The 115,343-nt window shown below is 45.0% G+C and carries 98 protein-coding genes, 1 tRNA gene and 2 pseudogenes (1 of these 101 running past the window's edge); 52 read left to right on the plus strand and 49 right to left on the minus strand.

The features are described from left to right. Nucleotides 1-103 precede the first annotated feature (103 nt). The 3 genes from dnaA to dnaN all read left to right on the plus strand — a co-directional run bounded on the left by dnaA (nt 104) and on the right by dnaN (nt 3,786). Entirely contained in the window at nt 104-1,462 is a 1,359-nt protein-coding gene (dnaA, locus tag PLE7327_RS00005; protein ID WP_015141802.1) for a chromosomal replication initiator protein DnaA, read from the plus strand. 663 nt (nt 1,463-2,125) lie between these two features. After that, nucleotides 2,126-2,482 carry a pentapeptide repeat-containing protein gene (locus PLE7327_RS00015; RefSeq protein ID WP_217523277.1) on the plus strand — a complete coding sequence of 119 codons (357 nt, stop codon included), beginning with the start codon at nt 2,126-2,128 and terminating at the stop codon, nt 2,480-2,482. A 152-nt stretch (nt 2,483-2,634) separates the two neighbouring features. Next, nucleotides 2,635-3,786: a DNA polymerase III subunit beta gene (dnaN, locus tag PLE7327_RS00020; RefSeq protein ID WP_015141803.1), complete on the plus strand. Its 1,152-nt coding sequence runs from the start codon at nt 2,635-2,637 to the stop codon at nt 3,784-3,786. 7 nt (nt 3,787-3,793) lie between these two features. Here the strand turns inward: dnaN and trmB are convergent, their stop codons facing one another. Continuing rightward, nucleotides 3,794-4,432, minus strand: coding sequence for a tRNA (guanosine(46)-N7)-methyltransferase TrmB (gene trmB / locus PLE7327_RS00025; RefSeq protein ID WP_015141804.1), 639 nt, complete (start codon nt 4,430-4,432; stop codon nt 3,794-3,796). Between the two features lie 117 nt (nt 4,433-4,549). Next, on the minus strand, nt 4,550-6,976 hold the full coding sequence (locus PLE7327_RS00030) for a GH116 family glycosyl hydrolase (RefSeq protein ID WP_015141805.1): 2,427 nt from the start codon (nt 6,974-6,976) through the stop codon (nt 4,550-4,552). 210 nt (nt 6,977-7,186) lie between these two features. Here PLE7327_RS00030 and PLE7327_RS00035 point away from each other — a divergent pair, with 210 nt between their 5' ends. Next, nucleotides 7,187-8,701, plus strand: coding sequence for a helicase C-terminal domain-containing protein (locus tag PLE7327_RS00035; protein WP_015141806.1), 1,515 nt, complete (start codon nt 7,187-7,189; stop codon nt 8,699-8,701). 12 nt (nt 8,702-8,713) lie between these two features. Here PLE7327_RS00035 and PLE7327_RS00040 read toward each other — a convergent pair whose 3' ends face one another. From PLE7327_RS00040 to PLE7327_RS00050, 3 genes are all read right to left on the minus strand, one after another. Beyond that, entirely contained in the window at nt 8,714-9,481 is a 768-nt protein-coding gene (locus PLE7327_RS00040; protein ID WP_015141807.1) for a TIGR00297 family protein, read from the minus strand. Between the two features lie 51 nt (nt 9,482-9,532). Continuing rightward, nucleotides 9,533-10,111, minus strand: coding sequence for an adenylyl-sulfate kinase (gene cysC, locus PLE7327_RS00045; RefSeq protein WP_256377745.1), 579 nt, complete (start codon nt 10,109-10,111; stop codon nt 9,533-9,535). A 127-nt stretch (nt 10,112-10,238) separates the two neighbouring features. After that, nucleotides 10,239-10,311: transfer RNA gene (locus PLE7327_RS00050), tRNA-Ala, on the minus strand. 124 nt (nt 10,312-10,435) lie between these two features. On the opposite strand from PLE7327_RS00050, the gene PLE7327_RS00055 reads away from it, so the two are divergent. After that, nucleotides 10,436-11,335, plus strand: a complete 900-nt coding sequence (locus PLE7327_RS00055) for a rhodanese-related sulfurtransferase (RefSeq protein ID WP_015141809.1) — start codon at nt 10,436-10,438, stop codon at nt 11,333-11,335. 235 nt (nt 11,336-11,570) lie between these two features. Here PLE7327_RS00055 and PLE7327_RS00060 read toward each other — a convergent pair whose 3' ends face one another. Together PLE7327_RS00060 and PLE7327_RS00065 are read right to left on the minus strand one after the other, a co-directional pair. Beyond that, a complete protein-coding gene (locus PLE7327_RS00060) occupies nt 11,571-12,512 on the minus strand; it encodes an FTR1 family protein (RefSeq protein WP_015141810.1) in 942 nt (313 codons plus the stop codon). Between the two features lie 32 nt (nt 12,513-12,544). Then, nucleotides 12,545-12,979, minus strand: coding sequence for a bacterioferritin (locus tag PLE7327_RS00065; protein ID WP_015141811.1), 435 nt, complete (start codon nt 12,977-12,979; stop codon nt 12,545-12,547). A 192-nt stretch (nt 12,980-13,171) separates the two neighbouring features. On the opposite strand from PLE7327_RS00065, the gene PLE7327_RS00070 reads away from it, so the two are divergent. The 5 genes from PLE7327_RS00070 (at nt 13,172) to PLE7327_RS00090 (ending at nt 17,270) form a co-directional block, all read left to right on the plus strand. Further along, nucleotides 13,172-13,927 carry an energy-coupling factor ABC transporter permease gene (locus PLE7327_RS00070; protein WP_015141812.1) on the plus strand — a complete coding sequence of 252 codons (756 nt, stop codon included), beginning with the start codon at nt 13,172-13,174 and terminating at the stop codon, nt 13,925-13,927. Nucleotides 13,928-13,945: 18 nt separating this feature from the next. Further along, complete coding sequence (locus tag PLE7327_RS00075) at nt 13,946-14,314, plus strand: PDGLE domain-containing protein (protein WP_015141813.1); 369 nt, start codon at nt 13,946-13,948, stop codon at nt 14,312-14,314. A 5-nt stretch (nt 14,315-14,319) separates the two neighbouring features. Continuing rightward, nucleotides 14,320-15,096, plus strand: a complete 777-nt coding sequence (cbiQ, locus tag PLE7327_RS00080) for a cobalt ECF transporter T component CbiQ (protein ID WP_015141814.1) — start codon at nt 14,320-14,322, stop codon at nt 15,094-15,096. A 785-nt stretch (nt 15,097-15,881) separates the two neighbouring features. Next, nucleotides 15,882-16,652, plus strand: a complete 771-nt coding sequence (locus tag PLE7327_RS00085; RefSeq protein ID WP_015141815.1) for an energy-coupling factor ABC transporter ATP-binding protein — start codon at nt 15,882-15,884, stop codon at nt 16,650-16,652. A gap of 234 nt (nt 16,653-16,886) precedes the next feature. Further along, a complete protein-coding gene (locus tag PLE7327_RS00090) occupies nt 16,887-17,270 on the plus strand; it encodes a class I SAM-dependent methyltransferase (RefSeq protein WP_254658054.1) in 384 nt (127 codons plus the stop codon). Here PLE7327_RS00090 and PLE7327_RS00095 read toward each other — a convergent pair. From PLE7327_RS00095 to PLE7327_RS00105, 3 genes are all read right to left on the minus strand, one after another. Further along, the gene (locus PLE7327_RS00095; RefSeq protein WP_144266162.1) at nt 17,252-18,100 is read right to left on the minus strand and encodes a DUF3445 domain-containing protein; all 849 of its coding nucleotides are present in this window, start codon (nt 18,098-18,100) and stop codon (nt 17,252-17,254) included. The two genes, PLE7327_RS00090 and PLE7327_RS00095, sit on opposite strands and share 19 nt — an antisense overlap. A gap of 132 nt (nt 18,101-18,232) precedes the next feature. Further along, nucleotides 18,233-19,204, minus strand: coding sequence for a carbohydrate kinase (locus PLE7327_RS00100; RefSeq protein ID WP_015141818.1), 972 nt, complete (start codon nt 19,202-19,204; stop codon nt 18,233-18,235). Between the two features lie 124 nt (nt 19,205-19,328). Further along, nucleotides 19,329-19,913, minus strand: a complete 585-nt coding sequence (locus tag PLE7327_RS00105; protein ID WP_015141819.1) for a GNAT family N-acetyltransferase — start codon at nt 19,911-19,913, stop codon at nt 19,329-19,331. Nucleotides 19,914-20,091: 178 nt separating this feature from the next. Here PLE7327_RS00105 and hoxU point away from each other — a divergent pair, with 178 nt between their 5' ends. Then, nucleotides 20,092-20,820, plus strand: a complete 729-nt coding sequence (gene hoxU / locus PLE7327_RS00110) for a bidirectional hydrogenase complex protein HoxU (protein WP_015141820.1) — start codon at nt 20,092-20,094, stop codon at nt 20,818-20,820. Between the two features lie 13 nt (nt 20,821-20,833). Then, nucleotides 20,834-21,457 (plus strand): CP12 domain-containing protein, encoded by a 624-nt coding sequence (locus PLE7327_RS00115; RefSeq protein ID WP_015141821.1) that lies wholly within the window; start codon nt 20,834-20,836, stop codon nt 21,455-21,457. A 490-nt stretch (nt 21,458-21,947) separates the two neighbouring features. Here the strand turns inward: PLE7327_RS00115 and PLE7327_RS00120 are convergent, their stop codons facing one another. After that, the gene (locus PLE7327_RS00120) at nt 21,948-24,938 is read right to left on the minus strand and encodes an HAD family hydrolase (protein WP_015141823.1); all 2,991 of its coding nucleotides are present in this window, start codon (nt 24,936-24,938) and stop codon (nt 21,948-21,950) included. Nucleotides 24,939-25,590: 652 nt separating this feature from the next. Here PLE7327_RS00120 and PLE7327_RS24150 point away from each other — a divergent pair. The 3 genes from PLE7327_RS24150 to PLE7327_RS00125 all read left to right on the plus strand — a co-directional run bounded on the left by PLE7327_RS24150 (nt 25,591) and on the right by PLE7327_RS00125 (nt 27,557). Continuing rightward, nucleotides 25,591-25,740: a hypothetical protein gene (locus PLE7327_RS24150; RefSeq protein ID WP_186005351.1), complete on the plus strand. Its 150-nt coding sequence runs from the start codon at nt 25,591-25,593 to the stop codon at nt 25,738-25,740. A gap of 73 nt (nt 25,741-25,813) precedes the next feature. Further along, on the plus strand, nt 25,814-25,960 hold the full coding sequence (locus tag PLE7327_RS24630) for a hypothetical protein (RefSeq protein ID WP_186005353.1): 147 nt from the start codon (nt 25,814-25,816) through the stop codon (nt 25,958-25,960). Between the two features lie 67 nt (nt 25,961-26,027). Next, entirely contained in the window at nt 26,028-27,557 is a 1,530-nt protein-coding gene (locus PLE7327_RS00125) for a YifB family Mg chelatase-like AAA ATPase (protein WP_015141824.1), read from the plus strand. A 36-nt stretch (nt 27,558-27,593) separates the two neighbouring features. On the opposite strand, the gene PLE7327_RS00130 is transcribed toward PLE7327_RS00125, so the two are convergent. The 4 genes from PLE7327_RS00130 to PLE7327_RS00145 all read right to left on the minus strand — a co-directional run bounded on the left by PLE7327_RS00130 (nt 27,594) and on the right by PLE7327_RS00145 (nt 32,068). After that, nucleotides 27,594-28,382, minus strand: coding sequence for a DUF6683 family protein (locus tag PLE7327_RS00130; RefSeq protein WP_015141825.1), 789 nt, complete (start codon nt 28,380-28,382; stop codon nt 27,594-27,596). Nucleotide 28,383: 1 nt separating this feature from the next. Next, on the minus strand, nt 28,384-29,412 hold the full coding sequence (gene hpsN / locus PLE7327_RS00135) for a hormogonium polysaccharide biosynthesis glycosyltransferase HpsN (RefSeq protein ID WP_015141826.1): 1,029 nt from the start codon (nt 29,410-29,412) through the stop codon (nt 28,384-28,386). A gap of 23 nt (nt 29,413-29,435) precedes the next feature. Continuing rightward, on the minus strand, nt 29,436-31,217 hold the full coding sequence (gene hpsL, locus PLE7327_RS00140; protein WP_015141827.1) for a hormogonium polysaccharide biosynthesis protein HpsL: 1,782 nt from the start codon (nt 31,215-31,217) through the stop codon (nt 29,436-29,438). A 65-nt stretch (nt 31,218-31,282) separates the two neighbouring features. After that, on the minus strand, nt 31,283-32,068 hold the full coding sequence (locus PLE7327_RS00145) for a hypothetical protein (protein ID WP_015141828.1): 786 nt from the start codon (nt 32,066-32,068) through the stop codon (nt 31,283-31,285). Between the two features lie 134 nt (nt 32,069-32,202). On the opposite strand from PLE7327_RS00145, the gene pheT reads away from it, so the two are divergent. Further along, nucleotides 32,203-34,638 carry a phenylalanine--tRNA ligase subunit beta gene (gene pheT, locus PLE7327_RS00150; RefSeq protein WP_015141829.1) on the plus strand — a complete coding sequence of 812 codons (2,436 nt, stop codon included), beginning with the start codon at nt 32,203-32,205 and terminating at the stop codon, nt 34,636-34,638. 926 nt (nt 34,639-35,564) lie between these two features. On the opposite strand, the gene PLE7327_RS00160 is transcribed toward pheT, so the two are convergent. From PLE7327_RS00160 to PLE7327_RS00185, 6 genes are all read right to left on the minus strand, one after another. Beyond that, nucleotides 35,565-36,644: a glycosyltransferase family 1 protein gene (locus PLE7327_RS00160; protein ID WP_015141831.1), complete on the minus strand. Its 1,080-nt coding sequence runs from the start codon at nt 36,642-36,644 to the stop codon at nt 35,565-35,567. 45 nt (nt 36,645-36,689) lie between these two features. Next, on the minus strand, nt 36,690-37,550 hold the full coding sequence (locus PLE7327_RS00165) for a glycosyltransferase family 2 protein (RefSeq protein ID WP_015141832.1): 861 nt from the start codon (nt 37,548-37,550) through the stop codon (nt 36,690-36,692). A gap of 232 nt (nt 37,551-37,782) precedes the next feature. Further along, nucleotides 37,783-39,576, minus strand: coding sequence for a glycosyltransferase (locus PLE7327_RS00170; RefSeq protein ID WP_015141833.1), 1,794 nt, complete (start codon nt 39,574-39,576; stop codon nt 37,783-37,785). Nucleotides 39,577-39,669: 93 nt separating this feature from the next. Further along, nucleotides 39,670-42,681 carry a glycosyltransferase gene (locus PLE7327_RS00175; protein WP_083888273.1) on the minus strand — a complete coding sequence of 1,004 codons (3,012 nt, stop codon included), beginning with the start codon at nt 42,679-42,681 and terminating at the stop codon, nt 39,670-39,672. Nucleotides 42,682-42,717: 36 nt separating this feature from the next. Beyond that, nucleotides 42,718-44,121 carry an ABC transporter ATP-binding protein gene (locus tag PLE7327_RS00180; RefSeq protein ID WP_015141835.1) on the minus strand — a complete coding sequence of 468 codons (1,404 nt, stop codon included), beginning with the start codon at nt 44,119-44,121 and terminating at the stop codon, nt 42,718-42,720. A gap of 24 nt (nt 44,122-44,145) precedes the next feature. Continuing rightward, complete coding sequence (locus PLE7327_RS00185; protein ID WP_015141836.1) at nt 44,146-44,991, minus strand: ABC transporter permease; 846 nt, start codon at nt 44,989-44,991, stop codon at nt 44,146-44,148. Between the two features lie 327 nt (nt 44,992-45,318). On the opposite strand from PLE7327_RS00185, the gene PLE7327_RS00190 reads away from it, so the two are divergent. Genes PLE7327_RS00190 through chlG form a run of 3 tightly spaced genes read left to right on the plus strand, consistent with a single transcriptional unit; the run spans nt 45,319 to nt 47,691 of the window. Further along, entirely contained in the window at nt 45,319-45,513 is a 195-nt protein-coding gene (locus PLE7327_RS00190; RefSeq protein WP_015141837.1) for a DUF2862 domain-containing protein, read from the plus strand. Nucleotides 45,514-45,552: 39 nt separating this feature from the next. Next, nucleotides 45,553-46,650 carry an ArsA family ATPase gene (locus PLE7327_RS00195; RefSeq protein WP_015141838.1) on the plus strand — a complete coding sequence of 366 codons (1,098 nt, stop codon included), beginning with the start codon at nt 45,553-45,555 and terminating at the stop codon, nt 46,648-46,650. Nucleotides 46,651-46,683: 33 nt separating this feature from the next. Continuing rightward, entirely contained in the window at nt 46,684-47,691 is a 1,008-nt protein-coding gene (gene chlG, locus PLE7327_RS00200) for a chlorophyll synthase ChlG (RefSeq protein ID WP_015141839.1), read from the plus strand. Between the two features lie 205 nt (nt 47,692-47,896). On the opposite strand, the gene PLE7327_RS00205 is transcribed toward chlG, so the two are convergent. Both PLE7327_RS00205 and psbU read right to left on the minus strand, forming a co-directional pair. Beyond that, nucleotides 47,897-49,486: an alkaline phosphatase gene (locus PLE7327_RS00205; protein ID WP_041392520.1), complete on the minus strand. Its 1,590-nt coding sequence runs from the start codon at nt 49,484-49,486 to the stop codon at nt 47,897-47,899. 60 nt (nt 49,487-49,546) lie between these two features. Continuing rightward, nucleotides 49,547-49,927, minus strand: a complete 381-nt coding sequence (gene psbU / locus PLE7327_RS00210) for a photosystem II complex extrinsic protein PsbU (protein WP_015141841.1) — start codon at nt 49,925-49,927, stop codon at nt 49,547-49,549. A 575-nt stretch (nt 49,928-50,502) separates the two neighbouring features. Between psbU and PLE7327_RS00215 the strand changes: the two genes are divergently transcribed. Next, the gene (locus PLE7327_RS00215) at nt 50,503-51,138 is read left to right on the plus strand and encodes a peroxiredoxin (protein WP_015141842.1); all 636 of its coding nucleotides are present in this window, start codon (nt 50,503-50,505) and stop codon (nt 51,136-51,138) included. A 74-nt stretch (nt 51,139-51,212) separates the two neighbouring features. Here PLE7327_RS00215 and PLE7327_RS00220 read toward each other — a convergent pair whose 3' ends face one another. Then, nucleotides 51,213-52,160, minus strand: a complete 948-nt coding sequence (locus tag PLE7327_RS00220) for a glycosyltransferase family 2 protein (RefSeq protein WP_015141843.1) — start codon at nt 52,158-52,160, stop codon at nt 51,213-51,215. A 43-nt stretch (nt 52,161-52,203) separates the two neighbouring features. Further along, nucleotides 52,204-52,896, minus strand: coding sequence for a 2-C-methyl-D-erythritol 4-phosphate cytidylyltransferase (ispD, locus tag PLE7327_RS00225; RefSeq protein ID WP_015141844.1), 693 nt, complete (start codon nt 52,894-52,896; stop codon nt 52,204-52,206). Nucleotides 52,897-53,125: 229 nt separating this feature from the next. On the opposite strand from ispD, the gene PLE7327_RS00230 reads away from it, so the two are divergent. Continuing rightward, nucleotides 53,126-54,070, plus strand: a complete 945-nt coding sequence (locus PLE7327_RS00230) for a glycosyltransferase family 9 protein (RefSeq protein WP_015141845.1) — start codon at nt 53,126-53,128, stop codon at nt 54,068-54,070. Nucleotides 54,071-54,163: 93 nt separating this feature from the next. Here the strand turns inward: PLE7327_RS00230 and PLE7327_RS00235 are convergent, their stop codons facing one another. The 7 genes and pseudogenes from PLE7327_RS00235 to PLE7327_RS00265 form a co-directional block, all read right to left on the minus strand. Beyond that, on the minus strand, nt 54,164-54,463 hold the full coding sequence (locus tag PLE7327_RS00235; RefSeq protein WP_015141846.1) for a hypothetical protein: 300 nt from the start codon (nt 54,461-54,463) through the stop codon (nt 54,164-54,166). 182 nt (nt 54,464-54,645) lie between these two features. Then, nucleotides 54,646-56,001 (minus strand): tRNA (N6-isopentenyl adenosine(37)-C2)-methylthiotransferase MiaB, encoded by a 1,356-nt coding sequence (miaB, locus tag PLE7327_RS00240; protein WP_015141847.1) that lies wholly within the window; start codon nt 55,999-56,001, stop codon nt 54,646-54,648. 140 nt (nt 56,002-56,141) lie between these two features. Beyond that, nucleotides 56,142-56,546 (minus strand): annotated as a pseudogene (locus PLE7327_RS00245) (transposase); the annotation flags it as partial. 130 nt (nt 56,547-56,676) lie between these two features. Beyond that, nucleotides 56,677-57,090, minus strand: a complete 414-nt coding sequence (locus PLE7327_RS00250) for a helix-turn-helix domain-containing protein (protein WP_041391740.1) — start codon at nt 57,088-57,090, stop codon at nt 56,677-56,679. A gap of 81 nt (nt 57,091-57,171) precedes the next feature. After that, nucleotides 57,172-58,659, minus strand: a complete 1,488-nt coding sequence (locus PLE7327_RS00255; protein ID WP_015141848.1) for an aminotransferase class I/II-fold pyridoxal phosphate-dependent enzyme — start codon at nt 58,657-58,659, stop codon at nt 57,172-57,174. A gap of 139 nt (nt 58,660-58,798) precedes the next feature. Continuing rightward, the gene (locus tag PLE7327_RS00260; protein ID WP_015141849.1) at nt 58,799-59,482 is read right to left on the minus strand and encodes a pentapeptide repeat-containing protein; all 684 of its coding nucleotides are present in this window, start codon (nt 59,480-59,482) and stop codon (nt 58,799-58,801) included. A gap of 12 nt (nt 59,483-59,494) precedes the next feature. Further along, on the minus strand, nt 59,495-60,019 hold the full coding sequence (locus PLE7327_RS00265) for a pentapeptide repeat-containing protein (protein WP_015141850.1): 525 nt from the start codon (nt 60,017-60,019) through the stop codon (nt 59,495-59,497). Nucleotides 60,020-60,895: 876 nt separating this feature from the next. Between PLE7327_RS00265 and PLE7327_RS26060 the strand changes: the two genes are divergently transcribed. Beyond that, nucleotides 60,896-61,021 (plus strand): hypothetical protein, encoded by a 126-nt coding sequence (locus tag PLE7327_RS26060; protein ID WP_015141852.1) that lies wholly within the window; start codon nt 60,896-60,898, stop codon nt 61,019-61,021. A 344-nt stretch (nt 61,022-61,365) separates the two neighbouring features. Here PLE7327_RS26060 and PLE7327_RS00270 read toward each other — a convergent pair whose 3' ends face one another. Together PLE7327_RS00270 and PLE7327_RS00275 are read right to left on the minus strand one after the other, a co-directional pair. Further along, on the minus strand, nt 61,366-62,985 hold the full coding sequence (locus tag PLE7327_RS00270; protein WP_015141853.1) for a helix-turn-helix domain-containing protein: 1,620 nt from the start codon (nt 62,983-62,985) through the stop codon (nt 61,366-61,368). Between the two features lie 172 nt (nt 62,986-63,157). Continuing rightward, nucleotides 63,158-64,603: a YcjF family protein gene (locus PLE7327_RS00275; protein ID WP_015141854.1), complete on the minus strand. Its 1,446-nt coding sequence runs from the start codon at nt 64,601-64,603 to the stop codon at nt 63,158-63,160. 313 nt (nt 64,604-64,916) lie between these two features. Between PLE7327_RS00275 and PLE7327_RS00280 the strand changes: the two genes are divergently transcribed. Then, nucleotides 64,917-65,792 (plus strand): ParA family protein, encoded by an 876-nt coding sequence (locus PLE7327_RS00280; RefSeq protein ID WP_015141855.1) that lies wholly within the window; start codon nt 64,917-64,919, stop codon nt 65,790-65,792. A 113-nt stretch (nt 65,793-65,905) separates the two neighbouring features. Here the strand turns inward: PLE7327_RS00280 and PLE7327_RS00285 are convergent, their stop codons facing one another. The 3 genes from PLE7327_RS00285 to PLE7327_RS00295 form a co-directional block, all read right to left on the minus strand. Continuing rightward, the gene (locus tag PLE7327_RS00285) at nt 65,906-66,289 is read right to left on the minus strand and encodes a hypothetical protein (RefSeq protein WP_015141856.1); all 384 of its coding nucleotides are present in this window, start codon (nt 66,287-66,289) and stop codon (nt 65,906-65,908) included. Between the two features lie 129 nt (nt 66,290-66,418). Then, nucleotides 66,419-67,234, minus strand: a complete 816-nt coding sequence (locus PLE7327_RS00290) for an acyl-CoA desaturase (RefSeq protein ID WP_015141857.1) — start codon at nt 67,232-67,234, stop codon at nt 66,419-66,421. A 79-nt stretch (nt 67,235-67,313) separates the two neighbouring features. Further along, nucleotides 67,314-68,141, minus strand: coding sequence for an acyl-CoA desaturase (locus PLE7327_RS00295; protein ID WP_015141858.1), 828 nt, complete (start codon nt 68,139-68,141; stop codon nt 67,314-67,316). Between the two features lie 218 nt (nt 68,142-68,359). Here PLE7327_RS00295 and PLE7327_RS00300 point away from each other — a divergent pair, with 218 nt between their 5' ends. Both PLE7327_RS00300 and PLE7327_RS00305 read left to right on the plus strand, forming a co-directional pair. After that, nucleotides 68,360-69,592: a methionine gamma-lyase family protein gene (locus PLE7327_RS00300; RefSeq protein ID WP_015141859.1), complete on the plus strand. Its 1,233-nt coding sequence runs from the start codon at nt 68,360-68,362 to the stop codon at nt 69,590-69,592. Between the two features lie 372 nt (nt 69,593-69,964). After that, nucleotides 69,965-73,819: a GAF domain-containing protein gene (locus tag PLE7327_RS00305; RefSeq protein ID WP_015141860.1), complete on the plus strand. Its 3,855-nt coding sequence runs from the start codon at nt 69,965-69,967 to the stop codon at nt 73,817-73,819. Nucleotides 73,820-73,834: 15 nt separating this feature from the next. Here PLE7327_RS00305 and PLE7327_RS22980 read toward each other — a convergent pair whose 3' ends face one another. Next, complete coding sequence (locus tag PLE7327_RS22980; RefSeq protein ID WP_071880583.1) at nt 73,835-74,029, minus strand: response regulator; 195 nt, start codon at nt 74,027-74,029, stop codon at nt 73,835-73,837. Nucleotides 74,030-74,097: 68 nt separating this feature from the next. On the opposite strand from PLE7327_RS22980, the gene PLE7327_RS22475 reads away from it, so the two are divergent. Further along, nucleotides 74,098-74,433, plus strand: a complete 336-nt coding sequence (locus tag PLE7327_RS22475; protein ID WP_051036362.1) for a winged helix-turn-helix domain-containing protein — start codon at nt 74,098-74,100, stop codon at nt 74,431-74,433. Between the two features lie 25 nt (nt 74,434-74,458). After that, nucleotides 74,459-74,989 (plus strand): transposase, encoded by a 531-nt coding sequence (locus PLE7327_RS00315; RefSeq protein ID WP_256377746.1) that lies wholly within the window; start codon nt 74,459-74,461, stop codon nt 74,987-74,989. Nucleotides 74,990-75,377: 388 nt separating this feature from the next. Here the strand turns inward: PLE7327_RS00315 and PLE7327_RS00325 are convergent, their stop codons facing one another. Next, complete coding sequence (locus PLE7327_RS00325; RefSeq protein ID WP_015141862.1) at nt 75,378-76,421, minus strand: PstS family phosphate ABC transporter substrate-binding protein; 1,044 nt, start codon at nt 76,419-76,421, stop codon at nt 75,378-75,380. 221 nt (nt 76,422-76,642) lie between these two features. On the opposite strand from PLE7327_RS00325, the gene PLE7327_RS00330 reads away from it, so the two are divergent. From PLE7327_RS00330 to PLE7327_RS00345, 4 genes are all read left to right on the plus strand, one after another. Then, complete coding sequence (locus PLE7327_RS00330; protein WP_015141863.1) at nt 76,643-80,263, plus strand: GAF domain-containing protein; 3,621 nt, start codon at nt 76,643-76,645, stop codon at nt 80,261-80,263. Nucleotides 80,264-80,306: 43 nt separating this feature from the next. Then, a complete protein-coding gene (locus PLE7327_RS00335) occupies nt 80,307-81,707 on the plus strand; it encodes a chemotaxis protein CheW (protein ID WP_015141864.1) in 1,401 nt (466 codons plus the stop codon). A 38-nt stretch (nt 81,708-81,745) separates the two neighbouring features. Continuing rightward, a complete protein-coding gene (locus PLE7327_RS00340) occupies nt 81,746-82,432 on the plus strand; it encodes a lecithin retinol acyltransferase family protein (protein ID WP_041392531.1) in 687 nt (228 codons plus the stop codon). 78 nt (nt 82,433-82,510) lie between these two features. Next, nucleotides 82,511-83,395, plus strand: a complete 885-nt coding sequence (locus PLE7327_RS00345) for an ABC transporter permease (protein WP_015141866.1) — start codon at nt 82,511-82,513, stop codon at nt 83,393-83,395. A 169-nt stretch (nt 83,396-83,564) separates the two neighbouring features. Here the strand turns inward: PLE7327_RS00345 and PLE7327_RS22985 are convergent. Beyond that, nucleotides 83,565-83,822, minus strand: a pseudogene (locus PLE7327_RS22985) (Tn3 family transposase); the annotation flags it as partial. Nucleotides 83,823-83,840: 18 nt separating this feature from the next. Here PLE7327_RS22985 and PLE7327_RS00350 point away from each other — a divergent pair. Then, complete coding sequence (locus PLE7327_RS00350) at nt 83,841-84,620, plus strand: nucleoside phosphorylase (RefSeq protein WP_015141867.1); 780 nt, start codon at nt 83,841-83,843, stop codon at nt 84,618-84,620. Between the two features lie 126 nt (nt 84,621-84,746). On the opposite strand, the gene PLE7327_RS00355 is transcribed toward PLE7327_RS00350, so the two are convergent. Next, on the minus strand, nt 84,747-85,100 hold the full coding sequence (locus PLE7327_RS00355; RefSeq protein ID WP_015141868.1) for a DUF1815 family protein: 354 nt from the start codon (nt 85,098-85,100) through the stop codon (nt 84,747-84,749). A 343-nt stretch (nt 85,101-85,443) separates the two neighbouring features. Here PLE7327_RS00355 and PLE7327_RS00360 point away from each other — a divergent pair, with 343 nt between their 5' ends. Then, nucleotides 85,444-85,911, plus strand: coding sequence for an ABA4-like family protein (locus tag PLE7327_RS00360; protein ID WP_015141869.1), 468 nt, complete (start codon nt 85,444-85,446; stop codon nt 85,909-85,911). Between the two features lie 4 nt (nt 85,912-85,915). On the opposite strand, the gene PLE7327_RS00365 is transcribed toward PLE7327_RS00360, so the two are convergent. Then, nucleotides 85,916-86,785, minus strand: a complete 870-nt coding sequence (locus PLE7327_RS00365) for an alpha/beta fold hydrolase (protein ID WP_015141870.1) — start codon at nt 86,783-86,785, stop codon at nt 85,916-85,918. A 123-nt stretch (nt 86,786-86,908) separates the two neighbouring features. Next, complete coding sequence (locus PLE7327_RS00370; RefSeq protein WP_015141871.1) at nt 86,909-89,635, minus strand: HAD-IC family P-type ATPase; 2,727 nt, start codon at nt 89,633-89,635, stop codon at nt 86,909-86,911. Nucleotides 89,636-89,812: 177 nt separating this feature from the next. On the opposite strand from PLE7327_RS00370, the gene PLE7327_RS00375 reads away from it, so the two are divergent. The 4 genes from PLE7327_RS00375 (at nt 89,813) to PLE7327_RS00390 (ending at nt 93,744) form a co-directional block, all read left to right on the plus strand. Beyond that, nucleotides 89,813-90,949, plus strand: a complete 1,137-nt coding sequence (locus PLE7327_RS00375; protein WP_015141873.1) for a hypothetical protein — start codon at nt 89,813-89,815, stop codon at nt 90,947-90,949. Between the two features lie 348 nt (nt 90,950-91,297). After that, entirely contained in the window at nt 91,298-92,050 is a 753-nt protein-coding gene (locus PLE7327_RS00380) for a Mut7-C RNAse domain-containing protein (RefSeq protein WP_015141874.1), read from the plus strand. A 22-nt stretch (nt 92,051-92,072) separates the two neighbouring features. Further along, nucleotides 92,073-92,990 (plus strand): histone deacetylase, encoded by a 918-nt coding sequence (locus PLE7327_RS00385; RefSeq protein WP_015141875.1) that lies wholly within the window; start codon nt 92,073-92,075, stop codon nt 92,988-92,990. A gap of 130 nt (nt 92,991-93,120) precedes the next feature. Continuing rightward, a complete protein-coding gene (locus PLE7327_RS00390; RefSeq protein WP_015141876.1) occupies nt 93,121-93,744 on the plus strand; it encodes a 4Fe-4S single cluster domain-containing protein in 624 nt (207 codons plus the stop codon). A 59-nt stretch (nt 93,745-93,803) separates the two neighbouring features. Here the strand turns inward: PLE7327_RS00390 and petL are convergent, their stop codons facing one another. Further along, nucleotides 93,804-93,905, minus strand: coding sequence for a cytochrome b6-f complex subunit PetL (petL, locus tag PLE7327_RS26065; protein WP_015141877.1), 102 nt, complete (start codon nt 93,903-93,905; stop codon nt 93,804-93,806). 108 nt (nt 93,906-94,013) lie between these two features. Between petL and aroB the strand changes: the two genes are divergently transcribed. Further along, on the plus strand, nt 94,014-95,129 hold the full coding sequence (aroB, locus tag PLE7327_RS00395) for a 3-dehydroquinate synthase (RefSeq protein WP_015141878.1): 1,116 nt from the start codon (nt 94,014-94,016) through the stop codon (nt 95,127-95,129). Nucleotides 95,130-95,181: 52 nt separating this feature from the next. Here the strand turns inward: aroB and xseB are convergent, their stop codons facing one another. Further along, complete coding sequence (gene xseB, locus PLE7327_RS00400; protein WP_015141879.1) at nt 95,182-95,415, minus strand: exodeoxyribonuclease VII small subunit; 234 nt, start codon at nt 95,413-95,415, stop codon at nt 95,182-95,184. Further along, on the minus strand, nt 95,412-96,566 hold the full coding sequence (gene xseA / locus PLE7327_RS00405; protein WP_015141880.1) for an exodeoxyribonuclease VII large subunit: 1,155 nt from the start codon (nt 96,564-96,566) through the stop codon (nt 95,412-95,414). The genes xseB and xseA overlap by 4 nt, the downstream gene beginning before the upstream one ends. 129 nt (nt 96,567-96,695) lie before the next feature. On the opposite strand from xseA, the gene PLE7327_RS00410 reads away from it, so the two are divergent. From PLE7327_RS00410 to secF, 8 genes are all read left to right on the plus strand, one after another. Next, complete coding sequence (locus PLE7327_RS00410) at nt 96,696-97,160, plus strand: VOC family protein (RefSeq protein ID WP_041391745.1); 465 nt, start codon at nt 96,696-96,698, stop codon at nt 97,158-97,160. Nucleotides 97,161-97,432: 272 nt separating this feature from the next. Then, nucleotides 97,433-98,833: a cobyrinate a,c-diamide synthase gene (locus tag PLE7327_RS00415; RefSeq protein WP_015141882.1), complete on the plus strand. Its 1,401-nt coding sequence runs from the start codon at nt 97,433-97,435 to the stop codon at nt 98,831-98,833. 305 nt (nt 98,834-99,138) lie between these two features. Next, complete coding sequence (queF, locus tag PLE7327_RS00420; protein WP_015141883.1) at nt 99,139-99,543, plus strand: preQ(1) synthase; 405 nt, start codon at nt 99,139-99,141, stop codon at nt 99,541-99,543. Between the two features lie 668 nt (nt 99,544-100,211). Then, nucleotides 100,212-100,811 (plus strand): DUF6851 domain-containing protein, encoded by a 600-nt coding sequence (locus tag PLE7327_RS25055; RefSeq protein WP_217523286.1) that lies wholly within the window; start codon nt 100,212-100,214, stop codon nt 100,809-100,811. A gap of 36 nt (nt 100,812-100,847) precedes the next feature. Then, nucleotides 100,848-101,873, plus strand: a complete 1,026-nt coding sequence (locus PLE7327_RS25060; RefSeq protein ID WP_217523288.1) for a vanadium-dependent haloperoxidase — start codon at nt 100,848-100,850, stop codon at nt 101,871-101,873. Between the two features lie 131 nt (nt 101,874-102,004). Then, nucleotides 102,005-102,988, plus strand: coding sequence for an alpha-ketoacid dehydrogenase subunit beta (locus tag PLE7327_RS00430; RefSeq protein ID WP_015141884.1), 984 nt, complete (start codon nt 102,005-102,007; stop codon nt 102,986-102,988). A 76-nt stretch (nt 102,989-103,064) separates the two neighbouring features. Further along, nucleotides 103,065-104,471, plus strand: a complete 1,407-nt coding sequence (gene secD / locus PLE7327_RS00435; protein WP_015141885.1) for a protein translocase subunit SecD — start codon at nt 103,065-103,067, stop codon at nt 104,469-104,471. A gap of 47 nt (nt 104,472-104,518) precedes the next feature. Next, complete coding sequence (gene secF, locus PLE7327_RS00440) at nt 104,519-105,457, plus strand: protein translocase subunit SecF (RefSeq protein WP_015141886.1); 939 nt, start codon at nt 104,519-104,521, stop codon at nt 105,455-105,457. Here the strand turns inward: secF and PLE7327_RS22480 are convergent, their stop codons facing one another. Continuing rightward, on the minus strand, nt 105,458-107,791 hold the full coding sequence (locus tag PLE7327_RS22480; RefSeq protein ID WP_015141887.1) for a protein kinase: 2,334 nt from the start codon (nt 107,789-107,791) through the stop codon (nt 105,458-105,460). Between the two features lie 208 nt (nt 107,792-107,999). Here PLE7327_RS22480 and PLE7327_RS00450 point away from each other — a divergent pair, with 208 nt between their 5' ends. From PLE7327_RS00450 to PLE7327_RS00465, 4 genes are all read left to right on the plus strand, one after another. Beyond that, nucleotides 108,000-109,076, plus strand: coding sequence for a metallophosphoesterase (locus tag PLE7327_RS00450; protein ID WP_041392537.1), 1,077 nt, complete (start codon nt 108,000-108,002; stop codon nt 109,074-109,076). A gap of 162 nt (nt 109,077-109,238) precedes the next feature. Continuing rightward, nucleotides 109,239-109,460, plus strand: a complete 222-nt coding sequence (locus PLE7327_RS00455) for a ferredoxin-thioredoxin reductase variable chain (RefSeq protein WP_041392539.1) — start codon at nt 109,239-109,241, stop codon at nt 109,458-109,460. Nucleotides 109,461-109,500: 40 nt separating this feature from the next. After that, complete coding sequence (locus PLE7327_RS00460; protein ID WP_015141890.1) at nt 109,501-110,811, plus strand: ABC transporter substrate-binding protein; 1,311 nt, start codon at nt 109,501-109,503, stop codon at nt 110,809-110,811. Nucleotides 110,812-110,860: 49 nt separating this feature from the next. Beyond that, nucleotides 110,861-111,514 carry a transcription activator gene (locus PLE7327_RS00465; RefSeq protein ID WP_015141891.1) on the plus strand — a complete coding sequence of 218 codons (654 nt, stop codon included), beginning with the start codon at nt 110,861-110,863 and terminating at the stop codon, nt 111,512-111,514. 30 nt (nt 111,515-111,544) lie between these two features. Here the strand turns inward: PLE7327_RS00465 and PLE7327_RS00470 are convergent, their stop codons facing one another. Together PLE7327_RS00470 and PLE7327_RS00475 are read right to left on the minus strand one after the other, a co-directional pair. Continuing rightward, nucleotides 111,545-112,162: a PEP-CTERM sorting domain-containing protein gene (locus PLE7327_RS00470; RefSeq protein WP_015141892.1), complete on the minus strand. Its 618-nt coding sequence runs from the start codon at nt 112,160-112,162 to the stop codon at nt 111,545-111,547. 216 nt (nt 112,163-112,378) lie between these two features. Then, a complete protein-coding gene (locus PLE7327_RS00475; RefSeq protein WP_041391747.1) occupies nt 112,379-113,992 on the minus strand; it encodes an NAD(P)H-quinone oxidoreductase subunit 4 in 1,614 nt (537 codons plus the stop codon). Between the two features lie 325 nt (nt 113,993-114,317). Between PLE7327_RS00475 and mazG the strand changes: the two genes are divergently transcribed. Together mazG and lepB are read left to right on the plus strand one after the other, a co-directional pair. Next, nucleotides 114,318-115,172, plus strand: coding sequence for a nucleoside triphosphate pyrophosphohydrolase (gene mazG / locus PLE7327_RS00480; protein WP_041392543.1), 855 nt, complete (start codon nt 114,318-114,320; stop codon nt 115,170-115,172). Nucleotides 115,173-115,227: 55 nt separating this feature from the next. After that, nucleotides 115,228-115,343: the start of a signal peptidase I gene (gene lepB, locus PLE7327_RS00485; protein ID WP_015141895.1), read on the plus strand. 523 nt of this gene lie beyond the right edge of the window; 116 of the gene's 639 nt are visible here — the first part of the coding sequence; it begins with the start codon at nt 115,228-115,230; the stop codon falls past the right edge of the window.

Genomic DNA, 115,343 nt, shown 5'->3' on the forward strand with positions numbered 1-115,343 from the left:
ATTTCTTTAATCAATCGGACTTAAAAATAGATAATACTATTCTCTTCTAGATATCGCTAAACTATAAGTTTCTAGTCACCGATCGCAGATCGATTTCGTGTAAATGTCCCCACAACAACTCTGGAATCAAGTTCTAGAAAGACTTCAGCTACAACTAACTCGTCCCGCTTTTGAGACCTGGATTAAGACGGCGACAGTCCAAGAGTTAACAGACAAATGTTTGGTTATTAGAGCTGCCAACCCTTTTATTCTCAATCACCTACAAAAAAACTATCTCAAAACCATTGCCGATACGGTACGGGAAATTCTCGGCTATCCGATAGAAATTCAACTCACAGCCGCCCAAGGAGAAAATCTCGCGATTGTTGGCGATCCCGATGCTTCTCGCTTGATGCTTGAGCCAGTAGTAGATAGTTTAGCGAGCGATCGCCCGAAGCCGACCAAATTAAACCCAAAATATACCTTTTCTCGCTACGTAGTCGGACCGACCAATCGTATGGCACACGCGGCTTCGCTGGCGGTTGCCGAATCTCCCGGACGAGAGTTCAATCCTCTGTTTCTCTGCGGCGGCGTTGGTTTGGGAAAAACTCATCTCATGCAAGCGATCGCCCATTATCGTCTGGAAATACACCCGAATTCCAAAATTTTCTACGTTTCTACCGAACAGTTTACTAACGACCTGATTAGTGCCATTCGTCAAGATAGCATGCAGAGCTTTCGAGAGCATTATCGCACGGCCGACGTGCTCTTGGTCGATGATATTCAGTTTATCGAAGGTAAAGAATACACCCAAGAAGAATTTTTCCACACCTTTAACACCTTACACGAAGCCGGAAAGCAAGTTGTCTTGGCAAGCGATCGCCCGCCCAAACGGATCCCCAGCTTGCAGGATCGCCTTATTTCTCGCTTCTCGATGGGGTTGATTGCCGATATTCAAGTCCCCGACTTAGAAACGCGGATGGCAATTTTGCAGAAAAAAGCCGAATACGAACATATGCGCCTGCCGCGAGAGGTCATCGAATATATCGCCGCTAACTACACTTCCAACATTCGGGAATTAGAGGGGGCGCTAATTCGTGCCATTACCTACATTTCCATTTCGGGTTTGCCGATGACGGTGGAAAACCTTGCCCCAGTTCTCAATCCGCCCATGGAAAGGGCGGCAGCTTCTCCAGAAAGCATCTTGAATGCGGTAGCCGAGACGTTTAAAGTCTCGATTGAGGACTTGAAAGGAAATTCTCGACGGCGGGAAATCAGTATCGCCAGACAAATCGGCATGTATCTGATGCGCCAGCATACCGATCTGAGTTTGCCCAGAATTGGCGAAGAATTCGGTGGCAAAGACCATACAACCGTTATGTACAGTTGCGAGAAAATCGGTCAGCTACGGCAACAAGACCCCCAACTCAGTCAAACCCTGTCTCAATTGCTCGATCGCATTAACCTAGATAACAAAAGTTAAACTTAGCAAACATTCGCTATACTGAATTAAAGGGATAAAATATCAGAACTTAACCTTAAAATTAAAATATATGCTAAAATCGCGACCTTTATGCGTTGTTCTATACCCTGAACTCTAAATACCTTGTTATATACTGCTAATTAGCCATCAAAACCCAGACCGATAGAAAATCTCTTTCTTTATACTCATTTCAAAAATGCTTGCAAGATCCAATCCGGGTATCGGTATTCGTTGAGAGGCAGAAAGTGACTAGCTGGGAAAGCCGCTTAGCCGATTTGCCAAGCTTTTTGGCTAAGCGAAAAAAGTTTTTAATCTATCTTTCGATCGCGCTTTTGGCTCTTTGGGTATGTTCTAAGCTTTGGCTTTTACTGGTTCAATTAGGGGACGCGAGCGTTAATCTCTGGAATCAGCTGTCGGATAAAGAAACTAAACTCAACTTTCTCCTAGAGGGAATTCAATTCATAACGATATTTTTTTGAGCGCGATCGCAATAGTTTTTGTAGGCGTTGCCCTATATTTTAACATTAAAATTGCTTACAAGAATACCAACAATCGCTCGATCGAGAAGACGAGTTACCAGAAATTGCCATAGACGTTCAAGCAGCGCTTACTGTCATTGGACGGCGTAATTTCGCGCAAGATCCAGAAGGAAAATACTTGAATTTGAGTTTTACCTACCCGATCGGATCCGACCTCAGCAGGGCAAGGCTTTGCCGAACTGACCTTAGTAGAGCCTACCTCAGCGGTGCTAACTTCAGTAGAGCCGATCTCTGGAAGGCTAACCTCCGTAGAGCCGATCTCTGGAAAGCCGACCTCATCAGAGCCAACCTGAGAGAAGCCGATCTCAGAGAGGCAGATCTCTGGAAAGCCAACCTCAATGGAGCTACTCTCAACGGAGCCACTCTTCTTAGCGGAGCTGACTTGAGTGGAGCCAAAAACTTAACGCCAGAACAGGTCAAATCGGCACAAGATTGGAGGGGGACTAAATATGACGAGGAATTTCACCAGCAACTCGAATAAGTATATATACTCTGTGGAAAACTAGACGGGATTTTCCACAAGTTTTCCACAGGATAAAAACCGGAAAAAGAATGGTTGAATGGACAAAGAAAGATCCCTCGCGATCGCGTATAGTACTATCGTTCTAAATTAAAGCTCGATTCTGATTACCGATGAAATTTACTTGCTCTCAAAGCGACCTGAACGCTAATTTATCCCTGGTCAGTCGTGCCGTTCCTTCTCGTCCTACCTATCCCGTCTTAGGTAACGTTCTCTTCGTCGCAGATGCGCAAGGGAAACGAGTCAGTTTAACTGCCTTCGATAGTCGCCTCGGCATTCGTACCAATTTTAGTGCCGAAGTGAGCGAAGGGGGAAGACTGACCTTACCCGCGAAAATCCTCAACGATATCGTAGCTCGGTTGCCAGAAGAGGAAATTACGCTGGCTGCGGAAGACGAGGAAGAAGAAAATCCGCTCGCTACCCTAACTTCTAGCTCTGGACGCTTTCAAATCAGGGGCATGAGTGCGACGGAATTTCCTGAATTGCCGAAGGTAGAAGAGGGAGAAGGAATCGTACTACCCGTATCGGCTTTGAGCGACGGGTTAAAAGGTACGTTGTTTGCTGCTAGCACCGATGAAACCAAGCAAGTTTTGACTGGAGTGCATTTAGCTGGCTCTCAAGATAGTTTAGAATTTGCGGCAACCGACGGACATCGCTTGGCAGTGGTGGAAACTCCATTGGAAAATACAGAAGTGGGCGATCGCGCCTCAGACAATTTTGCGGTTACCATTGCTGCTAGAGCTTTACGAGAATTAGAACGGATGCTAGCAACGGCTCAAGCGACTGATTCTGTCGCCTTGTATGTCGATGAAAGTCAAACTATCTTTGAGTTGGGCGATCGCCGTTTAACCAGTCTGAAATTAGAAGGAGCTTATCCTGCTTATCAACAACTCATTCCCCGACAATTTTCCAGAACGGTGACGGTAGAACGCAAGCGACTGATTGGGAGTTTAGAACGAGTTGCCGTACTAGCCGATCAAAAAAATAATTTGGTTAAATTTACCATCGATCGCGATCGCGGACAATTATCTCTATCGGTAGAGTCTCAAGATTTGGGCAGTGCCAAGGAATCCATGAGTGCAGAAATTACTGGGGATAGCCTGGAAATTGCCTTTAATATTAAATATTTAATGGATGGATTGAAGGCATTACCCTCTTCTGATATTCAGATGCAATTAAATGAAGGCAATCAACCCGTTATTGTTACGCCGCTAGGCGGTTTAAAAATGACTTATCTAGTTATGCCCGTGCAAATCCTACGATGATCTCAATTCATTTCGCAATTTTCATTAAAACTCGATAAACGGGTTTGTTATGAGCGAGAGTGGCGATTTCTCGTTCGGTGGGAACCGGAAAGGGATTGGTTTCTAGCCAGAGTTCTGCATGCTGTTGTTGGAAGCGAGGATGGGCTAAAAAGCGATCGCGCATTTCGATAGCGACGGATTCTACATCCGATTGCAGAAAAACGATTCCCTCATCTACCAGATGAGTTGCCAGGAGATCGACTAACTCTGGCTGTACGACTCGGCGTTTCATGTGGCGTTGCTTAAACCAAGGATCGGGAAATTGAATGCTAACCCATTTTAAAGTCCCTGCTGGTAAAGATTCGAGTAAGGGAGAGAGCGAGTTATTGATATTGCAAAATAGGAAATGAAGGTTGGTCAATCCCATGCGATCGCGATGTTCGTTCGCTTCGTCTACCAGAGGTTGGCGAATTTCCACACCTAAAAAATTAATCTGCGGGTGTAGGTGTGCCATTTGCAATAAAAATTTCCCTCTCGCACAACCAATATCGAGGTGTAATGGCTGAGTCACAGAGGCATAAACTTGATGCCAATTGGGAGGTGAAATCGGAGTTTGATATTTATAACTGAGTGGGTTGACGTGTTGGCGAACGCGAACTCTTGCCAATCTTAATCCCTCCTGCTGCCTATAGCGATCCTAGATGATTTATAAGATGATTGGTAGTGCGAGTATCTGACCGTGCGCGAGCAAGATGCTCGCACTACTCACTTTTTGAAGCTAAACTTATTTGACCTCTTTAAACTCGGTCAAAACGCCATAAATTCCCCAAATCGCCATAGCGCGTAAATAATGACTCGCTCGAAAGGTTCCTACTGCTGTAATCGCTTCGGGCGTGCGGAATTGCAGCCCATTGTCGTACACTTGTCGCACGACAGTTTCTGCGAGCTTAAATGCCTCATCTTTCATTCCCATTTGCAACAGAAATGCAGCCAACCCAAAATTAATTCCCGTCCAAACTTCTAGCGGATGGGTGGCTTTAGGATCTTCTGGCGAACCATCGGGTTTGACTCCATTTGCCGCCCCGAATTTACCGTCTTGAAACTTTAAAAAACAAGCTTCATAGACTTTTTTCAAGGCAGATTCGGCATATTGCCGTTCTACGACATCTGGCAATCCTAACAGACGGGCATAAAATTGGCCGCATAGTTGATCTGCCATGACAATATCCGAACCACTTTCGCTGTCGAGATGATAATATTCTCCATTCCAGAGTTTTTCGTGATAGAGCGATCGCGCTCCTTGCAACCAATTTTGATAGGTTTGAATGGTATTTTGGAGCGATTGCGGGTAATTTTCTAGCTCTAGATCGGGATTGCTGGGCGGATTTTCGATTAAAATTTTGCCTATAGCGATCGCAGCTTCTAGTGCCGCTATCCACAATCCGCCGCAATAAGCACTAATCCCCCGCAACCGCCAATCGTCGAAGGTTTGATCGGGTGCGCCAGAATTTTCGGGAATGCCATCGCCATCGCGATCGAATTTTTTTAAATAAGCGAGGGTTTCTACGATTGATTGCCAACATTCCCACAAAAAAGCAACATCTTTCGCTCCCGTTAGCACGAAATCCCGATACACCTGCAAAACAAAATCGCTACCTAAATCCTTCCAAAGATTGCAATCTTGATAGCTAGTGTAATTAGTCTTTTCCCAAGGATGTTCGTTCGGTGCGCCCAAGTCGTGCGGCGTTGCCCCCTTAGCCTTACGTATTGCTGGCGCTTTATTATATCCAATAATTCGAGGCGTATCGTCTCCCGTCGGAATTGCCCTAGCAAACGCCTCCAACACCGCTTTATCTAAGCGCGACCAAAGCATCATCAGTCCAAACGATCCGTACAAGCGTACGTCCAGACTTTCGTACCAGCGGTAGTCCATGCATTCAAGTACCCCAAACTGTCCGATAGGATCATCTTCGGTTGCCGCCGTCCATAAAGTTCCGCCGTCGGCAAGCAAATATAGCTCGTTAAACAGCGCCATTTTGAACCAATCTGGCAAATCCTCGCGTTTGAGAATCGGCGACTGCCACTCTTTAATCCGTTCCTTCCACATATCTCCGTGCTTGAGGGCAGTACGAACTATTGCCCAAGCATTAGTTCCCGTGCGCCCAAAAAAATCGGTGTAGCGGCGACAATATTTCACCCCTTCGGCAAATTCTGTAATCGGCAAATCCCACGCCAAAATAAAGGGAATCTTGCGAGTTTTGCCGGGACGAACGGTAAAGCGAATTGCCATAGCAGCAGCAATTTGCTCTCCCGGTTCGGCAGGCGTTTCGTCTTCTGTGTCGGGTAAAGACCCGTTCGCGGCAAAGCAATCCCAGACCTCGGAACCATCACCGTTAGGATTCCAGCGACCGAGATAGGAAGCTTCTATCGTGGGATTGGTAATGCTGGCAAAACAGATTTGTCCTTCTCCCTCTCCAATCTCGTCTTCATGGAGTCGGATGCGGTTGAGCAAGCAACCAACGCGAAAATTATCGACAATCCACTGATTGAAATTCCCCGTACTGTCGCCCCAACGGGGTTGGTATTCATATTCGGGACTGCCATCATCTCGTACTTGTATGCTGGGAGACTTAATGGCATTGGAAAACCAACCGACTGTATTCTGCCAAGTCAGCATAATACTGAGGGTAATGGGTTTATCGGTTGGGTTGTGTGCCGTCCATTCAAAAATAGCAACAGGATAGCTTGTTTCCTGATAATTGCCCGCACAAATGGGAGAAAACTGCTCGCAAACGAGTTCCGATTGAAAAACTCCCTTATATTCGTACCAGCTGCGGGGGTAGAGGGCGTGGTAAGTTCCTTTTTTCTTCGGATACCATAACCATCGAGATAAAGTCCCGTCCTCTGGCGGTTCGGTACACATGGCATAAGCTTGCGCCTCTCCGCCTTCTGGTTGTTCAAAGACGCTGAATTGACAGGCAGGAAGGGAGCGAAAAACGTGTTCGCCGCCGTCGAGGTGCCAGAGGTTAAAGTCGCCTCGACTAGAACGACCGATACACCCCGCACCGAATCCGCCCAAAGGCATTCCATGCCAAGGACCATCGTCGAGATTGCTAGCGTAGCGAACGGTGTAGGGCTTGTCCCAACCTAAACCGATGGGACGTTTCCAGGCGCAAGGAGGAATTTCTGGGAGTGAGATTTGATACTGCATGAATTTTATTTTAGGTGGTGCCGTTCTATTGCGACACTTAAATTGTCAATTCCGTCTTTTGTCTCCCTGTCCCCTTATCCCCCAAGTCTCCCACACTCCCTATTCCCCGTCCTCCGACCTCTGCCCTCCGTCCTTAAAAAGCCTTCTCCAAAATTTTTTATGCTAGACTATAGCTCCTTTAGCGTTCCCTTGTGATTTGTCTATACTGCCATGGCACCACTCCTAGAGGCTGAAGTTCATTCGTCGTTACTTTCCTTTCTCCGAGGACGGGGAAAGTCAAACTGGCCTCATCATTTAACCATGGCAAGGATTATTTCTCGTGCTTTGCGACTGCAACGTTCCGCGCTCATCCAAACGGGGAGTCCCGTAACCCAATATTGTCTCAGCTATCTAACCCCCGCGCTGCTAAGCGATACTCCGGTGCTTCTGGTTGCGCCCAAATCAGTCCAACAACACTTATTACAGGTCGAAATCCCTCAACTTCAGGAATGGTTGCAAACTCACAAAGAAATTCGCACGGTCGATCGTTGGTTGGAAGGGTTTGGAGGACTGATGCTGACTTCGCCCCAAGCATGGCTGGCAGATCGCTTGGAAAATTTAGGGCGCTTTCCTCAAAATATTCTTACCGTAATCGATCGCGCCGATGACTTAGAAGAGTGGGCCAGAGAATGCCTGAGTGCCGCGATCGAAGATTGGCACTGGGGCGATCTCGTACAAAGCTATCCCCGCCACGCAGACTTCATTCGAGATGTCAGAGTCCAACTGACCAAAGCTATCTTTGCTCGCCCCAAAAATCCTTATGGTTGCTATCTCATAGAAGATGCCGAAACAGAAAGCTTGCGACGCTTATTGTCAACTTTAGCAGCGCAATCGTCTTTAATTCCCTCCTTCGAGCGATTTTGGCATCGGTGGCCAACGAAAGGACAGATGATGTGGGCATCTATCGACAGGGACAGCGGACATTTTACGCTACATGTTGCGCCTGTAGAGGTTGCTAGCGTCCTCAACCAAGTTTGGGAGCAACAGCCAGTCGTTTTAATTGGTAGTTTTTTAGATAGCGATAAAAATGCCTCCGTTTACCGCCAGCGATTGGGGTTGGGAGATCTGCTGTGCCTGAAATTCCTTCCCAACCGACAGAATGAATACATTCAATTGTACGTACCAGAACGTTTTCCTCTGCCCAATACGCCCGAATTTCAGGGGGCGCTAATGCAAGAAGTCCGCACCTTGGTAAGTTATTGCGATCGCGCCAAAAAACTCATCGTCGTGTTGGTTGAAGATGTCCCTTTAAAAGCGCGAGTGGGGGCGACTATAGCGGCTGAATTTGGCTCTAGAGTTCGAGTAGAAAAGACAGCCCCAGCAGAAAACGGCATCTTAGTGTCTGGCTGGCAATTTTGGTGCGACAATCAAGAACGATTTCCTGCTCCCCAACTTCTCATCGTTGCCACTTTACCTATTCCTTCCCTGGAAAATCCCCTCGTAGCCGGGCGAGTAGCGTACTATAAGCGTCAGCGTCAAGATTGGTTCCGTCTCTATCTTCTGCCCACGGCTTTAAGAGAAATTCAACGCGCCGTCATGCCTTTGCGGGAGTCTCAGGGAATTGTCACTCTGCTGGATAATCGGATCAATTATCGCAGTTATGGCGATCGCGTTCTGACGGCTTTGGAACCCTATGCGCGAATTAATTATCTCGATCTGAGTTGGTTCGATCCTAAATCGGTTTGAGCTAAAATCGCATTAATTAGTTTGTAGATTAATCAAAAAAATTGAAGCCATTAATATCGCCGCGATCGCGCCAATTAAAGTATTGAGAAAATTGACAACATCATGGGTCAACCAACTCAATTTAGATTCTATCGTTGCGCCGATCAGACTTTCTACACTGGTCGCGACAAAAGCAGCAACGACACACAAAGCTATCCCGATAGGATCGATCAGACCGATTCCCCAACCCAAAGTTGCGAGCGCCCCAGAGGCGACAATCCCTGCGATCGTTCCTTCTAAGCTAATTGCTCCCTCTGTTCCCCGTGCGACTGGTTGTAGGGTAGTAATCAGAAAAGTTTTTCTTCCATAGGCTTTTCCGATTTCGGTTGCCGTGGTATCGGAGAGTTTAGTCGCGAAGCTGGCAACGTAGCCTAATAATAATAGCTCTCGAATCGGCGTATCTGCAAATAAGCTTACCACAGCGCAGATTGTTCCTGTTAATGCCGAACTCCAAAGATTTCCCGATCCTCGCATGCCAGAACGTTCTTCTGCAATGCCTTCTGCTTCCTTTTGCGCCATGCCGACGTAGGTTAGACCCGAACCGACTAGGAAGTAGAACATGACAATCGCATATCCTTGCCATCCCAGCGTTCCCCAAATCAGAACGCCTAAAAACCAAGCGTTTAAATATCCAGCCGGAGTAAGTAATTTTTTGGGAGCTAGGAATGCGATCGCTAATAATACTGTATTCAGTCCAACAGCAACTAACCAGGGATTAGAAAACTCGATCGTTGAGAACATGATTCCAAAAACTGCACGGGCAAGGGGTGCCTTGCCCCTACCGACGACTGTTTATACCGTCACCGCTTTACGAAGATAGCCCATTTCTTCAAGTTTTTGCCAAACCTTAGCGAGGCTTTCTTCTATCGTTTCTTGGTCGGTGCGACATTCGACTTCGGGATTGAGGGGAGGTTCGTAAGGGTCGTCAATTCCGGTAAATGATTTAATTTCCCCATTTCTTGCCCGTTTGTACAGCCCCTTAACATCTCGATCTTCGCACACTGCCAAGGGAGCGTTAACGAATACTTCAACGAAATCTCCAATGCGTTGTTTGACCTCTTCTCGAATTTCTCGATAGGGGGAAATCGCTGAGACTAAAACTATCACTCCATGACGAGTCAGCAGGTTAGCAACAAACCCAATTCTACGAATATTTTCATCTCGATCTTCTTTCGAGAAACCTAACCCTTTAGTTAAGTTTTCGCGCACCACATCTCCGTCTAAGATTTCTACCGGATAGTCTTGTTCGCGCAGTTTCTGTTCTAATGCTCTGGTAATGGTGGTTTTGCCAGCACCACTCAAACCGGTAAACCAGATGGTTACGCCACGTTGCTTCATGCTTTCTCTTCTGTCGTATGTTCTAGGGTTGATTTAAACAAATTACCAATAGTCTAAACGTTCTCTGCCACATTTGCGAAGGGATTGCTAAAATAGACCGGGCATTCGTGTTTGCGAAAACTTGCAAGGTTTTTCGAGTATATCTAATAATGTTTTTTAATGGAGGTAAGCGGACTCGAACCGCTGACATCCTGCTTGCAAAGCAGGCGCTCTACCAACTGAGCTATACCCCCTCGCTATTTACGCACCTTTATCAGTATACACCTAAATTTCAAAAAATATCAATAGTTTTACCAAAGCGATCGCTTTAGCAACCGTCGAAGACAAACTTTACTCTCATCCAAAATCTAAAATCAAATGGCTCAAATCGTTGCTACTTTCTACAAATTTGTCAGATTGCCCGATTTCGCTGCTAAACAAGCTCCGCTGCTTGCTCATTGCCAGGCGCATGGCATTAAAGGAACGATTCTACTTGCCTTAGAAGGAATTAACGGCACGATCGCGGGTTCTCGTGAGGGCATTGATTCAACGCTCTCTTTTTTGCGCTCAGACGAGCGTTTAGCCGATTTGGAACACAAAGAATCCCAGGCTGAAACTCCTCCATTCGAGCGCATGAAAGTCCGTCTCAAGCGAGAAATCGTTACGCTGGGAGTACCGGAAGTCGATCCCAACGATCGCGTCGGCATCTATGTCAGTCCGCAGGAATGGAATTCCTTAATCTCCGATCCAGACGTTCTCGTTATCGATACTCGCAATGCCTACGAAGTTAAGATTGGTACCTTTAAAGGCGCGATCGATCCGCAAACTCGCTCGTTTCGAGAATTTCCCGAATACGTTCGCGCTCGCCTCAATCCCAGTCAGCATAAAAAAGTGGCACTTTTCTGTACGGGGGGAATTCGTTGCGAGAAAGCCTCGTCTTTTCTCCTGCAACAAGGCTTTCAGGAAGTTTATCACCTCAAAGGCGGCATTTTAAGGTATTTAGAGGAAGTTCCAGCCGAAAAGAGTTTGTGGGAGGGCGAATGTTTCGTTTTTGACGAACGCATTGCAGTGAAACACGGTTTAGAAATCGGCAGCTATGATATGTGTTGTAGCTGCGGACATCCCATCTCTGAGGAAGATAAGACATCTCCAGCTTACGAGGAGGGGATTTCTTGTCCTTACTGTATTGACAGCCTTACTGAGGAAAAGCGATCGCGCCAACAAGAAAAGCGACGGCAGATCGAACTAGCCAAGAAAGCGATCGAAAACGAGGACTGAAAAAGTAATACCATTTTGGATTTTGGCGAAGCCGCCGCACGCTCCTTGAACCTCTTCAAGGAGAACGGCGGATGAAAGGATGGGGGATTAGTTAGTGGTTAGTGGATAGTGGTTAGTAGGGGCGGTTTTATCTAGAAACGCGAGAGATTTCCCAATAGTTACTGCAAAAAACCCGCCCGTACAGTAGTAATTGGTTTTTAATTCCGACTTCCGAATTCCGACTTCCGACTTCACATTAACTTGCTTTCTCGACTGTCTTTTCAGAGTTTTTCCCTAAAACCGATCGCCCAGTTAAACTTTGAAAATAGGCTCCGCCGACAAGTCCCATAAAGAGTAAATAGGCGATCGCTTGTCCTAGATAAAGCTTTTGCCGGTAGCCAAACAAGGATTTGAGGATAATCCCTGGAAACTCGCGATCGGGAAGAAATTCTGAAGTGTCCCAAACCAGCGGTCCCAAAAGACAAGACTCTCCGGGTACAATACACCAATTAGCGAAGCGCCAATCTATTTGCATCAGTAGCGCTACTGACGCATCGACGTGCTTGAGCATGCCAATAACCAAACCGCCGACAATTAACAACAGTAAAATTCCCATCACCTGAAAAAATAGGCGAATGTTAATCTTAACTCCCCATTTAAACAATAATATGCCCAGTCCGGCAGCGACTAGCAATCCAGTTATGGCTCCCGTGGCAGGCAGAATAAATCCTTCCTGAAACTTAGCAAGAATAAATAAAACAGTTTCAAAACCTTCTCGTAAGACGGCAATAAAAACGAGAAGAAAAATTGCCTTTCCGGCGCTATCATTTTGTGCTAAAGCTGTCTGAATTGCGCCTTCGACATCAGATTTAACTGACTTAGCTTGTTGCGTCATCCAAATCAGCATCCAACTGAGCATCGCGATCGCAACCAGACCAAAAACACCTGCTAAAACTTCTCTAATGACTGGCGTGTAAGGACTTTGATGGGAATTTATTTCCTGAAGCACTCCCGCTAGAAGAAATCCTACCATGACGCTTGCCACCATTCCTCCGCCGATGCCTTGATATACCCAGCGATTGAGTTGAGTCTGATGCGCTTTACTCAAACAAGCTAGAACGATTCCCACTACTAAAGCAGCTTCAAACCCTTCTCGCAACGTGACAACAAAGGTCGGCAAGGCAGCACTTAAATTCATCATTCAGTTAGCCGTCAGCATTCTGACTTTAATTATACAAAATCGCGCAACATTTTTCTGATTTCAATATTGTGCAATTCTTCTTGCCCAATCATTCCTCTAGCAAATTCTTCTAAATAAATACTGGCATTTTCTACCGTATCTAATAAGTCTTTATACAATTCCAGAGATTTCTTTTCATGATTGAGGCTCTCTGTTAAAATCGTCTGCAAACTGTGTTCGTAACTTTCTTCAATGGGAGCAATTTTGAGACTGGGATGTCCTTCTAACCCGGTTAAAATTTCTCCTACCTGTTGTGCATGAAGCAGAGATTCATTCGCTTGCTGTTGAAAAAATTGCACGATCGGGATGCGATTGGGACCCGTCACCATTAAAGAGTAGTGCGTATAGCGGACGACGCCAGCCAATTCAAATTCCATAATTCTGTTGAGTGCTTGAATAGTTTTTTCCCGATCCAGATCTCTCATGCGTTGTGTTTTGAAAAAACGTTTTTATCTATAGTAATCCTTATTATTAATTACTAACACGAAAGTCCCTGCCTTTGAAAAGCAAAAATCTGTAATGAATCTAAAGATGTTCTAAAAATCCTCTCTAGGGGGATTGATAAAGCTTTACAAAAGTGAGAAGACTAAAAATAAAAGGCTTTGCAATCTCTGACTATGGCTATAGCCAATCTATTTTCTCAGGTGTTGTCTTCAAGTTGGTTGCACTGGGCGCTACAGCCTCATTTAGCCCTGCACATTCCGGATGGCTTTTTGAGTTTACCAATCAGCCTCTTGACCTGGATCGTTTCCATCGGTCTAATCGCGATCGCACTCAAGCAAGTGCAAGCTGACTATCAAGAACGGGCAGTTCCCTTAATGGGCGTTTGTGCGGCATTTATTTTCGCTGCCCAAATGATTAATTTCCCCATTCCTGGCGGTACGTCGGGTCACCTATTGGGCGGCACTCTAGCTGGCGCGTTACTCGGTCCTTGGGCGGGAACTCTAGTTATGTCAGTTGTATTTATCGTCCAAGCGGTTCTATTTCAAGACGGCGGGCTGACAGTGCTGGGCGCTAATATTTTCAACATGGGTTTGGTTGGCACCTTTGGCGGTTACTATCTCTATAAAGCGATCCGTTTTGCCATCGGTCGCAACAGTTGGCGGGGAATGTTAGTGGGAATAGCGGTAGCAAGCTGGGCAAGCGTGGTCGTTGCTGCTGCGATTGCGTCATTCCAACTCGCTTTATCGGGAACCGTGCCTTTAGCAGTTGCCTTGGCTGCTATGATGTCTTGGCACGTGGTAATCGGTATTGGAGAAGCTTTGATTACAGTAGTGGCAGTAAGTTTTGTCTGGCGATCGCGTCCCGATCTATTTTACGATCCACCTCGTCGAACCCAGCAATCGTTATCTCGTCCTTACTCGCTCCATTAATTTCAGGATTAGCTCTCTATGGCAAATAATTTTCAACGAAAACGCAATCGAGCCTTTGTTATTGCTGGTTTGGGAATTGCTTTGCTGGTAGCAGTTTTCCTATCGCCCTTCGCCAGTTCCGATCCCGATGGCTTAGATCGCGTTTCTCAAGATTTAAAATTCGATCGCAAAGCCACTGAAGATGCTCCCGCCCGTAAGTTGCCTTTTTATGCCATTTTTGAAGAATATGCCCTCAGAGGCGTGCCGGAAGGAGTCGCAACTTCTTTGGCTGGGTTGGTAGGAACCTTAGTTACCTTTGGCTTGGCTTGGGGAGTGGGCAAGTTGGTAGTTCGTCGTTCTGCCCCAACCAATACTCTAGACGAACCTTCCCCATCTCCAGAGGATTGAGAGCAATGATCCTCCTGCACGTCGTTGCTTTTCGCCTCGACACTGATAGCCATCAGCATACGCCTTGGCATTCGCTAGCCCCTCAGACGCGATTGCTGTGCGTCCTGCTAAGCGTTTTTGCCATTGCCCTTACCCCTAACGGACGTTGGTGGACGTGGGCGATTTATGGCATTGGCATATGGGGACTCATCTTAGTGAGTCAAGTGACCTTAGTGGCATTACTCAAGCGAGTTGCCGTCGAGTTTGCCTTTGTCGTCGTCGTTTTATTGGGAACGCTGTTTCGCGGTGGCGGCAGCGTAATCTGGTCTTGGGGATCTTTGCAGATTACCACAGTCGGGCTGACGGTTTTGGGAAGCGTCACTCTTAAGGTATTGCTATCTTTATTGATACTCAATGTTCTAATTCTGACAACTTCTATTCCAGATCTTCTCCAAGCTTTTATTGCCTTGCGAATGCCGCCTTTGCTGGTGGCGATTATGGCATCGATGTATCGCTACTTGGGCGTTTTAATTACCGAATTTAACACCATGCGTCAGGCTGCGATCGCGCGAAATTTAATGGCAAATAATTCGGCGACTCGCTTGGTTATCGGTCATATTCTCGGTTCTCTCTTTATCCGTACCTACGAACGGGGAGAACGAATTTATCAGGCAATGCTGGCACGCGGCTATCAAGGATTATCGACAACTGAAACACTGTTGCCGCTGAGGAAATGGGATTTTCTAGCTTTGATTTTTACTGGGATTCTGGTAATTTGCGGGCAAATTTTTTATTTAAACTGATCGAAAAATTTAATTTATCAGCTTTGCCGATTGTTGCCGCATTACTCTAAAAAAATCTTGTCGATAGAATCGAGCGATCTCTGCAAAATGGCAATATCTGTTTCTGTCTTTTTATAGATTGTCCCAAAAGTAGAGAATGTCATGTTGAGCGGAGCGATCGCGAAGCGAAACATCTTCTACCAATTCGCCGATGCTCCTCCACTTTGTGGAAGTCCGCGTCGGTTGGCAATTATCAGTTCGCAATTGGGAATAGAGATGGATTCTAGCTAGGAATTCAATGTTTTTAGATTTTAATGGCGAATGGCGAATTATCAATTAGTCAGCCGCTCTGGGTGTAAGGCTTTTTCCTCGATCGTCTGTAGCGTTCTTGTTTAGAGATAGTCTTATAGCAGTTTTTAGTTAGATGAGAGACCAAATTTGTCGATTTGGTTCGGCTATAGCCTCTATAGAAGTCTTAAAATATTGGACAATTCATTCAAATATTTTTCATCTTAGGCAGCTAGAATAAAATAGTCCTGTCTTTGAAAGATTTTTTTAGATGATTAACTATTCCAAAAACGATATTTAAAATTCAAGATAACATCTTAAAAAGTTAATCCTGTCAGGCTACTTCGCTTTAATTTAGAATTCTGGATGATTTGATTAGAACGAGATATTTTGTTTTGCTAAACAAAGCATTTTTTGATATAAAAAACTCAATTACGACTAAAATTAAAAGTAAAATTAATGATTTTACTTGAAATTTCTCGGTGAATTCTAGTCAATTTACTTTGGCATTCCCAACAATGCACCACAATCCAATCTCAATTGAAAACCTGAGCTATACCTATCCTGATGGAACTCAAGCGCTTAAAAACATTAATTTGTCAATTCAAGCCAACGAACGAGTAGCATTAATCGGTGCTAATGGTTCGGGAAAATCTACTTTGCAACTACAATTAAATGGAATTTTATTACCCCAACAAGGACGGGTGAAGATCGGCAAGTGGCAGGTAAATGCTGAGAATTTGACCAAAATTCGGAACTTTGTGGGGCTAGTCTTTCAAAATCCCGACGATCAGCTATTTATGACAACTGTGTGGGAAGATGTGGCATTTGGTCCAAAAAATCAAGGCGTGCGGGGGACAGAATTGCGAGAGCGAGTCAGAGAAGCGATGGCAGCTGTTGATTTAGATATAAACGACTACGGACGCAAAAATCCAGATAATTTATCGGGAGGAGAAAAAAAACGAGTTGCGATCGCGGGCGTATTAGCGATGCAGCCCCAAGTGTTAGTCTTAGACGAACCCTCAGCTCAACTCGATCCCCGTTCTCGCCGACAATTGATTAACTTGTTGCAAAATTTATCGCTGACTCAACTAATTGCGACGCACGATTTGGATTTAGCATTAGAGTTGTGCGATCGCACGGTCGTGTTAAGTCGAGGGCAAGTTGTCTATGACGGCAGCACCGAACGAGTCATGAGCAACCCGGACTTTTTAGGGCAACACTCCCTAGAATCCCCCCTCAGTTACAGTCGCCCCTACTGCAATCTAGCAGATGCCCCCACGGTATAATAACCAACCATCATCGTAATGAGGTATTGAAGGATGCTAGGCAGAAGGAAAAAGCTACTCAAACCCATATACTCCAAGCTAATGAACGTATCTCCTTCACTCTATTTCTTGCTCGAATACGGAAGAGCTGCAAAAAAATTGCATCCTGTCGCTGGGCAAAGAGACAAATTATTCGACGAATTCATTAAGAGCTGTCAAGATAAGAAATGCCTACAAATCGGCGTTAAAGAGAGCATGGGGAAGAAATTTGGTCCGAATTGGATTAGTGTCGATAAGTACGACAAGCGCGAATTTATTGATTATCACTATGATATTCACGATTTGAAGTTTGAGGATGAGAGTTTTGATGCGGCTGTTTGCTGGTCTATTCTAGAGCACGTTCCCTATCCACAAAAAGCGATCGCCGAATTACACAGAGTCCTCAAGCCCAACGGGAAAATTTGGGTGCAGTTGCCCTTTCACTATCCTTTCCATGAGGAACCTAAAGACTATTGGCGCGTTACCCCCGATGGCTTGAGAATATGGCTCGAAGATTTCGATGAAATTGCCTGCGGATGCGATTTTTGGGCAAAGACTCCCACGATCGCAGCTACCTATTTCTATGGCACGAAGCGGTAGATTTTGCCCAAATAATCGAGCAGCACCTCTCGCACGGGAAGTATATCCTTGTAACGCTGCATTGCTAGCGGCATTTGTTGAATGGCTGCCGACAAATTTTGCGCGATCGCCGGATAACTTTCTAAGATTGAAAGTGGATAAATGTAAGTCCGAATGGTAAAGAGAACGCAATTGCTCGTTTCGAGCCGTCGCACGGTTTGACGTTCCACTCTCAGCCAGAGTTTCTCTCCTAGACGATCGACTGTAAAGGGTGCATCCGAGCGACGGGGATTTCTAGGGCGTGTCAAAGACAGATCTGGCGTATCGACAATTCCCCAATTCAAGCGATATCCGGGGCTATCTGTTTTTAGGCGCATGAAAAAATTGTTGACTGGCTCTTCGAGCTTTTGGGCATATTCGGGAACGGGTTGATGGATTCGAGCGAGCGGCTGCCCCAGCTTATCTTGCAATCGCCAATGGAAAGGAAAACAAACGGATGCAGCAACTAAAATATATCCATCAGGGCTGGGTTGCATCAGACATAAATCCTCTTGCACCAATCGTCCTGCCAGATCGAGGGGATTTGTCTCAAAATCGGCAACGTTCCAGCTTTGCTGCGCGAGCAAACTTTCGATCCGATCGCCTTGGCGCTGATAATGGCTGGGAAAGTGTTTGGGGAGATAATCTAGTAATAAGTTTAGAACTTCTTTTTGCGATCGCTCGCTGCCTGGAAGACTGGCAAAGACTTCGCGATAGTGATGCTCTAAAAGCTCTTGTTTGCGTGCGAGATAAGCAGTAAACCGCTCGTCAATTTCAATCCAGTCTTTAAGTTTGAGAGGTTTTAAGCTCATCTTCATGCGCCATCGACTATCCGCGAACGGTAGATAGATTCGTTGGTTCATTAGACCTCTTGTATATGCTGCTTTAGTCTCAACTAGAGCTTAGAAATTCATTTCCAAGCTTGCCGCCACAGTCTACTTATATCATTGCTGGCTTAAGAATTCCTCGACTTCTGCTGCGGTTGGTTGTGCCGCGATCGCGCCCGGTTTGGTTGTCGTCAGCGCCCCTACCGCACTAGCATAGGTAACGGCTTCCTTTGCCATTTCTGGATTCTGAAAAATCTGCTCTCCCTGCTGGCAGCACCGATGCAAGAAACCAGCCACAAAGCCATCGCCAGCCCCCGTCGTGTCGATTACGTTTACCTTAAACACGGGTAAAGTTCCCGAACTATTGCCCAAACTGTAGCTACAGCCGCGTTCTCCTGCCGTTACTAATACTCCCTTGACAGTCTCTACTCGTTGGGCAATTTCTTTAGGATTCTCGGTCTCGAATAGCCATTGCGCCTCATCATCAGAGCATTTAATCAGATCTGCTTGCTTGACTACCTCCCAAATGAGAGAGGGAGCTGCTTCTACATCTAACCAAAAGACGGGTCGCCAGTTAATATCTACGAAAACTTTAACCTGATGTTGTTTAGCTAATTCTAGGGCGCGATAGATTGCTTGTCGGCTTTCGGGATAGGCAAGCTCTAGCGTTCCCATCACCAAATAATCTGCCCCGGCGAATAACGCCTCTGGCAAGCGATCGGCAGCTAGACGGGTATCGGCAAACTCGGTCGTTGCGATGTCGCCAAATCCGGCAAAATGCCGCTCTCCTGCTTGCGAGCGAGTTACGTATACTTGTCGGGTCGGTGCGGTGGGATGGCGTTGGACTCCCGTTGTATCTACTCCAGTGCTTTCCAATAACGCTACCAAGTCGTCTCCGGCTTTATCTCGACCGACACAGCCGATAAAACCCGCTGTCGTTCCCAGTTTCACCAGCCCGCAGGCTACGTTAGCTGGCGCTCCGCCGGGATAAGGAGTCCAGGATTCAACTCGTTCTAGTTCTCGACCGGGTTGGTCGGCGAGACAGTCGAAGAGAATTTCACCCAAACAAAGTACGCGAGAAGAAATCATATCAGCTATCAGTGTCTACATTAGTTACTGGGAGTTGTAGGGGCGGTTTTTTAGATTCGCTGTTGCTAAGTTCCTAGATTTTTTAGATCGACCCGCCCGTACAGAAGTTTAAATTCGACCTTGGTCAAACTGCTCGATTCATTAGAGTAGTGCCGCCAGTATGCTTTAGGCGAGGATGGGGTAGGAGATCGGCACCGCCGATTTCTTGAAATCCATGATGCAAATAGAAACGACGCGCGATCGCATTATCCGCCCAAACATGCAAGCTGAGGCGATGAAATCCCTGGCTGCGGGCACGTTCTAATGCCCAGTCGAGCAAGCGACTGCCAATCCCTTGGTTTCGATGGGGCAAGTCAACGGCGATACTGCCAAGAAACATGCTTCCCCAGTCCTGAACTTCGTTAAAATCAGTAATATATGCCAATCGCTCGCCAGAAAACAGCCTCAGATCTTCATCTTTGAGGGCATCAACTGGAAAAATGTTAATAGCACCGATGATTTTGTCATTGTGTTTGGCAACGTAACAGTTTTTGTGCGATCGCAATCCTTCTGGTGAAGCAACCGCTTGTGCGAGCAGTTGCTTGGCTGAAAAACCGGGCACTAGGTCATCAAGTATAAACTCAAAGAAACTATCCCCTGCCATCAAAAGATAATCGGCAATAATCTTGCTATCGCACGAATTAGCGCCTCGATAGATAATCTCTTTCATTTTGGTCGCTGCTTAGCTAGGTTGTCCGAATTCTAGCTCGAACGTTCTGAATTGGCTAAGCTTCTCTCCTCACAAGTTCCTCAAACTTTTGACCTAAAAATCTTAATAGGGAGAGAAACTGCCTGTCCAGGGCAATAGCGGAGAAAGAGAATGAGATCGCCATCGGAGGGCAAGAATTATGGCAGTCAAAACATTAACGATCGACGATCGATTAGTCAGCGCCCAGGAAGAACAAACCGTTTTAGAAGCAGCCGAGGATGCGGGAATTCGCATTCCGACGCTATGCTACCTAGAAGGTGTGTCTAGGATGGGTGCCTGTCGGCTGTGCTTGGTAGAAATCGCTGGCAGCAATAAACTTCAGCCGGCTTGCGTGACGAAAGTGGGTGAAGGAATGGAGGTGCAGACAAACACAAAACGCCTTCAGAAATACCGCCGCACCATCGTAGAGATGCTATTTGCCGAAGGGAATCACATCTGTTCCGTCTGCGTTGCTAATGGCAATTGCGAATTGCAAGATTTGGCGATTGAAATGGGCGTAGACCACATCGATTTGGAATATCATTATCCCGATCGCAAGGTAGATGTTTCTCACCCTCGCTTTGGCATCGATCGCAACCGTTGCGTTCTCTGCACTCGCTGTATCCGCGTTTGCGACGAAATCGAAGGCGCTCATACCTGGGATATGGCAGGAAGAGGAACCAATTCTTTTGTGATTACCGATCTGAATCAACCTTGGGGTACCTCTCAAAGCTGCACTTCCTGCGGCAAATGCTTGATGGCTTGTCCGACAGGAGCGATTTTCCCCCAAGGTGCGGGTGTCGGCGAAATGCAACGCGATCGCACTAAACTCGAATTTCTAACCAACGCCAGGAAGAAGCAGGAATGGATTCTACCAGACGAGCAATGAGGAAGATAACCTTATGAAAGCAGCAGAAATTATGACGAGAGATGTGGTTACTATTCGCGGTTCGGCAACGGTAGCTGAGGCTGTTGAGCTGATGAAGGACAAGGACTTGAGCGCTTTGATCGTCACTCCTCGTGATGAAGAGGATGCTTACGGGATCGTCACTAAGACGGATATTACCTACAAAGTGGTTGCTTTGGGAGTTGACCCCAAACAAGTGCGCGTTTACGAAATCATGACCAAACCTTGTATCGTCGTCAATCCCGATCTCGGCATAGAATACGTGGCACAATTATTTGCTAAGACTGGCATTCACATTGCCCCGATCGTTCGAGGCAAACTTCTGGGCACGATCTCGATGACCGATATCCTCCTTAAAGGGAATTTTGTCGAGCAACCCCAAACCGTTTGGCTAGACAAAAGGATCGAGGAAGCGATCGCAGATGCCCGCAATATCTGTGCTCAAAAGGGAGCTAAGAGTAGAGAATGTGCGGTTGCCTGGGAAATCGTCGAGGATCTGCAAGCAGAGGCAGCGCGTCAAAAAGCAGAAAAGCTTCCCAAAACGGCTTTTGAGGAATATTGCCTGGAATATCCAGAAGCGCTAGAAGCTCGGATGTTAGATAGCTGGTGTAGCGGTTAGATTTAGCGATCGCCACATCTAGCCATTTGCCTAATCACCTTAATGTTGCAAGGAGGCTCCCGCCATAATCTCTGATTTGGCGGTGAGGATGGCGGCTGGAGTTTCGCCGTGCGACGACGAAACCGCCGCCTCAGGAATTGCAACCAGTATAAAACGTGCGATAGCACAGCGACAATAATTGAGCTATAATCATCTTTGTCAGTTTTTTGGTGGGATGAATCAAGTTCTGACCTTAGTTGTAAAGCTTCAAGTTAGTATCGAACAGCAACAATTGTTGTCTGAGACGGCTTATGCTTTCGCGACGGCTTGTAACTGGATTAACTGAGATCTTGCACCATTCTCAACAACTACTGTTGTCATTAATTTCCTGTCCGAGCGAAAAAGTCTTCTAAAGAAGACTCGATAGGAATTTTAGTCGATTTTAATCGAGTTGGGCTTTGAGCCTAGAACTTTAGTTCTAGGCGTTGATGCCAAAGGTGCAAGATCTGAGTTAACCCAAGTTAGCAGGGATTACCCGACGCATCCACTGATGCCGTCGGTTTGGCACCTCTTCAAATCCAAAGCGATGCAAAAGCTCGACAACTTGGCTTTCCAAAACGCCTAAATTTAGTGCCGCGCGTTTGACATCAAACCGAATTGCGATCGGCAAATGCTGTCGTTGCATCGCCAAGAGTTCGCTCATCTGCTCCCGAATCGGATCGCGAACCTCTACAAACTGAGTGGTTAGGGGACTTTTAATCCGTTCGGTAGCCATACGCACGGTTTGCTGAATCGAGCTGCTGTTTTCGACAATCGTCAATTCATGCTTCAATCCCATCTCGACGAGCTGTTCCTGGATTTGTCGAATCATTTCAAAATGCTCCCGATACCGTTTGGCATTCCGCAATGTCGCCGTTTGCGCCCGACGAGCAAAATGCTGACAATGTTGTTGGCGATCGACCTGCAAGATGAGCCAATCGATATTGAGACGCTCAAATACCTCCTCTGACAATATTCCCGGCATTAGCCCTACGCCTTCAATTAAGGCGGACGTGTTTTGTTTGTGCAATCGTTTAGCCAAACCTTCCACTCCGATCGCGGTCACGATCGCCTGATAGTAATAGGATTCCATACTTCCTTGAAAGGAAGACTGATACAGGGCTGGAAAAGCTTTGGCTGCCTCTTGATGACCGAAAAGGAAGTCCAAAATCGCTTTCGTATTCGCCCGTCCGGTTTCATCGGTAGAAAACACTTTTTGAATCCCGCAACTCTGAGCTAGGTGGGTAGAAAGTGTAGATTTGCCCGATCCCGACGTACCGCTAATCAGAATGACCGTCGGTTTGGTTAAGTCTTTCCAGCGAGGCAGATCGTACACCCGCAGCATTAGACCGCGTATAAACTGATAAAGTTCTTCACAAGAAAAGCGATCGCGCACCTCATCGAGAATGGCATCCTTATATAAAGCGACAATCTCTCGCTCTTTGAGGATTTGCCAACGGCGATATTGCTCGAAATAGGTGCTTTCTAGCTGATGAATATTCTGTTCCCAGTCGGCGATCGTTCGTTGCAGGGGCACCAAATCCATTGAGGTTCGTCGCGCCTCTTGTTCGATCTGTCGATACCATCGATCGAGTTGACGCGATACAAACGATCGCATCTCCTGCAGGTCTAACCATTTCTCCTCGATGGGGACAAGCATTTCCCGAAAATTTTCAAACAATTGTTCGATCTGCTGCCACGGTACGACTCGAATCGAGTTCAAAACCGCAAGCTGCTGCAATAACTGTTCCGTCAGTTGCTTGAGCGTCTCTATATCGTTTGCTTGCGTTTGCAATCGTTCGATTAGCTCTTGAATGACGGGCTGATGGGATACATCTAAGAGGTTGATATAATCAACGATCGTGCGTTTAATTTCTGGCAATAATTTTTTCTTGAGGAGCGACTCGCTTTCTTGAATGTCTCCCAAATCGGTTGCGATCATTCTGGGTATCTCGGTTTCTTGCCAGGGATAAAGGTCTCGGTTTTGATCGAGAAACAGATCGGATGTCTCGAATAGTTCTAGGACGATCTGACGGGCTTCATCGTAGGTGTATTCGGGTAAACTAGCTAGCCGATGCACCAAGGTATACTGGCGCTCGACCAATTGCCCTAATTGAAAATGCGTCGTATAAAGCTGTTTGTAGTGTTGTTGTAGCAAGGCATAAATTTGCTCGTTTGATAGCGCATCGACAATCTGTCGATGCTTTTGCATGTGCGCCTGCCAAAGCAGTTTTTCATGACGAATGCGAAACGGCATCAAGCGATCGAGAACCTGCTTTGCTCGTTGACTGAGAGCATTTTGATGTACTGTCAATTCCCGCAAGGTGCGCACGACTTGCTTGAGTTGCTCTTGTTCCAATAATTCCCGAATCACGGGGCGATCGATTAACTTTTGTCCTTGATTGGCGTCGTAATGAACTCCCAAAATTCCTTCGCACTCAAAGGCTTGGTTGAGATTCTTGATTTTGTCATCGACAAAGATGGTTTGCTCGGCAATGCGATCGTATTGCTGCGTCCAAAACTCTAAAAATCGGCTGGCAAATAAAGTCGCATCGACGGGCGTATAGCCGAGTTTTTTTAATACCCAGTTGTATTGCGCGATCGCGTATTGACTCAGTTGTTCTCGACTAATCTGTTTTTGCTCGTAGGCAACAAAATTAGGAACTTCTGCTTCTTCTCCAAATATAGCTTCCCATAACTGCTCGATCGCATCATTGGGAAGGTTCACCTGTAATGCTTCCTTGGCAAAAAGATCTAAAAAAACGTGCTGTTTAAATGATAAATATATTCTCGGATCGGGTTTGCTAGCGCCAAATTTTTCGGACACGAGCATGATGAGCCACTGTAAATAATCAAACTCATGCTGTTCCAAAAAATATTCGATTTTCGCCATAAAATTATTAGTTAATCCATACTGGCGAATCCCCAACTTATGAAGACACTGTAATACCTCACGATTTTCATGTTTTGGATCGTAATGACTGTAATACAGTGTCAAAAAATTTTGAATTTCTTTGTTGGTAATATCGACAGGTTCTTTGCCAACTTCGGCGAATACGAGATTAAAATGTTCGATCGCATGACGAGCAAATTGTTCGGGAGTCGCCCGACCAATTTTGAGGGCATCATAGTTTACGCCGGGAATCGGATCGCTCTTAAAAATAATCTCCCAAAGCTTTATTAATTGTTCTTTGCTTAAATCGATCCCATGCGATCGAGCGTACAGTTCGATAAAAAACTTATTATGTCCATCCATCAGAACTCCGCCAAAATCCCAGGCAATGGCATGGGTATTGTGAACGCGCACGAGAATCTTTTCGATTTGTTCTAATGCTTCGATCCCTAAATATTCCGAACCCTTTTTGACGATATTCAGACAATCGGGAAGATTCTCCAGTCGATAACGATCTCGATCTTGATAGGTAGGTTGCTTTGGTTCGATTTTTTCGAGAGTTTGTAACATGGTCTTGCTATGGGAACGATTTGATTTTTTTCAATGCGATCGACGCACAAACGTTTAATGCCTGTGCCAAAAGATAGTAGTAAAGGACGCTGAGTTTTTTGAGTTTATATTTAGAAAATAATAGTGTATTGAAGCTTTAGTATTTTGTATAATAAAACGCTTTTTTGTCTTATAGTTAACGATTAAAACGCCGTAAAAACTATTGGCTTTATTGACAGCAATTTTTATATCAATGTAGTACAGAGTATGTTTATAGATAAATAGCTTTCGTTTTTATGTATTTAATTCAATGGCAAAAATCTTTGCGATAAATATTCTTGACTAGCGATCGGAAATTAGTTAGCAGAGGTGGGTTTATCGAAAAACGCGAGCGATTTCCCTACAGTTAATCTAAAAAAACCGCCCCTACAGTAATGATTGGTTTTTAATGTAGCGTTTTGTAATCTTTTGCAGCTCGACAAGCTAAGTTGCGATCGCTAGAAAATTGGTATTACAAAAGCATTGCCAGAAAGAATTTAGATTGATTTAACAGGACAAGCGTAATCGAGTCTAGAGCGCTTGCCTTCTGGCATTAAAATGATGGGATATAAGAATTCTTCCAACCTTATCGACTGTCTTGGCGATCGTTGACAGCGAAATCGGCGATGCGCAATTGGCTCCTGCTGAATATGAAATAGTGCGCCGACATTACGAAACCGGGTCAAGCTTGCCTGATAAGAGCTGGAATCTATCGGGAGACGGTTCGCCCTGCCGTTTCGGGAACGCAAGCAGCACCGATAACCTTTGCGTCCTACAACAATGAGGACGTAACGATTTCTGGTACCGATCCTGTCCTGGGGTGGTCGCCGTTTCGCGACTCTATTTTCCGAACCAAGGTGGTGTTACCTCCAGGTTCCTCTGCGATCGATAAAGGTATCCCTATCTCTGGGTTGACCGACGATTTTGTCGGTAAAGCCCCCAACATTGGTGCCTATGAGTCGGGAGAACCGAGGTGGCAAGCTGGCGCGAATCTACAGCGTTAGACGCATAATCTGCGCTTGTTTGGGGGAATACTAAGACTATACAGACAAGCAATCGAGTGGAAATTACATGTTAGCAAGGGTTTGGAGTGCGTCAATCGTTGGGATCGACGCGGTTAAAGTAGCGGTAGAAGTCGATGTTTCTGGAGGACTGCCAGGGATCGCGCTAGTGGGTTTACCCGACGCAGCGGTTCAAGAATCTAAGGAGAGAGTCAAATCCGCGATCAAAAATGCGGGATTTGCTTTTCCAGTCCGCAAAATTGTGGTTAATCTCGCCCCTGCCGACTTGCGCAAAGAAGGACCGATCTTCGATTTACCCATCAGCATCGGGATTTTAGCCGCTTCCGAACAAGCCAACGCCCAACTGTTGGAGGATTATCTTTTTCTTGGCGAAGTTTCTCTCGATGGTAGCTTACGCCCCGTAGCAGGCGTTTTACCCATTGCTGCCGCCGCCCAAAAGATGGGCATTCAAGGTTTAATCGTCCCTGCCGATAACGCCCAAGAAGCTGCCGTAGTCAAAGGAATCGCGGTTTATGGATTTAGAAATCTCTATGAAGTAGCAGACTTTCTCAGTCAACCGGAGAACTATAAGCCAGTCGCCTTCGATGCTAAAGCGGAATTCGATCGCGCCCCCCAACTCATTTCAGACTTAGCAGATGTCAAAGGACAGACTCACGCGCGTCGCGCCCTCGAAATCGCAGCCGCAGGCGGACACAATCTTATTTTTGTCGGGCCTCCCGGAAGCGGAAAAACGATGCTCGCTAAGCGTTTGCCCGGTATTTTACCTCCCCTGAGTTTTACCGAAGCCCTTGAAGTCTCCCAAATTCATTCGGTGGCAGGATTGCTCAAAGATAAAGGGTCTCTGATTAGAGAACGTCCCTTTCGCAGTCCCCATCACTCCGCTTCTGGACCTTCTTTAGTCGGCGGCGGGAGCTTTCCCCGTCCAGGCGAGATCTCCCTGGCACACAGAGGCGTGTTATTCCTCGACGAACTAACCGAGTTCAAGCGCAATGTGTTGGAATTCCTGCGCCAGCCCCTAGAGGATGGATACGTCAGTATTTCGAGAACTCGTCAATCGGTTTCGTTTCCGGCGCAATTTACCCTAGTGGCAAGTACCAATCCCTGTCCCTGCGGTTATTTTGGCGATTCGGTTCAGCCTTGTACCTGTTCTGCCCGCGCGCGCGAGCAATATTGGGCAAAGCTTTCAGGACCTTTGATGGATCGAATCGACCTGCAAGTAGCGGTTAATCGACTCAAACCCGAAGAAATGACCGGACGAGAAACGGGAGAAAATTCCCAAACGGTCAGAGAGAGGGCGATCGCAGCTCGCGATCGCGCCCAGCATCGATTGAAAGACGATCCGGCAGTCCGCTGCAATGCCGAAATGCGATCGTCTCATCTGCGGCGTTTTTGCCAGTTAGACGATCCCAGTCGCAACTTGTTAGAAGCCGCTATTCGCAAATTGGGACTGTCTGCCAGGGCAATGGATCGTATTTTGAAAGTCTCGCGCACGATTGCCGATTTAGCAGGGGAGGAAGCTTTAAAGAGCCACCACTTAGCAGAAGCGATTCAATATCGCACCCTCGATCGCCTGTCTTAGAGAAGATTTATCAAGTCAATCAATCAACATCATGGATTAGCGTGCGGCGACAAAGCCACGGCTAGTAAGTTCGATGCGATTGAAGTCCCAGCCCAGCTCGCGCGCACTGCGAATGATGCCTTCGCGCAGCCGTGCTATGCCGGTACTGTCACCGCGCTGCTTGAGATCGTTGAACACAAGCACCGACATCAGCGCCTGGTATGCCATTGAATCGGCGACGGTTTGCTTGTCAGCATCGCTCATGCCATGCAGCAGTGAGCCAGCGAGCAACGCCTCCGCAACCTGTTCTGCCGCGCCCTTCATCTGAGGCGGTTGCGCCTGCGTTTCGGTAAGCACTTCCCACTGCAAAATCAAGAAAGCAGCCATATTGTGGGCAAGGTTATCAGGATCGTAACCATAGCGTTGGATTAAACGGCGAAATTCGCCGACAACATCAGCCTGCGCGAACTCGCAACGAATCTGTACAGCCTGTTCGGGAGACTGTGCTGCAAACTGCTCAGCAATTCGATCGCGCACTTGCATTGTGACCTGTGGTGAGTAGCGAAAGCTCAGGGCGCTAGCTGGCAGAGTCTCCCCAGTCAATCTCTGAGCCGAAATGGTTTGTGGACTGACTTCAGTAAGCGCTTGTGCTGCCGAAGTACCGATGCCAATTGTGGAGGCATAAGTACCTTGATGGTCATAGAATGCCATGTATGGGATGTCTATGTTCGAGATCTGCGCAGCAAGTGGTAGTGGTGAGAAGACCGCTGCAATCAGCAGGGTGCCTGCAAAAATGAGCTTGCCGCTGGCGGCTCGGTCGATCGTACAGTTGTTTCCTTCGATCATATTAAACTTTTGCTTGCTGGGTGACTGGTACTGCCGATCCTTCTAAATCCTGACGAGAGTAAATTTGTCCGTTTTCCCACAGCGATTTTACCAAGGTACTGAGGGCATCAAGAAAGCCTAAACTATAGAAAATCCCTCTTGTGAGAATTTTAATAGGAGAACCACCTTTGTTACAAGGGGGATTGCCGAGAACGTGACAGTCAAAAAGTTTGGCGTAGAGGCGCAATTGTTGGACGGGTGTAAGATTTTTGAGCGCCATAAGGAAATGATTGTGATAAAAAGTAAGCTGGTATTGGAGCGATCGCGTGTTGATATCGTGACAGCCGCCCGTTTCTTCCCCTAAATGTACTAGATAAGCTTCTGGGTCGTACCAGATATGATAGCCCGTCTGCCGCAGTCGCAAGCAAAAGTCCGACTCTTCTCTCACCGCACTTCCTCGAAACCGTTCGTCAAACCAGATGCCGCGTTCGGTAAAAATATCTCGTCGGAAGGACATGTTACAGCCTCTGGTAGAAATGACGCGCTGCGGTTTCACGGTATGAACTAAATCGATGTAATACCAAGCAATGCCGGGATCCATTGCTTGAGGCGGCAAATAATCAATGCTGTAGGGCGAATCTTTGGGATTTATCTTTTGGGAATCGGCTAATTTCATGCGATCGAAAACTCGTCCTGCGACTGCCCCAATTTCTGGACGTTCTTGGTAATTACGCGCGTGAGCTTGTAAATATCCCTCTGGTAGCTTTACATCGTCATCGATAAACAGAATAATCTCTCCAGTCGCTCGCCGCACGCCGTAGTTTCTTGCCCCCGGCAAACTCGCCCAATTGACGCGAAACCAGCGAATCTTTCCACTTTCTGCCAGTTGTTCTAAATAAGCTTCAACGGTGGGGGTATGAGTTGGCGTTTGATCGATAACCAGAACTTCAAAGGCAGAATAGTCTTGTTTGAGAACGTCCTCTAGCGTTTCTTGGAGAGGTTCTTCTCGCCGATAAGTTGGAATAATGATGGAGATTGAAGGAAAAACCATCTGAATTATATAAAGTAGCTGTTCTAGGCAGCAGAAAGTTTCTTTTTACGTAGGTTCGACTTTTTGTTTTTGCTGCGGGAAGAATTTTTCCCTTTGACAGCTTTCAATTTTTCTCGTTCTTGTTTATCGATTTCTGGCAATTTGAACAGCACTCCGGCAAACAACCAGTAATACACTGCTACCGGGTCGGTATCTAGGGGATACCAGTAGGGAAAATAGCCGATAATTAACATGAAAACCCAGAAACTGGAACCAAAACTGTACAAAGCGCGATCGCGTACAGAACGATAGCTCTTAAAAGAGAGTATCGTCAAGTGGGTAATAAAAATCATAAACGCAATCAGTCCGGGCCATCCGATTTCAAAGAGCAGTTTGGGATGAAAAGTTTCTACTAGCGATACCGGACCGAAAACGCGCGTAGAGTTAGTCGCTTTGCCTAATCCCCTGCCTAAAATTCCTGTTTGGTTGGCTAGAGCATATTGAAATTGCTGCTGAATAAATTGCTGAGGAGGCGAGGTATTCCAACGACCGACAAAACTGTCAATCCTCTCCTGGATAAAATCTGGGTTCAAGAAAGAGAAAAAGAGAAATAAAACGAGCGTAAGTCCCACGCCAATCGGAATAAATCGCTTCAAATTGGCTATCTGTCCGGTAAGAACGAGCAAAACTGCAATCAAGACTGGAACTGCTGCCAGTGCCAGACGTTGACCGCTGACTACGGCATTGACAAACACCAATCCCATCCCCGTCAAACCAGCTGCCCGCCAAATGAAAGAGGTATCGCTAAACGCAGTCGCAAAGCAGATGCCCGCATTGGCAACTAAAAACCAAGCCCAATGCCAGGGAGACACAAAAGTTCCCGGCAAGCGAATCTGTCCCACTTGCGGGCTGTAGAGGAGAGCGCCACCGACTAAACATTTAGCCTCGACGGTCGGTTTGAAGAGATCGTTTCCCATCAAATTTCTCGTTCCAACGCACCGCCCCGTTTTCAACATCCAATATTGTGCCAGCCCCAGAAGGCAACAGGCAATCGCCAGCATGACGAGAATGCGACCGAGAAGCAGTAGCTTCTTTTTGTCGTTGATGAGATAGTAGGTGCAAAAGATAAGCGGCACATAACCGAGTAGCACCTTAAGTCCCAAAACTCCCTGGAAAAAAGGACTTCCTTCTTTGCAGGGGTTTAGAACCACCAACCCCCTCTCGTTTAAGATATAGTTGCCTGCCGCATCCAGGGCATATCGCTCGTTTGGTCCCAAATCCTGGCAGTAAGGAAGCAATTCCTGCATGCCGTTGACCAAAAATAAGGTGAGCAAGCAGCTAAATAACAGGAGGCCCAGGGTAGGCAATAATTGTTTGGGAATTAGGATCGGCAGTCGCTTGCGCTTGCACTGCACGACCAAAGCAATAAGAGCAGGAACGTAAATTGCATCTTTACTCAACTGAAATAGAGCATTTCCTCCCCCTATCCAATAGGTGATGGTTCCGCTAAAGGGCATGTAGATGAGAAATACCCAGAGGGCTAAACGAGGATAGTTATAGCATAAAAGCAAGGAGGGAATTCCCGTAGCCACGATCGCGGCAGGTCTCGTTCCTACTAGCAGCACCAATGGCAGACCGACAACGATCGCAAAAGCGATCGCAATCCCAACGATCCCCAAAAGTTTTTTGCGCTCCTCTTTAGCTTTTCGTTTCTCGGCTAGTTTCTCTTTGAGATCGAGGGGTTTTTCTCTAGTTTCCCTGAGATCGCCAAAAAGTTCTGTAAATACTTGAGAGGTTTTGAGTTTTAGTTTTTTTGCTCTAACCATAGTCTTGCTTGAGGGATATCCTTTTAGGAATTTATTAAAAAAATCTCTAATATATCTCAGTTAGACTAGACGATACTAGATAAACAAAATTCTTCTCGTATCGATTTCGTTAATTTTCTACGATTGAAAAAATTAAAGGAAAAATTCTTGGCGTTGCCATAGACGTTATCTCCGTATCCTAATATATAGATCGCGCCCGCAAAAGGTAAGGGAGCAAGCGGCATTCCTTTTTCTGTTAAAACGTCGCGAACTCTAGCGTGAAGAATGTAATATTTATAGTAGCCATAACCTCGATTGTATTCGGGATTTTCTGGTAAAAAATTCAAATCATATCTTAAAATATTACTCGTTCCGCACATTCGATAAAAATTCTTTCTTGTTAAATAAACATAGGAAGTATTTTCTTGATATTTATATCCCCTAGAAACATACCAACCATTGTTTTGAGGGTACTGCTCGACAAATTCAGCTAAATGCTGGTTGACGCAATCGTCAGCATCAACCGCCATTGTATGAGAAGGAGAAAACTGCGCGGCATAAATCAAACCTTTTAAAATTTTTCGTCCTTTATCGGTATCTCCTCTCGCGACTGGATTAGTTTCTTTAGGTAAGGGAAAATCGACTTCAAGATAGGTAATTTTCGGGTGAGTGAATTCAATGTTTGGTTTTTCGTGGCAGACAACGATAACGTGAAAATTAGGCGAAGTTTGATTGCACGCCGATCTGACAGTTCTCTCAAATAACTGGCAGACGCGCTCCCAAGACCTTGAAACTTGCGGACTCTTGAGGGGGATGACAAAAACTAGCATATAGATAAACTTCTCGATCTCGATTGCTTCCCGAAGTGCCATCACTCAATTGTGGCATACTCGAAATATGGGCGCTATTATTTAAGGCAATCCAGGACTGGAAAAGAAAACGACCGGATGAAAATTACGCGATCGGGTAAAATAGTCAAGCTGAGGTAAGTAAAAGCAACGAATCGATGCGGATTTCTGTCAACTGGCTGCGGGAATTAGTAGATGTCACTCTCGCTCCTGAGGAGTTAGCCGAAACGCTAACCATTGCTGGCTTAGAAGTAGAAGAAATTGAAGATCGCCGTCAATTAGCCGATGGCGTTGTCATCGGCAAAATAGTCGAACGCCAACCCCATCCAAACGCCGATAAATTGAGCGTCTGTCAGGTAGATATCGGTCAACCAACTCCCTTAAACATCGTCTGCGGCGCGCCCAACGCACGGGCAGATATTTACGTCCCAGTCGCGACAGTCAACACCTATTTACCTGCGGTTGACCTAAAGATTCGCCCGACTAAACTGCGGGGAGTTCGTTCGGAAGGGATGATTTGCTCTCTAGCTGAGTTGGGCTTAGAAAAAGAGTCGGCAGGCATTCATATTTTCTCCCAAGAAAATCTAAAATTAGGCGGCGACGTTCGCCCCTTGCTGGGGTTAGATGATGTCATTATCGATATTTCCCCGACAGCTAACCGCGCCGATGCCTTAAGCATGGTAGGAGTCGCGCGGGAAGTCGCCGCCTTGACGGGGGCTTCGCTACACCTTCCCAAAGTTTCTCCGATTTCTATTCCAGCAGGAGATGGAATTCTCAGCCTCAAAGTTGCCGACAAACAAGCTTGTCCTGCTTACATCGGCACCGTCATCGAAGGGGTAAAAATTGCCACCTCTCCCGAATGGTTGCAACGGCGACTGCAAGCCGCAGGCGTGCGACCGATTAATAATGTAGTTGATGCGACTAACTATATTCTTCTGGAATGGGGACAACCGCTACATGCCTTCGATCGCGATCGCACCCAAGCCCTTGCCGGCGGAGATAGCCTCACTATTGGGGTGCGCTTTGCCAGGGAGAACGAATCGCTAAAAACCCTAGACGGTCAAACTCGCTCGCTCAAACCGCAAAATTTATTGATTACAGCTAACGATCGCCCCATTGCCTTGGCGGGAGTCATGGGTGGAGAAGAGACAGAAGTTCATCCAGGAACCCAGAATATTATTCTAGAAGCCGCCTTATTCGATCCCGTGGCGACGCGCCGTTCTTCTCGCGCTCAAAGCTTGCGTACCGAGTCTTCAGCCCGTTACGAACGAGGCGTTAACCAAGCCGAATTAGACATCGCCTGTCACAGAGCGATCGCGCTGATTGTCGAGTTAGCAGGCGGTACGCCCATCGCTCAAACCATCGCCGATGGGCGCGAGAATACAAAGAGTCAGTCGATCCAACTGCGTCTCGCTCGCGTTCATCAGGTTTTGGGTGCTGTTAAACGAGACAATGCGATCGGTCAAATCGAAGCCGAAGATGTCGAGCGAATTCTGACCGATTTGGGCTGTCAGCTAGAACTCGTCTCCACAAAAGACAAAGTTTGGACGGTTACGGTTCCTCCCCACCGCTGTCGGGATTTGGAAAGGGAAATCGACTTGATTGAAGAGGTCGCTCGCCTGTTCGGTTACGATCGCTTTATCGATAAGCTTCCCGATAAAACCGAACCGGGCGGTCTTTCTTTTGAAGATCGGGCGCAACGGCAGCTAAGAGAGGCTTTCCGAGCCGTGGGACTGACCGAAGTGGTTCAGTATTCTCTCGTCAAGCCAGAAAAAGATGAGGTCGTCCTCGCCAATCCTCTCTTTGTCGAGTATTCTGCCTTGCGGACGAATTTACTGGACGGACTGATCGATGCCTTCGAGTACAACCAGTCTCAGGGCAATGGGGCGTTGAATGCTTTTGAAATCGGTCGCATCTTCTCGAGATCCGAAGATGGTGTGCGGGAAGCCGACTCAATTGCCGGAATCCTCGGCGGCGATCTGATGAGCGAAGGGCGCTGGAGCCGAAGCGGCAAACCAGCGCCCATGACTTGGTATGAAGCCAAAGGCATATTAGAAAGCGTCTTCGCTCGCCTGGGTTTAGCGGTAGAATACCAACCCGATCGAAAAGACGCTCGCCTGCACCCAGGGCGTACTGCTTCTTTGTGGTGGGGCGGCAAGCGTCTGGGAACGTTCGGACAACTGCATCCCCAACTCAGGCAGCAACGCGGTTTGCTCGATGCTGTTTATGCTTTTGAGATGAGTTGTAGCGTTTTGCTAGAAGCGCTTGCTCGCGAAGACTTGCAGACTCCTCGCTTCCGTCCCTATTCGACCTATCCCGCTCTCGAACGAGATTTGGCTTTCTTTTCTCCGGTAAAAGTATCGGTTGTCGAGCTAGAGATGGCAATGAAAAAAGCGGCTGGCGGTTTATTAGATAAGGTCGAACTATTCGATGAATATCGCGGCGAAAATGTGCCGGATGGGCAGCGGAGTTTAGCCTTTAGTTTGGCGTATCGATCCAGCGATCGCACTCTCACTGACGCGGAAGTCGAACCCGTCCACAACAAAATCCGAGAGGCGTTAGTGGAACGATTCAACGTCTTGCTTCGGAGTTAATACCAATTTTCATTAGTCGCGATCGACATCCTTCTCCCCTCTCCCAAATTGGGAGAGGGGTTGGGGGTGAGGGCAATCAACCATCTCTGTCATCTGAGATCTTGTACCTTTGGCATCAACGCCCAGAACGGCCGGGTTCGGGCGCGTTGCGGAGCGTAGCGGAGTAACGTCGCCTGCAACCCTGCAACCCAGTGTTAGGCGCATTCACCGAACGCGAGACTCGCACCTGAAACCGGATACAACTGTTTATGCACGCTTTGCCACAACTCCACGCACAAAGAGCGCAAACGGAACGAAGCAAATCAGCCCCATAGTAAAGACCACCATAACATCGGTTATTACGAATGGAGCAGTGGTTAAGAATGGCTGTAACAGCAAAAAGATTATCAAAGCAATGAATAACATACTAGCTTGAAGGCATAGATTATGTAGTTGTATAACACGAAGAAGAGCGCACCTGGCCAACAGAGTAGCCCAACCAGTTTGCCACGCCATGTTAACCACATTGAGCCAAGTAGAATTGGTAACCCGACGAAAAGATTGACCATATCATTGGATACGAACGCCCGAAGCAACTCTTCCGTTGGATAAATGGTGGTGCGGTATAGAAGCCCAGCGACAGATACAGTCGCCATGAGTATGGCAATAAAGAAAGAGAAAGCATAGATTAACGCGAGATCGCGCTTGATTGGCAAAGCAGTTTGATGGTCTTGATGTGAAATCATTTCTTTCAACTCCCTGAACTTGGAAGTGTGCGCCTAACTAAAGTTCTAGGCTCAAAGCCCAACTCGATTAAAATCGACTGAAATTCCTATCGGGTCTTCTTTAGAAGACTTTTTCGCTCGGACAGGAAATTCATTACAAGAGCAGTTGTTGAGAATGATGCAAGATCTCAGTTTTATGGAACCGTTACGATAATTTCGATCTTAAAGATATCTCTGAAGAACTTCTACAGTTGCTCGTCCCGTTTTTGCCCAGCTAAATTGGCTGGCTCTTTCTAGACTCAGTGTACTCAAGCGCGATCGCAATCCAGAATCCTCTGCCACGCTTGCCATCGCTGCCGTAATCTCCTCAACGTTGTAGGGATCGATTAACAGTGCTGCATCTCCAGCTACTTCCGGTAAAGAGGAGAGATTGGACGTAATAACGGGAGTGCCGCAACCCATCGCTTCGAGTACTGGAAGCCCAAATCCTTCCCAAAGCGAAGGAAAAACTAACGCTAACGCTTGATTCAGTAAGATTGGTAGCTGTTCGTAGGGAACGTAATCGAGGAATTTGACGCGATCGCGCAAACTCAGCGCCTCCACTTGCGCTTGCAGTTTTGGCGTATAGCGTTTGTCAGGCGGTCCTGCTAGCCAGAGTTGACAGTCGCGATCGGGAATTTTCGCAAAAGCATCGATGAGACGGTGTAAATTTTTGTAAGGATCGTGACGACCGAGATAGAGAAAGTAAGGCGGTTGCTCATCCTTACTAGGCATATTTAGTTTCCGAAAATGATTTGCGTCGTAGGCGAGAAGGATCGGCGTAATTTTCGCTGAGGAAATCCGGTAAAACTCAGTAATGTCTTTAGCAGTGGCTACAGAATTGCAAATGATATGTTCGGCGCGATCGAGAACTTGAGGGATGTAGTAACGGAAATAGGGAGTTAGGGGAGAAAAACGCTTAAGAAAGCGTAATGGAATCAGATCGTGAACCATTACGATAAAATGACAGTCAGTATAAATAGGAGCTTCTGGGATTGGGGAAAATAATAGTTTAGATTGTAGTTTTTTATAGATTGGCGGCAAATGAAACTGAGTCCACAGAAGGCGACGAAAATGCCCTTTTGTTCCGTAAGCGGGAGACAAATTATCGGGGATGAGGTAGCAGTTAAATTCAGAGTATTTTTGAGGGGTTAATAAAGTAGAGTTAAGGTTTTTTAAATATAGAAAAAGGTTTCTTGCATAATTACTTATTCCTGTGGGCTTTGAAAAAACAACGGCTAAATTTACTAATAAATCGCTCATATTTTATTTTTAATCTTTTAAAAAAAGAGAGTGCCGTTTATCATCTTATAACGAAACCCTATGCGATCGCATGAAATAATTCAATATCCCAGCTACTTTACCTAAGGCTTTTTTCGGTTTAATAAATATCAAAACAGAAGCATTAAAAGTAAGCCGAATTAATCTGAGAATAAAAAATAGCTTGTTTGTATATCTTTCTAAGGTTAATAAATAACTATAGGTACTATGTTTAATTTTCTGAAAAGGATTGCGATCGGTAATTGAAGAAGGTTGATGAATTACGCTAAATTGTTTTGTAACTGCAACTAAATGTCCTTGATTAGCATAGCGTCTACAAAAGTCAAAATCTTCATAGTAGAGAAAGTAAGCAGAATCGAATTGAGGACATTCGCTAAAGTTGCGAAGATTAATTATTAAACTACAGCCCGAAACCCAATCGCAAGGCACATAAGCTGAGTCTGTATTTGATACCAGATCTTCTGTAAAAATTGCGCCAGTCGCAGGAATAAAACGACCGCCAGCAAACCAGATTTTCTTGACAGCATTGTAGATAATAGTCCCAAAAATTGAAACTTCTGAATAATTATTAAAAAATTGAATGAGTTTCTTGAAATTATTTTCTAATAGACAAGCATCTGGATTAATTATCCAAACAATTGCCTTCGGATTTTGAGTATAAATCCAATTTAATCCTAAGTTACAAGCGCCACCGAAACCCAAATTTTTAGGAGAATCTAAAATAAATAGATATTTATTTTTTATAAAATAAATAGATTTATTTTCTGGAGAGTTATTAACAATAACAATCTGGTACGGGATATTTTTATATCTAGAAATAGATTGAATTAAATTATCTACTAATTCAGTTGAATGATAATTAACTGTTAAAAAATAAAGTGCGGGCATCGGATCGCATAAATAAGAGGATATTTGGCAAGTCCAAGATCAGTAGAATTTGTCATTGTGAGTGCAATCAAATGAAGCAAACAATCCCAATTTTTCCCCAATTTTTCGTTGAAACTGAGATGCTTCACGTAGCGGAGTTTACCCTCGAACGGAGTGAAGGGCTACGTTGGGCATGACAAAAACTATACTTTTCAAACATTCTCTAAGTTGGATATGATTCTTTTTCATACATTTAAAACATTTCGAAATTCGAAACGCGCTTAGATAGATTGGGATTGTAATAGGGATCTCGCGTCAAACCATTTAAATAGTGTTTCCATTTAGTTTTTAATTGCTCCAACTCGCCAGTTTTTAAACGATTTTTACTGCTAGTCGATGTATAACAAATGAGTTGGGCATAAGGGGTAACTACATTGCGATAGCCTGCTTGATGAGCAGCTAAACATAAATCGACATCGTTGTAGTCAAGAGGAAAATTCTCATCCATCCCTCCCAACTGTTGAAATAGTTCGCGTCGCATCATCAAACAAGCACCCGTAACAGCTAAGTAGTTTCTGTTAACAATATTGGAACAATGGTATCCTGAATGAGCGCTGTCAAATCCATAGAAAGCATAGCAAGGATTTCCTTCGAGAAGAATTATTCCTGTATGCCTTATGTAGCCATCAGGAGATAAAAGTTTTGCCCCGACTGCGCCAATTTCTTTCTGTTGTGCCAACTCCAACATCGACTCTAACCAGTCTGGGGTTATAATCTCGGTATCATCGTTTAGTAACAGCAAAAATTCCCCTTTGGCTTTAGCTGCGCCTTGGTTAATTCCTATAGAGAAGTTAAACAGTTCGGTACAGCGCACTAGAAATGAATTTGCAGATGAGATTGTTTCTAGCGCGGACTCTGGAAGCTCGCATCCATCAACCACAATAATTTCATAGTTGCGATAGCTACTCAACTGCTCGATACTATCGATGCAATTTTCCAATAAACACCGGGAACCGGAAGGAGTATCTATTATTTTCCCAGTACTAGAAATGATAATGCTTACTAGAGGATGTCCGATAATATCCCGTCGTACTCTATAAATACCTGGATTGGCTGTTTCCTTTACGCGTCCCTGATACAAACTGCGTTCTAGCATCGCTTCTAAAGCTTTTTTTCCAGCTGCAAATGCCCACGGTTTTGCTAACGAACCAGACGCAGCAGAAACGGTTATATTACGCCAGTGATAGAGAATTTTGGGAATATGGTAGATATTGTTGGTCTTTTCTACAATTCGCAATATTAGGTCGTAATCTTGCGAGCCATCATATTCGCTGCGAAAACCGCCAATTTTCCGAATAAGGCTAGTTCTAACGACACCGAGATGACAAGTATACATTGTGGAATAAAAATACTCCGGCGACCAATCCGGTTTGAAAACTGGATTAAAACGGTTGCCGCGAGCATCTATTTTATCTTCGTCGCTGTAAATAAAATCTGCGTCTGGATGTTGATTAATTAACTTAGCGTTTTCAAATAGAGCATCAATTGTTAATTCATCATCATGGTCTAAAAGAGCAATGTAATCTCCAGTTGTTAACTCTAATGCTGAGTTACTAGCGGCTGAAATTTGTCCATTTTCTATGCGAAATGTAACTTTTATTCGTTCATCAATTTGAGTATAATGAGTGAGGATTTCGCGAATGTGAGGTTTTGAAGAAGCGTCATCAGCAATACATAATTCCCAATTGGGATAGATTTGCTTGCGAACAGAGTCAATAGCTTTTTTTAACCATTTTGCCTCTACATTGTAGACGGGCATTATTACAGAAAATTTGGGTCGTAGTTGCCATGTTTCTATTTCTACTCTGGCTGCTGCAATATCTTCATTTGTGAGGCAATTTTGCTTTATCCATTTTTGATAATCTCTTCTTGACTTAACATTAGATATCGCACGTTGATAGAGATATCTTAATAGTCTTCGCGTTCCTTGCCGTGCCGAGAGATATTTTAGGCGATCGAGTTTTTGAAAAATAGCAACAATTTGCATTGGTAAAATATTCGTTGCTATGACATTTATTCATCAGAAAAAAAAAATTAAATTCGCTGATAAGTATCGAAAGATTTTTAATTGATGTATTGATTACACATCTATGCTGAAATCCTCGCAGTTTCTGGTCAAGTTAGGATTGTAGCAAGGATCGCACTCTATAAGGCGTTGCCATTTTTCTTTCATGTAATCTATTTCTTGGACGAATCTAACTTGCTTTTGTGGCGTATCTTCATATCCTCTGCTCTTTGACTCGTAATGATAAAGCCTCACATGGGGGAGATAGATATTCCTGTAACCCTTCTCAAGTATTTTCAGGCAGAGGTCAACATCGTTAAATGCAACTGCTAGTTGCTCCTCAAAACCTCCAACTGCTTCAAAAACTTTGCGCCTGCACATTAAACAAGCTGCTGTCACAGCAGAATAATTATTGATAGTTAAGAGTCGATCGAAATACCCAGATGAATTTGCCGAGTAATATTTATGACTGTGACCAGCAACTCCCCCAAGACCTAGGACTACACCAGCATGTTGAACGGTGTTATCTGGATATAAGAGTAAAACTCCCACAGCACCAATAGAAGGTCTTTGAGCTTGTTCGACCATTGCCTCAATCCAATCGGGAGTAATGACCTCGATATCATTGTTTAAGAATAGTAAATAGTCTCCTTTGGCTCGCTCGACAGCGTAATTATTAATCTTGGAAAAATTAAAAGGTACATCAAGTCGATAACAACTAAACCTGTTAGTTTCCTTTTCTTGCCACTTTGCAATTACCTTAGCGGTATATTCTTCCTGACTGCCATTATCGATGAGAATTACTTCGTAATTTGGATAAATACTCTTGGCAAAAATAGAGGTCAGGCATCTATCCAAGGTTTCGCCTAAGTCTTTTGTAGGAATAATGATACTGACAAGCTGATAGTCAGTTATCTCATATCGAATTGCGTATTTTCCTACAAGATGTTTAGCTCGTATAACTTTCCCTGGTTCGCCTCTTCTTTTAAGCGCATCTGCTAATGCTTTTTCTGCTGCGACAACAGCATATGGTTTGACATCCTCTACACTTGCAGCAGATTGAGGATGAATTCTCCAGTGGTATAGAGTTTTAGCTATGTGAAAAATATTTGTGGTTTTTTCTGTTAATCTTAAAACTAAATCGTAGTCCTGACTACCGTCATAACCGGGTCTAAAGCCTCCGATCGCGTTGACTAACTCTCGACGATAGACACCTAAATGACAGGTGTACATTCCCGATAAAAAGGTATCGGGACACCAATCTGGTTTAAAGAAAGGTTCTTGCAATTTACCAGAATCGTCAATTTTATCTTCATCAGAATAAATCATATCTGCTTCTGGATGTTTGTTGAGCAGCAAAGCTACTTCATATAAAGCATGTGGGGCGAGCAGATCGTCATGGTCGAATAAAGCGATAAAATCACCACTAGCGAGTTCTAGGGCTGAGTTAGAACAGCGAGAGATATGACCGTTTTCTGTTCTAAAAACAACCTTTATCCGCGAATCTTTGGCTGAGTACTCCTCTAGAATTTCTCTGACTCGATTGTCTTTGGAGGCATCATCAGCAATACATAACTCCCAATAGGGATATACTTGATTCAATACCGACTCGATCGCTTCTCTAAGGTATCGTTCTGGCGTGTTATAAACAGGCATCACCAAACTGATAATTGGCTTGTAGGCAAATATTTCCACAACCTCAGCCATCTTGCCTAATGTAGCTTTAGTAGGGTAATTTTTGTTCAGCCATTTTTGGTAGTTGGGATCGTCAGTTTGCGGAATCTCTGCCAAGGCTTCCACAGAAGGTTGTGCGTTTTCCAGCTTAGGAGCAACTGTTGTCAGCGAGTCACTACCAGCAGAGTTGACTGCTTCTGTTTTTGCCTTATTTGCGTGTTTTTTTTGAGAAAAAATGCTTTTTAGCAGTGGTCTGTCATCATCTACAATACCGAGGGCATGTCGGAGAGCGAACCATCGCGATCGCAATTGCCAAAATTTGCTAGTTTGCATGGCACGAACGGTAGTTTGCGATTGCTCTAGTTGTATTCTGGTTCGTTGTAGCTGCGATCGCATTTGTTCTAAGTTGACTTGCGTTTGTTGCAGTTGCGATCGCGCCTGTTCTAATTCGACTTGCGTTTGTTGCAATTGCAATTGCAATTGCAATTGTGCTTGCTTTGATTCGGTTTGCGTTTGTTGTAGTTGCGATCGCGCCTGTTCTAATTCGACTTGCGTTTGTTGCTGCTGAGAGTGCGATCGTCGTTCGTTATCCCGAAGCAATTCTATTCGATCTTGGGCTTGCTTCAATTGAGCTTGTAACGCCTGTCTTTGAGACAGTAAAGTTGTTTCAAACACTCTCAATTGTTCGTCTACATTATCGATATACGCACTTACCAATTTTACTCCTACCAGCACTTGAGCTGATGGATACTCCAGAGAAAAAATGCGACACTCGTTAAATCCTGCTTTAATTACATGCTTCCAGGCATCGCCGCCATACTCGGTATAAACTAAGACGCTATTAATATCTTCCGCACCTGCATGATAACTAGGCGATAAACCTTCTCTAGAGCTTGTTAGTCTATCCACTACCATTGGTATAGTAAAAGCCAGAAATTTTCCTGGCTTTAGCACTCTATAGCACTCAGATAAAGCTTTAATCGGATACTTAACATGCTCTAGAGTATCGGAATGAACCACTAAGTCAAAAGAACCATCTTGAAATGGCATCTGAATCATATTTACTTCTGGATAACTGGTCAGAACATGCCCAGGTATTTTTGCTAAATAACGGGTTAATTGACCAGCCTCATTAATTTCTAAAACTTTTAGCTTTTGTGCTTGCTCGGTTAATACAAAATCCTGAAATAATCCCTCATAGCCAAAACATTTCATGATGGCGATCGCTAATGCCATTGTTCTCAGGCTAGATTGACAGTTTTCGCATTTTAAACCTTGCTGGCGATTGATATATTCAACTTCATAATTTGCGAGTCGCCATTCATCAATTAAAGATTGCCACAAAACTGTAGAGAAAGTAAACTTTGTGTGACCGCAGCACGAACAAGCGCCAATTGTAGGAGAATAATTCATATTAGTTTTTATATCCACTTAAGATCTTTAAAATAACTATGCTTTTCTGGTTTCCAATCGAGTTGTTTCTAGATAATTTTCTCTCAGGGATTGAGATACCGTAATTTGATGGGAAATATTCACAGATGATAAGCGAAAAACGCCAAAGGTTAGATCGGTTGCACCCGAGATAATGTTTAGTGGAAACTGCAACCAATCCAGCATTTCATGATTTTCTTGACTGCCATCGGCAATGGCAGGTTCTAAAACATAGTTACCACCCTGAATTTCAGGCCACTCTAGGCTAAATTCTACAGTTAGTAGTTGTTCGGGTAATAAACTAGATAGGTGGTGCTGATATTGATAGGTATTAAACCCAGTAATAGCTGTTCTTAATCTGTCATATAACATGATGCCAACTATGGGTTTTTGAATGCGATCGTAAGTTAACACTTTAACGACAAGTTTAATCCGATCTTTCGGATATACAAATCCAGCTTTTTTGTTGCTATTATCTACAACTTCAAAACTGATAATTTCTGCGCGACCAGTTCCAAAACGTTCTATATTGTGGTATTCTCGATAAGCTTTTTCATTAAAAGGATTTACTTTGATCTTTTGTGAAGTTCGATCCTTAATATTTTCTAGGTTTTCAAGGGAGTCTCGCGTTTCAATTGGTTCGACTAATCTATTACCAACTTCATTATGCTTTTTCTGGTAGTCATTAATTTGCTCGTACATCCAGGCTTGATAATGCCTGCTAATATCATCTGGTTCTCCTATTTCAACTATATTGCCATCATTAATCCAGATAGCTTGCGAACAAAGGCGAGAGACTGTACCCATCTCATGAGAAACAAATAAAATTGTTCCTCCTGAATCTTGAAAAGCCTTAATACTTGCCATGCAGCGATGGATAAAAACTCCATCTCCTACTGCCAAAGCTTCATCTACGATTAAGATTTCCGGGTTGACGTTAATTGCCACAGCAAAGGCCAAACGGACGAACATTCCGCTTGAGTAAGTCTTAACGGGTTCGTCGATAAAATCCCCAATATCAGCAAACCCGGCTATCTCGTCAAACTTATCTTCGATTTCTTTTTGGCTTAACCCCAACAGCCGTCCGTTAAAAAACACGTTTTGCCGTCCGGTGAATTCTGGATTAAACCCGCTACCCAATTCCAGCAAGGCTGATACGCGACCGCATACGTTAACCTCACCCGTGGTTGGGGTCAGCGTACCAGCTATGATTTGCAATAGCGTACTCTTTCCAGAACCATTACGCCCGACAATTCCTACTGTTTGCCCTTGGTGAATCTCCAAGTTAATATCCCGCAGCGCCCAAAACTCCTCTGCCCGACTTTTTCCGGGCAACAGAATTTCTTTCAAACGATCTACCGGACGCGCGTATCTTTTGTAGCACTTGGAGACATTTTTTAGGGTAATTGCAATTTCACTCATCGCACTGCTGCTACTTACAAGCAACTACAATACATCAGCGAATGCCGGACGCAACTTTTTATATACCAAAAATCCGCAACAAAACACGATCGCAGATATTGCAGAAGCGACTCCCCACTCGCCCCAGTGCTTCACTTCTCCTACTAAAATTAAATCGCGATACACCTCTGCTATAGCCGTCATAGGATTTAACCAAAACACCCAACTTCGCCATTCCTGGGGAATTGCTGAGGCTGGATAAATAATAGGCGTTAGATACATCCAAATATTTAAAATTACTCCTAATGTCTGCGGGATATCGCGCAAAAATACGGTTAGTCCCGCACTCAAATACCCCAATCCCGCCGTTAACGATAACTGCGTCAGCCAAATCAACGGTAGTAATGCCAAAGTCGTATGTAAACTATGAGTAGTTACTGCCACGAAAAAAATCAATAGCATTAAACCAAAATAACTTTCAACGAACATTGAAAGAATTGGCACCAGCGGCAGTAAAGCCAAAGGAAACACCACTTTTTTGACTAAATTGGGCTGCCCTACCACCGAACCTGCTGCCTGAGTCAACCCCCCTGTAAATGCAATCCATGGCAGTAAGCCAGCAAATAGCCACAAACCAAAGGTGAGGTTATTTTCTGGCAATCCTCTGAGACTCAGCTTTACCTTTAGCACGATCGAGAAAACATAGGTATAAATTAACAACTGCGATAGCTGATTTAACAGGGGCCACAAATTACCGAGAATTGAACCTTTGTACCGCGCCTCTAGATCGCGCCGTACCAGGGTTCTGAGCAAGTCAAACTTTGCCTGCCACTGCGCGTTAAACGGCAGCCAACGCCTCAACTTACCTGCTTTGCGGACAACTCCTCGCACCGAATGCAACAATTGTTGGTTTCCTCAGATCGCGACTTACAAGCTCAATTCTACTCAATGAAGTTTGCTAGCTATTAAAGTTCCCGCTGCATTGCTTTGGGAATAGGTTTTTGCTTGGCGCAACAAGACCAAGTTAATTGCGAAAATTATACAATAACTCGTGCTTAGACCGGAATAGGCTGAGATTTAGTTCTCCCTCTAGGTTACCCAGGCAGTCTGTCAATAGAAATTTCTCAACCAAATCGCCGGCAAGCCTCATAGAAGAACGCGGATTCCGGTAAACTGAGGAATGGTTCATTGAATTAATTAAACGTAAAATAACTAGGAATGGAAATCGGGCAAAAAGTCAAGGTTTATCGCCTCAGAGATCGCGTATCAACGGACATCGCCAACAAACTGGGCAAAGTCGGAACTATAAAAGAGTTCAAAATGACTGATGGTAGCGGTGTTGGAGCTATAGTGGAATTTGAGGACAATACAGCGACTTGGTTTTTTGAAGACGAAATCAAACCAGTCGATTAAAGCCAAATAGCGAATACCAACAGTCCAAAGAGCGTCAAAATGTCTCTAATTCTTACTTTTTTAGGGAAAGGCGGTAGCGGTCGTACTACTATGGCGATCGCTGCTGCGAAAAAATTCGCCAGTAGTGAAAAGCGAGTCTTGTTGGTAGGGCAAGATCCCGGCCCTACCCTGGGCTTATTGTTAGGGGCAACTACCAGCAACTCTCCCACAGAAATTACCTCAAACCTATCGGTGGTTCAGCTATTCTCAACGATTATGTTAGAGCAGAGCTGGGAACAGATCAAAGAGCTAGAGGCGAAGTACTTGCGCTCTCCGACTCTAAAAAACGTCTACGGACAAGAATTGGGGATCTTGCCGGGCATGGATAGTGCCCTCGCCCTTAATGCTATTCGCGAGTATGATAAAAGCGAGCGCTACGATATCATTGTCTATGACGGACCGGGAGATAACAATACCCTGAGAATGATGGGAATACCAGAAGTTTTAAGCTGGTACGTCCGTCGTTTTCGTAAGGTGTTGGGCGATTCCGACGTGGGGAAAGTGCTTGCTCCTTTCATTCAACCTATTACCAGCGCCATTCTTAACGTGTCCTGGAGTGCGGACGATCTCGCTAAAGAACCGAGCGATCGCGCCAATAATTTATTAGAAGAAGGAAAAGCCGCTTTAGCCAATCCCAAACGAGTGACTGCTTATCTGGTGACTACAGCAGATCCAATCGCGATCGCAGCGGCAAAGTATCTCTGGGGAAGCGCCCAGCAAGTCGGATTGACGGTCAGCGGCGTGCTACTCAACCAAGCTGAAGCATCCGAAGCCATAACGACTGAATTCGCTCCCCTCGGTGTGAATGCTATTCCCAGTCGCGCGGGCGATGATTGGCAACCGCTAATCGAAGCATTACCAGATTTTCAAACGGTTAGTCAGGTGCCCCAACCTATGACTGTCGATCTCGCTGCCCGTCAAGTTCGCATTTTTCTGCCCGGTTTTGACAAAAAGCAGGTTAAGCTAACGCAATACGGACCAGAGATTACTATAGAGGCAGGCGACCAGCGACGGAATATCGATCTGCCGTCACCACTGAGAGGTCAACCCGTTCGAGGAGCCAAATATCAAAGCGGGTATCTCGTGATTTCCTTCTAATTTCAGTTGTAACTCTTGACTTTTGACTGGCTTATGTCTGACTCTTCTGTGTCTAATCCGAGCGATCGCGTAAAACTCCCGACCAATGACGATCGCAGCGCCAAAACCAGACAGCTACTGGGCATGAAAGGGGCTGCCTCCGGCGAAACTTCGATCTGGAAAATTCGACTGCAATTGATGAAGCCGATCACCTGGATTCCCCTGATCTGGGGCGTAATTTGCGGTGCGGCTTCTTCTGGCGAATATACGTGGTCGCTCGAAAACATTCTAAAAATTGCTGTTTGTATGGTTCTATCAGGACCTTTCATGACAGGCTATACGCAAACAGTCAATGAATACTACGATCGCGAAATCGATGCTATTAACGAACCTTATCGTCCCATTCCTTCGGGAGCAATTCCTCTTTCCCAGGTTATCGCCCAGATTGTCGTCCTTCTCCTGGGCGGGATCGGTTTGGCTTACGTCCTTGATGTATGGGCAGGTCATGAATTTCCAACCATCACTTGTATTGCCATTGGCGGAGCTTTGTTAGCTTATATCTATTCGGCTCCACCTCTAAAACTCAAACAAAATGGCTGGTTGGGGACTTATGCCCTCGGTTCGAGTTACATCGCTCTGCCTTGGTGGACGGGTCACGCTTTGTTTGGCGACCTGAACTGGACAATCGTCATTTTGACCTTGATTTATAGTTTTGCCGGACTGGGAATTGCTGTCGTTAATGATTTTAAGAGTATAGAAGGCGATCGCCAGTTGGGATTAAAATCCCTTCCCGTAATGTTTGGCGTGACGGCGGCTGCTTGGATTTGCGTCTTAACGATCGATCTTTTCCAAGCTGCAATAGCAGCATACCTAATTTACATTCATGAGAATCTTTATGCCACTATTTTGCTATTGTTAATCATCCCGCAAATTACTTTTCAGGACATGTATTTCCTGCGCGATCCTCTCAAAAATGACGTTAAATATCAAGCCAGCGCTCAACCTTTCTTGGTATTGGGAATGCTGGTCACAGGTTTAGCCTTGGGTCACGCTGGAGTTTAACAATTCGCCGGGAATTCTCTAATTTACTAGACCCTTTGCTTTCGATCGCAAAATTTAATTCTCATGCAGGGAAAACTTCGGGTGGGGAAAAAAGGAAAGGGAAAACTTCTATATATCTTTTCCCTTTCCCTTTACCCGAATAAAAGCAAGAAATCTATTTTGCACTTCGTTTTAGACTGCTTTCAGTTCAATAATATTGTTTCTATCAAGGCTCTAACTGCCGAACTTGAGGGTTCCCATCCTCCACTACGAATGTCGCCAGCGTGCTAACTTTACTATTTTGCTGCTTGACCGTATCTACCACCCGCAAGTCGCTGCGCCACTCCTGACGCGATACAGCACATTTAACGTAACCTCGCAACCGACTTTCAAAAAACTTAATATGAGGATTCTCCGGCAAAACAGACGCAAATTGGTCGTAGGGAACGCCATTTGAACTAATCGACGTACCGACGAACTCGCAGGCGACTGTAGGAGAGGCGGGATTTTGAAAGTCCGACTTGAGTTCGCTAACCCAAAACGAATGGATGTCGCCGCCGATAAAAATCGGATTGGACGGGCGCTGTTGGGCAATATGGTCGAGAATCCGCTTTCGATTTGCTGCATAGCCATCCCAACCGTCGCTCCAGTAACCTTCTCGACCGTCTTTTTGCTGCTTGAGTTGCGCGACTAGATATTGTTGGGCAATAATATTCCAATGGGCGGATGAATTGGTTAAACCATCGAGCAACCATTGTTCTTGAGGTTGACCGAGAAGTGATCGCGCTTCGGCTAATCTTTCTTGACACTCTACAACCTGACCGCCACCATCGCCATTCTCGTCGCAGGCTTGGTCGTCTCGATACTGTCGCGTATCCAAAATGTGAAACAATGCTAGATTGCCCCAGCTAAAACGTCGATAGAGTTGCATGCGATCGCCTTGAGGACGAGAAGCGGGACGGAAGGGCAAATGTTCGTAGTAAGCTTGGTAAGCTGCCGCGCGACGTTTGGCGAACGCTGCTATTTCATCAAAATCTTGCGATTCCAAGTTGGCATAGTCATTATCGACTTCGTGGTCGTCCCAGGTGCAAATAAAAGGAAATAATCGATGGGCTTCTTGGAGATCGCGATCGCTTCTATAGAGGGCGTAATGCCGCCGATACCCCTCTAAATCCATCGGTTCGGGACTCCCATGGCTTCTTACATTATCCGGGCGAGGCACGCCTCCACCTTCGTAAATATAGTCGCCCAGATGAATAACAAAATCGATTTCCTCCTCGCTCATGTGACGATAGGCATTAAAATAGCCGTGTTCGTAATTTTGACAAGAAGCAAAGGCAAAAGACAGACGTTTGCTTGAAGCTGTCGGTGCGGGGCAAGTGCGGGTACGACCGACAGGGCTAACTTCGTTCCCTGTTCTAAACTGATACCAGTACCAGCGATCGCTTTCCAGTCCTTCTACAACGACGCGAACCGAGTGCGCCCATTCGGGAGTTGCCAAGACCACGCCTTTGGCGACGACGCGACGCATTTTTTCATCGGTTGCCACTTGCCATTGCAGGGGAATGTCTGCCGATGGCAGGGTATTTCCCCGGCGGGGATTCGGTGCGAGTCGCGTCCAGAGGACGACGCTATTAGAATCGGGTTCTCCAGACGCAACGCCCAAACTGAAGGGATAATCGGAATACTTGGGCTGGGCAATAAGATAGCGCGATCGATTGGCGATGGCTAAACCTCCCAGAACGCCGGCCCCTAGCAAGAGGTTGCGTCGTTTCAGCTGGGTAGATAGGAAACGATTGAAGAACGGGTTATTCATCTTAAAAAACCCACTCATTAGAGAGTGGGTCGAGGGACAAGTTACCAATTGACCGGGTTTTTAGTAAACGCCGGGATTAATGCGATCGCCACCTTCGTTGAATTCTTTTGAAGGTGGGGTCACGATAAAATTATCTAAGTTAGCTTGCAGGCGTTCTTTTTGGCGTTCGGACAGTCCGGGAATGCTGAGAACATCCTCTACCTTGTTATAGGGAGAGTTTTTGATGATCTTACCCGCCAGATTGGGGTAAAATCCGCGCAAATCCCGAAAGTCGCGAATATCGCTGTTGTTGAGGTCGATCTTTTTCCCAAACTCGGTAGTCAGCATCGCATCAACAGCATTGAGCTTAGGTTGCTCTGCAAATGCGGGAGTTGCTGGTAGGGTTAATAAGCAACTAACTATTAAAGTTAGTAAGGCTAGAATGCGAACCAAGCGTTTCATTTAAGTTTGTTCCTCCTGAAAGAGTAGAGTTTCGTGACATACTCGACCCCATAAAACGGGGTGAGCTTCCTGTTTCATCTAGGTCTGCCTGTCAAGGCACAATGCTTGAACTATGGTCTTACGTCCTATCCACTGGTTTTGCATACCTCCTACTCCTTATTAAGGGGGCAGGGGGGATCGCACTGACAGTCGTATAGCTGTAGCTATACCTAGGCTGCATTCCCTGTGTCCCAGGGAATTTAAGAAAGATGTAGAAATTAACGCGCCGAGCGAGTACAGCAGATCGGATTTAAAAAATTTATATCATGGCGAATATATTTTTATGACAATGAAATTGAGAATTGAAGACCCAAAATAGGCTGGCGCGTCGGACCGATCTCATGGGTTCTTTCAATCGCTCTCAATTTCAGGGAATTTTTGTTCCGCTGCACCCTCGATCGTACCGCAATTTGAGGTCATCGATCGCAGATCGTCAACAGTGAATTATTATAAATCCCTAAAATCTGATATGAAAATGCATCTTTTGTGGCAAGATTGAAAATTGTCCCTATCTAAGTTTTATGGGAATTAAGACTATGGCTCTCCAATTAGGCGATACAGTACCAAACTTCACACAAGATTCTAGCGAAGGAACTATTTCATTCTACGAATGGGCAGGAGACAGTTGGGTCGTTCTCTTCTCCCACCCCGCAGACTATACCCCAGTTTGCACTACCGAATTGGGGGCTGTTGCCAAACTTAAGCCAGAATTTGATAAGCGCAATGTTAAGATCCTGGCTTTGAGCGTTGACGATGCAGAGTCCCATAGGGGGTGGATTAAAGATATTAACGAAACCCAGAATGCTACGGTGAATTATCCGATTATTGCCGACCCCGATCGCAAGGTTTCTAACCTTTACGGGATGATCCATCCCAATTCTCTCGATAACTTGACAGTCCGTTCAGTCTTTATCATCGACCCCAATAAAAAACTGCGCTTAACAATTACCTATCCCGCTAGCACGGGTCGTAACTTCGATGAGATTCTTCGGGTCATTGATTCTTTACAATTAACAGATAATTATCAAGTCGCGACTCCAGCTAACTGGAAAGATGGAGATGATTGCGTTGTCGTACCTTCCATCCCAACTGAAGAAGCGAAAGCAAAATTCCCCAAAGGAGTTACCGAAATTAAGTCTTATCTGCGCATGACTCCTCAGCCTAACAAGTAAATAGCTTCAAGCGGTCAGCTTTCTACTCTGACCGCTTTATTGTATAAATCGCGCACTCTCTGAAATCTAGCTGCTCAAAGCCACTCGATTGTTTTGGCTTCCTCTGATAGTTTGGCTTGTTTTTGTCCTGTCGTTCTGGCTTGAAAACCAATGAGATCGATGGGCGTTCTGATAAGATCGATCGCCTTCGCTTTGCCAATAACTAATTTAGCGCTATCTCTTGGCAACTCTTTAAGCAACCAGCGACTGACTCGGTACAACGATTCCCTGAAAGTCAATTCTCGCATGAGAGAGACACCGTGCAGTTCGTGTAGATAGCGATTAGAGGTACCGTATCGCCGCCACTGGCTTTTGAACTCTCGCAGATTCGCACGATGTCGGTGGCGGACAATTGCCTGGGGCGCAAATTCTAATTTCCAGTCCGTCTGTTTTTGGATGCGCCAGCAAATATCGGCATCTCCCCCAGTGGTTAGGTAAGGACGAAATAAACCCACTCGTTCAAAAACTTCTCTGCGTATAGCTATATTAGCCGTTTGACCGTAGGAACAAAAAGGATGTTCGACGAGAAACTTTTGCGACATGAGTTCGTATCGTTCGGCATATTGTTCTAAAATCGTGTTACCTGGCAACGCAACCAATTCGCCAACAACGATCCCTACGGTTGGATTAGCAAAAGGAATGACAAGCTTCTCTAACCAATCGGGTTGAGGGCGGCAATCCGCGTCTGTAAAAGCGATAATTTCTCCTTGGGCGATTCTTATGGCTTTATTTCTCGCTGCATAGGAACTTTGAATCTTATCTTCCCTCAAAACTTGGAGGTTGATTTTTTCGGTAGAGGTTTGAGCAGCAGCGGTTGCTAGGATTTGTCCCGTGCGATCGCTGCTGTTATTATCTACTAAGAGATACTCGACGCGATCGCGCGGGTAGGTTTGCGTTCTCAAACATTCGATTAAATCGGGTAAATCCGCCTCGCCGTTATAAATGGGTACGATAACCGATACCTTAGAGTTGTCCTTTGTCATTTGTTCTTTGTCCTTTGTCTAGCAGACGCCAAACATGACGCTCCTACTGATTACTGAATAGGCGTTGGCGAAGAATAAATTCGGCGATCGCGAGATCGATGGGAGTCGTTACTTTCAGATTCGTTTCTTCCCCCTCCACAATCTGGACGGGTAAGTGGCACCGCTCAAACAATGCGGCATCGTCGGTAACTTCCCAACCGAGTTTGCGTCCTTTTTCGTGACATTCTTTGAGAAGTTGTACTTCAAAACCTTGCGGGGTTTGAGCTGCCCATAAATAACGGCGTTCGGGCGTATCTTTAATTAAATTAGTCTTATCGACGATTTTGATCGTATCTTTGACCGGAATAGCAGCAATTAAACCCGAACAGGTTAACAAAGCTTCCGCACAGCGATCGAACAATTCTGGCGTTGCCAAACACCTTGCCCCATCGTGAATCAATACCCGTTCTGCCGATGAGGGTAATGCCTGCAAGCCATTATCAACCGATTCCTGACGGGTTTCTCCCCCTTTAATCAGTTCGACGGGTTTAGCGAGAGCAAGCTCGGCGATAATTGCCTTAAAGTCGGCAAAATCATCGGGTTGTCCGATGATGCCGATCCAACTGATTTGACGCGAGGCTTCGGCTGCTGATAGCGTCCACGCCAGTAGAGGTTTACCCAATAAGGTTAGCAGAAGTTTATTGCGAGCGCTCCCCATCCGTTTTCCCATTCCGGCAGCGGGAATCAAGAAATGCATAGTCACTTGGATATCGATTACTCAATCTAAATTATCAGAGGAAAGCGCGATCGATTTAGACTTACTTTCGTCGATTGGAAGAGACATAGATGGCTATACTCCTACATTATCTATATCGAAGATCTAGAATTTGTTGTGAATAAACCAACGGTTTAGGTATATCTTCCTTTACAATGAATGTTGTCATGTTGCGATCGACCCGACAGATGTCTAAACCAAAGATCGAAAGATGAGAATAATAGCTCTTGTTCCTGGGGGAATTAGCGAGCAAATTTTGTTTTTTCCTACCCTGGAAGACCTCAAAAAACAATATCCCAAAGCCGCTATCGATGTAATGATAGAGCCTCGTGCTAAAGCGGCTTATCGAGTTTGCCCTTATGTTAATGAAGTCCTCGTCTTCGACTATAGAGATCGTAACGGCTTGGCGGATTATCTAAATCTGTTGGGGATAATCCGCGATCGCGAGTACGATATGGCTTTGAGTTTAAGCCAGCGTTGGACGATAGGGCTGTTGCTCTGGCTCAATGGCATCCCGATTCGGATAGGCTATAAAAATAATGCTTCCTGGTTTTTATCTGACTCCGTTCCTCTCAAAAGCGAGCAGTATGCTGCCCACAAGTATCACGATCTGCTGCAAGCTTTAGGGATTCAATCTTCTTGCCCGGAACTTAAAGTCACCTTGCCCAAGGAAGATATCGATTGGGCAGAAGCAGAACAGAAACGCCTGGATATCGAAGAGAGCGGTTATATTCTTCTTTACGATGGCTTTGAGGGAGGCGATAACACCTATCCTGTTGCAAAATGGCGCAAGATTGTCGAAGATCTTCAGCAAAAACAGCCCAACCTACCGATTGTTTTGCTCCGAGACTCTGAAAACGAGCGATGGGTGGCAACGACGATCGAAGATCGTCCCAATCTTAAAGTAGTGTCTCCTCCGGATCTTGGTAAGTTAGCTGCGATCGTCGCTGGTGCAAATTTGATGCTGTGTACTGACAGCGTGCCGATGCACTTATCGGTGGCAGTCGGTACTTATACAATCGCCTTATTTGGTTCTACAGACGCAACTAAACTCCTGCCACCCAATTCGGAGCGCAGCATTGGCATTCAATCTCCAACGAAGAAAGTTGCCGATATTGAACCGGAAACCATTCTCCAGCAGATTTGGCGCGGCTAAGTCAATCATCATAATTAAATATCAATTAAGAATCCAAGAGCAGAGCCAGGTCAGCTCTGCTCTTGGATCGAAATTGAGATGCCGCTCTTGCCCCTAACTGATACTCTTGCGAAGGTGTTCTAGAATTTGCTTTTTGCGCTCTTTCTCATCTAGAGAAAAATCGCCAAAATCCGCACTGCTGCGAGCGATATGATCCATAATTCGCTTTTTGCGATCGCCCGCTTTGGCTGTACTCGGTACGGGAGCTGGAGCCGGAATGGGGATAGAAGGTGGAGGTGGTGGAGCCGATGTAGCAGGAGTTACGGGACTTTTTTTCGGGGACAGGAACTTCATCCCATCCGAACTCATTGCTAAATGCTCCATGATACGCCGTTTACGATTGTCAGCCGCCATGATTCTTCCAAATTTTAAATTTTTCTAAATTTTTGTAACTAATTTGTATTGTTATACATTTCTTATGATTCGAGCAAGCAATATCAAGTCGCTTCGCTCCAATTCGCAATTGATAATTCGCAATTGACAATTATTATGAAGTCAAAACTACCGCGATCGAACGATCTAAAAGGCAAAATCGATTAATTGGGATTCCCAAAAACTATTTCGCCTGTCAAACTAAAGGCGCGAGCTTCTGTAATTTTCACTTTCACCAACTTGCCTTTCAATTGTTGGATATTGCCAGTGAAGAAAGTGAGGCGATTGCCTCTCGTTCGTCCCATCACTTGAGTAGAATCTTTGGGATTTTGGTCTTCTACGAGAACCTCTTCAATGCGTCCGAGATAGCGCTGGGTTCTTTCGGCAGCTTTAGTTGCGACTAGGTGATTGAGTCGTTGCAAGCGATCGCTTTTCACTTCCTCGCTAACTTGATTTTCCCAGATAGCAGCAGGCGTACCGGGACGGGGAGAATAAGCCGCCGTATTCAATTGGTCGAAGCCAAGATCTTCTACTAATTGTAACGTATTCTCAAACTGTTCTTCTGTCTCCCCTGGGAATCCGACGATCGCATCGGCACTGATAGACGCATCGGGCATACACTCGCGGATTTTCTCGATAATCTGGCGATATCTCTGGTGGGTGTAACCCCGCTTCATCGCTTTGAGAATTTCATTATCTCCCGACTGGAAAGGAATATGAAAATGCTCGCAAACTTTGGGTAACTCTTGACAAGCCTTTATCAGCCTTTCGGTAAAGTAACGGGGATGGCTGGTAGCAAAGCGAATGCGTTCGATTCCCGGCACGTCATGGACGTAGTAAAGCAAATCGGTCAGAGTATGTTGGTGCCTTCCCGTTTCTGTCACTCCTGGCAAATCGCGTCCGTATGCGTCGATATTTTGCCCCAGAAGCGTCACTTCCTTGTAGTCCTGCCTTGCCAATTCTTCCATTTCAGCGCGAATTGCCTCTGGCGTGCGCGACTGTTCTATCCCTCTAACGCTGGGGACGACGCAATAGGTACAGCGTTCGTTACACCCATAAATAACGTTTACCCAGGCAGTTACAGCGCTTTCCCGACGCGGTTTGGTAATATCTTCCATAATGTGGACGGGTTCGGTAGCCACAACCTGACTGCCTGCGAATACCTCTTCTAGCAAGTCGTGCAAGCGATTGGCGTGCTGGGGACCCATAACCAGATCCAATTCGGGAACGCGCCGCAATAATTGTTCGCCCTCCTGCTGGGCAACGCAACCTGCAACAATTAAGGTTAAGTTTGGTTGTTCATGCTTGCGTTTTGCTTGTCTGCCGAGGTAAGAATAGACTTTTTGTTCGGCATTATCCCGAATCGTACAAGTATTATAGAGAATGAGATCTGCCTGATTGGGATCTTCGGATCGCACAAAACCCATCTCCTCCAAAATCCCTGCCATGCGTTCCGAGTCAGCTTTATTCATCTGACAGCCAAAAGTGGTGATGTGGTAGCGACGCTGAGAATTGGTCATGGTTGAGAAGCGGTTAGATTGCGATCGATTCGTATTAGAGTCCAGTTCTCCATTATAAATTTTTACAATCCCACTTGTGGAACTTCGCTAGCCAAGCAACCGATTAAGGATCGAGTAAACTACAGCGATATGCAGACAAGTTAAGTACAGTAGCAGCAATGAGTAAACCAATTATGAACATCCTTTAAAGTAATAAGTTGTAATCCGTCTCGAATAGCCTCATGAAGTGTTTCACTAGTTCGAGCCTCGATAGAGCGAAGATGTGATTTAAGTTTAGACCACAGATTTTCAATCGGATTAAAGTCAGGTGAATAGGGAGCAAGATAGACAACTTTAGCTCCGACTGAGGCGATCGCCTCGGTAACTCCTTGAACTTTATGTGCTGGTAAATTATCCATGACAACTACTGCTCCGGGCCACAAAGAAGGCACCAAGATTTCTTCAACAAACCACAAAAAAGTATCTCCGTTATTTCCACCATCGAAACTTAGACCAGTTAAGAAACCGTCTTTGAGAGTCATCGCTCCGATGATAGAAACGTTTTTTCCTCTTTTAAGAGGGCGTTTACTCTAAGCACGATTTCCTTTCATGGCACGAGCATAAAAGCTGACCATGGCTAAATTCACTCCGGTTTCATCAAGAAACACCAAATCTTTAACGGCGACATCTTTAATTTCATTCCAGTAATGACATCGTTGAAGTTGTTTCTCCTGGGTATAAGCTTCTGTTGCCTTGAGAGTTTTTTTTTCGAGTCAAATTCAACTTTTTAATTCCACGGCTAATCGTAGAGTTACTAACTTGGAGCTTTGTTTGAGCTTCAAGTCTTTGAGCTAACTCAGATAAGGTAGCATCATTATCCTCTTCAACCAGAGTTGTTAACACTTCAAGGTGTTGAGGTTGCAGGAGAGGTTGATTTCCGCCACTGTAAGACTTAGGCTCAATTTTGCCTTCAGAGTAAAAACGCTTTAACAGTCTTCTAACACAATCTGGGCTTACTTTGAAGCGTTTGGCTAACTGGCGAATTGAACCTTCTTGGTTTTCGTAAGCCATCACAATTTTTTGACGCAAGTCTAGAGAGTAAGGCTTCATTAAAAATATTATCTATCTTAACTATTTAGTACAAATGATTGTACTTATTTTATCTGCACACTGCTGTAGGTATGCCCCTAACTACTTGCTAATAACCCGTAACGTCTGCAAGCTAGCATCCGCACAACCGCTAACGAACCCGCCAGCGCCAACAATCCTTTGTAAAGACGCGATCGCGTCTTCTGTAATCGCTTCTCCGGGCAACAAGATCGGAATTCCCGGCGGATAGGGACAAATCGTTTCCGCACTAATGCGACCAATCGCTTGAGAAATGGGTATGGTTTCGGTAGGAGAAAAGAAAGCAGCGCGGGGGGATAATACAGGCATGGAGTTTGGGGAAGGAGGGAATTTTGGCAAGCTTTGTCCCTCAATCTTTCCCGTGCCCTCGCTTCTATATTTGTCAGATAAATGCTTGAATGCATCGACCAAGCGATCGCTATCTTCGGCTGTATTTCCCAAAGTAATAATAAAAGTAAGATGTTGTAGGGTTGGCAGTTCGGCAGTAACTCCTAATTGCTCGTAGAAGATTTCGTCAGCCGCAAATCCATCGATCCCCAAGGCAGAGACGGTAACTGTCAGGCGGGTGGGATCGAGGGCGTAAAAACCCGGCGTTTTCGTTGGTTTTGGCTGTAGAACAGATAATCCAGGAATTTGCCCAATACGCGATCGCGCTTCGTCAGCTAGCCGAATGGTGCGTTCCAGCAAAGCTTTACCTTGGGTTGCCATTTGTTGTCTGGCGGCATCTAAAGAAGCTAAGAGCAGATTGCTGGGGCTGCTGGACTGTAGAAGTTGTAGCGCTTGGCTGACTCTCCCCGGATCGATGCGCGAACCTTTGAGATGCAACATCGATGCCTGAGTCATGGCAGATAGGGTTTTGTGAGTCGATTGTACCGCCAAATCTGCCCCCGCTGCTAGCGCCGCGGTAGGTAGGGCTGGATGGAAGGCAAAATGAGCGCCATGGGCTTCGTCAACCAGTAGAGGAATGCCGTAATTATGAACTTGTCGAGCGATCGCGGCGATATCTCCACAAATGCCTTGATAAGTTGGAGAGACTATCATCACCGCTTTAGCATCCGCATGTTGTTCTAGCGCCTCGGCAATCGTTTCGGGCGCGACGTTGTGGGTTAAATCCACAACCGGATCGTATTCTGGCACGACAAAGACGGGATGAGCGCCAGAAACAATTAGTCCCGCGATCGCAGATTGATGGATATTGCGCGGCAGAATAATCTTATCTCCTGGGGCGCAGGTTGCCACGATCGCTGCCATTACGCCACAGGTTGAGCCGTTGACTAAAAACCAAGTACGATCGGCTCCAAAGGCTTCTGCTGCCAGATTTTGGGCTTTCGCGATCGCGCCGTCGGGTGCAAATAAACTCAGTCCCGGCAAGTCTGGTAAGTCCGATTGAAAGATTTGGCGACCAAACAGCTCGGCAATCCTATCTGACGTTCCTCGACCTCGCTTGTGTCCGGGCGTGTAGAAGGAGACAGTCGGGTATTGAACTTCAACCCGTAAAGCATCGAGCAGTGGCGTAGCGAGCTGCGGGTTGGCAGCGGGATCTAATACCATTTCTAAAAAAGAACGCTACAGATGCTCGAAGAAAAAAGCCTTACACACAGAGCTGCTGAGTAATTGAGAACTGATAATTACAAGTTGCGAATTAGTATAACATTATTTTAGATTCTGGATTTTGCTAGCCGTTGAACTCTTATACGATCGTACCATCTGGTAAGGTGGCTCCTTGGAGGTTAGCTTCCCGAAGACTTTCCTCGCTAGCATTAGCACCATACAAATTAGCTTGGCTCAAGTCGGCTTCGGCAAGACTGGCACCGCATAAATTGGCTCCTGCTAGCGTGGCTTTGTGCAGGTTGGTTTTGGATAAGTTCGCACCAGCTAGATTGGCTCCTCTTAAATTAGCGCCGCTTAGGTTAGCCTCAACCAAACTTGCGTTACTTAAGTTAGCCCCTGCTAGATTGGCTTCCATCAGAGTAGCACTCAAAACCGCTCCGCTCAGATTAGCACCTTTAAGGGATGCCTCGCTTAAATTAGCGCCACTGAGATTAGCACCGCTCAAATTGCTGCCATTCAACGTAATTTTCGCCAAGTTAGCTTCAGCTAGTTTGGCCCCGCCGAGATTGGCTCCGATGATATCGGCATGACTGAAGTTAGCGCCGATCGAATTAGCTCCGCTCAGGTTAGCACCAATCAAGTTAGCTTCGCTCAAATCTGCTGCTACTAGATCTGCTCCGCTGAGATTAGCTCCAACTAAGTTGGCACCTTTTAGATTAATTCCGCTCAGTTTGGCGCGATAGAGGCATGTTCCCGTGAGATCGACTCCCTCAAAATTTCTTTCTCCGGCTGCATATTGCTTCAATAGGTTATCGACATTCATTTTTTTAACTTGTTACCAATGAATCGTACCATCGGGCATAATCGTTCTTTCGAGGTTGGCTCCGCGCAGGTTGGTGCGACTGAGATCGGCATTCCTGAGATCGGCTCCTCGCAAGTCGGCACCGTAGAGATTTGCTCCTTGCAGATTGGCTCCTCGTAGATTGGATTCTGCTAGGTTTACTCCTGCGAGAATTGCCCCTCGCAGCTTCGCACCCGACAGGTTGGCTTTTTGCAAAACGGCACCTGTCAGGACAGCTTCGCTCAAGTTAGCTCCGCTTAGGTTAGCTTCCTTGAGGTCGGCTCCGCTCAAATTTGCTACGATCAGACAAGCTTCTCGGAGATCGGCTCGATCTAGGCTGGCTACTACCAGAAATGCACCGCTCAAGTTAGCGCCTCTTAATAGTGCCCCAGACAGATTGGCTCGAATGAGATTGGCTCCGCTGAGTTTTGCCTGCGCTAGATCGACTCCGTGTAAATCTATTCTGCTAAAATCCCGTTCCCCAGCAGCATATCGTGTCAGTAGCTTATTGCCATTCATACTCGGCAGTTAGTCGTATTAGGTAGTCGTGAGTTGTTCGGGGAGCAGGACAAAATTCCAACACCCCAATTTATTTAAAAGGGCTAGTACTTTCTGACTATTAATCTTTGCGTCTTGATTTCTTAAAGTTTTTAGCTCGTTCATAACAGGTTGGTCAGTTGGTTCGAATCTCTAACTTAAATAAGTTATTAATCAATTGCGATTAACAGGTTTTTGATGTTTATACTTGATTCGACTTTCAATTCTAGTTTCGATTGTCGATCGCCCAAACCATTTTTAAAACCACCACTAACTTTTTTGAGAAGTTCGCACGCCTGGATGATTGACTTAAAGAAATGAAGTAAAGAATATGGTTTTCTTCAAGAATTTCTAGTTTTTACTCCTATCTCTATTCTAGTTATCAATTCATCTCTAAATGTTCCCGAAAATTGTTGTTGGCTTTTTTACTTAACTGAATAAATTTATAACAACAATTTTTAGCGATGACAAGAAAAATTTTCTTTTCTACCTTAAAAAATTTTACGTCCCTGTCATCGTCAACGATCGCGGTATACTTGCGGGGATTTTATCTAGGTACTTTTACTGTAGCTTAAGGTGAAGATAGATAGGCAAAAAAAGTCACTAAAATCAACATTTTTGAGCTGGCTAGGAATCACGCCAAGGGTTTTTATTTTCGGAAATTTGTTCGTTACTGGCAATAGCAATCCTCAATGAGTTATGTCAATGAAACTGCGATCGCTAAGCTTCAACGATTTCGGTTAGAAACCAATCTGTCAAGAACTAAAACCTTGCTAGTTCTCGTTTTCTTCACAATGCTGTAGTATTCTCGCACTGGGCAATAGACGTTCGCGATCGCGTTTAAGCAGAGCATAAGCCATGGCAGACCTTAATGGTACGATGATGCAGTATTTCCATTGGTACATGACCGATAATGGAACCCTTTGGGATAAGGCAAAAGACAGAGCCAAGAAATTAGCCGATGTAAGTTTCACGGCGATGTAGCTACCACCAGCCTATAAGAGAATTAGCGGTCAGAGAGACGTTTTTCAGACAAAATCCGGCTGAACGTTGGTAAACTTATATTTTGCACCAGAATCAGCAAACATTAAAATCTCGCCAAGAAATCAATTTCTTGGCTAACAGCATAAGTCCATTAAAATGGACTGAAGTCTTATCTAGTAATCATTAAGTTTTATAGGCGAGGACTTTCGCAATAGAGCAAAGGAATTCATTTCCTTGTGGGATAAAGCGTAGGTGTAAGATCTGAGTAAAGACGCAATCTATAATGCGATCGCGCTAAGCTTTGACTACATCCTTTTGTATTACCGAAAAGTTGCTTGAAGTCGCTACAATCCTAAAATTTCTCTCAATCGCTCTCGATCTGCTGGTTTGATTTCAAAACGCTTGTGTTCGATATCCCTCACCCAACTCTGGCTTTTGCCCATCATCTTTGCCAAACGCCTTTGGCTCCAGCCTTTATTGTTGCGAGCGGCTATCACTGCTTCTCCAGTTAGTTCGGGCTGTATTTTGCGCTTCGCTTTTTCTGTGACAGTTTCTTTTTTTTGAGCTTCAAACTCAGCTATCCCCCGCGCAAATTCCGTCGGCAATTCAAACTTGAGAATGTAAGCATTCATCAGCCGTTCCCATTTTCGGCGAGGGGCAGGATCGGTGATTCGCCTACTTTTGCTAGCATCATCGATCCAAAAGTCGAGATCGGCTTCGCTATCTTCGGGAATATCGAGTAATTTAGCCCAAAGTGGCTGAATTTCTGAGGCATAGGTCACCGGATCGAAAACGGGTTTAAAACCGCACTCGTATAAGACTTCTAAATCGTTTTCAAAAGTTTGTATCCGCTGCGTGCGGCGATCGCGTTTTCTATTGGTTCGCGCAATTGGCTCCTCGCCATAGCCAACTTTCATTAGGGTTGAAACAGCGATCGCTTCTTCTGGTTCCTGCTGAAGTTTAAATAGCAGCCAGAGCATCATGCGAGCCGCTCCTTGGTGCTTCTGCCAAAGGCTCATGACTTTTTCCAAGAGCGATTTAGGTAGGATGGCAGATTGATAAAAGGCAGTCTTTTCTTGTGCTCCTTGGGGATTGAGGAAATATTTCGCCCACTGACCTGCCCTAATCCTAAACCGAAGCCCGATGACGTGTTTGTTGCCAAAGGAATCTTCTTGAAAGCGGTGTTCGATGCTCAGTAGGTGCCAGAGTCGGCTTTCTTCTACTGTAAAGGCTCTGAGGCGCTCCTGTTGGGGAAAGCGAATAGAAGCGAGCAGTTGGCAGGGTTGCCGAGCTAGAAATTTAATTAGGGCTAGTTTGTCGTGTCTGGATAGGTCTTTACGTTCGTCTAATCTTAAATAAGCTTCAATCTGTCCGTCGTCAATGACGAATGCTTCTTCCCAAGGACGTTCCAAAGTCGTCGCACAAGCAGCATAGATGAGGTGCATGCAAGCAGCTCTCAGATTAAATAGTTCGATCGCTCGCCAAGCTGCATCGCCGCTAAGGGAATTGGGACATTCGCCTTCTAAATTTTCGGCAAGGCGGAAGCGGATCTTTCCCTTGCCATACCGAAATTGCTGGCTGTAGGAAACTTTTCCATCCGGTTCGGTTAGCCAAGGAAGCAAACTCGATTGAGCTAGGAGATTGCAAGCTTCCCAAACGATCCTTGCTGCCGCGATCGCAGTTGTCTTTCCATCTAAAAATAGTTCTGGGTTAGCGAGGCTTTCTTTGTCCGACCAGCGACATTTTTTCCTCTTAATTTTAAAGGACGGATCGATTTCTAAGGGAACCGGATGGAGAGTCGGACATAGCACTACGCATAGCGGATCGGGATAATATTCCAGACAGTTATTGCAGAGATAGGGATCGATTTGATAGAGATTTTCTCTTCTCGCGATCGCTTCTGTCGGACATCGAGGACGGCAAGCATCGCAGGCGATACACTCAGTCACGATTGTATAGGTCATTGCGTTACCCAGAGTTCGTTATTTGCCGATCGCTAAGCTGGCAAATATCTGGGTTTGATGAGCAATCTTAATTGCTTCATCTCAACTCAGGTTACTTTCAGTATGCTATGAAACTGTCTAGATTTCTGTTCGTAGCAAGCACTACGAAGAAAAATTCCTCAAAAAATTGGAGTTAGGAAGCCACCGTTTCCGTTTGGGGAGATTCGGGAAACAAACGCGCTAGCGCACCTTTGACGAAACCTTGTAGAAGTGCGCCCCGTTGATTTTGCTCGAATACCTGTTTGAGCTTTTGTGCCAATTTTTCTGGATTCAAACCGTCTCCTGAAGCGATACCGATTTCTTGTTCTTGGAAATATTCGATCAGACTTAACCCTGCCAGGCGAGTCAGATAGGCGGCACTAACTCCCTGTACCGCACCGCCGGCAACGTAGGTTATGGCATTACTTTTCAGTAAGCTGCCGATCGTTTGGGTAGACAGTTCGACTAATCCTAACTGCACCATCAGCTTGCCAATCGTGCCAGAAGCCGCTTGTGCTTGGGAGAGAGAGAATTTTTGCTGGTAGATGTCGCTCAAATCGACTAGCATTTGAGCGTTAATCGCAGCCGTTGCTAATAAATCGAGGGCAGCAACGGGGTTGGCAAAGGCGGCAGCAGCAGCAATCCACTGATATTGTTCGATGACTGGAATGGCGCGATCGCATCTGACTTCATTGAGAATTGTTTTGACTTGTTGCTTTAACTCTATTGCTTCTCGCCAAGTCGTTCCCCAGATCAGTTGTTCTCTTTGTTGGATCAGAATTTGCTTGAGGCGATCGCGCAACGCGCCGATTTCTGCTGGCGGGTTTTCCATCCATTCTTGCACGGAACCATCGTCTCGATGTTGTCTAACTTTCACTGGGTTGGGAGCGGCAGCGATCGCGATAACATTTTCCAGGGGGAGAATCTCTCTGACTCGCTGCTGCAATTGTTGTAAGATTTCTTCCCGTTCGTGGGGAAGGTATTGGTCTTGTTTGTTAAATAGCAGGACGATTTGCTGATGGGATCCTCTCAGTTGCTGTATGATTTGTCGTTCTGAATCGGTTAAATCTCCAGTTGTTAGGAATAATACTAAGTCAGATGCTAGAGCAACTTCTTTGGCGGCAGTATCGGTTGTATCCGTTTCGGATAAGAAAGCGGCTGTTTCTACCCATTGGATATTTTCGGCAATCTTTTGGCTTTCTAGGACTTGTTTTAAGGTGGTTTTGCCGACTTTTTTGCCGCCGGCGATCGCCAGTCGTAATGTTTGCCGCTTAAACGATTCGGACAATTGAGCGACTTGTTGTTTTAAGGAGGAGATATCTCGATCTGGGGCTTCTGTTGCCAAAGCTGCGATCGCTGCTTCAGCTTGAGCGATTGCCCGATCGACGGTTTCTCGTTTTAGAGGCGAAAGTAACTGTAGGGATTTGCTGCGAGAGGCTTTTTGTTGTAGCATCCAAGAACCCATTCCCAACGCAATCGCTCCTAAAATGCCCCACTCTCCCACTTCGAGCATTTCTTCGTGAAGACCATCCCACAGCCAGAGTAGGATGGATACGCCGATGCCTGCGACTAAGATCGGCTTGCGTAATTTAACCGCCATTTTTTCTCCCCTACGGTTACTCTCGTGAAGATTTTATCTCTATTATGCTACGTCTTAAGGGGCTATCTTTTCTAGTAATCGATAGAAATTGCAACGCTAAGCTTGACTTGCGAAAACTTTCGCTGATTCTCCCTGACAAACAGATCTTGATAAAAGCATCGAACCTCGGTTGATTTTAAATGTCCGTGTCGCAATAAATTCTCCCAACTCCGACTTTCTGTAGGACAAGCGTTGCAGCACATAACAAATCGATAATATAGCTACATATAATGTTAATTATTCTCGATTCTTCTAATTGCTAACTTCTCCATCAATGGGATCTATTATCGCCATAGTCAACATGAAAGGTGGCGTTGGGAAAACCACAGTTACTATCAATTTAGCAACTTGTCTAGCAAAAAATTATGGCAAGAGAGTATTAGTTGTTGACTTGGATACCCAAATTAATGCCACGCTGAGTTTAATGTCTCCTTTTCAATTTGCCAAACTCAAACAAGAAAAACGAACTATAAAAACTTTAATTCATCAAGCAACCGAACTAGATAATTCTTTATCTCTATCGATTCTTGAAATCATTCAACCAAATATTTGCCATACTAAAGGTCTTGATTTATTGCCAGGAGATGTGGAGATTTATCAGGATTTTTTACTGGCAGAAATAATCGTGGCAAAATCTCAAGGTAAACATCAAGAATTCAAAAATAACTGGCATCAATTAGAGGATACATTAATTGCTAGTATCCTCAAACCAGTTATTAATAACTATGACTTTATTTTCATGGACTTTTCTCCAGAAGATAACTTAATTACTCGCAGCGGCATTCTAGCTAGTCATTTTTATCTAGTGCCTGCCAAACCCGAACCTTTATCAGTAATAGGAGTTGGCATGTTAGAAGGTCGAATTCAGCAATTCAAAGATCGCGATCGCTCTCACCTTAATTTACTAGGAATTATCTTCACTTCTTTAGGACATGCTAGTAATATGGGAGAAAAAATCAGACGTAGATTGAGTGAGGATTTTGGCGAACGAGCAATTTTTCAGACAGAAATTCCGCTTAACATTGCGGTGGCAAGAGCTGTTGAAGAATATAAACCCGTCGTTTTAACAGAACCTCAATCTCCCGGTGCTAAAGCTTTTTATTGCTTAAGCCATGAATTTTTAGAAAAATTTACTTGTTGGTCGCGATAACCAATTTTTTTTGCAATAGTTAAAAGGCTAAAGTCTGTCTTAGAGGACTTTATGTTTGGGTTCCTAGGAACTTCTTTCTTGATGAGATCGAGTCAGGATGAAATCACCCTGACTTATTCAACGCCTGAAACAAATTCACGCAATCTAAGCAAACTTAAAGTTTGTCCCAAATTTAACGGCAGCAGAGAAATTCCTTCTAAGCGAGACTGTACCCACCCCTCTCCCCAAGACCATTCGTGATATCCATCGATTCCCTGACTCAATAACAAGCGCAAACAGTTTTTATCTACCACTTCTATTTGGTGATGGATGGAAAATGGTCCCACCCAGCTCGTAAAAACTAATCCTGAATGTAATTTTTCTGGCAATCCTGGAGAAAAACGCTGAGGAAAAAGCCATTGTTTCAGTTTGCTCGTATTGAGCAAACTATCTCGGATTGTACTTTCATTGGCTTCTAACTCGATGCGGAGATGGCTTTGTTGGAAAGTTCCGAACATATTGGCGCAATGCGATCGTTTAGCATTCTTATTGTAACCATATCCAAAAAGTTAAAAATCAAACCCCTCTTCATTGCTTAACTTCATGAAGAAGGGCTTTGAGATTGTAAAGGAATTTATTATAAATTCCTATTGCTTTGGCGCTAACTTAACATTTTTTGCCAAACCAAGAATTTGTAAAACGCGAATCGTCATCCAAGTGAGATCGATTTCCCACCACTCCAAACCGTGACGTGCCGAATATTGATAGGCGTGATGATTGTTGTGCCATCCTTCGCCAAAAGTTAGCAAGGCAACCCACCAACAGTTTCTCGAATTATCGTTAGATTCATAACTTTGATAGCCAAATTTGTGAGTGGCGCTGTTAACAAACCATGTGAAATGAAATACGACGACTAAACGCACAAAAATTCCCCAAATTACAAACGACCAACCGCCCCACCAGTAGAGCAGTAATCCTAAGACAATTTGAATGGGAATGAAATATTTTTCACAAAATTGATAGAAAGGATCGTCTTGGATATCTTTGGTGTAGCGAGGAATCTCTGTCCTTGCTGGATTTTGGCATAACATCCAGCCCATATGACTCCACCAAAAACCTTTATTAGAATCGTGGGGATCTAATTCGGTATCGGAATATTTATGATGGATTCGATGTCCGCCAATCCAATAAAGTGGACCACCCTGACAGGCAAGCGTACCACAAAAAACTAGGATATACTCTAACCATTTGGGAACTTCAAAACTTCGGTGAGAAACTAAGCGATGAAATCCTAATGTAATTCCTATACCGCCAGTTAACCAATACAGTACAAAGCTAATGCCTAAAGCACCCCAGCTAAAGTTACTGGGAAATAAAGCGAGTAAGGCTACGAGATGAATCGTAGCCATGTAAATAATAATGCTCCAAGCCGGAAAAAGTTTGTCAGATGTGGCAACAGTCATGCAATAACCTAGAGAAAAAAATGGAAAAAATCGCGTTTTTAACGCGAAATAAATAGGGTATTTAGCTATGAAAAAAAACTTAGTCGCTCGATCGCGTTGGCGCTAACTTAACATTTTTTGCCAACCCAAGAATTTGTAGAACTCGAATCGTCATCCAAGTGAGATCGATTTCCCACCACTCCAAACCGTGACGTGCCGAATATTGATAGGCGTGATGATTGTTGTGCCATCCTTCGCCAAAAGTTAGCAAGGCAACCCACCAACAGTTTCTCGAATTATCGTTAGATTCATAACTTTGATAGCCAAATTTGTGAGTGGCGCTGTTAACAAACCATGTGAAATGAAATACGACGACTAAACGCACAAAAATTCCCCAAATTACAAACGACCAACCGCCCCACCAGTAGAGCAGTAATCCTAAGACAATTTGAATGGGAATGAAATATTTTTCACAAAATTGATAGAAAGGATCGTCTTGGATATCTTTGGTGTAGCGAGGAATATCTTCTTTTACGGAAGCATTTTCCCATAACATCCAACCGAGATGGCTCCACCAAAAACCTTTATTAGAATCGTGGGGATCTAATTCGGTATCGGAATATTTATGATGGATTCGATGTCCGCCAATCCAATAAAGTGGACCACCCTGACAGGCGAGCGTACCACAAAAAACTAGGACATACTCTAACCATTTGGGAACTTCAAAACTTCGGTGAGAAACTAAGCGATGAAATCCTAATGTAATTCCCATGCAAGCAGTTAGCCAGTAAAGCACGAAAGCGACTCCTACGGCTCCCCAGCTAAAGCTACTAGGAAATAAAGCGAGTAAGGCTATCAGATGAACCGTAGCTATGTAAATAATAATGCTCCAAGCCGGAGAAAGTTTGTCAGATGTGGCAACAGTCATGCAATAACCTAAAATGGAATTTTCGTCGAAAAAGATAGGAAATTCAGTGATGTAAATCTTCGCTCGAAGAACTTAATACATAAATTGGTAAATATGGCAAGCAATTTAAGATTTTATTTACATAACTGAATGAGGAAAAACCTTTATTGATTTGACCCAGGGGTAGGTTGGGGTATTAAATCAATAACCGGCAACAAAATTTTACTTTCACTGAGTAAATGGACGATTTATCGCTACTTAAAGCAGCAGAAACAGCCCTCTTACCGATTTTTTCTGAAATTGACACCCAGGTCAAGCAAAATCTCAAAAAAGTTTTGGAAGCTTTTCGCAGCTATCGAGTTGGCGTTCATCATTTCTCCAGCGTGAGCGGTTACGGACACGACGACCTCGGACGGGAGACGCTGGATAAGGTTTTTGCTCGTGCGATGGGAGCAGAAGCTGCTGCCGTGCGGGTACAGTTTGTATCGGGAACTCACGCGATCGCATGTGCTTTGTTTGGCGTGCTTCGCCCTGGAGACGAAATGCTAGCCGTCGCAGGCGCACCCTACGATACCCTCGAAGAAGTCATTGGTCTGCGAGGCATCGCTCAAGGTTCCCTCGCTGAGTTTAACATTAAATATCGGGAATTAGCCCTAACCAAAAGAGGGACGATAGATTGGCAAGCGCTTAACACTGCGGTAAAAGACAATACCCGTCTGGTATTAATTCAGCGTTCCTGCGGCTATTCCTGGCGACAGAGTTTATCGATTGAGGAAATAGAAAAGATTATTTATGTAGTCAAACAACAAAATCCCAATACCGTTTGCTTTGTCGATAATTGTTATGGAGAATTTATCGAAGATCGAGAACCGACAGATGTAGGAGCAGATCTAATGGCAGGTTCTCTGATTAAAAATCCGGGGGGAACCATCGTCACGGCAGGGGGCTATATTGCAGGAAAAGAAGAATTGGTAGAAGCGGCGGCATGTCGTTTGACGGCACCTGGAATTGGCAGTAGTGGCGGGGCAACTTTTGACCAAAATCGCTTGCTATTTCAAGGTCTATTCCTAGCACCGCAAATGGTCGGCGAAGCGATGAAAGGCAGTCATCTCATTGCCTATGTCTTTGATAAATTGGGCTATCCCGTCAACCCGCCGCCGCTGGTTCCCCGTCGGGATGTGATTCAAGCGATTCAATTGGGTTCGCCAGAAAAGCTAATTGCCTTTTGTCGGGCGATTCAACGTTATTCTCCCGTCGGTTCTTATCTAGACCCCGTTCCCGCAGAAATGCCAGGATATGAGAGTCAGTTAGTCATGGCTGGTGGAACGTTTATCGATGGGAGTACTTCTGAATTTTCTGCCGACGGTCCCCTACGAGAGCCTTATATCGTTTTCTGTCAGGGGGGGACCCATTGGACTCACGTCGCGATCGCGCTAGAATCGGCGATCGAAGCAGTGGGAAAAGCAGACTAGAATTACTTCAACTAATAAATCAATGATTCAAGGCTAAGGATTAATAGGGTTTAGCCAGCTTTGGAAAATTAAACGACCAGATTGAGAACCTGAGTCGAAAGGTTGAAATAACTCAGGTAGGGAAAACATCTCTAAAGTTCCACTTATACTCATCTGAGATCGGAGCGAGACAATATCGATTTGAGTAGCATTTTGCAACACAACCCCGACAGGTTAATATCTAAATGTCAGTATCAATACTGAATCTAAGTATAAATACCTCGATATTTACACTGAGACAGAAGTTAAAAGTAATTCTTAGCATACCTTCAGATCTTTAACATCTTGCTAATTAAATTACTGTAGATATTTTTTATTATCCAGAATCGAGCAATGACTCAACTTTTCTCTCCCGATCCAAACAGCGACAAAGATCCCTCTGGTCTCCAGCTTCATAGGGATGAAATTTCCTCTCAACTACAAGCCGAACAAGAATCTGCTCTCTCGTTAACTGTTGAAGAAAATGAAGAGTCATCGCCTGCTGAGGACTTACCCACGCTAGAGCCGCCAAAAATATCTTTAAAAGCCAAAGTAGCAGCTCTAGCAGGTATTGCGGTTATGCTTCCGGTTCTGGCTGTGGGAACGGCAACTTATTACTTTGGCAATCGAGCAATTAGCGAACAAACAATCCTGTCAAGACGAGCTGATACTACGGGCGTAGTCGAACCGAAATTAGTACAGCAAAAACGACTGCTGGCTACTTTGTTAATTGGAACTGGTGGAACAGCTTTGCTAGGTGGCGCACTTGCCGCACTCTTGGCTCGCCGTACTTTTCGTTCGGCTGCAATTGCCGACGCAGCCACTGTAGAGCGAGGAGATGAAGAAGGAATACAGTTAATTAGAGAAGGAATTCAACCGCCACATCCATCTTACGATTCCGAAGAGATTCTTAAGATGAGCGTCGAAGAAGTCAGAAAAACCCTCAACTGCGATCGCGTCGTCGTCTACAGTTTAGACCAAGACTCCTATGGAATAGTAGCAGCCGAATCGGTTCTCCCAGGCTATCCCCAAGCTTTAGGAAGAAAGATTGAAGACCCTTGTTTTGAAGCTAGATATCTAGACAAATATAAAAATGGTCGCGTCAGAGCGCTAGACAATATCTACGAAGCGGGGATGACTCCATGCTATATCGAGCAGTTGGAAACCTTAGAAGTCAAGGCAAATTTGGTTGCGCCGATCCTCAATGAAGGCAAGTTATTTGGTTTATTGGTCGCCCATCAGTGTTCGGGGACGCGTACTTGGCAGCAAAAAGAAATTGTGTTCGTCACTCAGATGGCAGCCCAAATGGGCTTTATGCTTGATTATGCCAAGCTTGTAGGCGATCGCGATCGACTGCAAAAACAAGCAGAAATCGAAGCGCAATGGACTCAATACTTTACCGACGCAATCCAACACATTCGCTCCTCGCTTAATCGAGAAGACATTCTCGAAGTCAGCACCGAAGAAGTCAGAAGAGTCCTCAACTGCGATCGCGTTGTGGTCTACAGTCTAGATCGGAACTCTTATGGCGTGGTAATTGCCGAATCAGTGGCTCCAGGCTGGAGTAGAGCTTTAGGAAGAACGATAGAAGACCCCTGTTTTGAAGCGCGGTATTTGGAAAAGTATAAAAATGGTCGCGTCAGGGCGCTCAACAATATCCGCCAAGCGGGGATGACTCCATGTTATATCGAGCAATTGGAAACTCTCGAAGTCAAGGCGAATTTGGTTGCACCGATCCTCAACGAAGGCAAGTTATTTGGCTTATTGGTGGCGCATCAGTGTTCTGAACCTCGGATCTGGAAGCAGTATGAAATCAGATGGGTAGCGCAGAGTGCCACCCAAGTTGGCTTTGCTCTCGATAATGCCAACCTACTCGCCAACGCCACTCGCCTACAACAACAGCTAGAGACAGAAACCCAATGGACACAATACTTCACCGACGCGATCCAATATATTCGCTCCTCGCTCAATCGAGAGGATATTCTCGAAGTTAGCACTGAAGAAGTTAGAAGAGTCCTCAATTGCGATCGCGTCGTCGTCTACAGTCTAGATAGCAATTCCTATGGAGTGGTGGTAGCCGAATCAGTTCTCCCAGGCTACCCCAAGGCTTTAGGAAGAACCATTGAAGACCCCTGTTTTGAAGCTAGATATCTAGACAAATATAAAAATGGTCGCGTCAGGGCACTCAACAATATCCGCCAAGCGGGGATGACTCCATGTTATATCGAGCAGTTAGAAACTCTCGAAGTCAAGGCGAATTTGGTTGTACCTATCCTCAATGAAGGCAAGTTATTTGGGTTGTTAGTCGCCCATCAGTGTTCGAGTCCGCGCGAGTGGAAACAGCATGAAATCAGATGGGTAGCGCAGATCGCCACCCAAATCGGCTTTGCTCTCGACAATGCCAAACTTTTAGTCAACTCTACTCATTTACAACAACAGGCAGCAATCGAAACTCAGTTAACACAGCAATTTACCGACGCAATCCAACACATTCGCTCCTCGCTTAATCGAGAAGACATTCTCGAAGTCAGCACCGAAGAAGTCAGAAGAGTCCTCAACTGCGATCGCGTCGTCATCTACAGTCTAGATCGGAACTCTTACGGCGTGGTAATTGCCGAATCAGTGGCTCCAGGCTGGAGTAGAGCTTTAGGAAGAACGATAGAAGACCCCTGTTTTGAAGCGCGGTATTTGGAAAAGTATAAAAATGGTCGCGTCAGGGCACTCAATAATATCCGCGAAGCTGGGATGACCCAATGCTACATCGAGCAATTAGAAACGTTGCAAGTTAAAGCTAATTTGGTTACGCCGCTCCTCAACGAAGGCAAGTTATTTGGCTTATTAGTTGCTCATCAGTGTTCTGAACCTCGCGTTTGGCAACAATTAGAAATTAGATGGGTAACGCAAATTGCTACCCAAGTCGGCTTTGCTCTCGATAATGCCACGCTTCTACGACAACTGGAGACTGAGGGCATGCAAAATCGATTGCTGAAAAACTTTACTCTCCGCATTCGGGAAAAGCTCAACGAAAAAAATCTTCTCAAAGTCACTGTTGAAGAAACCCGTAAAGCCATTGGTACTGACCGCGCCATCGTTTATCGCTTCGATGCCAATTGGGAGGGAACTGTTGTAGCAGAATCGGTTCTTCCTAGCTTCCCAAGAGCGCTGCGAGCGACAATCAAAGACCCTTGTTTTGCCAAGGAATATGCTCAAAAATATCGCGACGGTCGTATCCGGGCGATCGACAATATTTATGAGGCAGATCTGACCGAATGTCACCGAGAGCAACTAGAAGCCTTTGCTGTCAAAGCCAATTTGGTAGCACCGATTCTGACGGGCGATCGACTATATGGTTTATTAATTGTCCATCAATGCTCCGCACCCCGAAACTGGCAGAATTTTGAAATCGATCTATTGACTCAACTCGCTTTACAAACAGGACTGGCTCTCGATCGCGCTAGTCTGCTCAAAGAGGTAGAGCAAGCGCGGCAGCTAGCTCAAAAAGCTTCTCAAGAACAGTTGCGACAAAAAGAATTGCTCGCTCAGCAGATATCAGAACTGCTGAGCAATAGCAAAACGGCTTTCGATAGCCTCTGTGCCAAGATTACTCGTCACTCGCAAGCGATTGCAGATTTTCTCGCTCAAATGCAGGCAGTGACAGACTCGATTAGGGAAAAGACGACTAGCCTCAAACAAGTAAAACTTCAACAGGGACAATCGAGTCAGACAGTACCAACCGAACAAAAAAACGTCGATTGGGTCGAGGATAGCATTGCCACAATCGAGGAAACCATCGCGGAAGCTACTGAAAAAATGCAGCACCTGAGCCAGTCTTACCAACAACTGTTCGAGATGGTGAATTTCGTCAACGATCTCAGAGGACAGATGAACTATCCACTCAGCAATGTATCGGTTGAAAGCGAACGAGGGGAAGAGGTAAGCCAGAGTTCGATTGTTTCCATTGGTAGGACAGTAAGTCCTTTAACGCATCGGTTAGCCAAACAGACGGCACAAATCGAATCTCTTATTAGAGAAATTGATATAGAAGCCAATGACGAACAAGCTCAGTCTCTAGCGTTTATCAACCAATTCGTTCGAGAAATCGCTAGCCTTGCCAGCCAGATTTCCGAACAATCTATGGCAGTAACGGAATCTTTTAATAAACTAGCGGAATTCGCCCAAGACCTGCCGACCGATACCGATCTGTTGTAGTAACTATCTTGAGCGTCAACCCCTCGTGAGGTTAGTGAAATTACTATTGACATACTTATTTAGTATCTCAAGAAACTCTGAGCGAGAGAAAGGTTTTGTTAGATAGTCAGTTGCTCCAGCCATTCTGGCTTTAGCGCGATCGATAAGTCCTGTATTTCCCGTCATCATTACGACTGGCTTTGTCTTGAGTAAAGAATGATTTCTAATCAAACGACAGAGTTGGTAGCCATCTATTTATTCCTGGCATGTTTACGTCCATCATAATTAGATCGGGTTCAATGCGAATCATTTCTCTCAAAGCATTTATTGGATTGTTAATTATAGCAGTCCTATTTGATATAAGAGAAGAAAATTATCTTTCTTCTCTTGAAAAACAAGAAGTAATTCAATGGTTACAGCACAAAGGAGAATGGAACTGGGAAGAATTAATCGAATATCTCCAAAAACAGTATCAAGTAAGCTATAGTTCGTTACAGAGTTACTATCAATTGTTTAATGATGCTGGAATTAGCTGGCATAAAGGAGTAAAAAAAAACAAAGCAAGACTTAGAACAAGTCAAAGCAGTCAATCAAGATATCCATTCTCTCTTAAAAGAAAATCAATCAGCCATTAAGTCTGGAGAAATTGCAGCATTTGTCATTGATGAATGTCATCTTATGAGTGGAGATATTTGCGGTTATGGGTGGGGAAACTGCAAAGAAAGAAGAACTGTCGATGTTCTCAATTATCGTGACCGTCAAACCTATTATGGTGCAGTGGATTTGTTTTCTCAACAATTATTGATTCAAAAAACCAAAACTGCTGATGGAACACAGACCTTAAACTTTGTAAAATATCTTCAATCTCAAAGACCCAATAGCCGTTTAATCCTGATTTGGGATGGAGCGAGTTATCATCGTGGTCAAGAATTTCAGGATTACTTGGCTGAGGTTAATCATCATTGTCAAGACAATGCAAGGCAGATTCATTGTCAACTATTTGCCCCTTATGCGCCGTCTGAGAATCCAATTGAAAATATTTGGTCACAAGTCAAAAATTTCTTGAAAAGATTTCATCGTTTCTGTAAATCCTTTTCGATCGCAAAACGATTATTTGAGTTATTTATTGATTCCCATTTATTTACGATGCCTAACTTAAATCATTATGACGCTTTCTCTCATTTATTTTAGGATTGCTATAGAAAAACTGAGCCATCATATCCTTCTAACAAACGATTAATTTCTCGAAGAACGATCGGGCTATCATCAATACATAAAATTTTGTAGGTTGACTGAGAGACTTTTTTTAGTTCTCCTTCAGAAAGGGTGATTTGATTATGCTTTAACATTTTTTTTAGAGTCTCCCAATTTTCTTGCTGATTTTTTCTAAACCAGCTTTGCACCATTGGGAGACTATTTGATGGCTGAATCTTGAAGCGCATTAACAAGATAGCTAAGATTTCTTCCTTGGTATTCATTAGTCTTAAAAATTTTATCTTTTACCTCTCCAATGCCAATTATCATCTATTTTCTTCTGCTGGCTTGTGATATCGATCGCTCTATTTAAAACTCATCAAACTCAACGAATCGGAATAAATCCAGCTCTAGCAATCAGTTTCTGACCCTGGGGCGTGAGGAGAAAATTCGCATAAGCTTCTCCTACTCGCTCTTCAATGCCACCGTTCTGCTTGATTATTACGTATAGGTAATGCGTAAGCGGATATTGTGCGGTTTGAAAAGCCTCGATATTTATCTCATTGCGTCGATTGGGACATTTAGTTGAAGAGATGAAAGGCTTTTGGTAAGGAGAAATCAATTCGCCTGGTTTTTGACCTAGTGGTAATGTCTTAATCGTACATTGAGGCAAAACTACGGCAGCAGAATCATAGTAAATCCCACCTGGGTTGTCTGCTAGCTGGCGCAGCGCTTCTGTTGTTGTCGAGACGAACCCAACATTCGAGTCAAACGCTTGACCTTTTAAAATTTTTTCCTCAAACCACTCAACTGTACCGCCGACACTCGCTGGACGAGAATAGGGCACAATTTGTAGGTCAGGTCCGCCAATCTGCTGCCAATTAACTATTTGACCGTTGTAGATCGATCGCAATTGGTCGAGGGTTAACCCAGAAATATCCAAGTCTCGATGAACGGCTACAACGACACTATCAACAGCAACAGGAATTTGTTTGAGATTAAAACCTCGTTGTCTAGCTAGCTCGTATTCCTCTTCGCGCAAAGGATGGGAAGACTGAGCAAAGGTCAGTTGACCCTCTAGTAACATTCGGATTCCCGTTCGAGAACCGGGAGGCTCATGTTTGGGTTGTATGTAGCGCAACTGCAATTCAGGTCGTTCTGCTTGAATGGCTGAATCTACCAACAGCCGAAGCGGTGCCCATTCCGTGCTGCCGCCGTAATTAAAAACTCCAGTAGCCACATTTTTTACTTGAGCAAAACTGTTAGGAATTCTGACTTCAGATTGCGCGGACTGCGCGTTTGACTCTTGGACTAACTGCCAAAGTCCTTTGCCGATTAATCCTAGCGACCAGATTAGAGAAATCGCAATTGCGATACTAATTCCCATTACAGTCGGCGAAATCACTCGTTTATGTTTTTCTTTGCTCATTTATGACAATGATAAATAATTGCTAAATAGATTACTGACTTTATTGCTATGGTGTGTTGGTATTATTTATAGTTAAGTGTAAACACTTACGGGTTTTTACGGAATTTATTTACCGTGCATTTTCCTTTGTAGATTACAACCTTTAAATTTTGGAAACTTACTGTTTGTCAATCTCTCTTTAGATAGAAACTTTATCATTTAACAGTTGAGAAAATTTATCGATGACTCAGACTCCTCCTCCTGAGCCTAGCGATGGGCAAAACCACTTTAGTCAGACCTCTCATGGCAATAACCCCCCCATAGAGAACTTGGCTAAAACCAACTCGCAATCCCAAGTAGAAACAAGACAGTTATTTGAAGAAGCGATTAGGCGACTGCATCAAGCTTCTAAAGAAGAAGACATTTTAAAAGTCATCGTAGAAGAAGCGCGAAAAGTATTCGATTGCGATCGCGTCGTCGTTTATAGTTTAGACCGAGACTCCTATGGGGTAGTAGTCGCCGAATCCGTCGCCCCAAGCTGGTCAAAAGCGCTAGGAAGAACGATTGAAGACCCCTGTTTTGAATCCAGATATCTAGAAGAGTACAAAAACGGTCGCGTTAGGGCGATCGACAATATTTACAAAGCTGGAATGACTTCATGCTACCTCGAACAGTTAGAGAAGCTGGAAGTCAAAGCCAATTTAGTTGCGCCAATTCTCGATCGCGGCAGGTTATTTGGCTTGTTAGTAGCGCATCAATGTTCTGGGACGAGGATTTGGCAACAAGTGGAAATTGCCTTTTTAACCCAGCTAGCCAAACAAGCTGGGTTTTTACTCGATCGCGCTCAAAATAAAGAGGAGACTGCTCGCTTGCAACAACAAACAGAAACAGAAACTCAGTGGACGAATTTATTGGCAGATATTAGCCAGCAACTCTATCAATCTCGTAACGAAGAAGACATCCTCAAAGCCAGCGTCAGAGAAGTTAGAAGAGTTCTCAATTGCGATCGCGTCGTCGTCTACGGTTTAAACCAAGACTCCTATGGAGTGGTAATAGCCGAATCGGTGGCTCCAGGCTGGACGAAATCTTTGGGAATAACCATCAAAGACCCGTGTTTTGAAGCCAAGTACCTCGAAAAGTACAAAAATGGTCGCGTCAAGGCATTAAACAATATCTACGAGTCGGGAATGACTCCGTGCTACATCGAGCAACTAGAGAAATTGGAAGTCAAGGCAAATTTGGTCGCGCCGATTCTCGATCGAGGTAAAATATTCGGCTTATTAGTCGCGCATCAGTGTTCGAGTTCGCGCGAGTGGAAGCAGCACGAGATTGCATGGATGGCACAAGTTGCCATGCAAGTCGGTTTTGCTCTCGACAATGCCAAATTATTAGCCGAACGCGATCGCCTGCAACAACAAGCCGAGACGGAAACGCAGTGGACGCAATACTTTACCGACGCAATCCAGTATATTCGTCAATCTCCTAATGAAGAAGATATTCTCAAAGCGAGTGTCAGAGAAGTTAGAAGAGTCCTCAATTGCGATCGCGTCGTCGTCTACGGTTTAAACCAAGACTCCTATGGAGTGGTAATAGCCGAATCGGTGGCTCCAGGCTGGACAAAATCTTTGGGAATAACCATCAAAGACCCGTGTTTTGAAGCCAAGTACCTCGAAAAGTACAAAAATGGTCGCGTCAAGGCATTAAACAATATCTACGAGTCGGGAATGACTCCGTGCTACATCGAGCAACTAGAGAAATTGGAAGTCAAGGCAAATTTGGTCGCGCCGATTCTCAACGAAGGCAAGTTATTTGGGTTACTGGTGGCGCATCAGTGTTCGGAGGTGCGCGATTGGAAACAGTACGAAATCAGATGGGCAGCGCAAATTGCCACCCAAGTCGGCTTTGCTCTCGACAATGCCAAACTCCTAAACAACTCTAGCGATTTGCAAAAGCGATCCGATAGCGAAACCCAATGGATGCAGGTGTTACAGGAATGCCTTCAGCATCTGCGTCAATCGAGCGATCGCGAAGAAATTCTCGAAGCGACCGTTGAAGAAGCTCGAAGAATCCTCAACTGCGATCGCGTTCTCGTGTACGGTCTCGATCGAGATTCCTATGGAGTAGTAGTAGCCGAATCGGTGGCTCCAGGCTGGATGAGAGCTTTGGGGATAACCATCAACGACCCGTGTTTTGAAGTCAGATACCTAGAAAAGTATCGCAATGGTCGCGTCAAGGCATTAAACAACATCTACGAAGCGGGGATGACCCAATGTTATATCGAGCAGCTAGAAAAGCTGGCAGTCAAAGCCAATTTAGTTGCGCCGATTTTATATGAAGGCAAAGTATTTGGATTGTTGGTAGCACATCAGTGTTCTGGAGCGAGGATATGGCAGCCAGAAGAAATTGAGTTTTTGACTCGGCTAGCTGCACAAGTGGGCTTTGTGCTTGAGTACGCCAAGCTCATGAGCGATCGCGAACAACTGCAAAAACAAGTACAGATTGAGGTTGAATTGACGCAATATTTTACCGATGCCATCCAACATATCCGCTCCTCGCTCAATCAGAAACATATTCTCGAAGTCAGCACTGAAGAAGTCAGAAGAGTCCTCAACTGCGATCGCGTCGTCGTCTACAGCCTCAATCGAGACTCCTATGGCGTGGTAGTTGCCGAATCAGTTCTCCCAGGCTATCCCAAAGCTTTGGGGCGGACGATAGAAGACCCCTGTTTTGAAGCTCGCTATCTAGACAAATATAAAAATGGTCGCGTCCGGGCACTCAACAATATCCGCGAAGCGGGAATGACCCAATGCTATATCGAGCAGCTAGAAAAGCTGGCAGTCAAGGCAAATTTAGTTATGCCAATTCTCAACGAAGGCAAGTTATTTGGCTTATTGGTAGCGCATCAGTGTTCGAGTCCGCGCGAGTGGAAGCAGTATGAAATCAGATGGGTAGCGCAAATTGCCACTCAAGTCGGCTTTGCTCTCGATAATGCCACCCTCCTACGACAAGTCAAGCAATCTTCTCAGGCAGCGGAGCATAGCTCAAAAGAGCAACATAAACAAATAGAACTGCACAAGCAGGAAATCTCAGAAATGCTCAGCCAAACAGATTGCCAGAAGCTTTCGACTGAAGCCCTTCGCCAGTCGGAAGCCATTATTAATATCCTTCATAAAATTCAAGGGGTTGTCGATTTCGCCAGAGGAGTTGTTTTCAGCGCTCAACAAATAAAACTGCAAGAACAGCAGGCTAATTTGACAGTACAAGCCGTTCGAGAAACCCTCAACCAGTCGTTAGATAGTATTTCTGCTATCGGGGACGCATTTAAAGATGCCTCGGTGAAAGTCATGCGTCTGAGTCAGTCTTCCCAAAAGCTCTTTGAGGCAGTACGCACAATTAAGGAATTAGCAAAGCAAATGACCCAACAATCGATGAATGTAACAATTATGGCAGGTCGAACCGGATATGTTGGGCAAGACTCTGTTGGCGAACTGGCTGAGAGCGTGCTATCTCTAACGCAGAAATTAGTCGAGGCGACAGCAAACATAGAACCGCTCTTTAGTGCGATCGAACTAGAAATCAAAGAACTGGCTTTTGGGATGGAGGAAGGGAAGCAACGGTTGTTTGGCGGAACTGAACCGATCGAAGAAACTCGGCAAAAGCTTGATTGGGTGATGACTGTCAATGACAAAACGAATGCTCTGGCAGACAAAATCGCCCAAGCTGCGACTAAAGGAGTTCAAACTTCGACCTCCGCTAGTCAATCGGTTCAGGAAGTTGCTAACCTTGCCAACCAGATTTTAGAGCAATCCATAGCTGTAACCGAATCCTTTAACAAGCTGGCAGCATTGACTCAAAAGCTTTAAACGGTTGCAAAAACTTTCTTTCGTACCTAATAACAAGCAGGCTATGGTTATCAATCCCGAATTAAGAGAGCAAGCCTACCAACTTTTTCGAGAAGAAGCTCTAGAACTCCTACAGCAGGTTGAAGAGATCTTGCAAGCGTTGCTAGACGACCCTAATTTAGCTAAACACGATGGCTTGAATCAAGCAATAAATTTTCTCGAAACCCTCCAAGACGGAGCTTCTCAACTTGACTTAATTGAGGTTCAAATCTCAATTTATCATCTGCAATCTCTCTTAGGATCTCTCGAGCAAGAATCCGTTGAAATTAACCCCGAACTAACACGGGAACTCGAGCAAGCCAAAACCAATCTCCGGACAACGTTACTCGCTTGCTTCGACACGAACCCATCAGCAGAAAGCCCTGAGACTAGCAACAAAGACGAGCCATCGAATGCCGACAAACCGAATATGGATATTCATGAGTCAATTTTATATATAGAACTAAGTCAGTCTCTCGAACGATTAGAAAAATTCCTATCCGCACCAGAGACGGATGTCCTAAAACTTAGGAGACATATAGAAGCCATTTTGGCTCTTGGGGAGATGTTGGGACTCTCTGAGTTAGTCGCGATCGCTCAAACTACTCTATCTGTTCTGCAAGCCAGCCCTAACATAGCTCGCACTATCGGTCAGCTAGCCTTAGTCTGCTTTTGTAGCGTTAGAGATCTACTCTCGCACAATAATCTGCCTACAGAAATTTTAGAGCAATCTCTAACATTGATATCACAGTGGGATAAAAATCATCAAGACAAGGAGCCTGTGTCAGCAACAGTACAATTGTCTAAGCAGACATCGGACAATCTTCTACTACCGGAAAAAACCCAAGCTCCAACTGAATTAGAGCTAAAAGCTTTAGCGAAGATGAATCCACCTGTCTCTTCAGAGTGGACGCTCAAGACTTCCCAACTATTTGTTTGGTTAGTAGGAGATGCTATCTTTACCTTGCCCTGCAACAGGATTGAAGAAAATTTGCTGCCCAAAGTTATACAAATGATTCAATTTGAGAAGCGGCGGTTTTTGCAATGGCGCAAGCAAATTGCTCCAATTTATCAACTGTCCGAACTGCTAAGCAACTGTCCTTTGCCAGAACTAAATCCCAGCCAGGGTGGAGGAACTTCTTCTGGTGAGATAACGCTAACGCTGGTCATCAAACAAAGTCAGCAAATTATTGCCTTAGAGTCAGCGATCGACCATCTAATTACCAAGTCAGAACTTGTTGTCAAGCCTTTCGATCCCGCACTCGTGCTTCCTAGTTATTGCTACGGCTACTGTGCCTGGGAAAGCGAGCGCCTTGTTAAAATCATCGATGTTGCTGCTCTGCTCGACGAGATCTTTTCTCAACATAAAATGTTAGAAAGGGGTAGTTTTGCCAAAACCCATCAAGGCGATCGCGTTTCAGTTTAGTCTATAGGATGGGTTGTGTTGCCAAAAAATTATTCAATATGTCACGCGGGGATCAAATTTACGTCTACAGGGAATTAATTAACCTGCAAGGCGTTTACGAACATCACGGGATCGACTGCGGTGATGGGAGTGTCATTCATTATCGCAAACCCAGCGAAACCATCGAAAGAACCTCAATAGAAACTTTTACCAGAGGAAATCAAATTTACGTCAGAGAATATCCAACAGGATTTTGTTTTATTGCGGATGTCGTCGTCGATCGCGCCCAAAGTCGATTGGGCGAGCGAAAATACAATTTACTATTCAATAATTGCGAGCATTTTGCAACTTGGTGTAAAACTGGCATTAGCGATAGCAAACAAATTAGAGAGTTTGTGCCAATCGTAACTCAACTCAATACCTCTCAATTATACGAACCTCTCAAACAAGCTCTGCGAGGTTCAGATCCTAAAAATGCCCAACAGATCTTAAATGAAGCTTTGAGGGATATAAAAGTGGTCTGGGACGATATACAACCTCGCTATAAAGCAGCCCTTCAAGAAGTAGATGACTGGAATCGAGTAGCGGTAGAAGCCCTCAAGCTAAATCGAGAAGATTTAGCCAAGGAAGCCCTAAAACGAAAGCTAACCTCTAAAAAACAGGCTGGGGATCTGCAAGAACAATTGCAGCAGCTAGCAACAATAACAGAAACGCTGCTCCGTAACAGTCAGAATTTACAACCTTAAAAAACTTGACTGAGCGGTAAAACTTCAGAAAGCTGCTGATATGATTTTCCTAGCAAAATCCCCCTTAGCTGGAAACGAATGACTTTTTCAAAACTCTCCTTGCCTTCGTGGTTGAACCTATTAGTGCGTCCTAGCATCTCATCGCAATTGATGCTCTTTGGACTAATTATTACGGTTGTTTTCATCCTGCTAGCAATTTTCTGCCCGCTACTAACCGCTTGGGGACTCATCCCAGATCCTACCGATTTGTTAAGCAATAACCCTCTCGAACCCCCAGAAAGCCGCCATTGGTTCGGCACGAACGTTCGCGGCTACGACGTGTTTGCACGTACCCTCTATGGTTCTCAAGCAGCGTTAGAGGTCGTTCTTCTCGCTACCACTCTCTCCCTAATCATCGGCGTTCCCTTGGGGTTAATTAGCGGTTATCTCGGCGGTAGAGTCGATAAAATTCTGCTATTTTTAATGGATACTATTTATACGCTGCCGGGATTGTTGCTGTCGGTGACTCTAGCTTTCGTATTGGGGCGGGGAATTTTGAACGTCGCGATCGCAGTTAGCATTTCCTATATCCCCCAATACTATCGCGTCGTTCGCAACCATACGACCAGCGTTAAAACAGAATTGTTCGTCGAAGCTGCACAAGCGATGGGGGCAACTCCTACTAGGGTTCTCTCCCGCTATCTATTTTTCAATGTCATTCAAAGCGTTCCCGTCCTATTTACCCTCAATGCAGCAGATGCGATTTTGATTTTAGGAGGATTGGGATTTTTGGGATTGGGACTGCCACAAGAAGTCCCGGAATGGGGACACGATTTAAAAGAAGCGATGCCAGATCTCTCGATCGGAATTTGGTGGACGACTTTGTTTCCCGGTCTTGCCTTGACTTTAATGGTAACGGGATTGTCTTTGTTAGGCGAGGGGTTGAGCGAGATCTTTAATCCTCGCTTGCGGAAAAAGATATGAAGTGAGCTAACAGCATGTTGAGCGTCGCGATAGCACAGCGAAACATCTTCTACCAATTCGCAATTATCAGTTCGCAAAATTAGTCAGCATCTAATTAAATCTGTATTAGGGGTAAAGAGGAGATACGTGCAAATTTGAATACAATGTAAAGATTTGTAACAATCGCCCTTCAAAGTAAGAGTATCCGTTCATCCAAGGATTGGGAAATCGCTTCCATATCAATCACATAATCCCCGAATCGTTTAATGTGAGTGGTTAAATAAGGACTCAAACAGGCCACATCCTCACGCTCCAGAAGATACCCCTCACTTTGAAGCTGCTGCAAAACCTCGGTCAAATCCACCACATTCTGGAAGATGACCGCATTAGCAATCAGGTCATTATACTTAATGCTCTTTTCCTGTTGTTCTGGGTCATTACTAGCAATTTAATTTATAGTTAGAAAATGAAACTTTATCACATCGGTTTTGGGACAGAAGATTTAGGCGACAATCCACCCAAGCTAGCATTTTTATCCGGGGAACCGGAGCGATCGCGCTACATTGCCCAAAACTACTTACGCGATTTTCGTTTATTATCAGACTATCGAGGACTCAATAGCTACTTGGGTTATCTATCTAACGGTCAACCTATTTTAGCTGCGACTAGCGGCATGGGCGCGCCTTCTCTTAGTATTGTCGTCAACGAATTGATTCAGGTTGGTATTACCGAAATTATTCACGTTGGCACATGCGGTTCGATTCAGCCACACGTGCCAATAGGCAGTCTCGTTATCTCCCAAGCCGCTTTATGCCGACAGGGTGCTGCCAACGACATTGCCCCTCTAGAGTATCCTGCCGCCGCCGATCCCTTTTTGACCGTCGCTTTGGCGCGATCGGCGCAAGCATTGAAAGTCGATTATCATCTAGGCATTACTGCTTCTGTGGATACTTTTTATGAAGGTCAAGAGCGTTATGAATCTTCTGCTAATCCCCATCTGCAACGTTGGCTGCAAGGAATTACTCAAGAATATCGAAACTTAAATATTTTGAATTATGAAATGGAAGCAGGAACGTTGTTCAAAATGGCAGGAGTCTATGGCTTTTCTGCTGGCTGTATCTGTGCGGTAGTCGCTCAACGGATAGAAAAAGAAAGTATCGTTCTAGAGAGTAAAGGAGCTGCTGTTGAAAGCGCGATCGCAGTGGCAATGAAAGCAGCAGAAAGCGAGTTATATCAATTCCGTTAATATTGGAATTGTATACATAGTAGTTATAGTAGTGCGAGCATCCCGATCGCATATAGTCTTCCCTGCGTGAGTAAAACGATAGAAATTCGTCTCTAGAGAACAACAATAATCACTATTAGCTCGACTTTACTTGCTGTGAATTGCGTGATTATCCCGATCCTGTGACTGTGAAGGTTCGATCTGATACTTTACTAGATCGGCGAGATCCTGTAATTGAGCGATCGCTTCTGCGCCTTCTAGTTTCATCAATTCGCGATCGTCGCGCATTTCTGTCCAAGTGATCCCATAATCGGACACCAAAAAGCGAATTAAATGATTCTCTCCCAGGCTAACCATAAATGAAGCGCTATTCATTTGGCTGCCGCAAGTATAGCAAGAAGCCAAATAGCCTCGGTTTTCAAGAACGATCGCCAATGCTTGGAGATTCATTACCAAGTCCCGAACAAATTGGCGGTGCTGTTGTGCTAGTCGTATAAACACCTCTATTCCTCCTAATAACACTCCTCATTATAAAACCTTAAGACTTTTTTAAGATTCTCGAGCGTGAAAATGATGTACCCTTTTGAAAATTAATAGACGCTATCCTCGCTGGCGAGCCACTATGCACTAGACTAGCTCGATTCTCTCGAATTGCCCAGTATCAAGAATTACACTTAAATTTCAGATAGCTACCTTAATCGATCGTGCCCGTTTTTAAGAATTTAGGCATCATAGGCAATACATAATTTAACAAATGGAGCCAAACAAGGCGATTGTGCGTCGATCTAGCCGAAGGTGCTACTCTAGTTGGGTGGAGTAGAATGCAGACTTCTAGATAGTAGCGATGACGATTACTCAACTGTTTAATGTTTCCAATCTTTTCGTTTTGCCTTTCTGGGCATTGATGATTCTCCTGCCTAACTGGGGAGTCACCAAAAAAGTGATGGAGTCCTTTCTTCCATTTGTAGCGCTTGCTGTGCTTTATATTTATTTTTTTGTTGGGGCTATTACGCCCGAATCGGCACAAGCCCTTGCCAGCCCTCAGTTAGCCGATCTCGCTAAGGCCTTTTCAGATGAAACAGTCATGGCAACGGGCTGGACTCATTTTTTAGTAATGGATTTATTTGTCGGCAGGTGGATTTATTGGGAAGGACAGCGAACTGGCGTTTGGACGCTTCACTCTCTAATTCTTTGCCTGTTTGCTGGTCCTGTAGGGCTATTATCTCACATTTTGACGGCTTGGATTGCCAAGCGGTTTTTTTCGGCTATAGAAACAGAAGCGCCCTCTACTACAGCTACAACTGAAAGTTAAATTTTTACCGGAAAAATTCTCGAATCGCCGAATATGTCTCTTCTGGGGCTTCTTCTGCGAGAAAATGACCGCAGTTAATAGCGTTTCCCTTCACGGCGATCGCCTTTTTCTTCCAAATTTCTAAAACATCACATTTGCGTCCAATTATTCCTTGTTCGCCCCAAAGTACCAAAAGCGGACAAGTGATTTTTTTGGCAAGATCTGCTTCATCATCAATGAGATCGATAGTAGCGCCAGCGCGATAGTCTTCACAGGTTGCATGAATCGTAGCGGGATCGTTAAAGCAACGAATATATTCTGCTAAAGCATCAGGGGTAAAAGCAGAAAAATCTTTACTCCAGGATTGCAAACAATGGCGTAAAAAATATTCGGGATTGGCACCGATTAACGTTTCAGGTAGAGGATAGGGTTGTATGAGAAAAAACCAATGATAATAAGCACTAGCAAATTCTTTATCGGTAGTTTGGTAGAGATCGTAGGTAGGAAGGATATCTAAGACAGCTAATTTTTTAACTTTTTCGGGATAATCTAGAGTTAAACGATGGGCAACTCTTGCTCCGCGATCGTGGCCGACGAGATAAAATTCTTCATAGCCTAATTGCGACATAACTTCAACCCAATCTCGTGCCATTGCCCGTTTAGAATAATTGCTATGGTCTGGTTTTCCTTGAGGTTTAGAGCTGTCTCCATAGCCTCTCAAATCAGCGATTATTACTGTAAAATCTTCGACTAAACGAGGTGCTATTTTGTGCCATATATAATGAGTTTGAGGATAGCCGTGGAGTAGTAAAAGAGGAAAACCTTTTCCAGCAGTAAATGTATTAATTTGAGCTTCAGTTGTATCAATGATTTTTTGTTGAAAGTTAGTTAGCATGTATCTTTCGTTAACTTCGGTAAATTTCGGTAAATTATTGACACCCGCCAAGAAATTAATTTCTTAGAACCAATAGATGAAGTCTACTTAACTAGAACGATTTTAGATGAATATCAAATCTGTTTAATTGGGAGGATCGAAACGATTGACAAAAGCTGACCAAAAGATCATCGGCGTACCGACTGCTAAACAAAACAACCATTGACTCCAGCTTAAAGGAGCCGTATAAAATACTTGATTAATTAAAGGAGCATGGGCAAAAACGATTTGTAAAACAATCGCCCCAATAATTCCAAAGCCAATGGCAGGAATTTCTATTTCTGTATCGCCTTCATCTTTCAGTTTTGCTCTTAAATTGGGGATCAATTGACTAATACTCAACAGGTAAAAGATCCGACCAGAAATTAAAGAATTAATCGTCATCGTTCGGGCGAGATTTAAATCTCCCGTTGTCGCACGAATATATTCAAATACTCCAAAAATTAAGACCCAGTTAAATGCAGAAATAGCTAGAATTCGTAGAAGGCGACTCTTGGTTAATAAAGGCTCGTTGGGATTGCGGGGAGGATTTTGCATTACATGACTAGCCTTTGGTTCAAAAGCGAGTGGAGTCGTCATGGTGATGGTATTAATCATATTAATCCAAAGAATTTGCAGAGAGAGAATTGGTAGATCTCTGGCGAGTAAAGTACTCAATAAAATTGTCATCGACTCTCCCCCATTGACGGGAAGAATGAAACAAATTGCATTCAATAAATTCTTATAAACTGACCGTCCTTCCTCAACGGCTGCTTCGATTGAAGCAAAGTTATCATCGGCGAGTAGCATATCAGAAGCTTCTTTAGCTACTTCTGTTCCTACACCTCCCATAGCAATTCCGATATCAGCTTGTTTGAGGGCGGGTGCGTCGTTGACACCATCGCCCGTCATGGCAACGATTTCACCCCGCGATTGTAGGGCTTCTACGAGACGCAATTTTTGCTCTGGGGCGACGCGGGCAAAAACTGAGCCATCTTCTACCGCTTGGATTAATTGGTCGCTACTCATGGTAGCGAGTTGAGCGCCCGTAAATGCCACGATCTTGCCATTTTTATTGATGCCCATTTGTCGCGCGATCGCGCTGGCAGTGACGGCATGATCCCCGGTAATCATCTTGACTTGAATTCCTGCACCCTGACAAGCTTTTACCGCTGCGATCGCGCTTTCGCGGGGCGGATCGATCGCGCCTTGCAATCCCAAAAAGATTAATCCTTGCTCGATATCCTCACGATCTACTGTAGATTGACTCTCTGACATGGGTAATTTTGCTAGGGCTAACACTCTCAACCCTTGCCGTGCCATCCGTTGTACTTGTTCAGTAATATCAGCTTCAAGGGCTTCAATCAGTTCGCGATCGCCGGTTGCATTTAACCCATATTGACAGCGTTTGAGAATTGCCTCGACGGAACCTTTGATATAAATTATTCTACCGTTGGGGGTTTGGTGCAGGGTTGCCATATACTGATAGTCGGATTCAAAGGGTATTGAATCCAATCTCGGCATAGCTTTCTCTATGTCTGGCTGTTCTAACCCAGCTTTATGAGCGGCGACAATTAATGCACCTTCTGTGGGATCTCCCACGACGATCCATTGCTCGTTTTTGTATTCGATATGCGAGTCGTTGCACAATAAACCTGCAATTAAACATTCGCGTAAAGTGGGTTCGTTGGTAATGTCGATGGCGCGATCGTTGAGGAGAATTTCCCCAGTCATGTCTATGGGTTCGTTATTAAGGAAAATTTCTCCAGTTAAGTTATAACCTAGCCCCGTGAGACTGTAACATTTCACCCCAGCAAAAATCCTCTGGACAGTCATCTGATTTTCTGTAAGGGTTCCGGTTTTGTCGGAACAGATGACGGTAGCGCTTCCCAAGGTTTCCACAGCAGGTAGCTTGCGGATGATGGCGTGTCGTTTTGCCATGCGGCTGACACCGATGGCGAGGGTAATGGTGATGACGGCGGGCAATCCTTCAGGAATGGCACTGACTGTTAAAGCAACCGCCGCTTCCGCCGCCTCTTTTATTCCTCGATGCTGTAAGCCAACGAGAAAGGTAATTGTTGTCAAACAAAGGACGATTAAAAGCCATTTTTGAATAAATTTATTGAATTTACGGGTTAAAGGCGTAGATAAACCCGTATGCTCTTCCATTAGTTTAGAAATTTGCCCGGTTTCCGTCCGATTCCCCGTGGCAACGACAATCCCCATTCCTTGCCCAAAGGTAACGTATCCGCCGGCGTGGGCCATATTCGAGCGATCGCCCAAGGGAATATCGGCAGGTAGCATTTCTGTGGTTTTCTCGACGGCGATGGACTCTCCAGTTAAAGCAGATTCGTTAATTTGCAAGCTTCGCACCTTAAACAAGCGCAAATCAGCAGGAACTTTATCGCCTGAGTTGAGGATAACGATATCTCCTGGAACTAATTCACCGGAAGGAATGCGCTGTTTTTTGCCGGATCGAATCACTGTAGTTTCGGTTTGTACTGAAGAGGCTAAAGCTGCGATCGCTCCTTCTGCTTTAGACTCCTGAATAAAACTCAGTAGCGCATTGGTGGTGGTGACACCCCAAATTACCCCTGCATTCACCCATTCTCCCAAAATTGCCTTGGTTGCTCCTGCCCCCAGCAAGATATACAGCAGGGGTTGGTTGAATTGCAGCAAGAACTTTAACCACCAGGGCTTACCTTTTCGCCTTTGCAGTTTGTTTGCGCCATATTGCGCCAGTCTTTGCTTGACTTCCTCGGCATTTAAACCCCATTCTGGGTCACTATCAAGCAGGCTAATTGCTTTATCAATATCAAGATGATGCCAAATGACCGTCTCTTGGGAAGAAACTCTCGATTTTTATAGTGTCAACATAAATCTATATACAAAAAAACTTATTTATAATTTAATAGCACTATTTAATAGTGCTGATAATCGAGATTAATAATTCTCTAATAAATCGACTGACACGATTAGATAGTTTTATGGTTGGCATTGGTCGGGAAAATGGTAATATCACCGAGCGATCTACAAACAGAAACAAGCGTGACGATCTCCAACATCTCTGCACCACTAGACTTATTTGGGCGACAGGTGCAGTTCCAGCAAATTACCCAGGCACTCGCACTAGATAGAGATGTCTTAATTGCAGGAGTGCCCGGTAGCGGACGACGAACGCTGGTAAGGCGTGCTGCTGCCGCTGTTGGGGCAAAAATGATAGAAGTAGACTGTATTCGCGCTATTGATAGCAAACGGTTCGTGCAACTGCTGTGCGAAGGCATCAGTCAAGGATGTAAGAGTCCAGAGTCGATCGCCCTATTGCACAAATGGGTAGAAGAAGAAAAGGATCTCTTTAGCCTCACAGAAGACGGTAAAGGCATCAAGCTGCGGCAAAGCGAGACTGTAGAGCAGCTTTGGCAAGCGTTTAAAAGCTTGCTCTGCCTTCCCCATCGCCTCGCCACGTCCTTGAATAAACAGGTTGTTCTCATCTTGTATGGATTTCCCCACATTCGCCCTTGGGATCGCCAGGGAGAATGGGAAACCTTACTTAGAGAGGAAATTAAACGCCAGACAGCAGTAAGTTACGCGCTAGTAGCAACGATCGCAGAAACCAGCCATCCAACTGAAGCGATTGGCAAGAACTTAGAAATTATTCGACTAACCCCAGTCGCTAATGAAGTAGTGGCAGCTTGGGCACAGGAAGTTTTAAACCAAGAAGGGTTAGCCTTCGATCCGCGATCGCAAGCTTTGGACACTTTTTTGGATGCGGTACAGGGACATATTGCCGATGCGACAGCCTTAATAGGGCGCTTGCGTGCCGTGCGCGTCAGTAAGAAACTAATTGGCAATGCAGAAATCGAACAAGCCATTCAAGCATTACTCGCAGATTTATCGACCACCTTTGAATCCTTGCTGGTGCTGCTTCCTCCTTCTCAGGCACAACTATTAGAAAGTTTGGCGCTCGATCCTACCGATAAACCGCAGAGTCGAGATTACATCAGCAAGCATTGCCTCTGTCGCGGGGGAAGTCTCCAAGGTGCGATCGCGGGGTTGCAACATAAAGGTTTGATCTATGGGTCAGAATTAGACTATCGCCTAGCGCTTCCCCTCTTTGCCCTATGGATTCGTCAGCGCCTTAGTTAGTGGGATGGGAGAACAATTCAAAGTTAAAAGTTCAAAAAGAAAGCTCCCATACGGGAACTTTGAACTAACAATATCAAATCCGGTTGAACGACCATAAGAACCAGTAGTGCGACCATCTTGGTCGCAATCGGGACTTTGGGCAAAGCTAATTAAGAGGATTTGATATAATGAAAGAGCTGAGCGCGATCGCATGACGGGCTGGAAACAAGATAGTTAGATCGCTTAAAGTTTTTTTATTGATTAGTATGAGTCTCGCTCGCGAGCGAGACGCTCGCACTAAATTAAAAATAGACGTTTACAAATCAAATAGGATTGCTATACAGCCGGAATCTAAAACTTTTTTGCCTTATGGCACGAGCAATTTTTTGCTTTCAAGCCGAACTCAATCATTTCCTCCCACCACACAGAAAAGGAGTAAGTTTTACTCACGAGTTTAAAGAACGCCCGTCGATTAAAGACACCATAGAAGCATTAGGCGTTCCCCACCCAGAAGTTTATGCCATTGTCGCCAATGGAGTTGCGGTTGATTTTTCTTATAGTCTTCAAGATGGCGATCGCATTACTGTCTATCCTATCTCTGCCTCTCCTAAAATTCCGTCAGGTATCAGACTTCAGCCACCTTTACCCGAAGTTGCACGTTTTGTGTTAGACGTTCATTTGGGAAAACTAGCTTCTCTATTGCGGATGCTGGGTTTTGATACTCTCTATCGCAATGACTATGAAGATGCCGAACTAGCTCAAATTTCGGCACTAGAAGATAGGATTCTCTTAACTCGCGATAAAGGAGTATTAATGAGAAGTCTAGTAACCTACGGTTACTATGTAAGGGAAACCAACCCAGAAAAGCAAGTTGTCGAAGTGTTGCGACATTTTAACTTGTTTGATGCTATCAAGCCATTTCAAAGATGTATGCGTTGTAATGGTAATATCAAACCAATCGATAAAGCATCAATTGTAGACTTGGTTCCCTCGCGAATAAGCAGAGAAATTGAAGAATTTCATTGCTGCACGGGTTGTAGCCAAATTTATTGGCAAGGGTCGCATTTTCAGCGAATGGAACGAGCGATCGAAAGGTTAATTTCTTCTGCTAGCCTCTCGTAATTTTATCAACATTTTCTAGACCATGTTTCCAGTTATTTACTCGGACGAATTTCTCGCTCACGATACAGGACGCTATCATCCAGAAAGATCGGAACGCTTGACAGCAATTGTAGAAGCCCTAAAAACAGTTACCTGGGCGAATAAACTGGACTGGCAATTGCCAACTCCCGTACCGAATAGGGATGTCATGCCATACATCCAAAAGGTACATGCTCGCGCCTACATAGATCGAGTACGCCAGATTGCAGAAAGCGGCGGAGGGTTGTTGGATCTCGATACTCCCGTTTGTCCTCGCAGTTACGATCTTGCCTTATTAGCTGTCAGCGCTTGGTTAGATGGAGTCGATAAGGTACTGGCAACCAATAACCCTGCTTTTGTCTTGGCGCGTCCGCCAGGACATCATGCAGAAAGAGAAAGAGGAATGGGATTTTGTCTGTTTTCTAATGCCGCGATCGCAGCTTATTATGCCTTAGAACAACCAGGGGTAAATCGGGTGGCAATCTTAGACTGGGACGTGCATCACGGCAATGGCACTGAAGCAATTGTCGAAACCAATCCCAATATTATTTATTGCTCGCTCCATCAGTCTCCTTGCTATCCTGGAACGGGGAAGGCAAGCGATCGCGGCAAGTATAATAATGTCCTCAATATTCCTATGGCACCAGGGAGTACCTTCGAGAGTTATCAACCCGCCTTTGAAAATTTAGTCGTTCCTTTCCTCAGCGATTTTCAGCCAGATATTTTAATCGTGAGTGCGGGTTACGATGCCAATTCCGACGATCCTTTAGCTGAGATAGCCTTGCAACCAAAGGATTATGGTTCGTTTACCGATTACCTATTAAAAATTACTCGCCGCATTCTCTTCGGACTCGAAGGAGGATATGCACTTAGGGCACTATCGCAATCCGTAGTTGCAACCATCGAAAAGTGTTTGTTGTAATTTTGAGCCAATCATCGAGCCGATTTTAAAAATATATTGACTAAATCGCTCGTCAATCGAGCCGTTCAATTAACATGATAGTTAGAGATAGAACGCGATCGCGCTTGGAATTCACTCATAATGAATAACAATGACTAACGTAACCGCAAAAATTTTATCAGCACTACAAAAAATTCCCCCAGGTTACTTGAACATTATGGGCTATGTTGATGAATCAGAAGTCAACGGACCTGGTTTTCGTGCTGTGGTTTGGGTGCAAGGATGCCCGCGAGAATGTCCTGGATGTTTTAATCCCTCTTCTTGGTCATTTGAAATCAATCAACTCGTCTCAGTCGAAGAACTCGCTCAAAAAATTCTCAGCAATCCTCGCAACACGGGCGTTACTTTTTCCGGTGGCGAACCTTTTTGGCAAGCGCCTGCCTTGACAGAGGTAGCTAAGCGAGTCAAAGCGGCGGGATTAAATGTCATGTCGTTTAGTGGCTTTACTTTAGAACAACTACAATCCAAATCTGCCCCGCTAGGTTCGTCAGAGTTATTAGAACAGCTAGATATTTTAATCGATGGTCCGTATATTGAATCTCTAGCCATTCACTCTCCCGAATCGCCTGTATCCTCTAGCAATCAAAAAGTTCGCATCTTCAATCCCGCCTTCCAAGACAAAATTACTTGGGCATCCGACCAAATAGAAATTCACATCCTCAAAGATGGCACTCGCATTATTTCGGGTTTTTGGGGTCAGATGGGACTGGAGTAAGTACCAGTTACCAGTTATCAGTTATTGCGCATCCCTGATAACTGATAACCGTTCGCTGCTTAAATTAGTTTAATGCTACGGAATCCAAAGTACAGTCCCAGAGCGATCGCAGTAAATAGCAATAGGATGGCTATGTAGGAGATGACTGCAAACATCGACATTTTTCCTTTAAACACTTACTAAACATTTGTTCTTTGCTATTGTACTCTTGAGAGATACCCCTATTCTCATATTCTCACCGCTCAAAATTTTCCCAGTTCTTATTCTTCATGCTTTCTGTCATTGCGGTTAAGTTACCCGAAAACTCTTATGAAATTGCGATCGCGCCTGGTAGTCTCAGTCAACTGGGTAGCTATATCAGCAAGCTTAATTTAGGAAAAAAAATTTTACTTGTCTCCAATCGAGATATTTTTAGCCATTATGGTGAAATAGCCTTAACTTCTCTCAAAAATGCTGGCTTTGATGTCTTTACGCATGCGATCCCCGAAGGCGAAGTCAATAAAACCTTAGATTCAATCGCCCAAATCTACGATACCGCCTTAGAAAATTACCTGGAACGTTCCTCTACCATGTTGGCTTTAGGAGGCGGCGTAATTGGCGATATGACGGGTTTTGCGGCGGCTACTTGGTTGAGAGGGATTAATTTCGTGCAAGTTCCTACCTCGTTACTGGCAATGGTTGATGCCTCTATTGGGGGTAAAACGGGTGTCAATCATCCCAAAGGAAAAAATCTCATTGGTGCATTTTATCAACCTCGTTTAGTATTAATCGATCCCCAAGTTTTAAAAACTTTACCCGTGAGAGAATTTCGTGCTGGGATGGCAGAAGTCATCAAATATGGCGTTATCTGGGATAGAGATTTATTCGCTAAATTAGAAGGAGCAGATCGTTTAGATGATATTGCTTATCTGAGCGAAGAATTATTACAAATCATTCTAACTCGTTCTTGCCAAGCGAAAGCCAATGTCGTTGGCAAGGATGAAAAAGAAGCCGGATTGAGAGCGATTTTAAACTACGGTCATACTATCGGTCATGCGATCGAAAGTTTGACTGGATATAGCGTCATTAATCACGGCGAAGCAGTAGCAATAGGAATGGTTGCCGCCGGAAAAATTGCGACTAAATTACAGATGTGGACTCAGGAGGAAGAAATCCGCCAAAATCATTTAATTCAAAAAGCAGGTTTGCCGACAAAAATTCCTACTAATTTGAATAGGGAAGCTGTTATTGAAACGTTGCAAACTGATAAAAAAGTAAAAGCAGGTAAGGTTCGATTTATTCTTCCTACTGAGATAGGGAAAGTGACAATAATCGACCGGGTTCCGTCGAATTTGATTCGGGAAGTTCTTGAAGAAATCAGAAATCCTGTCAACTCTAAATATTAAATTGTTAGATTTCTACAAAAAAGGATTAATTATGCCTACCTAGTGACTTCTCTTAAAATTCAATGTCTTCTTCTTGTTCTAACGTTTCTATTAATAAATTCATTCTCTCTTTCCCAATCGCTAAAAAAGATTCGCATTCGCGCAAATGTTCGATCGCGATCGCGAACTTCTCAAAAACTTCTTCTAGGGGCAGCGAACCCGATTCGATCTGCTCGATAATTTTCTCAACTTGGGCTACGGTTTCCTCATAATTCCAATTTTTATTGTTTTTGCGATCGCTATTCATTGTAGAATTTCAATAATTTTTACTTTAATAACTCCCTGACCTAACTGAATTTTTAACGTTTGTTCCCTAGCTAAATTAGAACTAGAGCGCACAATAGTATCATTTTCTTCTCTTACCACCGCATAGCCTCTTTGTAAAACCGCTCGCGGGTCGAGAGCCATTAATTTTTGTTTCAATAACTGGCAGCGTGCAGTTGCTTGTAGTAGCTGTGGAGAAGTCGAGGGGAAACGTTTTAGGCGAGTTTCCAATTGTTCTAAACGTTTCGATTCTAGGTCAATTCGTCGCTGACATACTTCAATTAGCGCTTCGACTCGTTGTTGGTGTTCGATAACCAGTTGAGAATATAAAGGAACTGCTGTTTCTGCGGCAGCTGTTGGGGTATGAGCGCTAAAATCAGCAACTAAATCAGCTAATGACTCGTCTCGTTGATGACCGATTCCTGTAATAATGGGGATTTTACTTTGAGCGATCGCCCTCGCCACTCTTTCATCATTAAAACAAGATAAATCTTCCACTGCACCGCCACCTCTTGCTAGAATCAATACTTCAGCGCGACCATCTCGATTCACTTTTTCGATTGCCTCGACAATAGAATCGGGTGCTTCAATTCCTTGAACGATTGCCGGGGATAGGAGAATATGCAATCCAGGATAGCGCCGTGCAAGAGTGCGTTGAATATCTCCCCAAGCAGCAGCAGTAGGAGAAGTGACTACGGCAATAGTTTGCGGATAGGGGGGAAGGGGACGTTTTCTTTCGAGATCGAACAATCCTTCAGCTTGTAGGCGCGATCGCAATTGTTGATATTGCAATGCTTGCCATCCCTCGCCGATGGCTACTGCTTGAAAAACCGTCAGTCGATATTCTCCTCGTTTCGGATAGAGACGAAGACTGCCTAGAACGATTAACAATTCTCCTCGCTGCGGTTGTTGTGCCAGTCGCGATCGCAGAGAATTCCAGACGACACATTGGATCGCAGCATCCTCATAGGGATCGCAGAGGGTAAAAAACAATCCCCTAGAGTGTTCGTGAAGGCTGGAAACTTCGCCTGCCACTACAATCTGTTGCAGCAGGCGATCGCCTTCTAAAAGGTCTTGAATATAGGCAGTGAGTTCGGCGACTGATATAGCCGTATCGACAATCGAGGAGGTCATTCGGTGTTGGATAAAAGGATTTTCAAGTTCTCATAACAAACCTTCTCATCATACTCTTCTATCATGAATGTAGCGATCGCCCTTAGTGAAACATCTAAGAGCATTGTAAACTCACCAAGCGAAAAGCCGATGACTGTTAGCCCAACCCAGAATCCAACTTGTCTTGCTGCTGGAATGCTTCGTCGAGTTCACCACGTTGCCTTCAATGTTAAGGATATGCATGCCTCTCGATATTTCTATGGAAAAATTCTTGGACTGCACGAGTTAACTGGAGAAGAAGTTCCTAAAACCCTAAAAAAATTGGTAGAAGAAGGAAAAGTTGCCAATTTCGTTACGCCAGGCGGAACTGTCATCGATTTGTTTTGGGAACCCGATTTATCACCGCCCGATCCCGATCCCAAACGCGCGTTTACTCGTGCCAATCATCTTGCCTTTGATATCGATCCCACTTTATTCGATCGCGCCGTAGAAGTATTAAAACAAAATCAAGTCGCGATCGCTCGCGGTCCGGTTACTCGTCCGACTGGAAGAGGAATCTATTTTTCCGATCCCGATGGCTTTTTATTAGAAATACGCTGCAATCCGGAAGATTAATCGCTCGACTAATCATCAAAATTTAAATCAAGCGAATGAGATCCTTTTATTTATTTCTTTCGATTTTCCTGGGAATTTTATTTCAACAGGGATATCATTATTCTTTTCTCATAAAATATCTTGTTGCAGTTGTATGTTTTTTCCATTTATTGATGTCCGAGTCGATCGCAGAATTTTCTTGAACTTAAAAGTTTTCTATATTTTTTTAACATTTGTATAATTCATATTTACTGTTAAATTTTAAGAGAAATTCTTAACTTAAAAAAATTGAAATGAGCTTAGTTATTGCAGGCGAACGTAGTGGGGTAGGAAAGACAACCGTTACCCTTGCAATGCTTTCATTTTTGTCTCGTCAAAAAAGCAAGGTGCAGTCTTTTAAAATCGGTCCGGATTACATCGATCCGATGTTTCATACCTCAGTCACGGGTCGCCCTTGCCGCAATCTAGATCCGATCCTGACTTCAGAAGCTTATGTGCGATCCTGTTTTGCTTCCCATTGCCAAGGTATGGGCTATGCGTTGGTAGAAGGAGTCATGGGATTATTTGACGGCGTTGCGTCATCTGGTGAAAACCAAGGACAAATAACAGATTTTGCTAGTACTGCTCATATCGCCCGACTGCTAGGTTTGCCCGTTGTATTAGTCATTGATTGCAGTCGCCTGTCGGGTTCGGTTGCTGCCATCGTCCACGGCTATCGTTCGCTCGATCCCAGAATCAATCTCGCTGGCGTAATTTTAAATCGGGTTGGGAGCGATCGCCACTTAACTTTACTCAAAAATGCTCTAGAACCCCTCAAAATTTCAATTCTAGGTATTTTGCACCGCCACGACGAGATTGCCATCCCAGACAGACACCTCGGCTTAATTCCAACCGCAGAATTAAACCACTTAGAAACTCTTTTCGATCGCTTAGCACAGTTAGCTCACAATAGTTTCGATTGGGAACGATTGCTACCTTTACTAAAAGTCTATCCTTCACCCAGTCTCCCAGTCTCCCAGTCTCCCAGTCTCCCAGTCTCTCAGTCTCCGATTAAAATCGCTATTGCCCGCGATCGCGCCTTTAATTTTTATTATCAAGATAATCTCGACCTATTAGAAAAACTCGGCGCTGAACTTATTCCTTGGAGTCCCCTGGAAGACGCAAAACCGCCTGAAGCAGCTTGCGGACTCCACTTTGGTGGCGGGTTTCCTGAAGTCTTTGCTAGAGAGCTTGCTGAAAATCACTCGGCACGCGAAGCCGTTCGTCAAGCCGTTTTATCGGGAATGCCAACCTATGCCGAGTGCGGCGGTTTGATGTATCTGTGCGAAAAGCTAGTAGACTTTAACGAACAAACTTGGTCTATGGTCGGGATTTTGCCTGCAAATGCCGCAATGGGAAAACATCTAACCCTTGGATACCGCCAAGCAACTGCTCTAGAAAACAGTTTACTCTTTAGGGCTAAAGAAACTGTTTGGGGACACGAATTTCATCGCTCTCAACTAACTTCCCAGCCTCAACCACCACTATTTGAAACTAGAGGCTGTTGGGTAAACAGTCCGGTTTTTCTAGAAGGATGGCGATTTCAACAAGTTCATGCCTCCTATATTCATTTGCATTTAGGTACCCAGCAAGCAATTGCTCAACGATTTCTTGCCCGCTGCCTTGCTTTTCACAAAGAAAATAGGTTAGGATGACAGATGTCGTCTTTGAGACATAGACCGTTCAGGCAACAAAGGAGGTGATGCCCATGGTAGAAAGTAGTAAAATCATGGGTCTCCTGGTTGATGATAGCCGGCTGCGTGCCGGGGCTGTTCTCTAGCAGTCAGTTTAACCTGTTTAAACTGCTGCTGGCGTTCCTTCCGGCAGTCAGGTTTCAACCAGAAGACCCACTAGACCGCTCTCGCATCCCGTGTCGCCAAATGAGACACTATCCCTATGCGAGAGCGGGTAGCTTTTTAAGGGCGATCGCTCCCCTAGGTAGGTTGATGAGAACGGTAAAATGCAAGCACCCGAACGAGAAAAACCAGAAATGAAATACGGAGAACGCGCGATCGCACAAGGAGAGTTAATTACTTTCCCAAATCCCCGTATCGGTCGCCGTTACGATATTCACATTACTTTGCCAGAGTTTACTTGTAAATGTCCCTTTTCTGGCTATCCCGATTTTGCCACGATTTATATTACCTATTGTCCGGATGAAAAGGTCGTGGAGTTAAAAGCTCTGAAACTGTATATTAATAGCTACCGCGATCGCTATATTTCCCACGAAGAAGCAGTCAATCAAATTTTAGATGATTTTGTAGCTGCTTGCGATCCACTAGAGGCTAAAGTTAAAGGGGATTTTAACCCACGGGGGAACGTACATACGGTAATTGAAGTTTGTCATCACAAGCAAAGTCCATAAATTTCTGGCTGTCATAATTCCCCGTAGCGAGGGGTAGGGCGAATTGCCCTACCCCCTTGCTTTTTCTCAGGTTATTTAATCAACAGTTTTAATACCATTTCTAAAAAAGAACGCTACAGAAGCTCAATGAAAAAGCCTTACACCCAGAGCTGCTGACTAATTGCAAACTGATAATTGCGAATTATGAATTAGTATAACTAATTCTACTCACTGTTAGCTCTCTACGGAATCCCTCGCTTCATAGAAATTTTAAATTTCTCTTGATTTTACCGAGTTTATTTTGAAGTTTTGATGAACTTCTCCCAAAAACGTAGACGGCTTTTTTTTAAGAGTGTTATTAAAGAATTAATCAAATTAATTTTTTTCAAAATCCAAACTAACAATAGGAGCAAGCTTTTAATTCTCCGATCTATTTCTGCTATAACAGGCAGTTTTTAATCCTTATTGAGATTTATAAGGGATAAATAAATCTCTTTCTATCGACTTAATCCTGAAAGTTTCTAGTGCTTTTTTTTTTGAAAAGATCTCGTATTTTTTGACAAAAAAAATGTTGGTACTATCCATAATTTTGCCGATAGGAAATAGCTTCCTTGTGTCATTACCATCTTTCAAACCGTGAGTAAAACGCGGGATAGCTCATTTCAAGGCTCTAGCTACTGACTCGATTTATGAACCCAATCTCTCTATCAACTCGGCTTTCTCGTCGGATGCATAAATCTCATTTTTCATTTCTCTTGTCTGTTGGACTAGCCATTGCAGGAAGCGCGATCGACCTACCTGCGAACGCTGCTACCCTAGCCAGTAGCTGGGTGAGCGAAGCGCTAGAGGCAGTCAAATATAATCCTAAAATAGGTCCGACAGGGGCTTCCCGCGCCTACGGCATTCTGGGAACCGCTATGTACGATGCTCGATCGGCTTATGAACTCACGCCCATCAGCACTCAACTGGGCGATAACCTACAACGCCCCGGCAGCGAAAACACGCTTGCCAATAAAGAAAAAGCCATTAGCTATGCCGCTTATCGAGTGCTTGCCGAACTGTTTCCCAATCGCATCGATTCTCTCAATGCACGTATGTCGAGTCTGGGTTTTGACCCCAACAATCTCACTACCGACACGACAACAGCAGTGGGAATTGGTAATGTCATGGCAGATGCTCTCATGCAGTTGAGACGCTACGATGGATCTAACCAATTGGGAGGCTATGTAGATACGAGTGGGTATTCACCCATCAACAGTCCAGAGAACGTTATCGACATCGAAAGATAGACGCCAGAATACATAAGCGATGAGGCAAGCGCGCCTTTGCAAGAATACCTTACGCCTCATTGGGGTGAAGTAATCCCCTTTGCTCTTGCTTCGGGGAATGAGTTTCGACCTCCTGCCCCAGAACCGTTTCTATTAGTCGAGGGAGCGACGGTCGATTTGGCAGCTAAAACCATCACGCTCCAAGATGGTTCGCAAGTGAATATAGATCGCTCCCTTATCGGAGGGATTATCAATCCTAGATTTATCCAACAAGCACAAGAACTAATCGATATCAGTGCCAAACTCACCGACGAGCAAAAAGCGATCGCCGAATACTGGGAAAATCCGGGCGGAACACCTTTTCCTCCCGGTCATTGGATGTCCATCGGTCAACTGCTTTCCCAACAAAGGAATCACACTCTCGACGATGATATCCAGATGTTCTTTGCACTCGGCAATGCTGTCATGGATGCAGGGATTGCCACTTGGGAGGCAAAAGGGTTTTACGATTATACCCGCCCCGTGAGAGCGATTCGCGAGTTAGGTAGATTGGGATTGATTGGTACCGATGATGGCACTGGTACGTTTTTCATCGAGGCGTGGGGAGGTTCGGGAAAAGGAACTGTCACCATGCCAGCAACCCAGTTCATCACTTACCTTGGTGGTTCTTCGCCTCCGTTTGCCGAATATACGTCAGGACACAGTGCTTTTAGTTCGGCATCGGCTGAGATTCTGAAATTGTTTACCGGAAGCGATGCGTTTGGGGCATCGGTAACGTTTCATCCGGGGACATCTCGATTTGAACCTGGGATGACTCCAAATGATCCGGTTACTCTTTCTTGGGGGACGTTTACTGAGGCTGCCGAAGAAGCTGGAATGTCTCGTCTTTATGGAGAAATTCACTTTAGCGATGGAAATATCCAAAGCCAGATTATGGGACAAAAAGTTGGAGCGAAGGTTTGGCAGCGAACTCAATTTTACATTAATGGCGGAGTTACAGTGCCAGAACCAGCAACAACTACAGCCTGGCTAATCTTGGGATGGTTGTCCTTAGTAGGCGCGAGAAAATGTCGGCAACAATAGATCTGCTCTGTTTCTCGCGAACAAGCCAGCCTATAGACGCGATCGCAGATGAGATAAAAAGTCGCTAGTCGTTAGCACGATAAATAACTATCCTAATGTTAGGATTACTTGTGCTGTAATTGGTAAAAACTATGGCAGAAACATTACTTTTTAATGCGCTGCGCCAAGCTATAGATGAGGAAATGGCTCGCGACCAACGGGTATTTGTTCTTGGGGAAGATGTAGGACACTATGGAGGGTCTTACAAAGTTACCAAAGATTTATATCAGAAATATGGCGAGCTAAGGGTTCTCGATACGCCCATCGCAGAAAATAGTTTTACCGGATTAGCAGTAGGCGCAGCCATGACTGGGTTGCGACCGATTATTGAAGGAATGAATATGGGGTTTTTGCTCCTCGCCTTCAACCAAATTGCTAATAATGCGGGAATGCTACGCTACACCTCCGGCGGAAATTTTAAAATTCCGATGGTGATTCGCGGTCCTGGCGGCGTAGGCAGACAATTAGGGGCAGAACATTCCCAGCGTCTCGAAGCTTATTTTCATGCCGTTCCGGGCTTAAAAATCGTCGCCTGCTCGACTCCTTACAACGCTAAAGGATTGCTCAAGTCGGCGATTCGCGATGACAATCCCGTACTCTTCTTCGAGCACGTCTTGCTTTATAACCTGAAAGAATATTTACCCGATAGGGAGTATTTAGTCCCGCTAGATAAAGCAGAAATCGTTCGTCCTGGCAAAGACGTAACGATTCTGACCTACTCGCGGATGCGTCACCATTGCTTGCAGGCATTGAAACAGTTGGAAAAAGAAGGTTACGATCCCGAAATTATCGACTTGATTTCTCTCAAACCCTTCGACATGGAGACGATTAGCAACTCGATTCGCAAAACTCACCGGGTTATTATCGTCGAAGAATGTATGAAGACGGGGGGAATTGCGGCAGAATTAATTGCACTAATCAACGAGCAACTGTTTGATGAGTTAGACGCGCCAGTTGTCCGACTATCGTCTCAAGATATTCCCACGCCTTATAATGGCACCCTAGAGAGACTCACTATCGTCCAACCTCCCCAAATTGTTGAAGCCGTGAAGAACATGCTGGCGTTGCAGGTTTAGTCATTGGTCATTAGTCCTTGGTTTTCTGGCTAAGGACTAATGACTAAGGACAAAGGACAGAAGACAAAAGACAAATATGCAAAAACAAAGTTGGAAAATTGCCTTAATTTTGGCGCTAATCATCGGCGCGATCGCGACTATAATATTGATTCCCCCTCAGCTTGGCTTGGATCTCAGAGGCGGCGCACAACTGACGATTCAGGTACAAACTACCAAGGAAGCCAAAGAGATTAAACCAGAAGATTTGACAGCTGTTAAAACGGTCATTGAAAATCGTATTAATGCGCTAGGCGTTTCAGAACCTCTCATCCAAACTGTCGGCGCCAATAAAATTTTAGTGCAGTTACCGGGCGTAACCGACTCTCAACAAGCCGAACGGATTTTAGGCGGTACGGCACAGCTAGAATTTCGAGCGCAGAAAAAGGGAACGGAAGCTCAGTTTAATGCCGAGTATGCTATTAAACGGCAGTTAGAAACAGAACTCACCCAGCTCAGAAAAAATCCTCAAGGAAATGCTCAAAGGATTGCCGAATTAAACGAGTCTATCAAGAAATCGAACGCAGCGATCGCACCACTCTTTGAATCGGTCGGTTTAACCGGAAAAAATCTTAAAAACGCCTATCCGAGTTCTACTCAAGGCAGTGCTTGGGAAGTGGCCATTAGCTTTGATAGCGAAGGAGCCAACAAATTTGCCGAACTGACTAAGAACCTAGCAGGAACGCGGCGCAGTATTGGAATTTTCCTCGATAACGATCTTATCAGCGCTCCGATTGTTGACGTGAAATTTGCCACAACAGGGATTACTGGCGGCAATGCCGTGATTACGGGCAACTTTACCGTTGAAACTGCTAACGAACTAGCCGTCCAGCTTCGCGGCGGTTCGCTTCCCTTTCCGGTAGAGGTCGTCGAAAACCGAACTATTGGGGCAACTTTAGGACAAGACAGCATCCGTCGCAGTATCTATGCCGGAATGGCTGGCTTGATCTTGGTGTTAATTTTTATGGGAGTTTACTATCGACTTCCCGGACTAATTGCCGATTTAGCCTTGGTTATCTATGCGTTGTTAACGCTAGCTTGTTTCGCTTTGGTAGGAGTGACCTTAACCTTACCTGGGATCGCGGGATTTATCCTCAGTATCGGCATGGCAGTGGATGCTAACGTACTCATTTTTGAGCGCACCAGAGAAGAACTCCGCGCTGGCAACACCCTCTATCGGGCCGTTGAAGCCGGTTTTTACCGAGCTTTTTCTAGTATTTTGGATAGTAACGTTACTACATTGATTGCTTGCGGGGCGCTAGCTTGGCTCGGTTCGGGTTTGGTGAGGGGTTTTGCCGTTACGCTGGGCATTGGCGTAGGGGTCAGCATGTTCACTGCGCTGACTTGCAGTCGGACTTTCATGTTGCTATTGGTGTTGGGATTCCCAGGAATTCGACAAAAACCAGAACTCTTTTGTCCCAACTTACCTGCCTCGTTGAAGGGATGAGATGAAGTCAGAAGTCAGAAATCAGAAATAATCAATGACAAATGACAATGAAATTTAGCGCTATCAAACAGCAACGCATCTGGTGGACGATATCTTTACTGATAATTTTGGCTGGTGTCGCTGCCATGGTCGTTTCCTTTTCACAATTTCAAGCACCGCTGCGTCCTGGCTTGGATTTCATTGGCGGTACTCGGTTGCAACTCGAACTCGATTGTTCTGTAGCGGGAAACTGCGATCGCCCGATTGACAGTGCCAAAGTTCGAGCAATTCTCTCCGAGCAAGATTTGGGAGATAGCAGCATCCAAGTTATCGAAAACTATGGTTTGTCGATCCGCAGCAAAACCCTCAATGTAGACCAACGAACCCAGTTAGAAGCTAGCCTTAACCAACAAATTGGCAAATTCGATCCCCAAAAGACTCAAATCGATACAGTCGGTCCAACCATCGGTCGGGAGTTGTTTGTGTCGGGGATGCTGGCGTTAATTGTTTCCTTCTTCGGCATTCTAGTCTATCTGAGCGTCCGCTTCCAATTTGACTGCGCTTTTTTTGCATTCATAGCCCTATTCCACGATGTCTTGGTTACGGCTGGCATTTTTTCTATTTTGGGTTTGGTCGCAGGCGTAGAGGTCGATAGCTTGTTTTTGGTGTCGCTGTTGACCATTATCGGTTTCTCGGTTAACGATACGGTAGTCATCTACGATCGCATTCGGGACAATCTGGTTCAGTTCCCCGATCTCTCGATTAACGAAACGGTTGATAATGCCGTCAATCAAACGTTAGGGCGATCGATCAACACGACCCTGACGACGTTACTCCCCCTAGTCGCTATTTTTTTCCTGGGGGGAGAAACGCTCAAGTATTTCGCCCTAGCGTTGATTGTAGGTTTTATTGCGGGCGCGTATTCGAGTATCTTTATCGCCAGTACTCTCTTGGCTTGGTGGCGCAACCGCCAGCCCAAATCGGCAGTCGCGAAGTCCGGCTCTTAACTAGAAGATATAGATAGCGCCAGTTCGATGCACGTTAACCGTGCTGTCCCCCGCCCGAGCGCGATCGCCCGGTAAAATCGTAACGGTTAGCAGATTGTTAGAAGCGGCTACGTCAAACTTCAAGCTACTAGCGAACTCGCTATTGCTTGGCGATGCAATGGGATTAATCAACAGGTTAGCATCGAGAGGAACGTAGGTTAAAGTAGCGCTTTCCCTTGACGCTAACTGTCTCGGCGAAAATTCATTGGTCGTCAAGGCGTATTCAATCTGCTCGCCTGTCTGGTTGATCAATTTAACTTGAAAAGGACGTTGCGGGTCGATTCTGGCGGCAGGTTGCCAGTAACCGGGCTTAAAAGTTTCAGCCGGCGGGTTAGTTTTTTTCGGAGCGGGAGTTGGGTTTTCAGATGCTGCCAGGGGTTGTGTTTCTGACAAGATAACCTCGTTTTTTTGGGCAGCGCTCAAATTGATTTGAGCTTGTGGCTTCGGTTGCGACTCATTGGCGTTGGAGTTGGCAGCAGCATCTGCAGGGGGTTGCTTTGGCGCAGGGGTTTCTCGAGCGGCGGGAGTTGGTTCGTCTTTTAAAGGAATCGAATCAGATCGTTCGAGAAGGGGGTTTTCGAGCGGTTCTGCTTGTCTGCTTTGAGGGGAGGCAGTCTCCTCAGACTGAGTTGCCTTTTTCTCGGAGTTTTCTTCGGGTGCTTTGGTTTGTCGCTCGACTTTTTGTTCTGTTTTTGCATTCACCGAAGATTCCGTTTGCTCCCCACCTCTTCGCGAAACTAGCTCGGAGATCTGACTTTGGAGGCGTCGCACTTTTTCGGTCAGCTCTTTTTGATAATTAGCGAACTCTTCTTGGGATTGCGAGGTAGACTCTGGAGTAGTGCTAGGTACTTCAGACGCTCCAAGCGATGAGTCTTTAGTACCGCCGAGGCGATCGCTAATCTCTTGCAATTCTTTTTTGCCCTCGAAGGAAGACGCTTCAGCTACTTTCTTCTGCGCTTGGGCATCCCCTTTGGCAGTTTTTGGCAACGGTCGATCGCTGGCACAGTTATTGAAAACTTCGCACACAAAGGCGATTTTAGAAGATCGCTCGCCAATCGCCCACCCTCCTATCAACGATCCCGCGACTAAAACGCCTGCGGTCAGCCAGCGCACAGAAGAGACAACCGACTGTCTTCTTCCAATTGGCTGAGAAGTTCGTTTTCTGCGCTGATGTTGGCTGGGAAGCTTACTTTTCGCTTTGGCTTGAACGCTCGTACCCCGGTCGATTTGAAGGCTCGTCCCTGGCTCTTGAATGACCGTGCGCTGCTGAGAAGGAAAACTTCTTTTCGCTGTCGATGAAGGGGGTTTGAGATAGGAATGAGCGATTAAGGTATCATCTTCGCTCCCAAACTCTGTCTGTTCTCCTTCGTTGCGATAGTAACTAGGGGGTTGGGCTAGACGAGGAGGCATCGATGAGAGCGAGCTTCTCTGCGGCAAAATAGTTGACAGAGCTATTAGGACTTCGCTGGCAGATTGAAAGCGGTCTTTGGGAATTTCTGCCAGCATCTTGTCTAGAATCAGGCCGAGAGAAGGGTGAAGCTTGACAAATTTTCGCCACTGCCACTTGAGAGAGTATCCGTCGCATAGTTCGCTGGGATGTCTTCCTGTCAGAAGCACGAGAGCGGTTACTGCCAGGGAATAGAGATCGCTATTGGGATAGCATTGACCGAGACGCAGCTGTTCCGGCGGTGAATAGCCCGCCTTTCCTACCATCGTTCCCCGAACTGAAGCAGCCGTTTCTTCGCTCCCGATCTGACTTCCTATCTGAGTGATCACCTGCTTGACTACCCCAAAGTCGATCAATACAGGTTTGTTCCCCTGGTTTGGGAACATGATGTTATCTGGAGAAATGTCTCGATGAATGATGTGACGACTGTGGATGTTCTCTAGAACGGGCAGTAGGTCTTTAAGCCATTGCAGTACTTCGACTTCCGAGAAAACTTTTCCCAGGGCAAGACGTTCTTGGAGTAGTTCGCAATAAGTCTTGCCATCGATATACTCTTGTACGAGGAACAACCGTCCTCGGTCTTCAAAAAAGCCAAAACATTGAGGGATTTGAGGATGCTGGAGCTTGCACAGAACTTGTGCTTCTTGCTCGAAGAGCGAGTAACACTTTTGTATGACCGATTCTCTGTTGTCTGCTGGGGCAAATTCCTTCAGGACGCGGAGCTGAGCCGAATTCTGGTTGTCGAAAACTAGATAGGTACAACCGCAACTTCCATATCCTAATGTTCGTTGCACCAGGTAGCGATCGCCCACTAGAGTCCCAGGAGAAAGTTCTGCTGTTGCCCTCATAGAAGAAGCTCTCAATTCAATAGAAACCGTGTTTTACGTTAAAAGTAAAAAGTAAAGAACTTGTTTAGGAAAATTTAATAATCTATTTTTTGGAATAGTCCTAATTGGAGGACTTTCCTTGATAGAGATTATGTTCCCTCGAAATGCTAATTTTATTTTTGTTAACTTAAACTCTTGCTTTGCTAACAGTTTAGCAGATAAAAGATCGATGACCTACAAACGCCGCCAATTCTTAATATTTATCGTGGGAACTGTAGGCGGTTTGGGACTCGCGACCTGCGCTCGCCAAGCACTCCCGAATCGCGAAACGACAACCGAACCGACCGCCTCGAACCCGTCAGCCGCCCCCAAAGGATTAACCGCTCCCGTGCGGGGGGACGCGCGCATCGTTGTCATCAGCGATCTCAATAGTTCCTATGGCTCGACGAGTTACGAACCAGAAGTCGATCGCGCGATCGCGCTCATTCCCGATTGGCAACCCGATCTCGTTCTATGCGGCGGCGACATGGTAGCCGCTCAAAAGCGCTCCCTCAGCGAAGCTCAGCTTAAAGCCATGTGGGAAGCTTTCGATCGCCACGTAGCGGCTCCCCTGAGAAAAGCAGCCATTCCTCTGGGCTTTACTATCGGCAATCACGACGGTTCGGGAGCCTTAGCGCGAGGGAAATTTATCTTCGCGCGCGATCGCCAGTTAGCCGCCGCCTATTGGAACGATCCCAATCATAATCCCGGCTTGCAATTTGTCGATCGCGCGGGTTATCCTTTCTACTACACCTTTACGCAGAACGGCATTTTTTATCTCGTTTGGGATGCTTCGACTCATATCATCCCCTCAGAACAAATCGCCTGGGCACAAAAAAGCCTTGCCAGTCCTGCGGCTAGGCAAGCTAAGATGCGAATCGCTCTCGGTCATCTGCCTCTCTATGCCGTAGCAGCGGGCAGAGATACAGCCGGGAATTATCTTGCCGATGCCGAGCGCTTGCGCTCTCTACTGGAGAGCTATCGAGTTCATACCTACATTAGCGGACACCATCACGCCTATTTTCCGGGAAAGCAGGGCAAATTAGAGTTGCTTCATGCAGGGGCAATCGGAAGCGGTCCTCGCAAGTTATTGAATAGCAATCTTCCGCCTCGCAAGACGCTAACAGTAGTCGATGTCAATCTCAAGTCCGAATCGACTGTCTACACTACCTACGACATGAAAACCCTCGCCATAGTTGACATCAAAACTTTACCGAGAATGATTGTCGGACCTAACGGAAAAGTGCTGCGTCGGGATCTGGGGTGAGAAGATTTAAGCAAACCCGATCTATTGAGAGTCTTCTATCCCTTCTACATCTCCTTTCTGCATTCGGAAGGGTACGCTCCTATGCAACAATAGTAAGGTTATTCAAAAATGAATGCTCGATTAGGCTATGAAGCCGATCTAGTAAGAGAGAGAGAACCAAAGATGAAAGTTGGCGATCGCGTTCGCGTTACTAAATCAGTTGTAGTTTATCATTACCCAAAAAGTAAAAACCAACCCTTGGATCTCAAAGGCATGGAGGGAGAAATCATCGATATCGTGACTAATTGGCAGGGAAGACCTGTCAGCGCCAACCTTCCGATTGTAGTTAAGTTTGAAAAAAACTTTAAAGCGCATTTTCGAGAAGACGAAGTAGAAGTTATTTAAATGCCGAAGTTTGAAAGTAGAATTCCGTGTTGCGATCGAAATGACTATAGGCAAACGAGTCAGCCAACGCACGAGAGGAGTGAAAGCCAAAACGACACTCCTATGTGGCTTTCTGTCGCTCGCGATCGTTTTAATGGCGGTCTTGGGTTGGATAATCCCTGCCTTTACCCAACAAGTCGTCACTGTCTCGGTTTTAATGCACGCTCCCGAAGCCGCCGAGTGGAAACCTTCCGTTGAAGAATTTCATCAAACTCACCCCAACATTCGCATAGAAGTTATTGAAGGTCCCAACGATGCCGACCAGCGAGAGGATCTCTACACTTCCTCTTTTCTGTTGGGAAATTCTCCCTACGATCTCGTTTTTATGGATGTTACCTGGGCATCGAAATTTGCGGCGGCAGGGTGGCTGATGGATCTATCGGATAGACTCTCTCCCGAACGGTTATCTGCCTTTCTGGAGGGGGATGTCAATGGCGGTCGCTATCAAGGAAAACTCTATCGCATTCCCCTGCGTTCCGATGCAGGTATGCTTTACTATCGTAAAGATTTATTAGAACGAGCCGGGTACGCCCCCCCCGAAACCTTTGCAGAACTGGTTGAAATCTCTCGATCGCTACAACAACAAGGATTGGTCGATTGGGGCTACCTCTGGCAAGGCAAACAATATGAGGGTTTATCAGCAATGTTTGTCGAAATTCTCAAAGGATATGGAGGATTTTGGGTCGATCCACAAACTTTGGAAGTGGGACTCGATCGCCCGGAAGCCATACAAGCCGTCCAGTTTTTACGCAGTACTATTGAGAAAGGCATTTCTCCACCCGGCACAACCACCTATACCGAAGAAGAAACCCGCCTCTTATTCCAAAATGGCAAAGCGATTTTTTTGCGCAATTGGCCCTATGTTTTTAGCCTAGCTGCCCAAGAAGGTTCGGCAATTATCGGCAAGTATGGCATCAAACCCATGGTGCATGCCCCAGGACGCGATAGCGGGGCATGTCAAGGGGGATGGGGACTCGGTATCGCCAAAACCAGCCAACACCCCGATGAAGCTTGGAAAGTTATCGAATTTCTAACGAGCGAGGAAATCCAGCGCAAATTTATTCTAGCAACGGGCAAAGTTCCCAGTCTCAAGTCTCTTTTTAACGATCCGACCGTTGTTGCTAAGTATCCCCACTACCCGCAACTGTTAGAAGTTATCGAAAACGCTGCCCTTCGCCCTCCTATCGCCCAGTATGCCCAGGCTTCCGACATTTTACAACGTTACCTCAGTGCGGCGATCGCTAACAGAATCAGTCCAGAAAAAGCGATGAAAGCCGCCGCTGACGAAACTCGCAGGTTATTAAATAGATAGAGAGATATATCTGGTTATTATAGAGATTCAAGAAATTCTAAAAATTGAGATGACTTTAACTTGCCAACAACTCCTACAAAACCATCCTCAAGTTTGGCAACAAGCGACAGTACATCCTTTTCTCGAACAGTGCCATTTAGGAACGATTCAACCGCAACAATTTAATACCTGGCTAGTTCAAGATTATCTGTTTGTAGTGGAATTTACTCGCTTTGTTGCTAGAGTTCTTGCCAATGCGCCCCAGGAACATTTTGATGTTATTTTAGACGGTCTAAGCGCCCTGAAAGACGAATTGATTTGGTTTGAGGCAAAAGCCGCCGAAAGGAAGCTCAACCTAAAAACCCAGAAACAGGCAACTACTACCGAATACTCGCAGTATATGGCTCAGACGAATGAGATGCCTTATCCGGTTCAAGCGACTGCATTTTGGGCGATCGAACTCGCCTACAATCAAGCCTGGCAATTACCCGGAACAATGCCAGAACCTTACGCAGAATTTGCCAATCGTTGGGGAAACCCAGGATTTACCGAATATGTAAAGTTGTTAGAAAAACAAGCTGACGAAGCTTTGGCAACCGCTTGCGATCGCATTCAAAAGCAAGCCGAATCCGCTTTTATCCAAATTGCCTGTCTAGAAAAGGATTTTTGGAACATGGCATTCGATCGGGCTTCGCGATCGTCTGCAGATAACCCCAAGAATTGAAATCATAGGGCTATCGCCCTACGATTTGGGTTATTTTTGCTTTTGAGAAAGCCGTTTTTTGAAGAAGAAACCAAAGCCCAGTGCCGTTCCTGCACCTAGAATAGTGAAAGGTTCGGGAGCAGCAGCAGTCAGAACGCGCAACTCATCATACCCCGTCCCCCGAATGTTAAAGCTCAAATCTAACGTATTTCCTTCACCGCTAATAAAGAAATCAGATAAGCCCTGGCGATCTTCAGATTCTAGCCCTCGCCAATTTCCCCCATAGGAAACGCCCGCAGCGCCAAAAAGCGCGTCACTTGCTTCGAGATTGCGGCGGCTCCAAATTAACCCCACAATAGGACTACTAAAGGTAATCGAACCGCTCGCAGTTTTCCAAGAATCAGAATTGTTCTCAGTATCAAAGTAAATGTTATAGCTATTTACTAACGTTCCAGGAGCGATTTTTCCAGTATTTAAAACAATGCCGCCATCAGGGAAAGCAACATCGGTAGTTTCCTCAAATACTTGAATCGTATCGGCTGTTGGCAAATTCCCTTGAGTCGGTGCAGGGATTTGATTAATTCCAGTGGTACTGAGAATCCCTGCCAATGCTGGCGCAGGAATTAGGATAGATGTCAGTATAGCAATAGACAGCTTTAAGGCTTGCATAAAGGCTTTTAAGATTGATGAGTATTTAACAAGATAAGTAAATTCTATCTGGTAAAGATTGGAGGTCTAGCATACATTTTTACCGATTTCCGAAATTTTACGGAATCTTTAAAAAAGTGAGAAAATCTTCTTTTTATTGGTCAATACTTGTAAATAAAAAACTCCCACAGTTTGAATCTGCGGAAGTTACCAATCGAGATTGCTTGAAGCGATTAATTAACCATCTCTTTTAGAAAGTTGTGGCGCGATCGCAGCTGTTGAGGATAGGACTTTTGACCAGTTAGTCTCAAAAAAGCTTTCTTGTTGTTGCACGATTACCGGGATGGCAGAGCGAACTTTCGTTGCGATTTCTACCGTCTTCAGATCGTAGGTATTCGTCGCCAACTTAGGATACAAACCGATACCGACAATCGGAATCAACAGACAGACAGTGATAAATATCTCGCGAGGCTTTGCGTCGGCTTGAAATTTTTCTAGCATCAATTCCGGATTGTTTTTTCCATAGAAGACAACTCGCAGCATTGACAGCAGATAAATAGGAGTCAGAATCAACCCGACAGCCGTCAGGAAGATCGTCACGACTTTAAAGGTAGAAGTGTAAACATCGCTGGTGGCGACTCCGAGGAACACCGTCAACTCGCCTACAAAACCGCTCATTCCTGGCAACGCTAAAGAAGCCATTGAAGCTGCGGTAAAGAGGGCAAAAATCTTGGGCATAGACTTGGCCAACCCCCCCATTTCATCCATCATCAGCGTATGAGTGCGATCGTAGGTGCTACCGCACAGGAAGAATAGGGCAGCCGCAATCAAGCCGTGAGAAACCATTTGCAGTACTGCGCCATTGATTCCCAAGTCGGTAAAGGCAGCGATACCGATGAGGACGAATCCCATGTGAGAAATGGAGGAGGAAGCGAGACGGCGCTTGAGGTTGGTTTGTCCGAAGGCAGTCAATGCACCGTAGACGACGTTGATTACGCCGAGAATGGCTAGCAGAGGAGCAAATTTAACGTGAGCGTGAGGCAGCATTTCCATATTCATGCGGATCAGCCCATAGCCGCCCATTTTCAGCAACACTCCGGCTAGAATCATGGAAACTGGCGCAGATGCTTCGCTATGTGCGTCGGGAAGCCAAGTATGTAAGGGGAAGATCGGTAATTTGACTCCAAAGGCAATCAGAAAACCTGCATAGGCGAGTACTTCTAGCGCAAGGGGGAATTGCTTCATTCCCAGCTGAGTCATATTAAAGGTAATGTTTCCGCCGTAGAATGCCATGCCTAAAGCAGCAACCAGGATAAAAATAGAAGCTAGCGCAGTATAGAGAATAAACTTAGTAGCGGCGTAGAGGCGCTTGTTGCCTCCCCAAATAGAGATCAGTATATAGACGGGTACTAATTCTAACTCCCACATGAGGAAGAATAGCAATAAATCTTGAGCGGCAAACACCCCGATTTGGGCGCTATATAATACCAGCATCAAGAAATAGGATAGTTTTGGCTTGTGCTCGATCTTCCAAGAAGCGAGAAGTGCCAGGGTACTAATTAATCCCGATAAAACAATTAGTGGCATTGATATGCCATCAATGCCAACAGTCCAATTTAATCCGATTTGGGGAAGCCAGGAATAGGTTTCAACGAGTTGAAAGTTAGTATTGCGAAAGTCGTAGTTGCTCCAAAAAGCGTATGCGATCAGAGCGAAATTTGCTAAACCTACTCCTAGTGCATACCAGCGAACAGTTTTGCCATCTTTGTCGGGAATGAGGGGAATTGCCAAAGAGGCTAGTAGGGGAAAGAGAATGGTGGCAGTTAGCCACGGAAGTTGAAAGGTGTCCATCATGACATAAGGAAAAATATTTATTTATTCCTCTTGTCATTATATTAAGTTTTGTAAAAATTGGAGAAGAGGGAGAATACCCAATCTTTGCGATCGCCTGGCTTGGAAATAAGTAATTACACGCATGGGAGTATGGGGTGTGAGTATGGGGAGTTGGAGAGGCAATTAACGACTGTAGGGGCGGGTTTTTGACACTAATTGTTGGGAAATCTCTCGTATTTTTAGATAAACCCGCCCCTACCAACCACTAACCACTAACAAAGGACAAATGACAAATGACCAAAATCTAGTTAAGAATAATGAAGTCACCTTTGCAATTAACCTCATGTCTAGCTCTCAAGAAACGGCGAACCAGACTTACCAAGCGATATTAGAAGCGCTAGAACAGTTAATTAAAGTCGTTGCTCGATTGCGATCGCCCGATGAAGGATGTCCTTGGGATTTGGCACAAACCCCACAAACGCTAATTCCCTACGTTATAGAAGAAGCTTATGAAGTTGTCGATGCGATCGCCACTGAAGATCCCAACGCAATCGCAGAAGAATTAGGAGATTTACTCTTACAAGTCGTTTTACAAGCACAAATCGCCAGCGAATCCGGTCAGTTTACCCTTAAAGAAGTCGCCCAAGGCATTACCCAGAAACTCATCCGCCGCCATCCTCACGTTTTCGGCGACGTAACTGTAGAAGATGCGGAACAAGTGCATCAGAATTGGGAAAAAATCAAAGCAGCAGAAAAGGGAGAAACTCCAGAAGAATTCCAATTACTCAGTCGCAAAATCAGTCGCTATGCGCGTACTTTGCCACCGCTGATGGCAGGAATGAAAATTTCTCAGAAAGCTGCCGCCGCTGGATTTGAATGGGATAATGTAGAAGGAGTTTGGGAAAAGTTTGAGGAAGAATTAGCAGAATTAAAAGAAGCTCTGCAAACTGAAGATAAGACCCACCAGGAAGCAGAATTAGGCGACGTTCTTTTTACTTTAATCAATATAGCTCGCTGGTATGGGTTAGATCCCTCAGAAGCTTTACGAGAGACGAATCGACGGTTTATTCAACGCCTCTCTAAAATGGAAACGTTTGTCGAACGTCCTTTGACGGACTATACGCTAGATGAGTTAGAGTGTCTTTGGCAAAAAGCAAAAGCCTACTTAAACGACGATCGGCGATCGAACAATTTATGATTCACAATTCACAATTGTTAATTTTGGTTTCGAGCAACTAACTTCAGTTACTGTTATGACAATTGACAAAAAAGATTTAACGACAACCGATCGCTCTCAATCCGAACCAACCAACTCTCAAAAAGCTCGAACTACTGCAAGGTCTAAATTTTGGCAATCTGTTTGGGAAAA

The sequence above is a fragment of the Pleurocapsa sp. PCC 7327 genome (assembly GCF_000317025.1).
Lineage (GTDB): Bacteria > Cyanobacteriota > Cyanobacteriia > Cyanobacteriales > Microcystaceae > Hydrococcus.

Bases quoted from the DNA above. Each gene is read 5' to 3' on its own strand.
- PLE7327_RS00270 (WP_015141853.1), bottom strand. From the start codon at position 62,985: ATGACCTATACAATCGTGACTGAGTGTATCGCCTGCGATGCTTGCCGT.
- PLE7327_RS00470 (WP_015141892.1), bottom strand. From the start codon at position 112,162: ATGCAAGCCTTAAAGCTGTCTATTGCTATACTGACATCTATCCTAATT.
- PLE7327_RS00385 (WP_015141875.1), top strand. From the start codon at position 92,073: ATGTTTCCAGTTATTTACTCGGACGAATTTCTCGCTCACGATACAGGA.
- PLE7327_RS00190 (WP_015141837.1), top strand. From the start codon at position 45,319: ATGGAAATCGGGCAAAAAGTCAAGGTTTATCGCCTCAGAGATCGCGTA.
- PLE7327_RS00120 (WP_015141823.1), bottom strand. From the start codon at position 24,938: ATGTTACAAACTCTCGAAAAAATCGAACCAAAGCAACCTACCTATCAA.
- pheT (WP_015141829.1), top strand. From the start codon at position 32,203: ATGCGGATTTCTGTCAACTGGCTGCGGGAATTAGTAGATGTCACTCTC.
- queF (WP_015141883.1), top strand. From the start codon at position 99,139: ATGCAAGCACCCGAACGAGAAAAACCAGAAATGAAATACGGAGAACGC.
- PLE7327_RS00280 (WP_015141855.1), top strand. From the start codon at position 64,917: ATGGGATCTATTATCGCCATAGTCAACATGAAAGGTGGCGTTGGGAAA.
- PLE7327_RS00090 (WP_254658054.1), top strand. From the start codon at position 16,887: ATGGGGAAGAAATTTGGTCCGAATTGGATTAGTGTCGATAAGTACGAC.
- PLE7327_RS00300 (WP_015141859.1), top strand. From the start codon at position 68,360: ATGGACGATTTATCGCTACTTAAAGCAGCAGAAACAGCCCTCTTACCG.
- miaB (WP_015141847.1), bottom strand. From the start codon at position 56,001: ATGACCAATTCTCAGCGTCGCTACCACATCACCACTTTTGGCTGTCAG.
- PLE7327_RS00460 (WP_015141890.1), top strand. From the start codon at position 109,501: ATGACTATAGGCAAACGAGTCAGCCAACGCACGAGAGGAGTGAAAGCC.
- PLE7327_RS00265 (WP_015141850.1), bottom strand. From the start codon at position 60,019: ATGAATGGCAATAAGCTACTGACACGATATGCTGCTGGGGAACGGGAT.
- PLE7327_RS00030 (WP_015141805.1), bottom strand. From the start codon at position 6,976: ATGCAGTATCAAATCTCACTCCCAGAAATTCCTCCTTGCGCCTGGAAA.
- PLE7327_RS00335 (WP_015141864.1), top strand. From the start codon at position 80,307: ATGGTTATCAATCCCGAATTAAGAGAGCAAGCCTACCAACTTTTTCGA.
- PLE7327_RS00205 (WP_041392520.1), bottom strand. From the start codon at position 49,486: ATGAATAACCCGTTCTTCAATCGTTTCCTATCTACCCAGCTGAAACGA.
- PLE7327_RS00305 (WP_015141860.1), top strand. From the start codon at position 69,965: ATGACTCAACTTTTCTCTCCCGATCCAAACAGCGACAAAGATCCCTCT.
- PLE7327_RS00125 (WP_015141824.1), top strand. From the start codon at position 26,028: ATGTTAGCAAGGGTTTGGAGTGCGTCAATCGTTGGGATCGACGCGGTT.
- PLE7327_RS00325 (WP_015141862.1), bottom strand. From the start codon at position 76,421: ATGAGCAAAGAAAAACATAAACGAGTGATTTCGCCGACTGTAATGGGA.
- PLE7327_RS00290 (WP_015141857.1), bottom strand. From the start codon at position 67,234: ATGACTGTTGCCACATCTGACAAACTTTTTCCGGCTTGGAGCATTATT.
- PLE7327_RS00095 (WP_144266162.1), bottom strand. From the start codon at position 18,100: ATGAGCTTAAAACCTCTCAAACTTAAAGACTGGATTGAAATTGACGAG.
- PLE7327_RS00055 (WP_015141809.1), top strand. From the start codon at position 10,436: ATGGCTCAAATCGTTGCTACTTTCTACAAATTTGTCAGATTGCCCGAT.
- PLE7327_RS00380 (WP_015141874.1), top strand. From the start codon at position 91,298: ATGGCACGAGCAATTTTTTGCTTTCAAGCCGAACTCAATCATTTCCTC.
- PLE7327_RS00430 (WP_015141884.1), top strand. From the start codon at position 102,005: ATGGCAGAAACATTACTTTTTAATGCGCTGCGCCAAGCTATAGATGAG.
- PLE7327_RS00060 (WP_015141810.1), bottom strand. From the start codon at position 12,512: ATGAATTTAAGTGCTGCCTTGCCGACCTTTGTTGTCACGTTGCGAGAA.
- PLE7327_RS00475 (WP_041391747.1), bottom strand. From the start codon at position 113,992: ATGGACACCTTTCAACTTCCGTGGCTAACTGCCACCATTCTCTTTCCC.
- PLE7327_RS22475 (WP_051036362.1), top strand. From the start codon at position 74,098: ATGCGAATCATTTCTCTCAAAGCATTTATTGGATTGTTAATTATAGCA.
- PLE7327_RS00275 (WP_015141854.1), bottom strand. From the start codon at position 64,603: ATGGCGGTTAAATTACGCAAGCCGATCTTAGTCGCAGGCATCGGCGTA.
- PLE7327_RS00195 (WP_015141838.1), top strand. From the start codon at position 45,553: ATGTCTCTAATTCTTACTTTTTTAGGGAAAGGCGGTAGCGGTCGTACT.
- PLE7327_RS00035 (WP_015141806.1), top strand. From the start codon at position 7,187: ATGGCACCACTCCTAGAGGCTGAAGTTCATTCGTCGTTACTTTCCTTT.
- PLE7327_RS00065 (WP_015141811.1), bottom strand. From the start codon at position 12,979: ATGAGAGATCTGGATCGGGAAAAAACTATTCAAGCACTCAACAGAATT.
- PLE7327_RS00165 (WP_015141832.1), bottom strand. From the start codon at position 37,550: ATGCCCGCACTTTATTTTTTAACAGTTAATTATCATTCAACTGAATTA.
- PLE7327_RS00105 (WP_015141819.1), bottom strand. From the start codon at position 19,913: ATGAAAGAGATTATCTATCGAGGCGCTAATTCGTGCGATAGCAAGATT.
- PLE7327_RS00180 (WP_015141835.1), bottom strand. From the start codon at position 44,121: ATGAGTGAAATTGCAATTACCCTAAAAAATGTCTCCAAGTGCTACAAA.
- PLE7327_RS00450 (WP_041392537.1), top strand. From the start codon at position 108,000: ATGACCTACAAACGCCGCCAATTCTTAATATTTATCGTGGGAACTGTA.
- PLE7327_RS00340 (WP_041392531.1), top strand. From the start codon at position 81,746: ATGTCACGCGGGGATCAAATTTACGTCTACAGGGAATTAATTAACCTG.
- PLE7327_RS00235 (WP_015141846.1), bottom strand. From the start codon at position 54,463: ATGGCGGCTGACAATCGTAAACGGCGTATCATGGAGCATTTAGCAATG.
- PLE7327_RS00285 (WP_015141856.1), bottom strand. From the start codon at position 66,289: ATGTTCGGAACTTTCCAACAAAGCCATCTCCGCATCGAGTTAGAAGCC.
- petL (WP_015141877.1), bottom strand. From the start codon at position 93,905: ATGTCGATGTTTGCAGTCATCTCCTACATAGCCATCCTATTGCTATTT.
- PLE7327_RS00360 (WP_015141869.1), top strand. From the start codon at position 85,444: ATGACGATTACTCAACTGTTTAATGTTTCCAATCTTTTCGTTTTGCCT.
- PLE7327_RS00100 (WP_015141818.1), bottom strand. From the start codon at position 19,204: ATGATTTCTTCTCGCGTACTTTGTTTGGGTGAAATTCTCTTCGACTGT.
- PLE7327_RS00330 (WP_015141863.1), top strand. From the start codon at position 76,643: ATGACTCAGACTCCTCCTCCTGAGCCTAGCGATGGGCAAAACCACTTT.
- PLE7327_RS00175 (WP_083888273.1), bottom strand. From the start codon at position 42,681: ATGAATTATTCTCCTACAATTGGCGCTTGTTCGTGCTGCGGTCACACA.
- PLE7327_RS00255 (WP_015141848.1), bottom strand. From the start codon at position 58,659: ATGGTATTAGATCCCGCTGCCAACCCGCAGCTCGCTACGCCACTGCTC.
- xseA (WP_015141880.1), bottom strand. From the start codon at position 96,566: ATGACCTCCTCGATTGTCGATACGGCTATATCAGTCGCCGAACTCACT.
- PLE7327_RS00220 (WP_015141843.1), bottom strand. From the start codon at position 52,160: ATGACAAAGGACAACTCTAAGGTATCGGTTATCGTACCCATTTATAAC.
- PLE7327_RS00070 (WP_015141812.1), top strand. From the start codon at position 13,172: ATGGCTATAGCCAATCTATTTTCTCAGGTGTTGTCTTCAAGTTGGTTG.
- PLE7327_RS00455 (WP_041392539.1), top strand. From the start codon at position 109,239: ATGAAAGTTGGCGATCGCGTTCGCGTTACTAAATCAGTTGTAGTTTAT.
- aroB (WP_015141878.1), top strand. From the start codon at position 94,014: ATGCTTTCTGTCATTGCGGTTAAGTTACCCGAAAACTCTTATGAAATT.
- chlG (WP_015141839.1), top strand. From the start codon at position 46,684: ATGTCTGACTCTTCTGTGTCTAATCCGAGCGATCGCGTAAAACTCCCG.
- hpsL (WP_015141827.1), bottom strand. From the start codon at position 31,217: ATGGTTAGAGCAAAAAAACTAAAACTCAAAACCTCTCAAGTATTTACA.
- PLE7327_RS00170 (WP_015141833.1), bottom strand. From the start codon at position 39,576: ATGCAAATTGTTGCTATTTTTCAAAAACTCGATCGCCTAAAATATCTC.
- ispD (WP_015141844.1), bottom strand. From the start codon at position 52,896: ATGCATTTCTTGATTCCCGCTGCCGGAATGGGAAAACGGATGGGGAGC.
- PLE7327_RS00115 (WP_015141821.1), top strand. From the start codon at position 20,834: ATGAAAGCAGCAGAAATTATGACGAGAGATGTGGTTACTATTCGCGGT.
- PLE7327_RS00040 (WP_015141807.1), bottom strand. From the start codon at position 9,481: ATGTTCTCAACGATCGAGTTTTCTAATCCCTGGTTAGTTGCTGTTGGA.
- cbiQ (WP_015141814.1), top strand. From the start codon at position 14,320: ATGATCCTCCTGCACGTCGTTGCTTTTCGCCTCGACACTGATAGCCAT.
- PLE7327_RS22480 (WP_015141887.1), bottom strand. From the start codon at position 107,791: ATGAGGGCAACAGCAGAACTTTCTCCTGGGACTCTAGTGGGCGATCGC.
- hoxU (WP_015141820.1), top strand. From the start codon at position 20,092: ATGGCAGTCAAAACATTAACGATCGACGATCGATTAGTCAGCGCCCAG.
- psbU (WP_015141841.1), bottom strand. From the start codon at position 49,927: ATGAAACGCTTGGTTCGCATTCTAGCCTTACTAACTTTAATAGTTAGT.
- PLE7327_RS00145 (WP_015141828.1), bottom strand. From the start codon at position 32,068: ATGGCACTTCGGGAAGCAATCGAGATCGAGAAGTTTATCTATATGCTA.
- hpsN (WP_015141826.1), bottom strand. From the start codon at position 29,412: ATGGTTTTTCCTTCAATCTCCATCATTATTCCAACTTATCGGCGAGAA.
- PLE7327_RS00130 (WP_015141825.1), bottom strand. From the start codon at position 28,382: ATGATCGAAGGAAACAACTGTACGATCGACCGAGCCGCCAGCGGCAAG.
- PLE7327_RS00075 (WP_015141813.1), top strand. From the start codon at position 13,946: ATGGCAAATAATTTTCAACGAAAACGCAATCGAGCCTTTGTTATTGCT.
- PLE7327_RS00230 (WP_015141845.1), top strand. From the start codon at position 53,126: ATGAGAATAATAGCTCTTGTTCCTGGGGGAATTAGCGAGCAAATTTTG.
- dnaN (WP_015141803.1), top strand. From the start codon at position 2,635: ATGAAATTTACTTGCTCTCAAAGCGACCTGAACGCTAATTTATCCCTG.
- secF (WP_015141886.1), top strand. From the start codon at position 104,519: ATGAAATTTAGCGCTATCAAACAGCAACGCATCTGGTGGACGATATCT.
- PLE7327_RS25055 (WP_217523286.1), top strand. From the start codon at position 100,212: ATGAACCCAATCTCTCTATCAACTCGGCTTTCTCGTCGGATGCATAAA.
- PLE7327_RS00410 (WP_041391745.1), top strand. From the start codon at position 96,696: ATGACTGTTAGCCCAACCCAGAATCCAACTTGTCTTGCTGCTGGAATG.
- PLE7327_RS00085 (WP_015141815.1), top strand. From the start codon at position 15,882: ATGCACCACAATCCAATCTCAATTGAAAACCTGAGCTATACCTATCCT.
- mazG (WP_041392543.1), top strand. From the start codon at position 114,318: ATGTCTAGCTCTCAAGAAACGGCGAACCAGACTTACCAAGCGATATTA.
- secD (WP_015141885.1), top strand. From the start codon at position 103,065: ATGCAAAAACAAAGTTGGAAAATTGCCTTAATTTTGGCGCTAATCATC.
- PLE7327_RS00365 (WP_015141870.1), bottom strand. From the start codon at position 86,785: ATGCTAACTAACTTTCAACAAAAAATCATTGATACAACTGAAGCTCAA.
- PLE7327_RS00215 (WP_015141842.1), top strand. From the start codon at position 50,503: ATGGCTCTCCAATTAGGCGATACAGTACCAAACTTCACACAAGATTCT.
- dnaA (WP_015141802.1), top strand. From the start codon at position 104: ATGTCCCCACAACAACTCTGGAATCAAGTTCTAGAAAGACTTCAGCTA.
- PLE7327_RS00345 (WP_015141866.1), top strand. From the start codon at position 82,511: ATGACTTTTTCAAAACTCTCCTTGCCTTCGTGGTTGAACCTATTAGTG.
- PLE7327_RS00465 (WP_015141891.1), top strand. From the start codon at position 110,861: ATGACTTTAACTTGCCAACAACTCCTACAAAACCATCCTCAAGTTTGG.
- PLE7327_RS00350 (WP_015141867.1), top strand. From the start codon at position 83,841: ATGAAACTTTATCACATCGGTTTTGGGACAGAAGATTTAGGCGACAAT.
- PLE7327_RS00375 (WP_015141873.1), top strand. From the start codon at position 89,813: ATGGTAATATCACCGAGCGATCTACAAACAGAAACAAGCGTGACGATC.
- PLE7327_RS00260 (WP_015141849.1), bottom strand. From the start codon at position 59,482: ATGAATGTCGATAACCTATTGAAGCAATATGCAGCCGGAGAAAGAAAT.
- xseB (WP_015141879.1), bottom strand. From the start codon at position 95,415: ATGAATAGCGATCGCAAAAACAATAAAAATTGGAATTATGAGGAAACC.
- PLE7327_RS00295 (WP_015141858.1), bottom strand. From the start codon at position 68,141: ATGACTGTTGCCACATCTGACAAACTTTCTCCGGCTTGGAGCATTATT.
- PLE7327_RS00390 (WP_015141876.1), top strand. From the start codon at position 93,121: ATGACTAACGTAACCGCAAAAATTTTATCAGCACTACAAAAAATTCCC.
- PLE7327_RS00250 (WP_041391740.1), bottom strand. From the start codon at position 57,090: ATGAAGCCTTACTCTCTAGACTTGCGTCAAAAAATTGTGATGGCTTAC.
- PLE7327_RS00415 (WP_015141882.1), top strand. From the start codon at position 97,433: ATGAGCTTAGTTATTGCAGGCGAACGTAGTGGGGTAGGAAAGACAACC.
- PLE7327_RS00160 (WP_015141831.1), bottom strand. From the start codon at position 36,644: ATGAGCGATTTATTAGTAAATTTAGCCGTTGTTTTTTCAAAGCCCACA.
- PLE7327_RS26060 (WP_015141852.1), top strand. From the start codon at position 60,896: ATGGCAGACCTTAATGGTACGATGATGCAGTATTTCCATTGGTACATG.